The sequence below is a fragment of the Puia sp. P3 genome (assembly GCF_050632245.1).
Lineage (GTDB): Bacteria > Bacteroidota > Bacteroidia > Chitinophagales > Chitinophagaceae > Puia.
Window position 1 is genome coordinate 4784858 of sequence record NZ_CP192583.1, and the last position, 110890, is coordinate 4895747.

Annotated in this window: 132 protein-coding genes, 1 tRNA gene and 11 pseudogenes (2 of these 144 cut by a window edge); 51 read left to right on the plus strand and 93 right to left on the minus strand. The window is 53.6% G+C overall.

Features of this window, described 5'->3' with window-relative positions:
• The 3 genes from ACQ86N_RS29805 to ACQ86N_RS29815 form a co-directional block, all read right to left on the minus strand.
• On the minus strand, nucleotides 1-586 hold the 5' portion of the coding sequence (locus ACQ86N_RS29805) for an FAD:protein FMN transferase (RefSeq protein WP_431210219.1). It extends 455 nt beyond the left edge of the window; only the first 586 of its 1041 coding nucleotides appear in the window; it begins with the start codon at nucleotides 584-586; its stop codon lies off the left edge, out of view.
• Nucleotides 587-842: 256 nt separating this feature from the next.
• Nucleotides 843-1304 carry a carboxymuconolactone decarboxylase family protein gene (locus tag ACQ86N_RS29810; RefSeq protein ID WP_431210220.1) on the minus strand — a complete coding sequence of 154 codons (462 nt, stop codon included), beginning with the start codon at nucleotides 1302-1304 and terminating at the stop codon, nucleotides 843-845.
• 11 nt (nucleotides 1305-1315) lie between these two features.
• Nucleotides 1316-1870 carry a carboxymuconolactone decarboxylase family protein gene (locus ACQ86N_RS29815; protein WP_431210221.1) on the minus strand — a complete coding sequence of 185 codons (555 nt, stop codon included), beginning with the start codon at nucleotides 1868-1870 and terminating at the stop codon, nucleotides 1316-1318.
• Between the two features lie 162 nt (nucleotides 1871-2032).
• Here ACQ86N_RS29815 and ACQ86N_RS29820 point away from each other — a divergent pair, with 162 nt between their 5' ends.
• From ACQ86N_RS29820 to ACQ86N_RS29885, 14 genes and pseudogenes are all read left to right on the plus strand, one after another.
• On the plus strand, nucleotides 2033-2320 hold the full coding sequence (locus ACQ86N_RS29820) for a YciI family protein (RefSeq protein WP_431217654.1): 288 nt from the start codon (nucleotides 2033-2035) through the stop codon (nucleotides 2318-2320).
• A gap of 3 nt (nucleotides 2321-2323) precedes the next feature.
• Nucleotides 2324-2581 carry a hypothetical protein gene (locus tag ACQ86N_RS29825; protein ID WP_431210222.1) on the plus strand — a complete coding sequence of 86 codons (258 nt, stop codon included), beginning with the start codon at nucleotides 2324-2326 and terminating at the stop codon, nucleotides 2579-2581.
• Nucleotides 2582-2661: 80 nt separating this feature from the next.
• Nucleotides 2662-3558: an RNA polymerase sigma factor gene (locus tag ACQ86N_RS29830; protein WP_431210223.1), complete on the plus strand. Its 897-nt coding sequence runs from the start codon at nucleotides 2662-2664 to the stop codon at nucleotides 3556-3558.
• A gap of 42 nt (nucleotides 3559-3600) precedes the next feature.
• Entirely contained in the window at nucleotides 3601-3825 is a 225-nt protein-coding gene (locus ACQ86N_RS29835) for a response regulator (RefSeq protein ID WP_431210224.1), read from the plus strand.
• Entirely contained in the window at nucleotides 3822-4274 is a 453-nt protein-coding gene (locus ACQ86N_RS29840; RefSeq protein WP_431210225.1) for a response regulator transcription factor, read from the plus strand. Before ACQ86N_RS29835 ends, ACQ86N_RS29840 begins: the two co-directional genes overlap by 4 nt.
• Nucleotides 4275-4329: 55 nt before the next feature.
• Nucleotides 4330-5493 (plus strand): sensor histidine kinase, encoded by a 1164-nt coding sequence (locus ACQ86N_RS29845; RefSeq protein ID WP_431210226.1) that lies wholly within the window; start codon nucleotides 4330-4332, stop codon nucleotides 5491-5493.
• A 62-nt stretch (nucleotides 5494-5555) separates the two neighbouring features.
• The gene (locus ACQ86N_RS29850; protein ID WP_431210227.1) at nucleotides 5556-6764 is read left to right on the plus strand and encodes a TolC family protein; all 1209 of its coding nucleotides are present in this window, start codon (nucleotides 5556-5558) and stop codon (nucleotides 6762-6764) included.
• A gap of 161 nt (nucleotides 6765-6925) precedes the next feature.
• Nucleotides 6926-8494: an efflux RND transporter permease subunit gene (locus tag ACQ86N_RS29855; RefSeq protein WP_431210228.1), complete on the plus strand. Its 1569-nt coding sequence runs from the start codon at nucleotides 6926-6928 to the stop codon at nucleotides 8492-8494.
• 5 nt (nucleotides 8495-8499) lie between these two features.
• A pseudogene (locus tag ACQ86N_RS29860) lies at nucleotides 8500-9099 on the plus strand (hypothetical protein); the annotation flags it as partial.
• 142 nt (nucleotides 9100-9241) lie between these two features.
• Nucleotides 9242-10051 (plus strand): efflux RND transporter permease subunit, encoded by an 810-nt coding sequence (locus tag ACQ86N_RS29865; RefSeq protein ID WP_431210229.1) that lies wholly within the window; start codon nucleotides 9242-9244, stop codon nucleotides 10049-10051.
• Nucleotides 10052-10055: 4 nt separating this feature from the next.
• Nucleotides 10056-10271, plus strand: coding sequence for a hypothetical protein (locus tag ACQ86N_RS29870; protein WP_431210230.1), 216 nt, complete (start codon nucleotides 10056-10058; stop codon nucleotides 10269-10271).
• Nucleotides 10220-11026 carry an efflux RND transporter periplasmic adaptor subunit gene (locus ACQ86N_RS29875; RefSeq protein ID WP_431210231.1) on the plus strand — a complete coding sequence of 269 codons (807 nt, stop codon included), beginning with the start codon at nucleotides 10220-10222 and terminating at the stop codon, nucleotides 11024-11026. Before ACQ86N_RS29870 ends, ACQ86N_RS29875 begins: the two co-directional genes overlap by 52 nt.
• A 120-nt stretch (nucleotides 11027-11146) precedes the next feature.
• Nucleotides 11147-11875, plus strand: coding sequence for an MFS transporter (locus ACQ86N_RS29880; protein ID WP_431210232.1), 729 nt, complete (start codon nucleotides 11147-11149; stop codon nucleotides 11873-11875).
• Nucleotides 11876-11975: 100 nt separating this feature from the next.
• Nucleotides 11976-12314, plus strand: coding sequence for an MFS transporter (locus ACQ86N_RS29885; RefSeq protein ID WP_431210233.1), 339 nt, complete (start codon nucleotides 11976-11978; stop codon nucleotides 12312-12314).
• Between the two features lie 8 nt (nucleotides 12315-12322).
• Here ACQ86N_RS29885 and ACQ86N_RS29890 read toward each other — a convergent pair whose 3' ends face one another.
• The 22 genes and pseudogenes from ACQ86N_RS29890 to ACQ86N_RS29995 all read right to left on the minus strand — a co-directional run bounded on the left by ACQ86N_RS29890 (nucleotide 12323) and on the right by ACQ86N_RS29995 (nucleotide 29073).
• Nucleotides 12323-12655, minus strand: a complete 333-nt coding sequence (locus tag ACQ86N_RS29890) for a four-helix bundle copper-binding protein (RefSeq protein WP_431210234.1) — start codon at nucleotides 12653-12655, stop codon at nucleotides 12323-12325.
• Between the two features lie 221 nt (nucleotides 12656-12876).
• Complete coding sequence (locus ACQ86N_RS29895) at nucleotides 12877-13221, minus strand: hypothetical protein (RefSeq protein WP_431210235.1); 345 nt, start codon at nucleotides 13219-13221, stop codon at nucleotides 12877-12879.
• Nucleotides 13218-13466 (minus strand): HAD family hydrolase, encoded by a 249-nt coding sequence (locus ACQ86N_RS29900; RefSeq protein ID WP_431210236.1) that lies wholly within the window; start codon nucleotides 13464-13466, stop codon nucleotides 13218-13220. The genes ACQ86N_RS29895 and ACQ86N_RS29900 overlap by 4 nt, the downstream gene beginning before the upstream one ends.
• The gene (locus ACQ86N_RS29905) at nucleotides 13460-14863 is read right to left on the minus strand and encodes a heavy metal translocating P-type ATPase (protein ID WP_431210237.1); all 1404 of its coding nucleotides are present in this window, start codon (nucleotides 14861-14863) and stop codon (nucleotides 13460-13462) included. The genes ACQ86N_RS29900 and ACQ86N_RS29905 overlap by 7 nt, the downstream gene beginning before the upstream one ends.
• Before the next feature lie 11 nt (nucleotides 14864-14874).
• On the minus strand, nucleotides 14875-15798 hold the full coding sequence (locus ACQ86N_RS29910; protein WP_431217655.1) for an efflux RND transporter periplasmic adaptor subunit: 924 nt from the start codon (nucleotides 15796-15798) through the stop codon (nucleotides 14875-14877).
• A 68-nt stretch (nucleotides 15799-15866) separates the two neighbouring features.
• Nucleotides 15867-16091, minus strand: coding sequence for a heavy metal-binding domain-containing protein (locus ACQ86N_RS29915; RefSeq protein WP_431210238.1), 225 nt, complete (start codon nucleotides 16089-16091; stop codon nucleotides 15867-15869).
• A gap of 4 nt (nucleotides 16092-16095) precedes the next feature.
• On the minus strand, nucleotides 16096-16443 hold the full coding sequence (locus ACQ86N_RS29920; protein WP_431210239.1) for a hypothetical protein: 348 nt from the start codon (nucleotides 16441-16443) through the stop codon (nucleotides 16096-16098).
• Nucleotides 16398-16652 carry an efflux RND transporter periplasmic adaptor subunit gene (locus ACQ86N_RS29925; protein ID WP_431210240.1) on the minus strand — a complete coding sequence of 85 codons (255 nt, stop codon included), beginning with the start codon at nucleotides 16650-16652 and terminating at the stop codon, nucleotides 16398-16400. The genes ACQ86N_RS29920 and ACQ86N_RS29925 overlap by 46 nt, the downstream gene beginning before the upstream one ends.
• Complete coding sequence (locus ACQ86N_RS29930) at nucleotides 16652-16840, minus strand: hypothetical protein (protein WP_431210241.1); 189 nt, start codon at nucleotides 16838-16840, stop codon at nucleotides 16652-16654. The genes ACQ86N_RS29925 and ACQ86N_RS29930 overlap by 1 nt, the downstream gene beginning before the upstream one ends.
• Before the next feature lie 23 nt (nucleotides 16841-16863).
• Nucleotides 16864-17190, minus strand: a complete 327-nt coding sequence (locus tag ACQ86N_RS29935) for an efflux RND transporter periplasmic adaptor subunit (protein WP_431210242.1) — start codon at nucleotides 17188-17190, stop codon at nucleotides 16864-16866.
• 6 nt (nucleotides 17191-17196) lie between these two features.
• Nucleotides 17197-18117, minus strand: coding sequence for a TolC family protein (locus ACQ86N_RS29940; RefSeq protein ID WP_431210243.1), 921 nt, complete (start codon nucleotides 18115-18117; stop codon nucleotides 17197-17199).
• Nucleotides 18065-18445 (minus strand): hypothetical protein, encoded by a 381-nt coding sequence (locus ACQ86N_RS29945; protein WP_431210244.1) that lies wholly within the window; start codon nucleotides 18443-18445, stop codon nucleotides 18065-18067. The genes ACQ86N_RS29940 and ACQ86N_RS29945 overlap by 53 nt, the downstream gene beginning before the upstream one ends.
• Nucleotides 18446-18449: 4 nt before the next feature.
• Nucleotides 18450-20824, minus strand: a pseudogene (locus ACQ86N_RS29950) (efflux RND transporter permease subunit).
• Nucleotides 20825-20829: 5 nt separating this feature from the next.
• Nucleotides 20830-21684: an efflux RND transporter permease subunit gene (locus ACQ86N_RS29955; RefSeq protein WP_431210245.1), complete on the minus strand. Its 855-nt coding sequence runs from the start codon at nucleotides 21682-21684 to the stop codon at nucleotides 20830-20832.
• A 10-nt stretch (nucleotides 21685-21694) separates the two neighbouring features.
• Nucleotides 21695-21841, minus strand: a complete 147-nt coding sequence (locus ACQ86N_RS29960) for a heavy metal-binding domain-containing protein (RefSeq protein ID WP_431210246.1) — start codon at nucleotides 21839-21841, stop codon at nucleotides 21695-21697.
• 90 nt (nucleotides 21842-21931) lie between these two features.
• Nucleotides 21932-22345: an HYC_CC_PP family protein gene (locus tag ACQ86N_RS29965; protein WP_431210247.1), complete on the minus strand. Its 414-nt coding sequence runs from the start codon at nucleotides 22343-22345 to the stop codon at nucleotides 21932-21934.
• A 91-nt stretch (nucleotides 22346-22436) separates the two neighbouring features.
• On the minus strand, nucleotides 22437-23609 hold the full coding sequence (locus tag ACQ86N_RS29970; protein ID WP_431210248.1) for an efflux RND transporter periplasmic adaptor subunit: 1173 nt from the start codon (nucleotides 23607-23609) through the stop codon (nucleotides 22437-22439).
• Nucleotides 23610-23620: 11 nt separating this feature from the next.
• Nucleotides 23621-24217: a TolC family protein gene (locus tag ACQ86N_RS29975; RefSeq protein ID WP_431217656.1), complete on the minus strand. Its 597-nt coding sequence runs from the start codon at nucleotides 24215-24217 to the stop codon at nucleotides 23621-23623.
• Between the two features lie 9 nt (nucleotides 24218-24226).
• Nucleotides 24227-27915 (minus strand): annotated as a pseudogene (locus ACQ86N_RS29980) (CusA/CzcA family heavy metal efflux RND transporter); the annotation flags it as partial.
• A 76-nt stretch (nucleotides 27916-27991) separates the two neighbouring features.
• Complete coding sequence (locus ACQ86N_RS29985; protein WP_431210249.1) at nucleotides 27992-28276, minus strand: hypothetical protein; 285 nt, start codon at nucleotides 28274-28276, stop codon at nucleotides 27992-27994.
• 65 nt (nucleotides 28277-28341) lie between these two features.
• Nucleotides 28342-28776, minus strand: coding sequence for a haloacid dehalogenase type II (locus ACQ86N_RS29990; RefSeq protein ID WP_431217657.1), 435 nt, complete (start codon nucleotides 28774-28776; stop codon nucleotides 28342-28344).
• Between the two features lie 156 nt (nucleotides 28777-28932).
• Nucleotides 28933-29073 (minus strand): hypothetical protein, encoded by a 141-nt coding sequence (locus ACQ86N_RS29995; RefSeq protein ID WP_431210250.1) that lies wholly within the window; start codon nucleotides 29071-29073, stop codon nucleotides 28933-28935.
• Nucleotides 29074-29161: 88 nt separating this feature from the next.
• Between ACQ86N_RS29995 and ACQ86N_RS30000 the strand changes: the two genes are divergently transcribed.
• The 4 genes and pseudogenes from ACQ86N_RS30000 to ACQ86N_RS30015 all read left to right on the plus strand — a co-directional run bounded on the left by ACQ86N_RS30000 (nucleotide 29162) and on the right by ACQ86N_RS30015 (nucleotide 32135).
• Entirely contained in the window at nucleotides 29162-29788 is a 627-nt protein-coding gene (locus tag ACQ86N_RS30000) for a LysR family transcriptional regulator (RefSeq protein WP_431210251.1), read from the plus strand.
• Nucleotides 29746-30042 carry a hypothetical protein gene (locus tag ACQ86N_RS30005; protein ID WP_431217658.1) on the plus strand — a complete coding sequence of 99 codons (297 nt, stop codon included), beginning with the start codon at nucleotides 29746-29748 and terminating at the stop codon, nucleotides 30040-30042. Before ACQ86N_RS30000 ends, ACQ86N_RS30005 begins: the two co-directional genes overlap by 43 nt.
• 574 nt (nucleotides 30043-30616) lie before the next feature.
• A pseudogene (locus ACQ86N_RS30010) lies at nucleotides 30617-30967 on the plus strand (alkaline phosphatase family protein); the annotation flags it as partial.
• 199 nt (nucleotides 30968-31166) lie between these two features.
• A complete protein-coding gene (locus ACQ86N_RS30015) occupies nucleotides 31167-32135 on the plus strand; it encodes an alkaline phosphatase family protein (protein WP_431217659.1) in 969 nt (322 codons plus the stop codon).
• 469 nt (nucleotides 32136-32604) lie between these two features.
• Here the strand turns inward: ACQ86N_RS30015 and ACQ86N_RS30020 are convergent, their stop codons facing one another.
• Genes ACQ86N_RS30020 through ACQ86N_RS30035 form a run of 4 tightly spaced genes read right to left on the minus strand, consistent with a single transcriptional unit; the run spans nucleotide 32605 to nucleotide 35041 of the window.
• Nucleotides 32605-33093 carry an ABC transporter permease gene (locus ACQ86N_RS30020; protein WP_431210252.1) on the minus strand — a complete coding sequence of 163 codons (489 nt, stop codon included), beginning with the start codon at nucleotides 33091-33093 and terminating at the stop codon, nucleotides 32605-32607.
• Nucleotides 32988-33704: an ABC transporter permease gene (locus ACQ86N_RS30025; RefSeq protein WP_431210253.1), complete on the minus strand. Its 717-nt coding sequence runs from the start codon at nucleotides 33702-33704 to the stop codon at nucleotides 32988-32990. The genes ACQ86N_RS30020 and ACQ86N_RS30025 overlap by 106 nt, the downstream gene beginning before the upstream one ends.
• A complete protein-coding gene (locus ACQ86N_RS30030) occupies nucleotides 33607-34653 on the minus strand; it encodes an ABC transporter permease (RefSeq protein ID WP_431210254.1) in 1047 nt (348 codons plus the stop codon). Before ACQ86N_RS30030 ends, ACQ86N_RS30025 begins: the two co-directional genes overlap by 98 nt.
• Nucleotides 34631-35041 carry an ABC transporter permease gene (locus ACQ86N_RS30035; protein WP_431210255.1) on the minus strand — a complete coding sequence of 137 codons (411 nt, stop codon included), beginning with the start codon at nucleotides 35039-35041 and terminating at the stop codon, nucleotides 34631-34633. Before ACQ86N_RS30035 ends, ACQ86N_RS30030 begins: the two co-directional genes overlap by 23 nt.
• Nucleotides 35042-35201: 160 nt before the next feature.
• Between ACQ86N_RS30035 and ACQ86N_RS30040 the strand changes: the two genes are divergently transcribed.
• Both ACQ86N_RS30040 and ACQ86N_RS30045 read left to right on the plus strand, forming a co-directional pair.
• Nucleotides 35202-35528: a hypothetical protein gene (locus tag ACQ86N_RS30040; protein ID WP_431210256.1), complete on the plus strand. Its 327-nt coding sequence runs from the start codon at nucleotides 35202-35204 to the stop codon at nucleotides 35526-35528.
• Between the two features lie 14 nt (nucleotides 35529-35542).
• Nucleotides 35543-36526, plus strand: coding sequence for a S41 family peptidase (locus ACQ86N_RS30045; RefSeq protein WP_431210257.1), 984 nt, complete (start codon nucleotides 35543-35545; stop codon nucleotides 36524-36526).
• A gap of 16 nt (nucleotides 36527-36542) precedes the next feature.
• Here the strand turns inward: ACQ86N_RS30045 and ACQ86N_RS30050 are convergent, their stop codons facing one another.
• Nucleotides 36543-37469 (minus strand): NAD(P)/FAD-dependent oxidoreductase, encoded by a 927-nt coding sequence (locus tag ACQ86N_RS30050; RefSeq protein ID WP_431210258.1) that lies wholly within the window; start codon nucleotides 37467-37469, stop codon nucleotides 36543-36545.
• Nucleotides 37466-37849: an FAD-dependent oxidoreductase gene (locus ACQ86N_RS30055; RefSeq protein WP_431210259.1), complete on the minus strand. Its 384-nt coding sequence runs from the start codon at nucleotides 37847-37849 to the stop codon at nucleotides 37466-37468. The genes ACQ86N_RS30050 and ACQ86N_RS30055 overlap by 4 nt, the downstream gene beginning before the upstream one ends.
• Nucleotides 37850-38033: 184 nt before the next feature.
• Between ACQ86N_RS30055 and ACQ86N_RS30060 the strand changes: the two genes are divergently transcribed.
• Nucleotides 38034-38543, plus strand: coding sequence for a response regulator (locus tag ACQ86N_RS30060; RefSeq protein ID WP_431210260.1), 510 nt, complete (start codon nucleotides 38034-38036; stop codon nucleotides 38541-38543).
• Here the strand turns inward: ACQ86N_RS30060 and ACQ86N_RS30065 are convergent.
• Together ACQ86N_RS30065 and ACQ86N_RS30070 are read right to left on the minus strand one after the other, a co-directional pair.
• Nucleotides 38456-39190, minus strand: a complete 735-nt coding sequence (locus tag ACQ86N_RS30065) for a sensor histidine kinase (RefSeq protein ID WP_431210261.1) — start codon at nucleotides 39188-39190, stop codon at nucleotides 38456-38458. The genes ACQ86N_RS30060 and ACQ86N_RS30065 overlap by 88 nt on opposite strands.
• Before the next feature lie 22 nt (nucleotides 39191-39212).
• Nucleotides 39213-39596, minus strand: coding sequence for a PAS domain S-box protein (locus ACQ86N_RS30070; RefSeq protein WP_431210262.1), 384 nt, complete (start codon nucleotides 39594-39596; stop codon nucleotides 39213-39215).
• 379 nt (nucleotides 39597-39975) lie between these two features.
• Between ACQ86N_RS30070 and ACQ86N_RS30075 the strand changes: the two genes are divergently transcribed.
• Together ACQ86N_RS30075 and msrA are read left to right on the plus strand one after the other, a co-directional pair.
• Nucleotides 39976-40203 (plus strand): hypothetical protein, encoded by a 228-nt coding sequence (locus ACQ86N_RS30075; RefSeq protein ID WP_431210263.1) that lies wholly within the window; start codon nucleotides 39976-39978, stop codon nucleotides 40201-40203.
• A 54-nt stretch (nucleotides 40204-40257) separates the two neighbouring features.
• Nucleotides 40258-40757: pseudogene (gene msrA / locus ACQ86N_RS30080) on the plus strand (peptide-methionine (S)-S-oxide reductase MsrA).
• Here msrA and ACQ86N_RS30085 read toward each other — a convergent pair.
• From ACQ86N_RS30085 to ACQ86N_RS30115, 7 genes are read right to left on the minus strand one after another with little or no spacing between them, the layout of a single operon-like run.
• Nucleotides 40754-41767, minus strand: a complete 1014-nt coding sequence (locus ACQ86N_RS30085) for an L-serine ammonia-lyase (protein ID WP_431210264.1) — start codon at nucleotides 41765-41767, stop codon at nucleotides 40754-40756. The pseudogene msrA and the gene ACQ86N_RS30085 overlap by 4 nt on opposite strands.
• Entirely contained in the window at nucleotides 41649-42194 is a 546-nt protein-coding gene (locus tag ACQ86N_RS30090) for a serine dehydratase beta chain (RefSeq protein WP_431210265.1), read from the minus strand. Before ACQ86N_RS30090 ends, ACQ86N_RS30085 begins: the two co-directional genes overlap by 119 nt.
• A 35-nt stretch (nucleotides 42195-42229) precedes the next feature.
• Complete coding sequence (gene msrB, locus ACQ86N_RS30095) at nucleotides 42230-42700, minus strand: peptide-methionine (R)-S-oxide reductase MsrB (protein WP_431210266.1); 471 nt, start codon at nucleotides 42698-42700, stop codon at nucleotides 42230-42232.
• A 35-nt stretch (nucleotides 42701-42735) separates the two neighbouring features.
• Nucleotides 42736-43500, minus strand: a complete 765-nt coding sequence (locus ACQ86N_RS30100; protein WP_431210267.1) for an ABC transporter permease — start codon at nucleotides 43498-43500, stop codon at nucleotides 42736-42738.
• Nucleotides 43460-43855, minus strand: coding sequence for a hypothetical protein (locus tag ACQ86N_RS30105; protein WP_431210268.1), 396 nt, complete (start codon nucleotides 43853-43855; stop codon nucleotides 43460-43462). Before ACQ86N_RS30105 ends, ACQ86N_RS30100 begins: the two co-directional genes overlap by 41 nt.
• Before the next feature lie 5 nt (nucleotides 43856-43860).
• Nucleotides 43861-43986, minus strand: coding sequence for a hypothetical protein (locus ACQ86N_RS30110; protein ID WP_431210269.1), 126 nt, complete (start codon nucleotides 43984-43986; stop codon nucleotides 43861-43863).
• On the minus strand, nucleotides 43962-45140 hold the full coding sequence (locus ACQ86N_RS30115; RefSeq protein ID WP_431210270.1) for an ABC transporter permease: 1179 nt from the start codon (nucleotides 45138-45140) through the stop codon (nucleotides 43962-43964). The genes ACQ86N_RS30110 and ACQ86N_RS30115 overlap by 25 nt, the downstream gene beginning before the upstream one ends.
• A gap of 254 nt (nucleotides 45141-45394) precedes the next feature.
• Between ACQ86N_RS30115 and ACQ86N_RS30120 the strand changes: the two genes are divergently transcribed.
• The 3 genes from ACQ86N_RS30120 to ACQ86N_RS30130 all read left to right on the plus strand — a co-directional run bounded on the left by ACQ86N_RS30120 (nucleotide 45395) and on the right by ACQ86N_RS30130 (nucleotide 47378).
• Nucleotides 45395-46312, plus strand: coding sequence for a hypothetical protein (locus ACQ86N_RS30120; RefSeq protein ID WP_431210271.1), 918 nt, complete (start codon nucleotides 45395-45397; stop codon nucleotides 46310-46312).
• A 158-nt stretch (nucleotides 46313-46470) separates the two neighbouring features.
• A complete protein-coding gene (locus tag ACQ86N_RS30125; RefSeq protein WP_431210272.1) occupies nucleotides 46471-46914 on the plus strand; it encodes a hypothetical protein in 444 nt (147 codons plus the stop codon).
• Nucleotides 46911-47378 carry a hypothetical protein gene (locus tag ACQ86N_RS30130; protein ID WP_431210273.1) on the plus strand — a complete coding sequence of 156 codons (468 nt, stop codon included), beginning with the start codon at nucleotides 46911-46913 and terminating at the stop codon, nucleotides 47376-47378. Before ACQ86N_RS30125 ends, ACQ86N_RS30130 begins: the two co-directional genes overlap by 4 nt.
• On the opposite strand, the gene ACQ86N_RS30135 is transcribed toward ACQ86N_RS30130, so the two are convergent.
• Together ACQ86N_RS30135 and ACQ86N_RS30140 are read right to left on the minus strand one after the other, a co-directional pair.
• Nucleotides 47316-47753: a glycosylhydrolase-like jelly roll fold domain-containing protein gene (locus tag ACQ86N_RS30135; RefSeq protein WP_431210274.1), complete on the minus strand. Its 438-nt coding sequence runs from the start codon at nucleotides 47751-47753 to the stop codon at nucleotides 47316-47318. The genes ACQ86N_RS30130 and ACQ86N_RS30135 overlap by 63 nt on opposite strands.
• Nucleotides 47743-50478: pseudogene (locus ACQ86N_RS30140) on the minus strand (glycosyl hydrolase). The gene ACQ86N_RS30135 and the pseudogene ACQ86N_RS30140 overlap by 11 nt, the downstream one beginning before the upstream one ends.
• A gap of 124 nt (nucleotides 50479-50602) precedes the next feature.
• On the opposite strand from ACQ86N_RS30140, the gene ACQ86N_RS30145 reads away from it, so the two are divergent.
• The 5 genes from ACQ86N_RS30145 to ACQ86N_RS30165 all read left to right on the plus strand — a co-directional run bounded on the left by ACQ86N_RS30145 (nucleotide 50603) and on the right by ACQ86N_RS30165 (nucleotide 57487).
• Nucleotides 50603-52879 (plus strand): PSD1 and planctomycete cytochrome C domain-containing protein, encoded by a 2277-nt coding sequence (locus tag ACQ86N_RS30145; protein ID WP_431210275.1) that lies wholly within the window; start codon nucleotides 50603-50605, stop codon nucleotides 52877-52879.
• A gap of 5 nt (nucleotides 52880-52884) precedes the next feature.
• Nucleotides 52885-54330 carry a DUF1501 domain-containing protein gene (locus ACQ86N_RS30150; RefSeq protein ID WP_431210276.1) on the plus strand — a complete coding sequence of 482 codons (1446 nt, stop codon included), beginning with the start codon at nucleotides 52885-52887 and terminating at the stop codon, nucleotides 54328-54330.
• 21 nt (nucleotides 54331-54351) lie between these two features.
• Nucleotides 54352-55377 carry a 6-bladed beta-propeller gene (locus ACQ86N_RS30155; protein ID WP_431210277.1) on the plus strand — a complete coding sequence of 342 codons (1026 nt, stop codon included), beginning with the start codon at nucleotides 54352-54354 and terminating at the stop codon, nucleotides 55375-55377.
• A gap of 16 nt (nucleotides 55378-55393) precedes the next feature.
• Nucleotides 55394-56656 carry a c-type cytochrome domain-containing protein gene (locus tag ACQ86N_RS30160; RefSeq protein WP_431210278.1) on the plus strand — a complete coding sequence of 421 codons (1263 nt, stop codon included), beginning with the start codon at nucleotides 55394-55396 and terminating at the stop codon, nucleotides 56654-56656.
• 177 nt (nucleotides 56657-56833) lie between these two features.
• The gene (locus ACQ86N_RS30165; RefSeq protein ID WP_431210279.1) at nucleotides 56834-57487 is read left to right on the plus strand and encodes an FN3 associated domain-containing protein; all 654 of its coding nucleotides are present in this window, start codon (nucleotides 56834-56836) and stop codon (nucleotides 57485-57487) included.
• 54 nt (nucleotides 57488-57541) lie between these two features.
• On the opposite strand, the gene ACQ86N_RS30170 is transcribed toward ACQ86N_RS30165, so the two are convergent.
• The gene (locus ACQ86N_RS30170) at nucleotides 57542-57838 is read right to left on the minus strand and encodes a helix-turn-helix domain-containing protein (RefSeq protein WP_431210280.1); all 297 of its coding nucleotides are present in this window, start codon (nucleotides 57836-57838) and stop codon (nucleotides 57542-57544) included.
• A 315-nt stretch (nucleotides 57839-58153) separates the two neighbouring features.
• Between ACQ86N_RS30170 and ACQ86N_RS30175 the strand changes: the two genes are divergently transcribed.
• Nucleotides 58154-58459, plus strand: coding sequence for an RNA recognition motif domain-containing protein (locus ACQ86N_RS30175; RefSeq protein ID WP_431210281.1), 306 nt, complete (start codon nucleotides 58154-58156; stop codon nucleotides 58457-58459).
• Nucleotides 58460-58725: 266 nt separating this feature from the next.
• On the opposite strand, the gene ACQ86N_RS30180 is transcribed toward ACQ86N_RS30175, so the two are convergent.
• Nucleotides 58726-58926: a hypothetical protein gene (locus ACQ86N_RS30180; RefSeq protein WP_431210282.1), complete on the minus strand. Its 201-nt coding sequence runs from the start codon at nucleotides 58924-58926 to the stop codon at nucleotides 58726-58728.
• 56 nt (nucleotides 58927-58982) lie between these two features.
• Here ACQ86N_RS30180 and ACQ86N_RS30185 point away from each other — a divergent pair, with 56 nt between their 5' ends.
• Both ACQ86N_RS30185 and ACQ86N_RS30190 read left to right on the plus strand, forming a co-directional pair.
• Complete coding sequence (locus tag ACQ86N_RS30185) at nucleotides 58983-59258, plus strand: hypothetical protein (protein WP_431210283.1); 276 nt, start codon at nucleotides 58983-58985, stop codon at nucleotides 59256-59258.
• Between the two features lie 2 nt (nucleotides 59259-59260).
• A complete protein-coding gene (locus ACQ86N_RS30190; protein ID WP_431210284.1) occupies nucleotides 59261-59572 on the plus strand; it encodes a 3-oxoacyl-[acyl-carrier-protein] synthase III C-terminal domain-containing protein in 312 nt (103 codons plus the stop codon).
• Between the two features lie 52 nt (nucleotides 59573-59624).
• On the opposite strand, the gene ACQ86N_RS30195 is transcribed toward ACQ86N_RS30190, so the two are convergent.
• The 3 genes from ACQ86N_RS30195 to ACQ86N_RS30205 form a co-directional block, all read right to left on the minus strand.
• Nucleotides 59625-59954, minus strand: coding sequence for a DUF983 domain-containing protein (locus ACQ86N_RS30195; protein ID WP_431210285.1), 330 nt, complete (start codon nucleotides 59952-59954; stop codon nucleotides 59625-59627).
• Nucleotides 59955-60186: 232 nt separating this feature from the next.
• Complete coding sequence (locus ACQ86N_RS30200; RefSeq protein WP_431210286.1) at nucleotides 60187-60702, minus strand: hypothetical protein; 516 nt, start codon at nucleotides 60700-60702, stop codon at nucleotides 60187-60189.
• A 177-nt stretch (nucleotides 60703-60879) separates the two neighbouring features.
• Complete coding sequence (locus tag ACQ86N_RS30205) at nucleotides 60880-61491, minus strand: YoaK family protein (RefSeq protein WP_431210287.1); 612 nt, start codon at nucleotides 61489-61491, stop codon at nucleotides 60880-60882.
• Nucleotides 61492-61676: 185 nt separating this feature from the next.
• On the opposite strand from ACQ86N_RS30205, the gene ACQ86N_RS30210 reads away from it, so the two are divergent.
• Nucleotides 61677-61874, plus strand: coding sequence for a DUF3606 domain-containing protein (locus ACQ86N_RS30210; RefSeq protein ID WP_431210288.1), 198 nt, complete (start codon nucleotides 61677-61679; stop codon nucleotides 61872-61874).
• A gap of 83 nt (nucleotides 61875-61957) precedes the next feature.
• Here ACQ86N_RS30210 and ACQ86N_RS30215 read toward each other — a convergent pair whose 3' ends face one another.
• Entirely contained in the window at nucleotides 61958-63007 is a 1050-nt protein-coding gene (locus tag ACQ86N_RS30215; protein ID WP_431210289.1) for a glutamine synthetase beta-grasp domain-containing protein, read from the minus strand.
• Between the two features lie 283 nt (nucleotides 63008-63290).
• Nucleotides 63291-64154 (minus strand): hypothetical protein, encoded by an 864-nt coding sequence (locus ACQ86N_RS30220; RefSeq protein WP_431210290.1) that lies wholly within the window; start codon nucleotides 64152-64154, stop codon nucleotides 63291-63293.
• A 527-nt stretch (nucleotides 64155-64681) separates the two neighbouring features.
• On the opposite strand from ACQ86N_RS30220, the gene ACQ86N_RS30225 reads away from it, so the two are divergent.
• The 3 genes from ACQ86N_RS30225 to ACQ86N_RS30235 all read left to right on the plus strand — a co-directional run bounded on the left by ACQ86N_RS30225 (nucleotide 64682) and on the right by ACQ86N_RS30235 (nucleotide 67196).
• On the plus strand, nucleotides 64682-65521 hold the full coding sequence (locus ACQ86N_RS30225; RefSeq protein WP_431210291.1) for a universal stress protein: 840 nt from the start codon (nucleotides 64682-64684) through the stop codon (nucleotides 65519-65521).
• Between the two features lie 539 nt (nucleotides 65522-66060).
• Nucleotides 66061-66228, plus strand: coding sequence for a hypothetical protein (locus ACQ86N_RS30230; RefSeq protein WP_431210292.1), 168 nt, complete (start codon nucleotides 66061-66063; stop codon nucleotides 66226-66228).
• Complete coding sequence (locus ACQ86N_RS30235; RefSeq protein ID WP_431210293.1) at nucleotides 66225-67196, plus strand: chloride channel protein; 972 nt, start codon at nucleotides 66225-66227, stop codon at nucleotides 67194-67196. The genes ACQ86N_RS30230 and ACQ86N_RS30235 overlap by 4 nt, the downstream gene beginning before the upstream one ends.
• A gap of 24 nt (nucleotides 67197-67220) precedes the next feature.
• On the opposite strand, the gene ACQ86N_RS30240 is transcribed toward ACQ86N_RS30235, so the two are convergent.
• The 4 genes from ACQ86N_RS30240 to ACQ86N_RS30255 all read right to left on the minus strand — a co-directional run bounded on the left by ACQ86N_RS30240 (nucleotide 67221) and on the right by ACQ86N_RS30255 (nucleotide 68820).
• A complete protein-coding gene (locus ACQ86N_RS30240) occupies nucleotides 67221-67418 on the minus strand; it encodes a CBS domain-containing protein (protein WP_431210294.1) in 198 nt (65 codons plus the stop codon).
• Between the two features lie 64 nt (nucleotides 67419-67482).
• The gene (locus ACQ86N_RS30245; protein ID WP_431210295.1) at nucleotides 67483-68004 is read right to left on the minus strand and encodes a hypothetical protein; all 522 of its coding nucleotides are present in this window, start codon (nucleotides 68002-68004) and stop codon (nucleotides 67483-67485) included.
• A 25-nt stretch (nucleotides 68005-68029) separates the two neighbouring features.
• On the minus strand, nucleotides 68030-68467 hold the full coding sequence (locus ACQ86N_RS30250) for a chloride channel protein (protein ID WP_431210296.1): 438 nt from the start codon (nucleotides 68465-68467) through the stop codon (nucleotides 68030-68032).
• The gene (locus ACQ86N_RS30255; protein WP_431218011.1) at nucleotides 68383-68820 is read right to left on the minus strand and encodes a hypothetical protein; all 438 of its coding nucleotides are present in this window, start codon (nucleotides 68818-68820) and stop codon (nucleotides 68383-68385) included. The genes ACQ86N_RS30250 and ACQ86N_RS30255 overlap by 85 nt, the downstream gene beginning before the upstream one ends.
• Here ACQ86N_RS30255 and ACQ86N_RS30260 point away from each other — a divergent pair.
• The 4 genes from ACQ86N_RS30260 to ACQ86N_RS30275 all read left to right on the plus strand — a co-directional run bounded on the left by ACQ86N_RS30260 (nucleotide 68788) and on the right by ACQ86N_RS30275 (nucleotide 72219).
• Nucleotides 68788-70167, plus strand: a complete 1380-nt coding sequence (locus ACQ86N_RS30260) for a L,D-transpeptidase family protein (RefSeq protein ID WP_431217660.1) — start codon at nucleotides 68788-68790, stop codon at nucleotides 70165-70167. The genes ACQ86N_RS30255 and ACQ86N_RS30260 overlap by 33 nt on opposite strands.
• A 532-nt stretch (nucleotides 70168-70699) precedes the next feature.
• Nucleotides 70700-71557 (plus strand): mechanosensitive ion channel family protein, encoded by an 858-nt coding sequence (locus ACQ86N_RS30265; protein WP_431210297.1) that lies wholly within the window; start codon nucleotides 70700-70702, stop codon nucleotides 71555-71557.
• A complete protein-coding gene (locus ACQ86N_RS30270) occupies nucleotides 71505-71792 on the plus strand; it encodes a hypothetical protein (RefSeq protein WP_431217661.1) in 288 nt (95 codons plus the stop codon). The genes ACQ86N_RS30265 and ACQ86N_RS30270 overlap by 53 nt, the downstream gene beginning before the upstream one ends.
• A 109-nt stretch (nucleotides 71793-71901) precedes the next feature.
• Nucleotides 71902-72219, plus strand: a complete 318-nt coding sequence (locus ACQ86N_RS30275; protein WP_431210298.1) for a hypothetical protein — start codon at nucleotides 71902-71904, stop codon at nucleotides 72217-72219.
• 76 nt (nucleotides 72220-72295) lie between these two features.
• Here ACQ86N_RS30275 and ACQ86N_RS30280 read toward each other — a convergent pair whose 3' ends face one another.
• Nucleotides 72296-73042 (minus strand): DUF3078 domain-containing protein, encoded by a 747-nt coding sequence (locus ACQ86N_RS30280; RefSeq protein ID WP_431210299.1) that lies wholly within the window; start codon nucleotides 73040-73042, stop codon nucleotides 72296-72298.
• A gap of 625 nt (nucleotides 73043-73667) precedes the next feature.
• On the opposite strand from ACQ86N_RS30280, the gene ACQ86N_RS30285 reads away from it, so the two are divergent.
• Nucleotides 73668-74621 (plus strand): cation:proton antiporter, encoded by a 954-nt coding sequence (locus ACQ86N_RS30285; protein WP_431210300.1) that lies wholly within the window; start codon nucleotides 73668-73670, stop codon nucleotides 74619-74621.
• Nucleotides 74531-74767 carry a cation:proton antiporter gene (locus tag ACQ86N_RS30290; RefSeq protein ID WP_431210301.1) on the plus strand — a complete coding sequence of 79 codons (237 nt, stop codon included), beginning with the start codon at nucleotides 74531-74533 and terminating at the stop codon, nucleotides 74765-74767. The genes ACQ86N_RS30285 and ACQ86N_RS30290 overlap by 91 nt, the downstream gene beginning before the upstream one ends.
• Before the next feature lie 14 nt (nucleotides 74768-74781).
• On the opposite strand, the gene otsB is transcribed toward ACQ86N_RS30290, so the two are convergent.
• From otsB to ACQ86N_RS30385, 19 genes and pseudogenes are all read right to left on the minus strand, one after another.
• The gene (gene otsB, locus ACQ86N_RS30295; protein WP_431217662.1) at nucleotides 74782-75615 is read right to left on the minus strand and encodes a trehalose-phosphatase; all 834 of its coding nucleotides are present in this window, start codon (nucleotides 75613-75615) and stop codon (nucleotides 74782-74784) included.
• Complete coding sequence (locus ACQ86N_RS30300) at nucleotides 75540-76520, minus strand: trehalose-6-phosphate synthase (RefSeq protein WP_431210302.1); 981 nt, start codon at nucleotides 76518-76520, stop codon at nucleotides 75540-75542. Before ACQ86N_RS30300 ends, otsB begins: the two co-directional genes overlap by 76 nt.
• Nucleotides 76483-77016, minus strand: a complete 534-nt coding sequence (locus ACQ86N_RS30305) for a trehalose-6-phosphate synthase (protein ID WP_431210303.1) — start codon at nucleotides 77014-77016, stop codon at nucleotides 76483-76485. The genes ACQ86N_RS30300 and ACQ86N_RS30305 overlap by 38 nt, the downstream gene beginning before the upstream one ends.
• 83 nt (nucleotides 77017-77099) lie before the next feature.
• Complete coding sequence (locus ACQ86N_RS30310) at nucleotides 77100-77390, minus strand: hypothetical protein (protein ID WP_431210304.1); 291 nt, start codon at nucleotides 77388-77390, stop codon at nucleotides 77100-77102.
• Nucleotides 77387-78922 (minus strand): mechanosensitive ion channel family protein, encoded by a 1536-nt coding sequence (locus ACQ86N_RS30315; protein WP_431210305.1) that lies wholly within the window; start codon nucleotides 78920-78922, stop codon nucleotides 77387-77389. Before ACQ86N_RS30315 ends, ACQ86N_RS30310 begins: the two co-directional genes overlap by 4 nt.
• 208 nt (nucleotides 78923-79130) lie before the next feature.
• Complete coding sequence (locus tag ACQ86N_RS30320) at nucleotides 79131-79655, minus strand: c-type cytochrome (RefSeq protein WP_431210306.1); 525 nt, start codon at nucleotides 79653-79655, stop codon at nucleotides 79131-79133.
• Between the two features lie 62 nt (nucleotides 79656-79717).
• A complete protein-coding gene (locus tag ACQ86N_RS30325; RefSeq protein WP_431210307.1) occupies nucleotides 79718-80476 on the minus strand; it encodes a cytochrome b in 759 nt (252 codons plus the stop codon).
• Between the two features lie 10 nt (nucleotides 80477-80486).
• Nucleotides 80487-80819 carry a ubiquinol-cytochrome c reductase iron-sulfur subunit gene (locus tag ACQ86N_RS30330; RefSeq protein ID WP_431210308.1) on the minus strand — a complete coding sequence of 111 codons (333 nt, stop codon included), beginning with the start codon at nucleotides 80817-80819 and terminating at the stop codon, nucleotides 80487-80489.
• Nucleotides 80820-80863: 44 nt separating this feature from the next.
• The gene (locus ACQ86N_RS30335; RefSeq protein ID WP_431210309.1) at nucleotides 80864-80992 is read right to left on the minus strand and encodes a hypothetical protein; all 129 of its coding nucleotides are present in this window, start codon (nucleotides 80990-80992) and stop codon (nucleotides 80864-80866) included.
• Nucleotides 80993-81217: 225 nt separating this feature from the next.
• Complete coding sequence (locus ACQ86N_RS30340) at nucleotides 81218-81787, minus strand: cytochrome c oxidase assembly protein (RefSeq protein ID WP_431210310.1); 570 nt, start codon at nucleotides 81785-81787, stop codon at nucleotides 81218-81220.
• Nucleotides 81784-81945: a hypothetical protein gene (locus ACQ86N_RS30345; protein ID WP_431210311.1), complete on the minus strand. Its 162-nt coding sequence runs from the start codon at nucleotides 81943-81945 to the stop codon at nucleotides 81784-81786. Before ACQ86N_RS30345 ends, ACQ86N_RS30340 begins: the two co-directional genes overlap by 4 nt.
• A 41-nt stretch (nucleotides 81946-81986) precedes the next feature.
• Nucleotides 81987-83413: pseudogene (locus ACQ86N_RS30350) on the minus strand (cbb3-type cytochrome c oxidase subunit I).
• Nucleotides 83302-84027 (minus strand): cbb3-type cytochrome c oxidase subunit I, encoded by a 726-nt coding sequence (locus tag ACQ86N_RS30355; protein ID WP_431210312.1) that lies wholly within the window; start codon nucleotides 84025-84027, stop codon nucleotides 83302-83304. Before ACQ86N_RS30355 ends, ACQ86N_RS30350 begins: the two are co-directional and overlap by 112 nt.
• Nucleotides 84028-84030: 3 nt before the next feature.
• Nucleotides 84031-84969 carry a cytochrome c oxidase subunit II gene (gene coxB / locus ACQ86N_RS30360; protein ID WP_431210313.1) on the minus strand — a complete coding sequence of 313 codons (939 nt, stop codon included), beginning with the start codon at nucleotides 84967-84969 and terminating at the stop codon, nucleotides 84031-84033.
• Nucleotides 84970-84988: 19 nt separating this feature from the next.
• On the minus strand, nucleotides 84989-85357 hold the full coding sequence (locus ACQ86N_RS30365; protein WP_431210314.1) for a sensory rhodopsin transducer: 369 nt from the start codon (nucleotides 85355-85357) through the stop codon (nucleotides 84989-84991).
• Nucleotides 85358-85384: 27 nt separating this feature from the next.
• Nucleotides 85385-87463 (minus strand): FAD-binding and (Fe-S)-binding domain-containing protein, encoded by a 2079-nt coding sequence (locus tag ACQ86N_RS30370; RefSeq protein WP_431210315.1) that lies wholly within the window; start codon nucleotides 87461-87463, stop codon nucleotides 85385-85387.
• Nucleotides 87382-88437, minus strand: a complete 1056-nt coding sequence (locus ACQ86N_RS30375; RefSeq protein ID WP_431210316.1) for an FAD-binding oxidoreductase — start codon at nucleotides 88435-88437, stop codon at nucleotides 87382-87384. Before ACQ86N_RS30375 ends, ACQ86N_RS30370 begins: the two co-directional genes overlap by 82 nt.
• A gap of 10 nt (nucleotides 88438-88447) precedes the next feature.
• Nucleotides 88448-89539: an enolase C-terminal domain-like protein gene (locus ACQ86N_RS30380; RefSeq protein WP_431210317.1), complete on the minus strand. Its 1092-nt coding sequence runs from the start codon at nucleotides 89537-89539 to the stop codon at nucleotides 88448-88450.
• 5 nt (nucleotides 89540-89544) lie between these two features.
• Complete coding sequence (locus ACQ86N_RS30385) at nucleotides 89545-91332, minus strand: thiamine pyrophosphate-requiring protein (RefSeq protein ID WP_431210318.1); 1788 nt, start codon at nucleotides 91330-91332, stop codon at nucleotides 89545-89547.
• Between the two features lie 213 nt (nucleotides 91333-91545).
• Here ACQ86N_RS30385 and ACQ86N_RS30390 point away from each other — a divergent pair, with 213 nt between their 5' ends.
• Both ACQ86N_RS30390 and ACQ86N_RS30395 read left to right on the plus strand, forming a co-directional pair.
• Nucleotides 91546-92595: a vitamin K epoxide reductase family protein gene (locus ACQ86N_RS30390; RefSeq protein ID WP_431210319.1), complete on the plus strand. Its 1050-nt coding sequence runs from the start codon at nucleotides 91546-91548 to the stop codon at nucleotides 92593-92595.
• A complete protein-coding gene (locus ACQ86N_RS30395) occupies nucleotides 92508-92966 on the plus strand; it encodes a hypothetical protein (protein ID WP_431210320.1) in 459 nt (152 codons plus the stop codon). Before ACQ86N_RS30390 ends, ACQ86N_RS30395 begins: the two co-directional genes overlap by 88 nt.
• A 21-nt stretch (nucleotides 92967-92987) precedes the next feature.
• Here ACQ86N_RS30395 and ACQ86N_RS30400 read toward each other — a convergent pair whose 3' ends face one another.
• A complete protein-coding gene (locus ACQ86N_RS30400; RefSeq protein ID WP_431210321.1) occupies nucleotides 92988-93737 on the minus strand; it encodes a glycoside hydrolase family 15 protein in 750 nt (249 codons plus the stop codon).
• 22 nt (nucleotides 93738-93759) lie between these two features.
• Nucleotides 93760-95097 (minus strand): annotated as a pseudogene (locus ACQ86N_RS30405) (hypothetical protein); the annotation flags it as partial.
• A 166-nt stretch (nucleotides 95098-95263) separates the two neighbouring features.
• Here ACQ86N_RS30405 and ACQ86N_RS30410 point away from each other — a divergent pair.
• Entirely contained in the window at nucleotides 95264-95473 is a 210-nt protein-coding gene (locus ACQ86N_RS30410; RefSeq protein WP_431210322.1) for a hypothetical protein, read from the plus strand.
• A gap of 223 nt (nucleotides 95474-95696) precedes the next feature.
• Here ACQ86N_RS30410 and ACQ86N_RS30415 read toward each other — a convergent pair.
• From ACQ86N_RS30415 to ACQ86N_RS30440, 6 genes and pseudogenes are all read right to left on the minus strand, one after another.
• Nucleotides 95697-96680 (minus strand): annotated as a pseudogene (locus tag ACQ86N_RS30415) (SDR family oxidoreductase); the annotation flags it as partial.
• A 62-nt stretch (nucleotides 96681-96742) separates the two neighbouring features.
• Complete coding sequence (locus ACQ86N_RS30420; RefSeq protein ID WP_431210323.1) at nucleotides 96743-98038, minus strand: paraquat-inducible protein A; 1296 nt, start codon at nucleotides 98036-98038, stop codon at nucleotides 96743-96745.
• A gap of 898 nt (nucleotides 98039-98936) precedes the next feature.
• Nucleotides 98937-99101 carry an SDR family oxidoreductase gene (locus ACQ86N_RS30425; protein WP_431210324.1) on the minus strand — a complete coding sequence of 55 codons (165 nt, stop codon included), beginning with the start codon at nucleotides 99099-99101 and terminating at the stop codon, nucleotides 98937-98939.
• Nucleotides 99102-99109: 8 nt separating this feature from the next.
• Nucleotides 99110-99421 carry an SDR family oxidoreductase gene (locus ACQ86N_RS30430; RefSeq protein ID WP_431210325.1) on the minus strand — a complete coding sequence of 104 codons (312 nt, stop codon included), beginning with the start codon at nucleotides 99419-99421 and terminating at the stop codon, nucleotides 99110-99112.
• Nucleotides 99360-99863: an SDR family NAD(P)-dependent oxidoreductase gene (locus ACQ86N_RS30435; protein ID WP_431210326.1), complete on the minus strand. Its 504-nt coding sequence runs from the start codon at nucleotides 99861-99863 to the stop codon at nucleotides 99360-99362. Before ACQ86N_RS30435 ends, ACQ86N_RS30430 begins: the two co-directional genes overlap by 62 nt.
• An 86-nt stretch (nucleotides 99864-99949) precedes the next feature.
• Entirely contained in the window at nucleotides 99950-100420 is a 471-nt protein-coding gene (locus ACQ86N_RS30440) for a Crp/Fnr family transcriptional regulator (protein ID WP_431210327.1), read from the minus strand.
• A gap of 257 nt (nucleotides 100421-100677) precedes the next feature.
• Between ACQ86N_RS30440 and ACQ86N_RS30445 the strand changes: the two genes are divergently transcribed.
• Entirely contained in the window at nucleotides 100678-100860 is a 183-nt protein-coding gene (locus ACQ86N_RS30445) for a hypothetical protein (protein WP_431210328.1), read from the plus strand.
• A 230-nt stretch (nucleotides 100861-101090) separates the two neighbouring features.
• Here the strand turns inward: ACQ86N_RS30445 and ACQ86N_RS30450 are convergent, their stop codons facing one another.
• Complete coding sequence (locus tag ACQ86N_RS30450; RefSeq protein WP_431210329.1) at nucleotides 101091-101378, minus strand: hypothetical protein; 288 nt, start codon at nucleotides 101376-101378, stop codon at nucleotides 101091-101093.
• Between the two features lie 358 nt (nucleotides 101379-101736).
• Between ACQ86N_RS30450 and ACQ86N_RS30455 the strand changes: the two genes are divergently transcribed.
• Together ACQ86N_RS30455 and ACQ86N_RS30460 are read left to right on the plus strand one after the other, a co-directional pair.
• A complete protein-coding gene (locus ACQ86N_RS30455; RefSeq protein WP_431210330.1) occupies nucleotides 101737-102516 on the plus strand; it encodes a type IV toxin-antitoxin system AbiEi family antitoxin in 780 nt (259 codons plus the stop codon).
• Nucleotides 102500-103309 carry a nucleotidyl transferase AbiEii/AbiGii toxin family protein gene (locus ACQ86N_RS30460; protein ID WP_431210331.1) on the plus strand — a complete coding sequence of 270 codons (810 nt, stop codon included), beginning with the start codon at nucleotides 102500-102502 and terminating at the stop codon, nucleotides 103307-103309. The genes ACQ86N_RS30455 and ACQ86N_RS30460 overlap by 17 nt, the downstream gene beginning before the upstream one ends.
• Nucleotides 103310-103989: 680 nt before the next feature.
• On the opposite strand, the gene ACQ86N_RS30465 is transcribed toward ACQ86N_RS30460, so the two are convergent.
• The 11 genes and pseudogenes from ACQ86N_RS30465 to ACQ86N_RS30515 form a co-directional block, all read right to left on the minus strand.
• Complete coding sequence (locus ACQ86N_RS30465) at nucleotides 103990-104865, minus strand: helix-turn-helix domain-containing protein (protein ID WP_431210332.1); 876 nt, start codon at nucleotides 104863-104865, stop codon at nucleotides 103990-103992.
• A 52-nt stretch (nucleotides 104866-104917) separates the two neighbouring features.
• Entirely contained in the window at nucleotides 104918-105532 is a 615-nt protein-coding gene (locus ACQ86N_RS30470) for a pyridoxamine 5'-phosphate oxidase family protein (protein ID WP_431210333.1), read from the minus strand.
• 2 nt (nucleotides 105533-105534) lie between these two features.
• A pseudogene (locus tag ACQ86N_RS30475) lies at nucleotides 105535-106031 on the minus strand (DUF1348 family protein).
• A gap of 285 nt (nucleotides 106032-106316) precedes the next feature.
• Entirely contained in the window at nucleotides 106317-106643 is a 327-nt protein-coding gene (locus ACQ86N_RS30480) for a carboxymuconolactone decarboxylase family protein (protein WP_431210334.1), read from the minus strand.
• A 385-nt stretch (nucleotides 106644-107028) separates the two neighbouring features.
• A complete protein-coding gene (locus tag ACQ86N_RS30485; RefSeq protein ID WP_431210335.1) occupies nucleotides 107029-107463 on the minus strand; it encodes a DoxX family protein in 435 nt (144 codons plus the stop codon).
• A gap of 9 nt (nucleotides 107464-107472) precedes the next feature.
• Nucleotides 107473-107946: a YHS domain-containing (seleno)protein gene (locus ACQ86N_RS30490; RefSeq protein ID WP_431210336.1), complete on the minus strand. Its 474-nt coding sequence runs from the start codon at nucleotides 107944-107946 to the stop codon at nucleotides 107473-107475.
• 830 nt (nucleotides 107947-108776) lie between these two features.
• Nucleotides 108777-108858: transfer RNA gene (locus ACQ86N_RS30495), tRNA-Leu, on the minus strand.
• Between the two features lie 100 nt (nucleotides 108859-108958).
• Nucleotides 108959-109246: an EamA family transporter gene (locus ACQ86N_RS30500; RefSeq protein ID WP_431210337.1), complete on the minus strand. Its 288-nt coding sequence runs from the start codon at nucleotides 109244-109246 to the stop codon at nucleotides 108959-108961.
• 17 nt (nucleotides 109247-109263) lie between these two features.
• Nucleotides 109264-109623: a hypothetical protein gene (locus ACQ86N_RS30505; RefSeq protein WP_431210338.1), complete on the minus strand. Its 360-nt coding sequence runs from the start codon at nucleotides 109621-109623 to the stop codon at nucleotides 109264-109266.
• Entirely contained in the window at nucleotides 109611-109925 is a 315-nt protein-coding gene (locus tag ACQ86N_RS30510) for an EamA family transporter (protein ID WP_431210339.1), read from the minus strand. Before ACQ86N_RS30510 ends, ACQ86N_RS30505 begins: the two co-directional genes overlap by 13 nt.
• Before the next feature lie 39 nt (nucleotides 109926-109964).
• Nucleotides 109965-110777 (minus strand): 2,3,4,5-tetrahydropyridine-2,6-dicarboxylate N-succinyltransferase, encoded by an 813-nt coding sequence (locus ACQ86N_RS30515; RefSeq protein ID WP_431210340.1) that lies wholly within the window; start codon nucleotides 110775-110777, stop codon nucleotides 109965-109967.
• A 36-nt stretch (nucleotides 110778-110813) separates the two neighbouring features.
• Between ACQ86N_RS30515 and ACQ86N_RS30520 the strand changes: the two are divergent.
• Nucleotides 110814-110890 (plus strand): annotated as a pseudogene (locus ACQ86N_RS30520) (L-threonylcarbamoyladenylate synthase) (it continues 492 nt past the right edge of the window).

A 110890-nucleotide genomic window follows, 5' to 3' on the forward strand; every position in this document is an offset into this window, starting at 1 on the left:
CTATGCCGTCGATATTCCCCGCAGCCATACCCGCATCCGCGGCGCGCCGGATAATATAGCTTTTCGCAAAAGAATTCAGCATCAGGGGCGCCCGGCCGATATGCGTTGCCGTATGATTTAAAGGATCCAGTTTCCAGTGTACTTCGCGAACCTCAGCCACCGCGGCGGCCAATTCCGAATCCGTCGGCAGCCTGTTTTGCGCCGCCGCCGCCTTCCAGCGCCTGGTCACCGCCTCCGCGGACGCATCCAGCGCTCCTCCCGTCCTTTCCCTCCACTGGTCGAAGAGCGAAAGCACCTCATATAATTCAGGCGACACACGGACAGGCTCATCCGACGTGCGCCGCCAGCGGCTGAACTCACTCCCGGAGTCATAACCGCTCAGGATAGCCGACAAACGCGAAATTTCCCGCATCACCGCCGACTCCGCCTTTGATGACTCACCCCGCGACACCGTTCTTACCTTCAGTTCAAGGGACGTTCCCAGTACATTCTCAAAACGAAAAACATAGCCATGAACGACTCTGGGAGGCATCGCACTGGACAGAAAGACGATCAGCACACCAAGCAATCCGGTCATCAATTTCATAAGTAACAGGTTTTTCGGTTCCACGCCCCAACAAAAATGCCATAAGCACACCCTATTCATAATCACCCCGATAGACATCCGAAACAACTCCTTAGTGTACCTTTCCGATACAATTCCTGTCCGAAATCAACCGGCCCGACAACAGAATGTCTCCAAAATTCACCGTCCAAAAAAGCCACCCCAATCCCCGAAAAACCCACAATAAAAAGAGCCGCCCAAAAGGGCAGCCCTGACATAACAAGAACAAATGAAGATCTTACCGGAACTGCCCAACCGTATAGGTACCGATAGGCGCCCCGAATGCTATATTGATCCGGTTAAAACCATTGATCGCCACAATACCCATCGTCAGATCGACAATCTCTTCGTCCGAAAAATGCCGTTTCAACGCATCATAAACTTCATCCGACACCTGACTTCCCTCCAGCCTCGTCAACGCCTCCGTATACGCGAGCGCCGCCCGCTCCTTCTCAGAATAAAAAGGCGCCTCCCTCCACGCATCCAGCAAAAATATCCGCTGCGGGTCCTCCCCTTCAGCCAGCAGATCCTTCGAGTGGATCTCCATACACATAGCACACCCATTGATCTGCGAGGCCCTCATATACACCAGGTCGAGGATCCTGTTCTCCAACGGCGACTGAATAAGAAATTTCCCGATCTGTGCCAACCCGTTGACGGCATTGGTCCTCTTCTCCATGACATTAAGTCTTTGTTTCATATAATCGATATTTATTTTTTAACAGAAGGCAATCGGCAAAACATATCCGAGTGGATATTCAGTCCGAGATTCGAGATATTGTACAGGTGTTCCGTCGCCACCACATGCACGATCTCGCAGATCTCCCGTTCCGAAAAATGCCGGGCCAGCTCGTCGAACACCTCCTGATCCACATGTTTATTAATGGTCAGCGCCGAAGCGTAGTCCAGGGCCGCAACCTCCTGGTCCGTAAACAGCGGACTGCAACCATAATCCGCCAGATCGTCGAATTTCGCCACATCCATCTCAGCCAGTATCGCGGCATACCTGCTCGTGTCGATACAGAACTCACAAACATTCAGCTGCGCCACGTACTGACGAAGCAACAGCACAATATCCACCGGAAGCTCCAGCTCTCTGTCCAGCACACTTACCGTCGTATAAAAATCGAAAAACGCAATAGGCATCCTCGCAATAAAGACCTTGACCCCGGTCATGATCTTGCCAAACTTCTCCTGGTTGCGGGCATAAATCTCCCGCATGGCCAGACTCGCTGGCTGTTCGATGGGCGTAAGAAAACTGCTCATAGTATAACTTTGGTAAATGATGCACCAAACCCAACGAATTGGACACCCCAAAGAGAAAAAATTATTTTCCGCTAGCTTTGTCCAATATTTCCCAACCCATGCATCATAGTATCATGAAAGAATTCGCACTCATCTTCCGCCAGCCGGAAACGCCCCTGGGCAATCCCGAAAACATTAAAGCCATTACAAAAAAATGGACGGACTGGGTCGGCAACATCGCCATGCAGGGTAGACTCGTCAACAGCCCGATCCGCCTCGACCCATCCGGAAAAGTACCTGAGGACGGCAGGCCTCATCACCGACGGCCCCTTCGTGGAGATCAAGGAGAAACTCGGTAGTCTGCTGATCGTAAAAGCCGCCGACGTCGACGAAGCGATAACCCTGGCCCACGGCTGCCCAGCCCTCGACTACGGCGGAAGCGTAGAAATCAGACCCCTCTTCATCGGATAACAAGTGCTGACAGATACCATAAAAGACCTGTACAGAAAGGAATTTTCGCGGCTGGTTGCCGTCTTCAGCAACCGGATGGGGCTCGGCGACATCCAGCTCGCCGAAGACCTCGTCAGCGCCGCCTTCCTCGAAGCCTCCCAACGCTGGGAAAAAGATGGCCTGCCCGACAATCCCCCGCATGGCTCTACAAGGTCGCGCTCAACAACGCCCGGCAATATTTCAGAAGGAACAAGATTTACGAACGCAAACTCAACGAGCTAAAGACATCCGCCCCCGAAGAACACTCCATTCCGGAGGACTTCGACTTCTCATCCGCCGCCGTCTTCGACAGCCAGCTAAAGATGCTCTTCGCCGTTTGCGACCCCGCCATTGCCAGCGAAGCCCAGATCGCCCCGGCCCTGAGAGTACTCTGCGGCTTTACTATCGAAGAGATTGCCCGCGCCTTTTTCACCGGCAAAGACACCATCAACAAACGCCTATTCCGCGCAAAGGAAAAACTAAGGGATCTCCGGCTCCGGCTCGAAATGCCACCAACCGGCCAGATCCCCGCCCGGCTCGACAACGTACTGCATATTATCTATCTCCTGTTCAACGAAGGCTACTACTCTTCCTCCCACGACACCATCCTTCGCAAACACCTCTGCAGCGAGGCCCTCAGCCTCGGCCTCATGCTTCGCGACAACCCCGACACCAATACGCCGAAAACCCACGCCCTCATCGCGCTGATATGCTTCCACTCTTCAAGGATTGAATCCCGGATCTCGCCAACCAATGACCTCATCCTCTACGACGACCAGGACAGCAGGCAGTGGGACCAGACACTCATCGCAAAAGGCGTCGAATTCCTCGAAAGCTCCGCCACCGGCAACGAACTCAGTTCCTACCACCTCGAGGCCGGCATCGCCTTCTTCAATAGCCAGCCCGGCGACAGCAGAGAAAAATGGCAGCAGATCCTCCACCACTACGACCTCCTGCTGCAGATCAACTACACCCCCTCTTCCGTCCTCAACCGCATCTACGCCCTCTACAAGACCGAAGACGCCGCGGCTGCCCTCAACGAAATGGCAGGCCTTCCCGCCACCAACCATTTCTACTATACCCTGAAAGGGCAGCTCTACGAAGAAACAAACCCGGAAGAATCCTTCATCTGCTACCAGCAGGCCCTCGACACCTGCCAGACCGCCTCCGAACGACGCATCATCGAAGCCAAGATACGACGCCTCCTCCCCTCCCTCTAAATTCTTTCTAAATTCATATCTATCTTTGCCCCAAAGCCTCTCATGAAGCTACTCGTCATAGAAGATGAACCCAGTCTCCTCAACAGCATCACCCGCTACTTCCAAAAGGAGCAGTTCCTATGCGAGGGCGTCAGCACGTACAACGAGGCCCTCCGGCGCATCGAGGACAACCCCTACGACTGTATCATCCTCGACATCAACCTCCCCGGCGGCAGCGGCCTGCAACTTTTAAGATACCTTCGCGAAGACAAAAAAAGGACGGCGTGATCATCATATCCGCCCGCAATTCCCTCGACGATAAGATCATGGGCCTCGACTACGGCGCCGACGACTACCTGACCAAACCCTTCCACCTGCCCGAACTCAGCGCCAGGGTCAAAGCCCTCATCCGCCGCAAATACGCCGACGGCCACACCACCCTCGACCTCGACGTCTTACACATCGACCTCGCCGCCCGCTCCGTCACTACTGAAGGCCAGGCCGTCCCGCTCAGCAAGATCGAATACGACCTCCTGACCTTTCTCGTCACCAACAAGAACCGCGTCGTCAGCCGCCAGGCCATCGCCGAACACCTGTACGACGGGCCGTCCGACCAGGCCCCCGGCCCGGAGTTCGTATACTCCCATATCAAGAATCTGAAAAAGAAACTAAAAGAAAAAGGCTGCCCCGAGATCATCCAGACCGTATATGGACTCGGCTACAAACTCATCATATGAGTCAACCCCTCCAACAACGCAATACCCGTTACCTCCTGACCTGGCTCCCCTGGTCATGCTCGCCGGCTCGGTATTCTTATACCTGATCCTCATGGGCCATTTCAGACACATGAAACACCAGCAGTTGCAACTCAAACAAAACAACGCCTGGGACGCCTTCATACTCGACACCCTCCACACACAGATCGCCGGAGAATATCAGATCACACCCGGAACCCAACCCGAAGACATAACCGCGGACTCCGCAAACCTCGCCTACTTAAAACAATCTCACCAGCTAAACGGCAAATCCTACATCGTCACCACCTATATATCCGACAGAGAATACCGCCATCTGCTGATCAAAGTCGGCACCGCCGAAGCGATCATTTTCGCGGTACTCCTCATCTCCATCATCGTCGTCAACCGTTCCGCCTCCCGCAAACTATGGACCCCTTTTTATACCACCATGACCGCAATCCGCGACTATGACATACGACACAACAAACCCCTTCCCCTGACAGCCACCACCACCGGCGTCGAAGAGTTCGACCGGCTGAACGAGACGCTACAAACCCTGATCGGCAACGTAGACCAGGCATACCACAACCAAAAACAGTTCACAGAAAACGCTTCCCACGAACTCCAGACCCCTCTCGCCATCATCCGCAGCAAGGTCGAGCTGCTGGCCGAAAGCCCCGGCCTCAACGAAGAAAGCGCCCAACTGCTGCAGGAGATCACCGACGCCAACGAACGCCTCAGCCAGATGAACAAGAACCTCCTCCTGCTGACCCGCATCGAAAATAGCCAGTTCCCCGAAGTCTCCACCATCAACCTCTCCCAACTGGTCGAACGCCTGACCCAGTTCTTCAAAGACTACTACGGGAACGAGGTCTCCACGACCAACACCGATATACAGCCCGACGTACACACCACCGCTAACCTCGCCCTCATCGAGATCCTTATCAACAATCTCCTGCGCAACGCCTATATCCACAACATCCCCGGCGGCCGCGTCGACATCCGCCTGACCCAAACAACCCTGGTAATAGCCAACACCGGCCCCGCCATCGAAGGCGACCCCGAACACCTCTTCGACCGGTTTCGCAAAGGCCGCGTCGACAACCGCACCACCGGCCTCGGCCTGGCCCTCGTCCGCCAGATCGGCCAGCTATATCACTATAATATCGGCTATACCTGTCAGGACGGCCGCCACCAGCTGACCGTCACCTTCGCCTGACAAAACTTTCCAAATGTTTTCCAAATCTGCGGCTAGCTTTGTCCCCAAAGAAAGCCAGCAGAATGACCCGCTTCGTCCTCATCGCCGCCAGCCTCCTCACCAGCCAGGTCTTACAGGCCCAGCAACACCCCCTGTCCATAAAAGAGGTCCTGACCCTTGCCGAGTCCGGACAGCCGCGCCTCCACGCCTACAAAGAGCAGGCCGCCGCCGTAAAAGACAACGCCGACCTCGCCCGCAACACCCTCGTCCCCAGCCTCACCGGCGGCTACCGTGCAGGCTACGCCACCGACAACAATATCACCGGCATGAGCTATCCCGGCCTGCTCATGCCCATCTCCGGCCCCGTCGCCGCCCACAGCAGCAACACGATGATCCCCGGTACCGCCCTCGCAGCCTACCTCCAGTGGACACCCATCACCTTCGGCCAGCGCTCCGCCGCCGTCGAAAAAGCCGCAGCCCAATTCAAACTCTCAGCCAGCGCCTACGACAACGCCCTCTTCCAGCAGCGCTATACCGCCATCCTCACGTATATCAGCATCGTTTATCTCCAACGGCTACTCAACACCCAACAGGCCAATATCGACCGCACAAATACCGGCCTCCGGCAATCCCTCGTCCTGGCCAAACAAGGACTCCGCCCCGGCCTCGATACCGTACAGTTCCAGTCCCTCCTCGCACAGGCCACCATGGAACGCCTGAACACCCAACGCCTTTACACCGCTCAGGTCCTCGAACTCTGCCGCCTCACGGGACTACCCAACCGCCCCGAAGACCTCCGCCTCACCGATACCACGCTGGCCCTGCAACTACCGGGACAACCCGACACCACCGGCACCTATGCACAAAACCCCACTTATCAGTACTACCGTGCACAGGTCGCCCTGAGCGCCGCCAACCTCAAAGAGATCCAGCGCGGCTGGCGACCACACCTCGACCTATGGGCCAACGCCTATTCCCGCGGCTCCGGCATCGACGCCGGCGGCAACATCGACAAAAGCCGGCGGCTGGCAACTCTCCCGCACCAATCTCGGCGCCGGCCTCCAGCTGAGCATCCCCATCCTCCAGTTCACAAAAGTCAACATCCAAAAAAGACAATACCACAACCTCCTCCAAGCCGACAAAGACCAGCTCGCCCGGTCGACCTCGATCTCAAAAGACAAGTCGAGACCGCGGAGTCCAACTACCGCCAAAACCTCCTCGTCGCCGCGGAAGCCCCCATCCAGTCCAAAGCCGCCCGGCTATACCTGGCGGGGCCTCGAACTCAGCTATAAGAGCGGCCTGGTAGACTTCACCCGCCTGACCCAGGGACAATACCAGCTGTTAAATGCGGAAATGACCGAAGCCGACGCCAACCTCCAGGTATGGCGGGCCTTACTCGATATAGGCGTAGCCAAAGGAAACCTCACCCTTTTCATCGACCAATTGAAATAACATGAAACTCATCATATCCGCGCTACGCCATCCCATCACCATCCTGGTCTCTGTCATCGCCATCGTCTTCTTCTCCGTCCTGGCGATACAAAATAGCAAGATCGACATCTTCCCCAAACTCGGCCTGCCTACCGTTTACGTCGCACAGACCTACGGCGGCCTCTCCCCCGACCAGATGGAAGGCTTCATCACCTCCTATTACGAATACCATTTTCTATATATCACCGGCGTTAAATACGTCGATTCAAAAAGCGTCCAGGGCGCCGCGATCATCAAAATTGAATTCAACGAAGGCACAGACATGAGCCAGGCCATGGCGGAAGTCGTCGGCTATGTCAACCGCGCCCGCGCATTTATGCCGCCGGGCACTGTCTCCCCCTTCATCACCCGTTTCGACGCCGGCAGCGTCCCCGTCGGCCAGCTCGTCTTCAGCTCCGACACCCGATCACTCGGGGAGATCTCCGACCTCGCGCTATTCCGCGTCCGGCCCATGTTCGCCACACTCCCCGGCGTAAGCGCACCGCCCCCGTTCGGCGGCAACCAAAAGACCGTCGTCGTCACCGTCAACCCGCAAAAACTACAGGACTACCATCTTTCACCGGACCAGGTCGTGCAGTCCCTCGTCAAATTCAACAGCATCACGCCCGCCGGCAACGTCAGCATCGGCGATACTACCTGGCTCACGCCGCAGAACAGCGTCATCGAAGACGCCCAGGACCTTCAGAAAGTTCCCCTCCAGCTCGGCAGCGGCCCGTCTGTCTACCTGCGCGACGTCGCCACCGTCAGCCTCGGCGCCGACATTACCACCAGCTACGCGTTGATCAACGGCAAACGCTCGGTATACATCCCCGTTACCAAACGCGCCGACGCCTCCACCTGGGAGGTGGTACAACGCGTCAAAGCCGCCCTTCCCGATATGCAGGCCGCGATCCCCGCCGATATAAAGGTCAGCTATGAGTTCGACCAGTCCGGCTACGTCATCAACTCCCTCAAAAGCCTGATGTTCGAAGGCGGCCTGGGCGCCCTCCTCACCGGCCTGGTGGTTCTGTTATTCTTAAAGGATTTTCGCAGCGGCCTCATCGTGATCATGACCATCCCACTGGCCCTGCTCTCCGCCGCCACCGCACTTTACCTCTGCGGCCAGACCATCAATATCATGACCCTCGGCGGCCTGGCCCTCGCCGTCGGCATCCTCGTCGACGAAGCCACCGTCACGATTGAGAACATCCACCGGCATCAGGAGAAAGGCAAGGACAAGGCCCGCGCCATCGCCGACGCAGCCCTCGAGATCGCTGCCCCCAAACTCCTCATTCTGCTCTCTATCCTCGCCGTATTCGTTCCTGCACTGTTTATGAACGGCGTACCCAGAGCCCTCTTTCTTCCCCTGTCACTGGCCGTAGGCTTCGCCATGATCGCATCCTTCCTGCTGTCTCAAACTTTTGTCCCGGTCGTATCCAACTGGTTCCTCCGGCACCACATACCCACCGATAGTCGAAAAACCACCCCTTCACCAGGTTCCGGGCCTGGTACACCCGGTCGGGCAAGCGGCTTCAAAACCGCTTTGCCCTGACCACCATCCTTTTTGGCAGGCGCTCTAATCCTCGTCGCAGTCCTTTTCCGAATTACCGGCACCCAACTCTTCCCCGACACCGACAGCGGCCGTGCCCAGGTACGGCTACGCCTCCCGTAGGCACCCGTTTCGAGCGCACCGAAGACGCCACCCGCACCCTGCTGACGCTGGCCGACAGCATCGCCGGCAAAGGCAACGTGGAGATTAGCTCCGCCTTCATCGGCACCCAGCCCTCCAGTTATCCCGTCAATCTCATCTTCCTCTGGACCGGCGGCCCCCACGAATCCGTCACAAAGATCAAGCTAAAGCCGGGAGCAATGCCAATCGCCGATTTTCGCGAACGGCTACGCGCCGCGGCCGCCAAAACCCTGCCGAAAGCCAAACTCTCCTTCGAGCCCGGCGACCAGGTGGAACAGGTTCTCAACCTCGGCAGCACCAACCCCATCGAGATAGCCGTCGCCAACCGCAACCTCGACCAGGGGCAGAAGACCGCAAATACCCTGATGCAACGGCTCGCCACACTACCCGAACTTCGCGACCTCCAAATAGCCACCCCACTCAACTACCCCGCCATCAAATTGGACGTCGACCGCATGCGCGCCGGCCAGTTGGGCGTCACCGGAGATGAAATCGCCCGCTCCACGGTAGCCGCCACATCTTCCTCCCGCTTCACCGCCCCCAGCTACTGGCTCGACAGGACCACCGGCACGGCCTACCAGGTACAGGTACAGTACCCAGTGCTATCAAATGAACAGCACCGCCAAACTCGAAGCCATCCCGGTCTCCTCCGCTTCCGGCAAACAAACACACTATCTCGGCGAACTCTCCACCTGGAACCGCACTACCGTTCCCGGCGAATACGACCGCCTCAACCAACAACGCTATATCACCATCACCGCCAATATCGCGCAAAAAGACCGCGGCGCGACCTACAAAAAAATCCGCGACATCATCACCGGCATGGGCAAACAGCCCAACGGCGCCCGCATCCTCCTCCGCGGACAGGCCGACCTCCTGCAGCAAACCCTCCAAAGTTTGCAATTCGGCCTCATCATCGCCATCGTCGTCATCTTCCTGGCGATGGCCATCTACTTCCAGTCCTTCCGCGTCGCCCTCGCCACACTGTCCGTCATCCCCGCCGTCGTCGCGGGATCATTGTTCTTACTATTCATCACCCGCAATACCCTCAACATCCAATCCTATATGGGCGCCATCATGGCTGTCGGCGTCGCCATCGCCAACTCCGTGCTGTTCATCACCAACGCAGAACAACTCCGGCGGACAGCCACGCCCGGCGCCCATCTCGAGGCCGCGGGACACCGCCTCCGCCCCATCCTCATGACCAGCGTAGCCATGATCGCCGGTATGATCCCGATGGCCCTCGGCCTCACCGAAGGCGGCGACCAAACCGCGCCCCTGGGCATCGCCGTTATCGGCGGCCTGCTCTTCTCCGCCCCCGGCGTACTCTTCTTCCTCCCCCATACCTACCAATGGCTGGCCGGCCGGAAGACCTATAAACCCGTATCTCTCTATCCCGACGATACTCAAACCAACTAAAAACATGCGTAATATTCTTTTCCTCGTCATCCTTACATCGCTGCTCAACTCCTGCGGCCAGTCGACCAGCACGTCCAACCCTGCTGCAACCACCCCCGCGCAGGACACTGTCCCCGTCTTCCTCCTCCACACCGACACGCTGAAAAAAGCGTCGACCTCCCCGGCGAATTGCAGCCCCGGCTCCAGACCGACCTGTTCGCCAAAGTCCAGGGGTATGTAAGAGAAATGAAAGTCGACATCGGCGACCGCATCCACAAGGGCCAGACCCTCGCGATCCTCGAAGCCCCCGAAGTCAACACCCAGGTATCCGCGTCTCAGGCCGCACTGGCTTCCGCCCTCTCCAAATACACCGCCAGCAAAGACAAATATCAGCGCCTCTACCAGGCCTCGCAAAGCGAATCACCCGGCATCGTCGCACCCGTGGAGTTGGTAAACAGCCACGACCAGATGGCCGCCGACAGCGCCTCATGGGAAGCCGCCAAACAACAGTCCAAAGCCTATAAAGAAGTATCCGGCTATCTCTATATCACCGCCCCCTTCGACGGCATAGTCATCGCCCGCAAAGCCGACCCCGGCGCCCTCGTCAGCGCCAGCACCATGCTCCTCACCGTACAGGATAACAACACGCTCCGTCTGCGCATATCCGTCCCCGAAACATACGTCGCCGCCGCCACCGGCAAAAAAGACCTCTCTTTCTCCGTCGACGCCTGGCCGCAGCAACGCTTTACCGGTACCCTCACCCGCAAGACCGAAACCATCGACCCCGCCACCCGCACCGAACTGTGGGAGTACGACGTCGACAACCGCCGGCACCTCCTCAAAGCCGGCGCCTTCGTCTACGCCCGCCTCAGCCTCGGCCGCGGCGCACCCTCAATAATCCTGCCACCCACCGCCATCGCCACCACCCTCGAACGCAAATTCGTCATCCGCGTCCACGACGGCAAAGCCCAATACATCGACGTCCGCCGGGCTTGACCACCGACAGTGGCGTCGAAGTCTTCGGTGACCTCCAACCCGGCGACACCCTCCTCACCAAGGCTACCGATGAACGAAAACCCGGTACCTTCGCATACTGGAAACTAGCACACTAACAAAATGAAATACCTGACCCGAACGATATGGGTATTATCCCTGGTCAGCCTCTGCACCGATATAGCCAGCGAGATGCTCTATCCCGTCATGCCCCTGTACCTCCGCAGCATCGGATTCACCGCAGTCGTCATCGGACTCCTCGAAGGCCTCGCCGAAGCAACCGCCGGCCTCAGCAAAGGCTATTTCGGACAACGCTCCGACCAGACGGGCAAACGCATCCCCTTCATCCGACTCGGGTATGGACTCAGCGCGATCTCAAAGCCCATGCTCGCCGCCTTCGCCTACCCCCTCTGGATCTTCTTCGCCCGCACCATCGAACGCCTTGGCAAAGGCATCCGCACCGGCGCCGGGGACGCCCTCCTTTCCGACCAGGCCACCCCAGCCACTAAAGGCCGCGTCTTCGGCTTCCACCGCTCCATGGATACCACCGGCGCCGTCATCGGTCCCCTCCTCGCACTGGCATGGCTATACTATAACCCCGGCCGCTACCGCTGGCTGTTTATCATCTCCTTTGTCCCCGGCGTCCTCGCCATCCTCCTCACCTATCTCTTAAAAAAAGAACAACCCAAACCCGCACAAACAAAAAAGCCCGGGACATCCTTCTTCTCCTTCCTGAGCTACATAAAAAAAGCCCCCGGTCCTACCGGAAGCTCGTCATCGGCCTCTGGGTCTTCACCCTCGCCAACAGCTCGGACGTCTTTCTCCTCCTCCGCACCAAACAGTCCGGCCTGAAAGACACCGCCACCATCGGCATCTACGTCTTCTACAACGTGATCTACGCCCTCGCCGCCTTCCCCTTCGGAGGACTCGCCGACCGCATCGGCCTCAAAAAGTGTTCCTCGCCGGCCTGCTCCTCTTCACACTCGTCTATGCCGGCATGGCCCACGCCGGCGGCTGGTCATGGTATCTCTTACTATTCTTCCTCTACGGCCTCTACGCCGCCGCCACCGAAGGCATCACAAAAGCATGGATCTCCAACATCGTTCCCCCGACGGAGACCGCCACCGCCATCGGCACCTACACCGCCCTCCAAAGTATCTGCACCCTGCTGGCCAGCACCCTCACCGGCTGGATCTGGACAGAATACAACGCCACCGCCGCTTTCCTCATCACCGCCGCGACGTCACTAGCCGTACTCTTCTATATCTGGATGACAGTTCCCACGGAATAATCCCCGCACTACGCCGCCTTCATATGCATACACGCCTCCGCACACTCCCGGCAGGCCTTCGCGCATTCCTGACAGTGTGGATTGTCGTGCTTCCCACACTCCGCGGCACACTCCTGACAAACCTCCGCACACATCCGGCAAAACTGCCCCGCCCGCGAGCTACCCAGACTCATCAACTGCGCCGCACCATAACACACCGCCGCACACTCCATGTCCAGCTGGATACACCACGACATCTTTTTCAGATCCTTCTCCTGCAAACACGACGAAGCACAGTGATTACACAACGCCGCACACCGCAGACACGCATCGATACATTTCTGATAATCGTGGTAATTCATAACAAATCGATTTAGACCTTCAGCAATGCAAAACCCATACCCTCTTCCGCAACACCCAGGCCCAGTTAAATTCACTACCTTTAAAACATGAAATGGCTCCTCTGTCTATTGTCCATCTACGCCCTGTCCGCAAACCCAACTACCATGGGAGAAAATGGCGCTACTTTTTCTGCGCCCGTCCTGGTCGCCCAGGTACCAGGCATGCTCAAAAAGCTCCAGGCTCAGCCTTTAACTTTCAACAACCCCGCATTCACTGCTACTACCACCGTACTCGCACTCATCAGCACCGCCCCCATTGCCGGACTCAACAAGATCCCCGCCTGATACAACACCCCCGCCGCCAACGGCATCGCCACGGCATTGTATCCCGTCGCCCAGGCCAGGTTCTGCACCATCTTCCTGTACGTTGCCTTCCCAAAAAGAATGAGCTTCACCACATCCACCGGATTGTTGTTCACCAATATGATCCCAGCCGTCTCCGCCGCAATATCCGACCCCGATCCTACCGCAATCCCAATATCTGCCTGCGCCAGCGCCGGAGCATCGTTCACGCCATCCCCCGTCATCGCCACGAATTCCCCCTGCCCTGCAGTTCCTTTATCTTCTCCTGCTTCTCATGCGGTAGCACACCTGCAAAATACCCATCCATCCCCAGCGTCCTGCTCACCCCGTCCGCCACCGCCTCATTGTCGCCCGTCAGCAGCACACACCGGATACCATTATCGTGCAATGACCTGATCGCGTCTGCCGATTCGGGCCGCAACTTATCCGCCAGTGCAATATAACCCGCCGGTACATCATCCTTCAGCACAAAAACACCCGTTTCCCCGCTGCCGGCGCAAACCCCTCCGGCAACCCTATTCCATGTCCCCGGAGATATCCGGGTCCCACCACCCGTACCATCTGCCCATCGATCCGGCCCTCTACGCCTTCACCGGTCAGCGCCCTGAAACTTTCTACCAAAGGTGCTACCGCTCCCATCGCCGAAGCCTTCCGGACAATGCCCGTCGCTATCGGATGTTCCGAGCTTTGTTCCAACCCCGCCGCCAGCCGCAACAATTCCTTCTCCGGCAATCCATGACCCCATACCAGTATCCTCACCACTTCGAATTTCCCTACCGTCAGCGTCCCCGTCTTATCAAACACCAGGGTCGTGATCTTTCGCGCATTCTCGAACGCCGTTCGGTTACGGATCAGCAGCCCGTTACGCGCCGACAAGGCCGTGGATCGCGCCACCACCAACGGCACCGCCAGCCCCAGCGCATGCGGACAGCAAATAATGATCACCGTTACCATCCGCTCTATCGCAAACGCCGGCTCATGCCCGGACAGATACCACGCAAAGAACGTCGCCACCCCCGCCGCCAGCGCGATCAACGTCAGCCAACGAGCCGCCTTATCCGCCAGCAGCTGCGTCTTCGACCTCGTCCCCTGCGCTTCCTCTACCAATCGCACCACCTGCGATAGATATGAATCCTTTGCCCCATGCGAAACTTCTACCCGCAAGGCGCCGTTGCCGTTTACCGCTCCCGCGATCACCCCATCCCCCTTTTTCTTATCCACCGGCCGGGATTCACCCGTCAGCAAACTCTCATCGACATAGCTGTCCCCGTCCACCACCATCCCATCGGCTGCGATCTTCTCACCAGGCTTCACAAGGACCACATCGCCCGCTTTCAGCTCCGCCGTTTTTACTTCCATAATATGTTCCCCATGCACCAGGTGAGCCTCATCCGGCATCAGCCGTACCAATAACTCCAATTCCCTCGACGCCCCCATCACCGACCGCATCTCGATCCAGTGCCCCAGCAACATGATCCCGATCAGTGTTGCCAGCTCCCAAAAGAAATCCATGCCCTTCAATCCTACCACCGTCGCAATACTGTAACCGTATGCTACCGTGATCGCAAAGCCGATCAGCGTCATCATCCCTGGGTTCCACGGCCGCATCTCGTCCCGCCAACCCTTCAAAAAAGGCCAGCCCCCGTAAAAAAAGATGACCGACGACAATCCTGCCAGTACATATCTCGAGCCCGCAAAGCCCCAATGCACACCCAGCCAGCGCTGGATCATCGGCGATAAAGCCAGCACCGGCGCCGTCAGCACAACTACCACCCAAAATCGCCGGCGAAAATCCGCGATCATCATCGCGTGATGGTCGTGCCCACCGTGCGCCTGCATTACCTCCTCATGATGTTGATGTTCCATACAATTGTTTTTTACATTTTCATATTATCCATCCCCGCCATCGCATCCATCCCATGCTTGAACACATACTCGCTGTTCACCAGATACGCCCCCTCCGTCACCACCACATCACCCTCCTTCAATCCACTCCTGATCTCCACCCGGCCCCCATTCTCCACACCCGTCTCCACCATCACCGGACGAAAAAGGTTATGACCGGCCTCCACCCAAACCAGAGCCCCCGTCCCACTACGGATCACCGCCGCTTCCGGCAACATCAACGAATGCCCCACACCGTTGGTCACTATCAGCTCAGCCGCCATCCCCGGCTTCAACACTCCATCCTTATTCCTCAGCTCCACCCGTACCCCATTGATCCTGGCCGACGGGTCCACCTCCGGATTGACAAAATCGATGCGACCCGAAAACTCCCTCCCCGGCATATCCGGCAGCCGCACCAATACCACCGCATCGCGCCTCAACTCCGACAACTGCGACGTATACACCTGCGCCTGCACCCATACCTTTGACAGATCCGCCAGCCGTAGCACTACCGTCCCCGCGCCCACATAATCCCCTTCGTGGCTTTCCACCGACGCCACCACTCCATCGCCCAGGCTATAAAAAGACGTCACAGGCTTCGGCTTGCGCACCCGCGCCAGTTCCGCTACCTGCGCTTCGCTCAGTCCCCACAACAATAACTTGCTCCGCGCCGCCTCCGCCAATTGCTTCAGGTCCACCACGGAGCTATGCAAGGTCTCCTGCCGTTCCAGCGCCAGCAAATACTCCGGCTCCGCAGTATTCAATTCTTCGCTATACAGATCGAACAACTTCTGTCCCTTATGTACATACTCCCCCGTGGCCCTGACGTACAAGCGCTCGACCCTACCGGAAAGACGCGCACTCACCGCGCTGCTCCCCGTCTCGTCGACCGCCACCGTTCCCGACAGCACCATCCGGTCCCCGATAGCACCGCTCCCCACGGTGTCCAGCACAATATGCCCCAGCTGCACCTGCTGGTCGCTCAGATGCACCGATCCATCCTCCAGGCCCACGCTTTTTTCACTGGGATCAGCACCATCCCGCAGATAGGACAGACCCCCGGCCGCTCCTGCATCACCTGCGGATGCATCGAGCAGGTGTACATCGTATCCGGGCGTACCGCCGCCGGAGCAGCGGCCTCTTTCTTCTTCGTACCGCAAGCCCCAAAAAACAGCGCCGCAGCCAAAAAAATCACTATATAACGCATACCCTTATTTGTTTACTTTTATAAGATCTTCGCTGTCCACCAAATACTGTGCATTCACCGCCACGGAATCCGCCGGCTCTAACCCGGACAGCACCTGTATCCTGTTGTTGGACGCCATCCCCGTCACCACCTTACGCGCCCGAAAATGTCCGGCCACCCGAATAAAAACCACCCGGTCCGACCCCAACGATACCACCGCCGATGCCGGCAACCAGTTCCCGGCCACGGCCCCCGCAAAGATCGTCGCCTTCACCTGACTCCCAACAGGAATATCCCGCCGGCCGTTGTCAAAATACACCCGCACCGTCATCGCCTTCTCCTCCTTGCCATACACCGGCAGAACCTCGTCCACCTTCCCATCAAAAGCCCTTTCCGGCGCTGTCTCCGGCACCACCCGCACAAAGTCCCCTTCTTCACCAGCCCCGCATCGCCAGGATATACTTTCAACAGCACCCAGCTCCTGTCCATATTGAACACCTGAAATACCGTCTGCCCCTTCTCCACATACATACCTTCCTTCACCGGCAGCTCCTCCGTCATCCCCGAAGGCCCCGCAACCACTACCCCGCCCCCCGCAACAGCAACCCCGCCCCCTCATCCGGCATCGTGTTCCCCGCCTCGTGGATATGCCCCGAGTAATTGCTATACACTCCCAGGACGGCCGACGGCCGGCCGCTCCGCTCCACCAACGCCAGTTGCTCCGCGCTCACCCCGAGCAGCCTCAGCCGCTCCCTGGCCGCGGCAATCATCCCACTATTCCCCGCGTCACTCTTCAACAGGAACAGCAGGTCCTGCTCCCCGCCGCCAGCTCCGGACTATACAGCTCCATGATCCGCTCGCCCGCATGTACGTGCTGATAACGGTAATGCACATACAATCTCTCGATCCGTCCCGACACCCGCGCCGCAATCGTGCTGACCCTCCGCATGTCATAGCCCACCGCCCCCAGCGCCGGCAACTCAGGCCGCACCGTATCCCGGCGAACCGCCGTCACCATCTCCTTCATACCCGATTCCCTCGCAACTGCCCCACCACCGGACTTCCTCTGCCCACACCCCACCGTCACCAGCAAACCGATATAAACCCAATTCTTGCTCATAACTACTTATTTTGACTCAATCACTTTTTTTAATTCCACCTGCATCAGCAGCACCTTCTCTACATCATCCCAATACTCCATCAGCGTTCCGTCCAGCGCCTCCCACGCATCATACACTGTCAACAGCTCCTCCTCATTCTGCTCATACGCCAGTTCCAGCGTCTGAAAATTCTTCCGCAACGCCGGCAGCACCTCCTCCTCCAGCACCCTCACCTGCCGCCGCTTCGCCACCAGCGCCCGCTGCAGGGCATACGCCGCCCCCATCGCCTCGTTCACCATCGCCTGCCGCTCGTCTTCCAACGACCTCGCCTTCCACTTCAAACTCTCCACATTCGCCTTCGTCGCACGCGAAGACCACGACAACATCGGCAGCCTCACCGTAGCCATCAGCGTATACTCCATCGGTGTCCCGCCAAAGCCAAACATGTGATCGTACCGAAGCCCCCATTCCGGCCGCAGCTTCGTCCGCTCCGCCTCCAGCTCAAGTCCCGCGAGCCGGATATTGGCATCCACCGCCCGTATATCGCTCCGACGCTCCCGTAAACCCGCACTGTCCATGGCAGGCGCCGCCATATCCACGGCTATCGCCGAAGTATCCACGTAAAAGACCATCGCCTTGTCCCGGTTCATCAGCGTATTCAGCGCGATCCGAGCCTGCTCCACATCGTTCTCCAACCCGATCCGCCGGTCCTCCAGCCTCCCAATCGCCGCCTTCGCCTTATAATACGCCCCTATCTTTCCCAGATTATTCTTATACCGCAGCTCCGCATCCTTTATCATAAAGTCCAGCAGCTTTGCATCCTCGTCCAGTACTCCCATCCGGTGCTCCGCTACTACCCACTGATAATACGCCCTTCCCGCTCCCGCATACAGCTCATTGGCCGTCGCCCCTTTCCTCTCCCGCTCCACCGCCGACATGCCCCGCATATACCCCCTCTGCATCCTGGCGACGCCTGTTCGGCAGCATCTGCTCTGCCGACACCATATACTGCCCGATCCCCGATGCGCCATCTCTCTGCCGCTTCCACAACGACGGATCATAAGGCGTCATCCACCATCCCATGCTCACCTGCGGCGCCTCCCATGTCCGCGCCCCTTTCGCACTTTCATCCAGCGAACGCGCAAGCGCATCAGAAGACCGCAGCGCCGGATGGCTGCGCCCGATCACCGCAAAAACACTGTCCAGCCCCATCGTCTCCTGCCCACGGGCAATACCAAAACCAAACAATCCCAGGATCACCACTATTTTTTTCATAGTCTCAGTGTTTAGCATCCAGCACCTGAATGCGTCCATATTTTTTTAGTTCGTATTCCTTCGTCATCAAAAAGATCAGCGGCGTCACCAGCAGAATATGCGTGGCCGAAGTCAGCACCCCGCCTACCATCGGCAACACGATCGGTTTCATCACGTCACTACCAACCCCGTTACTCCACAGGATCGGCACCAGCGCGAACAACGCCACCGACACCGTCATCAGCTTGGGACGGAGCCTCCGGGCCGCCCCGGCGATCACCGCCTCCCGCATGTCTGCCCGCGTGATCGTCTCCCGGGAATTGCCTTTCAAGGCTACCAGCCGCGCCATCGCATCGTTCAGATAGATCACCATTACGATCCCCGTCTCCACCGCCAGCCCGAACAGCGCGATAAAACCGACAGCAACAGCCACGGATAAATTTACACCCCACACATAGACCATGATCGCCCCGCCGATCAGGGCAAACAGGATCGACACCAGCGAGAAGAATGCCTCACGAGCCGAATGAAAAGCAAAATACATCGCCCCGAAAATGATCAGCAACACCACCGGCAATATCCACGTCAGCGTCCGCTCGCTCCGGATCAGGTTCTCATACTGCCCGCTCCATTCGACATAATACCCGCGGGGCAAGCCCGTCAGCGACTTATCCAGTCGCTCCCGCGCCTCCTTCACCGTGCCTGCCAGATCCCTTTCCCGCACATTGAACAGCACCGTCCCACGCAGAGCAGCATTCTCCGAATTGATCATCGGCGGGCCCTCCGTGATTTTTATGTCTGCCACAGCCTCCAGCGGCACCGGCCCGACACCCGTCGTCGCCACCTGCAGTCGTCGCAGCGCCGTCAGATTGCCCCGGAAGTCCTGGCCGTACCGCGCATTCACAGAGAAGCGCTGCCGCCCCTCCACCGTCGTCGTCAGCTTCATGCCGCCGAGTGCTCCCTCCACTACCGCATTCACGTCATCCACGCTGAGACCATATCGCCCGATCTCCTCCCGCTTTACCGAAATGTCGATATACTTCCCTCCCGTGATCGGCTCCACATACAAATCCTTCACACCCGGTATGCCGTTCAGCGCGGTCCGTATCCGCTGCGACAGCGCGTCGATCGTGTCGAGGTTCTGCCCGTACACCTTTACCCCCACATCCGTCCGTATCCCCGTGGATAGCATATTGATCCGGTTGATGATCGGCTGCGTCCATCCGTTCGTCACCCCCGGTATCTGCAGCTTCGCATTCAGATCCCGGATAATGCTATCCTTTGTCACGCCCGGCCGCCACTGCGCCTTCGGCTTCAGCAGCACGATCGTCTCCACCATATTGATAGGGGAATTATCAGTCGCCGTACTAGCTCGTCCCGCCTTTCCCAATACATTCGCAACCTCCGGCGAAGACGCAATGATCCTATCCTGCACCTGCAACAGTCTTTTTATCTCTGCATTCGAGACATCCGGCAGCGTCACCGGCATGAACAGGACCGACCCCTCGTCCAGCGGCGGCATGAACTCCCGCCCCAGACTCAGCACCAGCGGCACACACACTGCCAGCGCCATCACATTGACCCCGAGCGTCGCCCAACGCCAGCGGATACAACCCCGGATCACCCACTCATATAACCGCTCCAGCAACCGGTTCACGGGGTTGGCGCCCTCACCGCGAAAACGTCCCCGCATGAACAGCGAGATCAGCACCGGCGCCAGCGTCACCACCAGCACCGCATCCACCGCCAGGATGAACGTCTTCGTATAGGCCAGCGGGTGAAACAGTTTCCCCTCCTGACCCGTCAGCAGGAACACCGGTAAAAAGACGCGATGATGATCACCGTCGAAAAGAACACCCCCCTCGACACCTGGATACAGGCCTTCCGGATCAGCTCCATCCTCGTTTCCTCCGCCAGCCGCGGCCCCCGCGTCCCCCACGATCCCGCGACCGCTGCCTCCACCGCTCTACCCGCCGCCCCTCCCGCTGACGCCACCAGCAACGCCTGCTCCTCCGCCAGATGCCTGTACGCATTCTCCGACATAATGATCCCATTGTCCACGATCACCCCTATCGCCAGCGCAATCCCGGTCAGCGACATGATATTCGATGACAACCCAAACGCATTCAGCAGGATAAAACTCGCCGCGATCGTTATTGGTATCTGGATGATAATACTCAGCGCACTCCTCCAGTCCAGCAGGAACAACAGCACGATCAGCGACACGATCACCATCTCCTCTATCAGCTTGCCCTTCACATTGCCGATCGCACCCCCGATGAGTTCGCTCCTGTCATAGGCTATCTTAAAATCCACACCCGCCGGCAGACCCCGTTGCACATCAGCCATCTTTTTCTTCACCGCCCCGATTACCCTGTCCGCATTCTCTCCGTACCGCATCACCACTATTCCCCCAACCGCTTCCCCCGGCCGTTCTCGTCGAATATCCCCAGTCTCAGGTCCCCGCCCATCTGCACAACGGCAATATCCTTCACCCGCACCGGGATACCCTTGTTGTTACCCACCGCGATATTCTCCAGGTCCGCCCGATCCTTCACATACCCAAGTCCGCGGATGATATACGAGGCATCTCCCATATCCATCTTCCGCCCACCCACGTCATTATTCCCTGCACGCACCGCCCGCGCAACATCTCCCATCGAAAACCCATAGTATTGCAGCTTCACCGGATCCACTACCAGCTGATACTGCTTCTCAAAACCGCCAAAACTGGCTACCTCCGCCACCCCCGGCACCGTCTGCAACGCCAGCTTCACATACCAGTCCTGCAAAGCCCGCTGCTCTCCCAGGTCCATTCCCTTTGCGTCCAGCGTATACCAGAACACATGTCCCACTCCTGTCCCGTCCGGCCCCAGCGTGGGTACCACGTCCGCCGGCAGCAATCGCTGTGCATAGCTCAATCGTTCCAGCACCCGGCTCCGGGCCCAGTATACATCCGCATTGTCGTCAAAAATGATATACACGAAACTCATCCCGAACATCGACGTCCCCCTAACATTCTTCACCCTCGGTATCCCCTGTAGATTGCTCACCAGCGGATACGTCACCTGGTCCTCGATGATCTGCGGACTGCGCCCCTGCCACTCCGTAAACACGATCACCTGGTTCTCGGACAAGTCCGGGATCGCATCGATAGGGTTCTGCCGGACCGAGTAAATACCCCAGCCCAGCAGACCCGCCGCCGCCAGCAACACCACCACCCGGTTGCGCAGCGACCATTCAATTAATCTTTGCACCATACTGGCTGAATTACATTTTCATTCCTTTCATCGACGCCGAATCCTTTTTACCCCCTGACCCTTTCTTCCCCGCCGGCGCAGGCCCTGCTTTCTTCACCAGCGCCATCCCACACCTGGGGCACTTCCCCGGCTTATCACTTTTTACCTCCGGATGCATTGGAAAAAATAAATACAAAAGGTAACAATCGCCCGCGGGAGACCGCAAACGACAAAAGCCCGACAAGGACGTCAGGCAACAAGAAAGGGATCAGATCCGAAAACTACAATTGCGAAGGAACACGGGAACCTTTCCCGATAAAGGCGGCCCATGGGCCACCGGCCTGTCGATCGCGGGCGCGATCACCACCGGCTCATTCCATCCCTGATAAGGCATTACCACCAGCGCCGGCGCCAGGTTCCACTCCACCCAGCTCTGTACCAGCTTTTGCGCCGGGTCATTCTGAAAATGCATATGCTCGTCGTGGCAGCAATTCTTCATGCCCACCGAGCAGCCAGGCATTGCCTCCGACTTGGACATCCCGCAGGAAACGCAATCCCTACTCTCCTTGTCCATCAACCCCCAGGCCACCAGACGCCCCATGCAATAATGCAGGTGCACCGTAGCCCCCATCGAGGTCGACAGGTAAAGAATCGCTAATATGGAGACGAAAACCTTTTTCATGGTTCCTTCCCCAAAGCTATACACTTTCCCGGAACCACTGTTATATAATTATGGGAAAATATTGCAAAATTCTCGCTCCGGCAAGCGCCACCTATTCCCCACCACTCCCCTTCGTCACCTCCGACAACAAATAATACGCCCCCTTCGTCACGATCCGCACCACCTGCGGCAACTCCGACAACGCCACCACCTCCGTATAACCCAGATCCGAAGCCCCCGTCCTCACCGCCACCTGCCGGTATACCCGCGGCGCCGTCTCCAGATAAATAAAATGTTCGTCCCCGCTGCTCACCACCGCCGCATCAGGCAGCGCCAACGCTTCGTACTTATCCACCTGGATCCGCGCTTCCACATACATCCCCGGCAACAACGTCTCCGTATGCCCGGTAATACGCGCATGCGCAATGATCGCCTGCTGATTATCCTGAAAAGCCTTGTCCAGGCTATACACCGTAGCAGGGTGATCGTGCAGCGGGTCGTTCGCATCCGTAAACAACACCTTCTGCCCCACCGCCAGTTTATGCACGTCCTTCTCGAATACGGTCAGGTCCAGATGCAGCGCCCGGTTGTCTACGATATCGAACAACGCCGCATTCGCATCCGCATACTTCCCCATCGTCACGTTCACGTGATGGATATACCCCTCGATCGGCGCCACCAGTCCGACCTCTCCCCTCACCGCTTCCGGTACCAGCCCCTCCGTCCGGATACCCACGCCCGATAGTCGGGTGCGGATGCCCGTTTGACGCGCCCTCGCCACCCCCAGCTCATTCTCCACCTGCTGCAGCGTCTTCTCAGAATTGATGCTATCCGCACGCAGACTCTTCTGCCTCGCATACTCCGCCTCGAGATACCGCAGCTGCGACCTGTTCTCCAGATAGTCCTGCTGCCACTGCACCACCTCGTTGTTCTGCAGGGTCGCCAGCACCTGCCCCGCCTGAACAAAATCCCCGTCCTTCACACGGATACTACGAACGATTCCGCCAACCAAACTGCTCACCTGCGCCTGGTTCTGCGGCGGCAATACGAGCTTGCCATTCACCTTCAGCGACGTCCGCAGATTTCGCTTTTCCAGCCCACCCACCTGCAAGCCAATCGCCTTTACCTGCGCCTCCGTCAGCCTGATCTCCACCGGAGACGACGCCGGGGCAGCCACAGCAACTGCCGGCACGGCAACCGCCGCACTATCTTCTTGCTTCTTCGTACCACCGCGCCCCCCGCAAGCCGCCAGACACAATAAGATCAATACATAAAATGGTCTCATTTCAATAGCATTTATCTGTTCAAAAAATAGTCGATCTGAATCACCGCCTGATTGTATTCATTTACCGTCCTCAAATATCCCTCCCGGATAACAGCGGCCTCCCGCACATTCTGTACATACTCCACATACCCGATATTGCCCGCGCGGTAACCCTTAGCCGCTGCCGACAGGATCAATGAAGCATACCGCAGACCCTCCTGCCGGTAATAGTCGAGCTGCCCCTCGGCACGCGCATACTGCTCCCACCACTGCCGGTACGCCGCCTCCACCTCCAGCCCCGCCTTTTCCACGCCGGTCTCCGCCACTTGCCGTCCTATCTCCGCCGCCTTCACTCTGGCCTTCACCCCATAGTTGAACAAAGGAATGGAAGCCCCCACCGTCACGATATTGTAAGGACTCACCCGGTCCAGGCTCTGCGTAGCCGCACCGATGGAAAACGACGGCATCCCCCTCGCCTTCTCGACGCGAACCGCAGCGGCATTCACCTCCACCTGCTGACGGGCATACCTCAACAACGGATGGTCCCCAGACAACACCGAATCAGAAGTGTTCAACGCCGGCAAGGGCTCGAATCCTTCCGGCACCCCCAAACTATCCGTACCCGGCATCCACTGCCGCAGGCCAGCCGCGAAAGCCGCTATATCCGCCCGCGCCTGCCTCATCTGCAACCGCACCTCCGCCCCCTGCGTCCTTGCATTGGTCTTTTCCAGCACCCCCGTTTCCCCCGCTGCGTAACGCCTGTCCGCCACCTGCTGAAAATCCCGCCACGCACTATCCAGCGACAACAATAGACGATAACGCTGCCACGCATACGCCCAGTTCGAATACGCAGCCCTGACATTCCGCGTCAATTCCCCACGGGTCACCGCCCGCGCCGCCTCCGCCACCTTCACGTTCTGTTGCAATAACCCCCGTTCCGCCCTGTACGCGCCCGGCAGTTTGAAGGACTGCGACACCCCCACGTAATAGTCAAAATCACTGCTGTTGATCTGTCCAACCGAACTGTTGATAGTCAGTGGATCGAACACCGTCGCCGTTCCCAGCAGCGCCTGCTGCTGTCGCACCAGCTGGTCGCCCTGGCGCATCACCGGATGCCGGGTATAGGCCCGCGACAACGCCGAATCCAGCGACAACGGCGCCTGCGCCGAAGCCTTCCCGATCCCACCAACCACCAACGACACTAGAACTACCACCACCGGCTTCACACGCCTCCCAACGTAAAACCAACTATACAGGACCGGCAGCACCAGCAGCGTCAGCAGCGTCGATGAAACCAGCCCGCCGATCACCACCGTCGCCAGCGGCTTCTGCACCTCAGCCCCGGCGCTCGTACTCAGCGCCATCGGGAAAAAACCCAGTGAAGCCACCGAAGCCGTCGCCAGTACCGGCCGCAACCTGGCGATACTACCCTTGATGACCCGACCCAACACGTCCACCTCTCCTTCGTCGCGCAGGCGGTTATAATAACTGATCAACACGATACCGTTCAACACCGCCACGCCGAACAAGGCAATAAATCCGATGCCCGCCGAGATACTGAAATTCATCGCGCGAAGCCAAAGCGCAGCGATACCACCCACCGCCGCCAGAGGGATCGCCGAAAAAATGATCAGCGCATCCTTCACCGACCTGAACGTCACGAACAGCAGGAAAAAGATCAGCAACAGCGCCACCGGCACCGCTACCTGCAACCGCCCCTTTGCCTCCTGCAAATTCTGAAACTGACCACCATATCGGATATAATACCCTTCCGGCAACGACAACCGCTGCCCCAGCACCCGCTGAATATCTCCAACCACGCTCTCCACATCCCGGCCCCGGACATTCGCCTCGATCACGATCCGGCGCTCCGCATCCTCCCGGCTGATCTGCGCCGGGCTAGTAGAAAAATTCACGTCCGCCAGCTCGCTCAGCGGCACCTGCGTGCCCCCTGCGTCGGGATCAACAGACTACGCAACTGAGCAGGATCCGTATTGGAATCCCCGGGGATCCGCACCACCAGGTCAAAGCGCCGTTCCCCCTCATAGACAGTACCCGCATAACCGCCCGCATAAGCCGTATTCAGCACCGCATTCACGTCGGCAATAGACAACCCATACTGCGCGATCTTCTCCCGGCGGTATTTTACCAGCATTTGGGGAAGACCAACCGTTTGCTCCACCTTCACAGCCTCAAGCCCCTTTACACCATGGATCAACGCCGCAGCCTCAATCGCCTTTGCAAACAGTGTCGTGGGATCACTCCCGAATAATTTGATGGCTATATCGCTCTTTACTCCAGCTACCAGCTCGTTGAACCGCATCTGTATCGGCTGCTCGAATGACAGGATCACGCCCGGGATCGCCGACATCTTTTCCCGCATTTTGGCGGCAAGTTCCTCCCGGTCATGGGCCGTCACCCAGTCCTTGCGGTCCTTCAACACGATGATCATATCCCCGCTTTCCATCGGCATCGGGTCCGTAGGCACTTCACTCGTCCCGATCTTTCCGACTATATCCTTCACCTCGGGAAAACCCCGCGCGATCTTCTCCAGCTGCGTCGCCACATTCACCGATTGCGGCAGGCTGCTGCCCTGTCGGATGATGAAATTCGTGGCAAAATCACCCTCGTCCAGCTCGGGGATGAACTCACCGCCCAATGTCCGAAAGAGCAATATCGCTCCCGTCAGCAATGCTCCCGCCGTCGCCAGCACAACCAGTCGCCTCCGCAACACCCAGGTCAGCAACGGCCGGTAGACGCCCTGCATCCGGCTCATCGCCCTGTCGGTCAGCGTCTCCTTTGCCTTCACCTTCCGGTTCAGCAACAGGCTCGACATCAATGGTACATAGGTGATGGACAATAACAACGCGCCGATGATCGCAAAGCTCACGGTCCCGGCCATGGGTTTGAACATCTTCCCCTCGATGCCTGTCAGCGCAAAGATGGGGATATAGACAATGAGGATGATGATCTGCCCAACAGCGGCACTCGACATGATCTTGCTGCTGCCGGTCATGACCTCCTCGTCCATCTCAGTCCGGGTAAGCGTCATGCCTTTAAATTCCTCGTGCAGCCGGTGCAACAGACTTTCCACGATGATCACCGCCCCATCCACGATGAGCCCGAAGTCCAGCGCACCCATACTCATCAGGTTGGCGCTCACCCCGAACAGATTCATCATGCACACGGCAAACAACATCGACAGCGGGATCACGCTCGCCACGATCAGCCCCGCCCGGAAATTCCCCAGGAACAGCACCAGCACGAAGACCACGATCATCGCCCCTTCCAATAGGTTGCGGCTCACCGTCGCGATCGTCCGGTCGATCAGCCTGGTTCGGTCGATGAACACGTCGATCTTCAGTCCGGCCGGAAGACTCCTTTCAATGGTAGCCATCCGCTCCTTCACCTGATGGATCACCCGCACCGCGTTCTCTCCTTTCTGCATCAACACAACGGCGCCTACCGTCTCACCCTGACCATTACGCGTCATCGCCCCAAATCGCGGTGCCGATCCCAGCTGCACCGCCGCAATATCCCGTACCAGCACCGGAATGCCGCCCGTATTACGAACGACAATGTTCCGGATATCGTCCAGGTTTTCTATCATCCCCTCACCCCGGATAAAATATACATTGGGTCCCTTGTCGATATAACCGGCGCCCGTATTCGCGTTGTTCTTCTGCAGCGCGGCAAAGACATCCAGCATCGTCAGGTTCATCGCCGCCAGCCGGTCCGGCCGCACGCTCACCTCGTACTGCTTCAACTGCCCGCCGTAACTGCTGACGTCCACTACCCCCGGCGTACCCAACAACTGCCGCTTCACGATCCAGTCCTGGACCGTCCTCAACTCCATCGCATTGTATTTATCCTCGTATCCCTTTTGGGGTACGAGCACATACTGGAAGATTTCTCCCAACCCCGTCGTCGGTGGCACCATACCCGGCACCCCATAATCCCGCGGGATCTTCTCTTCCGCGGCCTTCAGCTTCTCCGCCACCCACTGCCGGATCGTCGTCACCGGCATATTGTCTTTGAAGACGATGGTGATCACCGACAACCCACTGCGGCTAATGCTTCGCAGCTCCGTCAGCCCCTGTAAGGACTTGAACTCCATCTCCAGCGGCGTCGTCACAAACTGCTCCACCTCCTGTGTCGCCAGCGAGGGAGAGTTCGTGATCACCTGCACCTGGTTGTTGGTCACATCCGGCAGCGCATCCACGCTCAGCCGGAAAAAAGAATATAGTCCGGCTGCTATGAACAACAATAGCAGCAGACCGGTCACCGGCTTATTACGCACCGATAACCGTATGATCTTTGAAATCATAGGTAAATTGATAGGTAAAAAATACCCGACCTGTATCGGACACACCGATACAGCATTGGGAACAACAAAAAAAGGACTAACCTATCCGTGGCGGTTGCCATACGGCAGAACGATCTGCCTCGTATTCAGGAGTTATACAGAGAGGAAATTTCTTAGACACCACAACCGGCGCAACATCCACAATCGTCGCCAACTCCACCACCGACGATACCGAAGCGCAGCACGAACACGTACACAGCGGCGAGCAGTCGTCATCTGCCTGCCCGCCACCCGGCGTCGCGGACTCCACCTGCTGGAACCGGGCCTTACTCATACCCAGCACCTTATGGTCCCGGCAGGGCACCAGGATCATCATTGCCATCAGCAGATTTAATATGAATGCAGACAGTCGCATCACCGCAAAGATACAAAGGGCACGCCAAAAAATCATAGATACCTCACCAGATCATTTAGATCCTTTCCCACCCCATACGACGATGCCCCCAATCGTTCACCCGGCACATGAAATCTGTTCACCCAATAAGTCTTATACCCAAACTGGCTCGCCCCGCACGCATCCCAACCCGCAGAAGCAACAAACAACACCTCCTCCTTCCTCACACCAAACGCATCCATCCCCATCCGGTAAGCCCGCGGATCAGGCTTATACGACCGAACTCCATCCACACTCAGCAAATGCGAAAAATACCCGCCAAGACCACAACGGTCCACATTCTCCTTCAACATCCGCGGCGTAAAATTCGACAGGAACCCAAGCCGGTAACCCGCCGCAGTCAACTCCTTCAACGCGGCCGGAACATCCGGCCAAACCGATAGTCTAAAAACCCCTCCATCAACGCACCCTTCTGCGCAACAGGCAATCCCAGCATCTCCATCGCATAATCCAGAGCGTCGGAACTAACAGAAAAAAATCAACATAGTTCCCCGCGATATTCCTCAGCCACGTATACTCGAATTGCCTCGTCCGCCACGCCTCCATCAACTGTGCGCCCTTACCCGGAAACAACCGCTCCGCCATTACCGCCACACCCCCGGATCATAGACTGGAAAAGCATCGAACAGGATCACCTTCACAGAACTCCTCCCCGGCACTAACTCCGCCAACCCCGTCGCGCCAACCACAGAGGCGCCGAAAACCAAAAACTTTCTTCTGTCCATTGGTAAATATTTGCCACCCAAAACTAAGCCCGGCACCAGCTTCACACAAATTCATATATTTGATATAATCATTCAATTTTATTGAAGTATGGAACACCTCAGCCTCGACGTCCTCCGGACATTCCTTTCCATCGTCGACCTCAACGGCTTCAACAAAGCCGCCGAAAAAGTCCACCTCTCGCAGTCCGCGATCAGCATGCAGATGAAAAGACTCGAAGAACAGACCGGCCAAACCCTATTCGAACGAAAAGGCAAACAACGCCTCCTCACCCACCACGGCGAGATCCTCCTCAGCCACGCAAGACAACTGCTCCGCCTCAACGACGAAATACTCCTGACCCTAAAAGAAACAAGACTAAAAGGAAAGATCCGCATGGGCATACAACCCGACTTCGTCGACTCCCCTCTCACAGCCTCGGTATACCGGTTCATCCAGCACCACCCCGATATCATCCTCGACCTGAAAGTCGACTCCAGCAATTCACTCCAGGAAGGACTGACCAAAAGAAAACTCGACATCATCGTCTACCTCGCAAAAGAAAAGAACCATGCCTTCAATACCGTCACCCTAAAAACCCACCCACTGCAATGGGTCGGCGCTCCGGGCTACACCACAGGCAAATCCCCCTTCCCCTCGTCGTCCTCGGACCCGAATGCAAAATACGGCAGTCCATCTCCGCCGCCCTTACTACCGCCGGAACACCCTGGCGCATAGCCTTCGCGACCTCCAGCCTGCAGGCCGCATGGGCAGCCATATCCGCCGGCATCGGTATCAGCGCCCGCACCAGCATCGGCATGCCCCCAACCCTGAAGGCCATCCCAAAATCTTCGGGCCTGCCACCACTCCCCGCCGTCCACTCCTTCCTCTGCACGCCCGCAGACGAGATCTCCCGTCCGGTCCATCGCCTCAAAGAATTCCTGCAAAAAGAGATCCCACAACAGGCCTACTCGCCCGCCCATGGCAGCTAAGCTGGGACAAGAAATCCCTTAAGCCTTATTCGGCCGCAATCTCCAAAATACTCCCTACCTTAGCGCCTCCATGACAAGGCCCCCCCAATCAATAAAAAACAGCCCTCCGGCTGCTGCTGCTCTGCGGCTATTGCTTCTTTTTCGCGGGCCAGTTCAACTATCAGTACTACCGCATCGCCAATAACTTCGTCTACAAGTCGTCCGGCGCCAACAGTAAGAACCTACAATCCCCCGCCCACCTCAGCGTTGACAAACGGTTCTGCTGCCCCTCACCCCTCCATAAAACCGACCCGCCCTTTCAACCCCAACCACCCGCCTATATCCTCATTTCTCAAATAGCCCGGCCACAACCAGCCCCATATCCGGCCCCAAACCTTCCCTTCAACTCATTCCGCGGTCCACCCACAGCATAAGCCTTCTGTAGTCAGGACATAATCAATTCTCACACCCTATCATTCATATGCAACATCTAAAGAAACTATTAACTATACTCCTTGGAGCGCTGCTCCTCACACCAGCAATAGGCCAATCAATCCCGCGTCCCAAACTCGTCGTCGGCATCGTCGTCGACCAGATGCGCTGGGACTACCTCTACCGTTACCATGACCGGTATGGCTCCGGTGGCTTCCGCCGCCTGCTCGATCAGGGCTACTCCTGCGAACAGACCTATATCAGTCACCTTCCATCCTATACCGCCGTAGGACACACGACGATCTTCACGGGCTCGGTCCCCTCCATCGACGGCATCACCGGCAACGACTGGATAGACCAGACCTCCGGCAAATCGCAGTACTGCGTCGCGGACACCAGCGCCCTGCCCGTAGGCGGCACTTCTCCCGCAGGAAATATGTCACCCCGCAACCTCCTCGCCACGACCATCACCGACGAACTCATGCTCGCCACCAACTTCCGCTCCCGCGTCGTCGGCGTATCGCTCAAGGACCGCGCCTCCATCCTCCCGGCAGGCCACACCCCGACGGCAGCATTCTGGTTCGACGACGCAAAAGGCTGCTTCAGCACCTCCACCTGGTACATGAAGCAACTCCCCGGATGGGTCCAAAAATTCAACGCCGGCAACGAACCCGAAAAACCTCGCCGCCGGAGGCTGGCAAACCCTCTATCCCATCAACACATATACCCAGAGCACCGAAGACAACGCACCCTGGGAAGGACTCTTCAAGGGCGAACAAACTCCCGTCTTTCCCCACGATATCCTGAAAGCATACCGCGAGGACCACGACAACATCCGCAGCTCGCCATTCGGCAACACCCTCACACTTGACTTCGCGACGGCCGCCGTCGAAGGCTACCGGCAGGGCCAGCGCGACCAGACCGACTTCTTAACCATCAACTGCGCCTCCACCGACTACGTCGGCCATAAATACGGCCCCAACTCCATCGAGGTCGAAGACGTCTACCTCAGACTGGACAAAGACCTCGAAACTTTTCTCAATTATCTCGACGACAAAATAGGCAAAGGCAACTACCTCGTCTTCCTCACCGCTGATCACGGTGCATCCCACTCAGTAGACTTTCTAAAGGCCCACCAGATCCCAGGCCGACTCTCCGGCGTCCGCAAGATCGTACAAGGCCTCAACGACACCCTTACAAAAATTACCGGCGCAAAAGACCTCGTCATTTCCGGCACCAATTACTACATCAATTTCAACTGGGAAAAAATCAGCCGGGCCAGCCTCTCTGCTGAATCCCTCAAAAAGACAGCCCTATCTTATTTACTACACCAGGACGGCATCCAGTACGTCGTCGACATGGCGAACATCGCGGAAGCCAACCTGCCCCCTCCGATACAGGAAATGGTCATCAACGGTTACAACAGAAAACGCTGCGGCTCCATCCTCCTGATACCCGAACCCGGCTGGTACGACGGATACGACAAGGGCACTACCCACGGCACCTGGAATCCACAGGACACACATATCCCGCTTCTGTTCATGGGATGGGGCATAAAACACGGAGCACTATCACGGCAGGTACATATGACCGATATCGCACCAACCCTCGCCGCAATCCTCCACATTCAGGTACCCAACGGCAACATCGGCAAAACCATTCCAGAAGTCGTCGGAAACTAAACATCACCAGACGGGCGGCATCCATCCCCGGCAGCCAAACCCCATCAGAGTCCCCCCGGCAAACACCCAAAAAAACGACCCCTATGCTTTTCCGTCATCTGAGCGCGACGCGGATAGCATAGGGGCCTGTCTTACAACTGTGCGTGAGGGTTTGGTGGTTTTTCAGTTTATATTTTCAGAGATATACTCCGCCTCAAACGGCTTCGGATATTCGGAGATTCGTCAATAAGACAGCAAACCAGTCCCCTGGTCCTAGTCAAATCATCATTTTTTATTCACTATTCTAATGCATATCAAGAACTTACACCCAAGTAAGGCGAAGCAAAGAGGCAAAGAGCCAAAAAGAAATTATTCCCACAATAACACTTAATTTATCGTAATATTGCAATGAAACAATCAACTATGGGGCTCACCAGATCCACCGGCTTCACCAACCTAAAAATTCAAAAGGAAAAACCCATCCGCTAACTTACTCCGACCTCAAACTCTTCGTCGGATTCGTCAGCGCGCCCCTTACCGCCTGACCCCCGACCGTCACCACCGTGATCAGCAAAGCTATCGCCCCCGCCTCAACGAACACACCCGCCCCTATAGAAATTCTATAACTATACCTTTCCAACCACCCATGCAAAAACCACCACGCCACCGGCGACGCCACCACACAACTTACTACTACCAGCACCACAAAGTCTTTTGACAGCAAATACCACAACTGCCCCATCGTAGCCCCCAGCACCTTCCGGATCCCGATCTCCCGCATACGCTGCTCCGCCATATACGCCGCGAGCCCGAACAATCCGAGACAGGAAATAAAGATCGCCAGCCCGGCAAAGATCCCCGCCAGCTTTCCGATCAGCTCCTCGAACTGGAACTTCTCGCCATAAGCTTCATCCGCAAAATGATAGATAAATGGATAGGTCGGATTATACTTGTTGAAGATAGCCGCCAGCCGCACCATCGCCCCATGTACCTCCGCCCTCGGCGACAGCCGGTAAAGGATATTCCCCGCATCACCCGGGCTATACGTAAAAAAGCCGGCTCCGCCGGCGAAAAAGGAGAGATCATAACCGCATCCTTCACCACCCCGATCACCTTGATCCGGTGCCCCTTGCGAAATGTGATCACCTGCCCCAGCGGGTCCTTGAAACGCATCCGCCTAACCGCCGCCTCATTCAGCACCACACACAGCGTATCCGCCCCCAGATTGCCGCTAAAATTCGTTCCGGCAACCAACTTCATCCCCACCGTGTTGAAATAATTCTCCACCACGTCGACCGTAGCCACCATCAGCTGCTCGTCCGGATAACGTCCGCTCCAATCCTGAAGCATCGACCAGTTCCATATATTGCTTACAAAAGCAGACGCCCTCGTCACCTTGTCCACCTGCCCGCTCCGCAGCAGCTCGTCCCGCAGCGCGTCATAGTTCCGGTTCAGGTCATCACTTCCTTCGGAATACACCAGCCGGTTGACGTCATACCCCTTCGGCCGGTCCTTCGCGTACTGCACCTGGCGGTAGATCAGCAGCGTGCTGATGATCAGCGCCACACTGCACGTGAACTGCAGTACCACCAGGACCTTCCTCGGCCGAGCTCGCTCCCCGCCCCACACTGAACTTCAGCCAGAGCTTCGTCCCTCGCTCCGGCTTCGTTCGGGACCATCGGTACCCATGGCCCCCCTTCAATACTTTCACCGGTCTGAACGAAGACAGAAAAAACGCAGGCCTCGCCCCCGCCAGCAAGGCCGTCCCCAGCACATAACCAACCATTATCGCCCAAAATAAACCCGAAGCCCAGGGTATGCTCACCGCACTGTTCGTAAGCGTATTGAAAAAAGGCAGCGCCGCCTCCACCAGACCCAGCGCGATCACCGCCGCCACGAGCGTAATGACCGTCGACTCCACAAGGAACTGGACGATCAGGTCCCGCCTCAGCGACCCCATCACCTTCCGAACCCCCACTTCTCTCGCCCGCTTCTCCGACCGCGCCGTCGATAGATTCATAAAATTGACACAGGCGATCAGCAGCACCAGCACGCCGATAATGCTGAAAAGCCGTACATAATCAATAAACCCGCCGTCCTCCTTCCCGTTCTTAAAGTCTGAATAAAGATGCCAGTCGCTCATCGGATGCAGAAACAACTCCTCCCGCGACGACTTCCACGCGGAAGGATTATACTTCTTCAGCACCGCACTCATCCTCGCATCCACCTCGGCCACATTCGCCGCCGGTTCCAGTGCCACAAATGTCTGAAATGAATAATTACCCCAGTTGGTCTGCGCCCTTTTCACCCAGTCATTCGCAGCGATATCAAAAGCAAATGGCAACACGTAATTGAAACTGAAGGAGGAATTCCGGGGAAGATCACGAATTACAGCCCCCACCACAAAATCCTGCTGATTGTCGACACGCACCTTCTTCCCCATCGGATTCTCACTACCGAACAACGCCTTGCCCGTCGACTCCGTCAGCACGATCGAATACGGATCATGCAGCGTCTTATTGACATCCCCGCTCAACACCGGATAAGGAAAGATGCGGAAAAATCTTCCTCCGCCTCAGCCCCCGCCAGATACACCTTATGTTCCCCGCCGTCAGCCCGTGCGTCCCCATCCAGTCTGTATGTGCCACATACCGGATCCCCGGTACCTCCTTCCTCAACGCCTCCGCCAGAGGCTGCACAGTCCCATTGTTCTGCGACGCCTCCCCGTTCCTCACCGACCGCGTATGCACCTGCGCCACCCGCTGAAAGCCGGGCAGCTGCCGGTCATACGAGTACTGGTAGACTACCCACAGACCGATCACAAGAGCGACGGCCATCCCGATAGCCAGTCCCATTATATTCACGACGCTATAACTGCGGTTGCGAAGAAGATTTCGCCAGGCGGTGAGAAAATAATTTCTAAACATACTTCCACCAATCCGAATAATATGCCCGATTTCCAACCAAATATAAATCAATCGACTACACGCCTCGCTCCCAAGTCTTCCTGTCCGCTTTCGATACACCGGCTGTCCGGAGCAATTATGCAATTCCGTACTTTTAGCATCATCCCAAATAAACCATAACATGAAAAACAACTGGCTAGCCCTCATTCTATGTACCACCATCATCTCATCCCAGGCGCAATCCCCCCAGCAACCTACCCTGCAAATCACTCCCGCCATTACCCGTACAGTCATCGATAGTCTCGGCCAGGCCCTGAAACATAACTATGTCTTCCCCGATACCGCGGCAAAAATGGCGGCCTATCTCGACAACGAGTACAAAAAGGAGCCTACGCCTCGATCCACGACCCGCGTGAACTGGCCGGCCGCCTGCAGCAGGACCTGCAAAAAGCCCATCACGACGGCCATTTTCACTTCCACTACAACCCCGGCCTTGCAAAGGACCTGACCGACACAGCCGGCATGGCCAAAAGGCGCAAAACCGGCGACTCCATGCAGCTGATCAATATGCGCGAGAACAACTTCGCGTTCAGCAAGGCGGAGATCCTGCCCGGGAATATCGGCTACGTCAAATTCAACGGCTTCGTCGGCTTCGTCAAAGAAGCCCGCCCCACCTTCACCGCGGCATTCCGGTTCGTTGCCAATACCAGCGCGCTGATCATCGACATGCGCGACAACGGCGGCGGCAGCCCGGTCATGGTCTGCCAGGTCGCGAGCTATTTCTTCCCCGAAACCCATCACTGGAATGACATCATCGACCCCCGCGGCAAACGGGAATTCTACGTCGATCCGAAGGACGCCGAAGGCCTGACCCTGACGATGCCCGTTTACATCCTGACCGCCAGACGCACGTTCTCCGGCGGCGAAGATTTCTGCTACGGCATGCAAGCCCTCCACCGCGCCACCCTCATCGGCGACACCACCGGCGGCGGCGCCCACCCCGTCGGACCGGTCCCCGTCACCATGGGATTCGTGGCCGATATCCCCTTCGCACGCAGCCTCAATCCCTATACGAACAAAGACTGGGAAGGCACCGGCGTCTATCCGGATATACCCATAAGCTCAGCAACAGCCTTCGACCGCGCAAGACAAGCCATCTACACCGACATTGCGCAGCGCGCTACAACAGACCAGGAAAAAATGAAAGCGCAATGGTTTCTCGACGACCTCGCAGCCTCCCGGCCCCATCCGGCCCCGGCCTCCCTTTCATCCTATACAGGCAACTACGAGGGCCTGGCCTTCTATGTCGACAAAGGCGACCTCTATTGTAAAAACGCAGAGAGAGGAGGTAACATCTTCAAACTACTTCCCGTATCGGGCGACAAATTCGTGCTCGACGAGAACGTCCACGTGGAATTCAAAAAAGACGAAAAAGGCTCCTACAACCAACTATCGATGCTATGGAGCAACGGCGGCATATCCCAAAAACGAAAAACCACGCCATAGCGGCTCCCCCAAAAAATTACTCCGGTTCATCCGGCCTCACAAAAGGCCGGATGATCAGCCTATTCCCCTTATCAAACGTAAAATAATTCCATATCCAATTGGTAAACACCAGTAGCTTGCTGCGAAAACTCATCAACCCCGTGATATGCACGAACAACCAGATATACCACGCGATCCTCCCAGCAAGACGAATATTCCCACGCAGATCCGCCAGCGCCTTCCCCCTTCCCACCGTCGCCAGCGCCCCCTTGTCGAAAAAGGAAAAAGGCTTCATCTCCTTCCCCCGGCTGACAGCATTCAGATACTTCCCCACAAAATGACCCATCTGTATCGCCGGCTGCGCCTGCCCCGGCAGCCCCTGCGGCCACTTCTCCGACCGCTGCACCGAGATATCCCCGATAGCAAAGACGCCTGATGCCCCAACCACACGACAGTACCCATCCACGATATAATGTCCCCTTTCCGTCCACTCCGGCTTCATTCCCTCGAGCATATTCCCCGTCACACCCGCCGACCAGACCACTGTATAACTCTCTATCTTCTCTCCCGACTTCAGATGCACCGTCGTCCCGTCGTATTTGTCGACATAAGCCGAGGTCATCACGATCACCCCCAGCTTCTCCAGATAAGCCTTCGCCTTCACACTCGCCGAAGGCGACATCGCCGCCAGCACCCGCTCATTACTTTCAATTAAATAGATCTTCATCTGGCTCAGATCCAGATGCGGATAGTCCTTGCAGAGAACATGCTTCCGCAGCTCCGCGATCGCACCCGACGTCTCCACACCCGTTGGCCCGCCTCCGACCAGCACAAAGGTCAGCAGCCTGGCCCGCTCTACTACATCCCGCGTCATGTCGGCGCGCTCAAACGCCTGCATCAGCTGACTCCGAAAATTGAGCGCATCCGGTATCGACTTCAGTCCAAAAGAATACTTCCTGATCATCTCGTTCCCGAAAAATTCGACCGGCTTCCCGTAGCAATGATCAAATAGTCGTAATGAATACTCCCCGCATCCGTCACAACCACCTTCTCTTCCGGGTCAACCCGAACCACCTCGAGGGCACGAAAATGGAAGTCTTTTTTGTTGGAGAATTCCCGCCGCAGCGGCGTAGCTATCGCATCCGGCTGCAACCCCGCCGTCGCCACCTGATACAATAACGGCCAAAAACTATTATAGTTACTCTTGTCGAACAGCACCGTCTGAAACAGCTTATCATCCAGCGCCTTCAACGCATTGGCGCCACCAAACCCTCCACCGATGATCACCACCCGGCGCTTATCCGTATCGGGAATATTGAGCCGCAGCTCGCTGACCTTATCCATGCTCGTAAATTTTGATAAAGGTACCCCCTTCCCCCGCCCCAGCCAACGCGTCGGCCATTACTACAACATATCCCATGGTTTATACATCAATAGGCTGGTCAGGATAGTCCCGCACGACAACCGCCGACCCCGCGGCGCGCCTGGAACGGCTTTTGCATTAACGACGCTATCTAACAAGCTACCAATGGCTGAAACTCCATACATCATGATCGTGGACGATGACGAGGAAGATGCACAAATGCTCGCCGACCGCTTCTGCAGTCTAAATCCACAGATGAAGGCCGAATGTTTCTCCAACGGCCAGCAAGCATTTTCCGCCCTCGCAGGCAAAGACGCCGAAGAGCTCCCTTTCGCACTGGTTACCGACTACAAAATGCCGTACATGAGCGGCCCCGAACTCCTGAGTATACTCCGCCCGGATATCCGGTACAATCAGATCGTAAAAATAGTCCTCAGCTCCTCAGGCACTACAAGCCACATCAAGGAATGCCTGCGGCTCGGCGCGGAGAAATACTTTCTCAAACCCAGCAACATAAAACAGCTCGACTCCATCATGGAATACCTGACCGATCTGCTTTGTGAAAAAGATCCTGACCGACACAGGCTTCATTGGCTAACCTCTTCACGCGGAAAATACAAATTAAACAGACTTCCTTCCCCTGGCCTCCCCTCCGCCTCAATAGATCCCCGATGATTCTCCATGATCCGCTTACAGATCGCCAACCCAAGGCCCGTCCCCGGATAGTTCTCCCTTCCATGCAATCTTTCGAACAGATCGAAGATCCTGTCCTTCATTTCAGGCGGGAAACCAATCCCATTGTCCAGGAAACTTACTTTGTAAAACTCGTCCCCCGGCGGCGTCTGCCTCACCTTTTCCACACCCACCGATATCCGTAAAACGCGTCCTCTCTCCCGATACTTGATGGAATTACTTAGTAAATTCGTAAACAACTGCACCAATTGAAAAGGAATGCCCGCCACCTGCGGCAATTTTCCGATCTCCACTACAGCGCCCATTCCCTCCAGCGTCTCATTCTGATAGGCAAACACCTCTGCCACCAAACCTCCGAGGTCGGTAGGCTCCAGAAGAGCGCTTTGTTCCGTCACATTCGTATAGGCCAGCAGATCCGTGATCAGCCCTTGCATTCGTTGCGACGAACCCGCCGCCTTAGCCAGCCATTTCTTTTGCCGGTCCGATAACACGCCCCCTGTATCCGACAAGGTCGCGTCCATATAGATTTGTATTTTCCGCAGCGGCTCCTTCATATCATGCGCCGCTATATACGCAAATTGCTGCAGCTCGCGATTTTGGGCCGCCAGCTGCCTTGCATTCTGTAACAATTGGTCCTCCGCTGCCTTCCGCTCAGTCAGGTCCCGTGTCACTTTCGAAAACCCGATTACATCCCCCCTCATCGTGAAGCGCGGTGATAACGATGCTTCCCCAAAATCTGGTCCCGTTCTTTCGCGCCCTCCACCCCTCATGTATGGCCTTGCCTTTCTCCGCCGCTTCTCCGATCAGCCGCTCCGGTAAACCCGCCTCCCGGTCAGCGGCGGTGTAAAAGATCCGGAAATGATGCCCAAGGATCTCCTCCTCCTTATAACCCTTGATCTTCTCCGCCCCGCGATTCCAGGTCCGGATGATCCCACCCCTGTCCAGCATCAGTATGGCATAATCCTCCACCTCTCCGATCATTAAATGATACTGAGCTTCGCTCCCGACCGTCAAAAACTTTTCATTATCAGACATATTCGCCTCTTTACCCACAATCGAAATGCCAAATAGAACCACAGAGGATCTTACGGGGCAACCCTTATTCATTTGCTATTTTCCTCAACTTTCGTGAAAATATTTCCCCGCGATCTCACTCCCATTTCCCCGTAACCCAGGCCTATTTCCCCAAAATCTACCTACAGCGTATCAATAAATCCGCGTAAGCGCCTAGATATCAATAGGTCCGACTATTGCTCCTAACACAGTAGGCTTTAAATAGGATATTGAGATTTAGCAACGGCCCGGATTTCCATCTGGGCTTTTTCAATTTTCTGCTTATGCCTGTCCCTCACCTGTCACCGGGACTTCTCTAACGATCCTTCTCCTGCATTTTAAAAGTCAAACCAAGCCAAAAATGCAGATACTTTCTCAACTGTCAGCGAGCAGCCTCCGCATCCTGCTGCTCGCAGAAGCCCGCAATTTCATCGACCAGCTCGACAAAGCAAGCCTCGAAGAGCTGCAAAACATACAGCGCCACATGAAAGAGATCCACGAGATCCTCAGGGAAAAAGAACAAAAAGACCTGACACCCATACAATGGAGCAGGAATAGTACAAGGAATAATACAACTGTTAACCAGTAGACAACAACCCCGAAACAAAAATTTGTCTTAATTTCGAAAAAAATCGATCAAACCATGCCAAGCGAAACTGCCATTCTCGCCGGCGGATGTTTCTGGGGTGTAGAAGAGCTTATCCGTCAGCTGCCTGGGGTCACCAATACCACCGTCGGCTATACCGGCGGCGACGTCCCCAACGCGACCTACCGCAACCACGGCACACACGCCGAAGCGATAAAAATAGAATTCGATCCCGAACGCCTCACTTACCGCAGGCTTCTTGAATTCTTCTTCCAGATCCACGACCCCACCACCCTCAACCGCCAGGGCAACGACAGGGGCACGTCCTACCGCTCAGCCATTTTCTACGGCAGCGAAGAACAAAAAACACAGCAACCCATCTTATTAATGAATTAAACGCGGCCCATATCTGGGCCTCACCGATCGTCACTCAGGTCGTACCAGCGGCCGACTTCTGGGACGCCGAAAAAGAACACCAGGACTACCTGCAGAAAAATCCCCACGGCTACACCTGCCACTACGTACGCCCGGACTGGAAGATCACGACCCCGGCCTAACATTCTTTCAACCCAAGAGGTATCTGAACGGCCAACCCGCCGTCGGAAGTCTCTTTATATTTACTATTCATATCCTGAGCAGTATTCCACATCGTGCTGATCACAGCATCCAGCGACACCTTCGCAAAATCCGGCGTACTCTGTAACGCCAGCTGCGAAGCCGTAATCGCCTTGATCGCCCCCATCGTGTTCCGCTCGATACACGGTATCTGCACCAGTCCGCCGATCGGATCACAGGTCAGCCCCAGATGATGCTCCATCGCGATCTCCGCCGCCATCATCGCCTGCCGCTGCGATCCCCCCACACACTCCGTCAGCGCCGCCGCCGCCATCGCCGACGACACACCGATCTCCGCCTGACACCCACCCATTGCCGCCGAGATAGTCGCCCCCTTTTTGAAGATGCTCCCGATCTCCGAACCAGTCAATATATACTGCAATACCTTTTCATCTGAAAAACCGTCACAAAAGATAACATAGTACAGCAACACCGCCGGTATCACACCCGCCGCCCCATTCGTAGGCGCCGTCACCACCCGTCCAAACGACGCATTCTCCTCGTTCACCGCCAGCGCAAAACAACTCACCCAGTCCAGCGTATACTTAAATCCGTTACCACCCTCCCGGATCGCCTTCACCCACCCCTCAAAATCCGCATACCTCCTTCCCGCGATCAGCTTATGATTCAACGCCGCGGCCCGCCGCTTCACATTTAGCCCACCCGGCAGCATCCCCTCGGCATGACACCCGCGATAGATACACTCCCGCATCGTCTCCCATATCTTCAGCACCCCGGCCCGCGTCTCCGCCTCCGGCCTCCACGCCGCCTCATTCTCCATCACCACCTCGCTGATGCTCATCCCCGTCTTCCTGCACCAGTGTAGTAAGTCATTATTGGTGTCTATCGGAAAAGGCAGCTGCACCGCACTCTCCGCCTGCGGCTCCTCCCCCTCCTTTCTTACAAATCCACCCCCGATCGAATACCAGTGTCTCCGCCATCTGCCTTCCATCCCCCCACTGCGCCAGAAACGTCATCGCATTCGGATGATAAGGCAGCGCCTCCTCATACAAAAATTCAATATCCTTCTCCGGATCGAACCGCACCACCACGCCGACACCTCCGCTCCCCCTAACCCTCATTTCCTTCTTCATATTGATCCCCTCGATCGTCGTCCCGATCATCCCCACATCAAACGTCACAGGATCCTCACCCATCAGCCCCAGCTGAACGGCAATATCCGTCCCGTGCCCCTTCCCCGTCTTGGCCAGCGAGCCATACAGGAGGACCCGGACGGAAACAAGTCCATCCAACCCAAACTTCTTCGCAATGGAATCAACGAACCGCTGCGCCGCGCGCCACGGCCCCAGGGTATGCGAGCTCGACGGCCCCACCCCTATCTTGAACATGTCGAATACGGAAATGCTTTCGTGTGGCAATGACAATGATTTTCACAAAGATATATGAAAAAAAATCACCGTTTGTCATCTGGCCGACTCTGCCCCATCACCAACTTCAACGACTCCGAATTGATACAATACCTCAAGCCACCAGGCGGCGGTCCATCCGGAAATACATGCCCCAGATGGGCGTCACAAACACTGCACTCCACCTCGACCCTCACCATCCCATAGGAATCATCCTTCAGATACTTGATGACATTCTCCTTCGCCGGCTGCGAAAATCTCGGCCAGCCCGTCTTCGAATCGAACTTTATCGTCGAGTCGAACAACTCCGTATCACAACAGATACAATTGTATTTCCCCGGATCATAGCGGCTGCAAAGCTCCCCGCTGAACCGCGCCTCCGTCCCCTTCCTCCTCGTTATCTGATACTGCTCGGGCGTCAGAAGGGCCTTCCATTCTTCCTCCGTCTTCTCCACCCTCCGGTCGGGGGCAAGATTTCCCTTATTGGCATAGTTGAGAACATCATTCCAGTTGATCATACATCGGTAATTAGTCCACAAATTTACGACATTTACTACTCCACCCTCAGACTATCCACCGGATTGGCCATCGCCGCCCTCCCGGCCCACACACACATCACCCCAACCGCCACGCCTACCATCGCCACCCCACCCACCACAAAGAGCCACCAGCTCAGCTCCGTATGATACGCAAAGTTCTCCAGCCACCCGTGCGTCTGCCACCACGCCACGGGCACGGCGATCACCACCGCGATCACCAATAACCGCACATGGTCTACCGACAGCAACCCAACGATCTGCATCACCGACGCCCCCAATACCTTTCGCACGCCGATCTCCTTCACCCGGTGATTCGTCACAAAGATCACCAGCCCCAACAACCCCAAACAACTGATCAGTATCGCAATCCCCGCCGACCAGGCCAGCAGCGTAGACAACTGCCGGTCTTCCGCATAAAAATCGCTGATCTGCTTGTCCATAAAAGCATAGTCAAAATCCATATCCGGATACTCCTGCTTCCACGCCGCCTCCATCCGCCGGATAATCCCCGGCCACCGCGACGGCTCCCCGGTCATAGCGACATGTAGCACAAACCCATGCTTCAGCTCCGAATAATAGACCATCGGACCGATAACCGTCCGCACACTGGCGAAGTTAAAATCCCTGACCACCCCCACGACCGGCAGCGGTGAAGAGCCCAGACTGATAAAATGATTTACCGCCTCCGCCGGATGTACAAATCCCATCCGCCTCGCCAGCGATTCATTGATAAGGACCTCATTGGCCGTATCCGAAACACCGATATTTCTCCCCGCCACCAGCCGAAGCCCATAGGTAGCTAAAAAGGCAGTGTCTCCCCACCTCGAATCCACAACCAGCTTTTAGCTCCTTCTTCCCCTCCTGATAGCTGATACCCGACGACATCCGCCCGCTAACTGCCGGCGACAGCCCCCCAAGGCTGACATGCTCTACCCCCGGTATCTTCCTGATCTCATCCCTCAGGACATACTTCTTCCTGTTCGGACTCTGAAAATCAAAAGGCACAAACCAGGTAACGACAGCCTCCTTCCGGAAACCCATATCCTTTTCAACAGAATAATGTATCTGCTTGTCGACCACAAACACCGCCACGATAAAGACCTGCGCCGTGGCAAACTGAAAAACGATCAGCACCTTCCTCAGCCACTCCCCCTCCCACCGGCTGCCACACCGTTCTTCAACACCGACACCGGTCTGAACCGCGAAAGCACAAACGCCGGATACAACCCCGCAACAAGGCTCACCACCACGACGAGCAACAGCAAAAACCCCACACCATCGGCTGCACCATGAATCGGTCGAACTTCAACCCCTCCGGCATAAACCCAGAGAATACACGCAGCAGCAACGGCGCCATCAGCACACTCACAACCGCCGCTATAAGAGTCAACACAAAAGTTTCAGATAGGAATTGTACGATCAGCTGCCCCTTCTGACCACCCAGGGTCTTCCGGATCCCGATCTCCTTCGCCCGCTCCGCCGCATGCGCCGTGGAAAGATTGATAAAATTGATCGCCCCCAGCACCAACAGGAATACCGCGAGCAATATCAGATTACGAACCGTCTGCATGTTCACCTTCCCGTCGAATTCCACACTGGTATGGATCTCGCTCAGCGCCTGCAGCCGGTGTACATCCTTCGACTCACCCACATGCGAATGAAACACTGCCGCCAGCTGCTTTTCTACCGCCCCTGGAGCAACACCCGGGAAAAGTTTTACAAACCCTATCGTCCACGAATTGACAAAATCCCAGTTGTCCGGCAGATACTCCGCCCGCAGCCCCGGCTTATCCATAGTCGCCGAAGAAATAAACGCCCCAAAGGCAAAATCGCTGTTCGCACCCAGGTCCTTCACCACACCCGCTACCGTCGTCAGGAGCGTATCGCTGAACACAACCGTCCTCCCTACCAGCTTCGACACCGGCACCCCAGGGAAATACAAACGCGCCCTGCTCTCCGTCAGCACCAGCCGCCCCGGCTCCCGCAACGACCCCGCCGCACTACCCTCCAGCCACACATGCGGAAAAATGCTAAAATAACTGCTGTCGGCGAACACGATCCGCCGCTCCTTATTCAACACTAACGGCGCCCCACCACCGCCGGGCACCGTCACCTTCGTATTCCAGTCCTTGTATTGCGTGATCACCGTCACGGTTTGAATACCCGCCGAATTCCGGGCGAACGCCCTGGGTAATGGCGCCGGCACCCCGGAGTTCTTCCACCCATCCCCCTGCGACACGATGCGATAAATACGGTTATTTTCCGGCTCCCACCGGTCAAAACTATAGTCGTAGGCGACCAGCATAAAAATGATCAGCGCGGCGCTGATGCCGATAGACAGGCCAAGCACGTTGATACAGCTGGCCGCCTTATTCCTGAGAAAACTCCTCAGTGCACTCCTGATGTAGTTTTTGAACATACCACTATAATACCACTAAAATGCCATTTTTATAAAAACATAACAATCAAAAATTTACTACTGCATACTTACAGGTAAGTGTACGAATTCGATACGAATGATGTTCGGTTTGATCGGAAATTCCCTTAGTTTTACATCGTCAAAGGCTCTGCTAAAAATTATATCCTCTTCTCTGTCCACCCCAATATTCTCCTTGAATTCCCAGCATCATTTTCTTTCATCTATTGTCAATTATTCATTGTCAAACTTTCGTTATGAGAAAAAGTTTAGCCATTAGCCTTTTGCCGTCCTCTGTACTCGCCCTTTTCCTGATAACCGCCTGCCAAAAAGCTAAAGTCAACGACCCCCTCCCTCCTTGTCAGATTACCAGAGTCGTTATACCAGGCGACCTCCTTGTCGCCGCGAACAGAGTCGAGCCCCGCACCTATATCCCAAAAAGGATCGCAACCAGACCACAACACACCGCTTTCAACCTTTCTCCCGGCGTCGCCGACACCATCAACTTCACCTACAACAACTACGGCAACCCCACCAGCATGACCCACAAGAGGGACGTGGGCGAGAACGCACTCTTCAGATACGACGGAGCGAACCGCCTCACAGAATATATCAACATCTTTTCCAACGGCGCCGGCGACTTCTGGCACCGCTATACCTACGACAAAATAAAGACCGACCTCATCATCGCCGACACCGCCTTCCGCGACTTCGTCAGCTCCAACGGCCATCTCATCGACTACAACGATATCGACCTGACCACCTTCAAGTACGATTCGTACTACAGGATCATCCAGTCTACCGAATATGTAAATGGAGCTACCATCGTCAGGACATACACCTACGACGGCAACGGCAACCGCCAGTTCGCCGGCGCCAACTACGACAACAAGCCAAACATCCACCTCACCAATGGCATATGGATGTTCATCGACCGCGAATATAGCATCCACAATCCTACGGACCAGGAATCCTACACATATAACACCACAGGATACCCGCTGACGATCAACAACTCGTCCTCCGTCGCCCCCGGTCTGGGATTCATCGTCATTGGCTACCCCTTCGCGATCACCCGCGCCAGCTTCTCCTATTCCTGCTCCTCCAGCCAGAACGACCAGGGCAACCAAAATAACCAGGGCAACCAGAACGGCCAGGGCCAAAACAACCAATAAAAACCAAACAAATACCCACCCGGCGGCCAGGGATATCCCCGCAGCCACCCGCACGATCCACATGTATTGCTGAACTATTACGGGTGTATTGTTCACTACCGGACATACACCCTTTTTCATCCCTTGGCTATCCACACCAGCCGCCGTTTCTTTGCAACATGAGATCCTCATTCATCGCAACGGCCGTCGTCTACATCGTCACCACCATCCACCACCTGTACGGAGCATCCGTCTACAACACACCCCGGCGAAAAGACGTAGGCACCAACGGAGGGATCGTCCCGGCAGCCTGCCTCCTTCTCCTTTACCTCTACAAACGCTATGAGAAAAGAATTTTTCTGATCCTTTATATGGCGATCAGTTTCCTCGTATTCGGCCTGGGCATCGGCCTGTTCGAAGGCCTCTACAATCACATACTAAAAAACATCCTGTTCTTCTCCGGTATGTCACCGACAACATGGCGGCGCTTCTTCCCCGCACCGGCCTACGAAGTACCCGACAATATTTTTTTCGAGACCACAGGCATCCTCCAATTCTTTATAGCAACCCTCTCAACATACTATATCATACAACTCTATCGCTCCACAACTACCACACCATGACAAGAACACAGCTCATCCTCCGCATCCTCCTGCCCCTCCACCTCACCGGTCTCATCCTCATGGCCGGCACCACCATCATCGACTACTTCGCATTCCTGACGATCAACGAAACCAAATCATCCGACCTCATCTCCCTGACGTCAAAATTCGGCAGCCTCGTCCGCACAGGCGCCATCATCCTGATCACCACCGGCATCACCATGTTCATACTATCAAAAAACCTCTGGCAACAACCGCTATTCCGCCTCAAACTCGCCCTCGCCATCACCCTCGTCCTCCACGGCATGCTCGTCGGCAACCGCCAGGCCACAAGATTCAGGACCCTGATCACCCAACAAAACACACAAGACCTCCAAAGCCTGACCTCAACCCTCAACCGCTTCTACGTTATACAGCTCACCCTATTTTTTATCATCATCTTTGTCAGCGTCAGCCTCCCCCGCAACTACCCTCACCGGCCCTAACAACCCCGACGATAGCAGTTGACTATCCGGCCTGTATGGATTATAATTCATCCAGGTCCTCCTGTCCTTCTCCGGCAACCGGCTATCGCCGATCAGCCTGTTCACCCAGGTATTCACCACCTCGACCTCCACACTATTCACTCCCTTCTTCACCACCTGCGAAATATCCACCCTATACGGCGCCGTCCAGACTCCACCGGCATACACCCCATTCACCCGCACCTTCGCCATCACACCCACCATCCCCAGATCGAGATACAACGGCTGAGAGGCTTTCTCCAGCCTAAACGAGCTGCTATAAACAACCTTCCCGGAATAATATCGAATAGTCGAATCCCCACTCCCCGCCCAATCCACCAACGAATCAAAAACCACCGTCCTCGGCCGGCCCGCCCAACACCGGGTCAAACCTCACCCTCCACGGCCCCTTCAACTCCGAAAGAACACGGCCCACAGGAAAATTCGCCGATCCCCGTAAAGGCCCCGCGCCCCCCTTCCTAAAAACAACAAAACAACTTCCGCTCCCCTCCAACTCGAGCGGTACTCTCGTTCCTCCACCCATGCGCTCAAACACCGGCAACCGCCGCACACTCCCCAACAACGGGTCCCACAACTCCGGCTCCCCATCCTTCACCCTAAACACCGCCGAAAACGCAACCCGATGCCCCGTCTGATTACTGATAAAATAAATATCGGTCGGGCCCGACCCCGTGGCCGGGGCCGCACCCGTACTTCTATGCAAAAACAACACACTATCCCGCGAAGCCTCAAAATCCGGCGTTACCCCCAACCCGGACAACAACGACCCCAAATCTCCTCCTGTCACGACCCTGCCTCCGGGCGAAGCACCCCACATTTGCGAAGCAATCCGCTTCACCACACTATCCGCATCACCATACCCTTCCAGACTCGGCGACCGCTCCGGCGCCGGCCCCATCAACACCCCTCCCATCTTAACTAGCTCATACAAGCGCTTTATCAACTCCGGCCTCATCGTCTTCAGCTTCGGCAACACCAGCACCTTATACGACAACCCATCCGGCAACACCCACCGCCCATCGCGAACGGTCAACCGCTTCTCGATCACCTCCGCATTGATATAGTCATAAGAATATCCCTTCGGCAACTCCGGATCCCGCACACCCGTCATCTTCGGCGCATCCTCCCCGATGAAATAGGCCACATCCGCCACATACCGGCCGCAACGCAACAGATAATTACACCGCTTCAAATACCCCGTAAACACATCCAGCTGATCAAACCACACATTATGCCGGTTGAACTCCGTACCAAACCACGCATTGATCCCCGGCATCCGCTCGTCCGGCTGCGAGATAAAAACATGCAGCAGCGTATTATTGATCCCCTCACAAAAGAACCGGTCCCCCTCGCCTTCAACTCAGCGGGATACCGCCCATACGCCGCCCCCGCCGCCGTAAATGACTCCGCCGACACCTTATTCTTACCATAAATATGCGCACTCGAAGAAGCCGACCTGTTCTCGATATCCCCCAGATCACCCTCGGCCCAGAACTCTCCCCCCACCTCGTCCGACTGGCCGCCGTATTGCAGGAACTCCGCCGGAAAACCCCAATGCCCATAGTTCTCCAGCCAGGTACTAAGCCCATGCCGGTGACTCGCTTCCCGCAGTCCTCCCACATAATCATAAGCTACCCTGTCTGCTACAAATCTTCTCAAATCCCATAGGAACCGGTCACTCCTGTCCTCACTTCCCACCACCCGGCCCACCATCACCGGTAAATAAGAAGTAGGATCATATCCATAGCGGTGCTTAAAAGAATCGATCATCCCGTCCGTCCAGTTCTGTCCCCCCACCTCATAGCTGTCCTCCACAACCACCTTGAAGGACCGGCGATCTTCTTCCGGAATACGCCGGAGCACTTCACCAATAAAAGCATCAAAATTTTCCCCCACCCGCTTCTTACTCATCTTATCCCCCTGCAGCCCCGTTGCCCCCGGCGCCGCCGGACTATTCACCACCCCGTCGGTAACATCCCCGTCCGCAATATCACCCAGTCTCCCGCCGGAACATTCCACTTCAGCACCCCATTTTTATCCATATAAGAAGAAATATCCACCACCCCGGCCGGATCGATCACAAGCCCGGCGGCCTCCACCACCGGCTGCACCGGCCACTGATACGCCGACCAGAAAGGATGCGGCGTAGGATGCATCTTCCCAAAACTCTTTTCCACATAACTTCCTACCACCGGCGCCGAAGACAACTTCAACAGTCGTATACCGCTTCCTGGCGTCCACCGATAAAACACCACTCTAAAACTATCCCCCACCCCCGCCGGCATCTCCACCGTCAGCGGCCCATACGGATCAAACCCTACATTCAACGCGTCATTACTCCTGTCCAGATCAAACTCCGCTACCTTCCTGTAACCCCCGGCAACCAGCACCTCGATACCCCCCTCCACCCGCATCGCGCGCCGCTCCGGCACCAGCGTCAAACTACGCACCGTATCACCCGCCCCCACGGAAACCCCAACAACCATCGAATCTCCACCACTAAATTTCACATCCTTCACCACCCAACCACTTCCATATTCCCTCGGCTTCGGATACGCAACCACACGCACATCCTGCATACTATCCCCCGCCGCCAGCGAGACCGCCGGCAACGCGCCTTTTAACACCAAAGGCCCGCTAACCACCGTATCAGCGCCCACCAAATGCCGCATAGCGCCATCCCGTTTCACCCACGGCCCACCGGCCCCGCTCCACCCCGGACTATTGAACATCCCAATATCGATATGCAGCCTGGTTGCCGTCTTCAGCGCTACATGCAGAATATCCCACCACTCCGGCGTGAACAACTTAACCCCTCCCTCTGGCACTCCCCCACTCCAACATTCCCGATAAAGGCCCTGTTGATCCCCGCCCGCTTCATCGCCCCGAGGTCCTTCACAACCCCTTTCCGCGAAATATTCCCAGATATCCAATACCAGTAAACGCTCGTCTGAATAGAATCCGGCGGAGTACGAAAGCCCATCTCCATATTCTGCGCCATCAAGCCGGACGCCACTAAAACAAATATCAAAAACACGGCAAGACATCGTTTGACTATCATCACCCAATTTACACGGCCCGGGCCTTCTTTTCATCCTGTACCGTCATGCTTATCGAATAAATGAATTATCTTTAGAGCAAACACTACCGCGACGCGCCAGATTGCTGCCATATTAACCCTGATCATGGGAGGCGTACTCTTTTTTGCCTCCTGCCTACACTCTAACCGCGACGACGCTTCGGCTGCGGTCAGCTTTAATTTCGACATCCGTCCCATCCTGTCCGACAAATGCTTCAAATGCCACGGCCCCGACGCCAGCCACCGCGAAGCCCACCTGAGACTCGATATCCCCGACAGCGCACTCGCTCCGCTAAAAAATACGAAAGGCGCATTCGCCATCGTTCCAGGCAAACCCGACCAGTCCGAACTCTACCGCCGGGTCTCTTCACCCGATCCCGACTACCAGATGCCGCCATCCGATTCACACCTTGGCGCGCTTACACCACAGGAAATTATCCTCTTCAGGGAATGGATCAGCCAGGGCGCCCACTTTGAAAAACACTGGGCCTTCGTACCGCCGGTAAAGGCGCCGCTCCCCGAAGTGCACAATACAAAATGGATCCACAACGGGATCGACAACTTCGTACTCGCCCGACTCGAACAACTGAACATGCAGCCCAACGACGAGGCCGACAAGGAACGCCTGCTGAAAAGACTCTGCCTCGACCTCACCGGCCTTCCCCCTACTCTCGCCCGAATGAACGCCTTTCAGCAGGACAATAACAGCGACGCATACGAGCGACAAGTCGACGAACTCCTTGCCACACCCCAGTACGGCGAAAAAATGGCGGTGCACTGGCTCGACGTCGCCCGCTACGCCGACAGCTACGGCTATCAGGACGACAATATCCGCACCCAGTGGCCCTGGCGCGACTGGGTCATCCACGCCTTCAACGAGAACCTGCCCTACGACAAGTTCCTCACCTGGCAGATCGCCGGCGACATGCTCCCCAACGCCAACAAGGAAGAGATCCTCGCCACCGCTTTCTTCCGCAATCATAAGTATACCGAGGAAGGCGGCGTCGTTCCCGAAGAATACCGCATCGAATACCTCGTCGACAAGACCCGCACCTTCGGCAAAGGCATCCTCGGCCTGACCGTGGAATGCGCCCAGTGCCACGACCATAAATACGACCCCATCTCCCAAAAAGACTACTACTCCCTCCTCGCCTTCTTCAACAACACAAAAGAAGTAGGCTACGAAGGCGACGTCAGCGTTTCCAAACCCGCCAAGCTCCCCATCCTCAGCTTCAACGACTCCGACGTCCACAACACACTTTCCTTTATCAATAAAAAGGACACCGGCGCCATGACCGTCTCGGTCATGGGCCAGCGCGATACCTTCCGCACGACATACCTCCTTTCAAGAGGCCGCTACGACGCGCCGAAAGACTCGGTCCAGGCCGCTGGACCAAAGGCCGTCATGGCCTACGACACCACAAAATTCCCCCGCAACCGCCTCGGCCTGGCCCAGTGGACCGTCAGCACCAACAATCCGCTGACAGCACGCGTTTTCGTCAACCAGCTCTGGCAGGAATTCTTCGGCAGAGGCATCGTAAAAAGTGCCGGCGACTTCGGCATGCAGGGCGACCTGCCCACCAACCCCCGCCTCCTCGACTGGCTCGCCGCGGACTTCATGGAACACGGCTGGAATACCAAACGCCTCGTCCGCCAGATCGTACTCTCGTCTACCTACCGCCAGTCCGCCCGCACCACAAAAGAACAACTCGAAAAAGACCCCGAAAATATCTGGTTGTCAAGAGGACCACGGTCACGGCTATCCGCAGAATTCGTACGCGACCTCGTACTCTCCACCAGCGGACTGCTCGTACCCACCATCGGCGGACCAAGCGTCAAACCATACCAGCCCGCCGGCCTCTGGGAATCCGCCACCTCGGGAAGAGGCGTCCTCGCAACCTACCGCCAGGACCACCACGACTCACTCTACCGCAGAGGCATGTATACGTTTATCAAGCTTACCGTACCCCCACCCATCATGGGCATCTTCGACGCCAGCAACCGCGACCAGTGCGAAGTCCGGCGCGGACGAACCAACACGCCCCTCCAGGCCCCGGCCATGCTCAACGACCCCACCGTCCTCGAAGCCGCACGCGTTCTCGCCCAGCGCCTCGGGTCCGACAACACCTCCCCCGACGACAAGATCGTAAAAGCATTCCGCACCATCCTCTGCCGAACACCATCTGCACAGGAAAAACAGCGCCTGATCAACTACTACAACGACCAGCTCTCCGTCTTTCAGAAAGACCCGGCCGCCGCCAAAAAATCACTGGAAGTCGGCGAATACCCCCGGCCAAAAATTACCGACCCAACAGCATACGCCGCACTGGCAAGAACGATCGACCTCCTGTACAATCTGGAAGAGACCATCACAAAGACCTAAGACAAATGGAAAAAGAGCAACTCGAACACCGTCTTCAATTCAACCGCCGCCGCTTCCTGAAAGGGCTAGGCTTCGGCATCGGTGGAATGGCCCTGGGCTCCCTGCTCATCCCGGACCTGTTCAGCAGCGCAGACAAGGAAACCATGCCGCTCGGCCTTCCCCACTTCGCACCAAAAGCCAAAAGGATCATCTATCTTTTCCAAAACGGCGCACCCTCCCAACTCGACCTCTTCGACTACAAACCCCTCCTCAATAAAATGCAGGGCGAAGACCTCCCCGCATCCATACGCAACGGCCAGCGCCTTACAGGCATGACCGCGAACCAAACTAAATTTCCGCTCGCAGGCTCCTTTTTCCAGTTCGGACAATACGGCCAGGCCAGAGCCTGGGTCAGCGAACTGATGCCCTATACCGCCAGGGCCGTCGACGACCTCTGCTTCGTAAAAAGCATGTGGACCGAAGCCATCAACCACGACCCTGCACTCACCTTCATGCAGACCGGCGCCCAGCAGGGCAACCGACCCAGCATGGGCGCATGGCTCAGTTACGGCCTCGGCAGCGAAAACCAGAACCTCCCCGCCTTCTGCGTACTCCTCTCGAAAGGTAAAGGCAACGGCCAGGGCGTGTATTCCAAACTCTGGTCCAACGGCTTCCTCGATTCCATCCACCAGGGCGTCCAGTTCAGCAACGGCGAGAACCCCGTACTATACCTCTCCGATCCCGAAGGCATGGACAGAGCCTCCAGAAGAAAAATGCTCGACGAGCTTGCCGCCCTCAATACAGCGTCGTACAAAGAATTCGGCGACCCCGAGATCAGCACCAAGATCCAGCAATACGAAATGGCCTACCGGATGCAGACGGCCGTTCCCGAGATCACCGACCTCAGCAAAGAACCCGAGGACATCATAAAGCTATACGGGCCCGAATGCCTCGTGCCGGGCACCTTTGCCGCCAACTGCCTCCTGGCAAGAAAACTCTCCGAGTCCGGCGTTCGCTTCGTCCAGCTCTACCACCAGGGGTGGGACGGACACAGCAACCTTCCCAGAGAAATAAAAGGCCAGTGCAAAGACGCCGACCAGGCCTCGGCAGCCCTCGTCCAGGACCTCAAACAACGCGGCCTGCTCGACGAGACCCTCGTCATCTGGGGCGGCGAATTCGGCCGGACCAACTACTGCCAGGGACTGCTAAAACCCGACAACTATGGCCGCGACCACCACCCCCGATGCTTCACCATCTGGATGGCCGGCGGCGGCATAAAACCCGGCGTCTATGGAGAAACGGACGATTTTGGATACAACATCGTCAAAGACCCCGTCCACGTACACGACTTCCACGCCACCGTCCTCCACCTCATGGGCCTCGACCACGAAAAACTGACATTCAAACACCAGGGCCGCCGCTACCGCCTCACCGACGTAGCCGGAAAAGTAGTCGACGGCCTCATCGCATAAGCCGAACATAAAACACAATCCATGCAGCGCAGAAACTTCATCCGCAATTCCACCCTCGCCCTCACAGGCATCGTCCTGACAAAAGACCTGCTCACAAAGCCGTACCAAAAATCCTACGGCTACAACGGCATGCTCTATACGCTGGACACGTCCTGGAGCAAATGCGACCCCGGAAAGTATCCGGTCAACGACTGCCACGAAATGGTTCAGGACGCAAAAGGAAGGATTCTCCTGCTCACCAACGAAACCCATAACAACCTTCTCATCTATGATACCAACGGGCAGCTGACCGACAGCTGGGGCCACGATTTCCCCGGCGCGCACGGCCTTACCCTCCACGACGAGAATGGCACCGAGTTTCTCTATATCACCGACACCGTTCGCCACCAGGTGTACAAGACTACCCTCGACGGCAAGCTGCTCCTCACCATCGACGCCCCGCTCGACGCAGGCATCTATAAGGAAGCAAAGGAATTCATCCCCACCGAGACCGCCATCGACTCAAACGGCGACATCTTCATCGCAGACGGCTACGGGGCCCAGTATATACTGCACTATGACAAGAATGGGCGACTACTCGGGCATTTCGGCGGCCGCGGCGACGGCGACGAACACTTCGACAACGCACACGGCATCTGCTGGGACACCAGGCGCAGCGACCATTCGCTCCTGATCACCGACCGCACCCGCAACTGCTTCAAACGCTTCAGCAGGGAAGGCAAATTGCTGGAGATCCTCCCACTCCCCGGCGCCTGCGTCTGCCGGCCGGTAATCCACAAAGACCATCTCTACGCCGCCGTCCTTCGCTCCCCCGACCTCAAGGCGGAGGGCACCGGCTTCGTGACCATCCTGGACAAGGACAACATGGTAGTCAGCAATATCGGCGGCAACAAGCCCCAATACCAGGACGGCCACCTGCAGCCCATGCACCAGACCGATAAAATATTCGTCCATCCCCACGACGTCTGCGTCGACAGGGACGACAACCTCTACGTCGCACAATGGGCGTCGGGGAAAGTATACCCCTACAAACTCCGGCGGGTGTAACCCCCACGATCCACCTATGACAAAATGGAAGCCCGCCCCCGTTTATGTCCTGATAGCGCTCAATACGATGCTGCTCTTCTTCGCACTGCTGGACCCCCGCCTCGTGGTACCGGTATGGCTGCAGGTGACAGGGCGTCTGCACCCCATGATCCTGCATTTCCCGATCGTCCTCATCGTCGCCTACGCGCTGAGCGCCTGGTTCATGCCCCGCTTCTCGGATCCGCTGCTCCTCTGGTCGGCATTCGCCGCCGTCATCACCGCACTGGCCGGCGTATTTCTGTCGAAGGAGTCCACCTACGCAGGGTCGGGCATCCAGTGGCACAAATGGCTGGGGACGCTCACCTCGCTGACCCTTTTATTGCTATACATCACCACACTCCGCCAAAAATGGCTCTCCATCCTCCCCCTGGTCACAGTAATAGTCACCGGCCACCTCGGCGGCGACCTCGCCCACGGTGAAGGCTACGTGCTGGCGCCACTAAAACCATCCATCCGTCCAATCCCTCCCTTCGATCAGGCCCAGGTCTATGCCGACGTCGTCGCGCCGGTACTGGCCACCCGCTGCATGTCCTGCCACAACTCCGGCACCACCAAAGGCGGCCTCGATATGTCCGACCCACACACTTTCGCCAAAGGCGGCCGCAACGGCAAACCATGGGATACAGCAGCCGAAAACCTCGGTCTCATCCTCACCCGTATCCACCTCCCTCCGGACGATCGCAAACACATGCCGCCCGCCAACAAAACCCAGCTCTCCGATCAGGAACAAAAGATCCTATACGCCTGGATAAAGGACGGGTCGCCGTTTGACACCAAAGTCACCGACCTCACCCCTACGGATACACTACGGATCATTGCGTCCAGTCTCCTCCGGACCGACGACAACGAAACCTTCGACTTCTCCGCCGCCGACGAAAAGAAGATCGCAAAACTCCGGACCAACTACCGCGCCATCACCCCACTCGCGATGGGTTCGCCCGCGCTCGCCATCGATTTCTACGGCGCGTCCGTTTTTAAATCCGACCAGATAAAAGAGCTGACGCCAATAAAAGACCAGATCGTCTCCATCTATCTCGGCAAGATGCCGGTCAAAGACGCCGACCTTTCCGAACTCGCCACATTCCCCAACCTGCGCCGGCTAAACCTCGATTTTACACAGGTCACCGGAGCAGGCCTGTCGCGATCTGACCAAACTCACCCGTCTTCAGACCCTGAGCGTCGCAGGCACGGCGATGAAGGCCGGCGACCTGGACCAACTAACCGCCATCACTTCTCTTAAGAAAATATACGTCTGGAAAACGGGCATCCCCAACAACGCCCTTGCATCGATCAATAAAAAAGGAAAGACCTCGAAATTATCGACGGCTTCAACGGAGATACCGTACGGATCAGACTCAACCCGCCCCGCCTCGAGACCGAAGCCCGCATCATCCGCGATTCGGGGCTCGTCATCACCATGCGCCATTTCGTTCCCGGCACCGCGATCCGCTATACGACGGACGGCTCCGACCCCGACAGCGCCGGCCGCCCCTACTCGTCCCCTTTCACCCTCACCACCGGCGGCCAGTTCCGCGCAAAAGCCTACAAACCCGGATGGCTGGCCAGCGAAGCCACCACCGCAACATTCTATAATCAAAAATTTCCGCCCGACGGCATCCAACTCCTCCTTCCCGTCGACTCCAACTATCTCAAGTATAGCCCCAACGTCCTCATCGACGCCGACAAAGGCGACCAGGGCTTCAACAGCGGCAAATGGCTGGGCTTCCGCAAAAACGCCTTCTCCGCGTTATTATACTATAACCACCCCGTCACCATAAATTCCATCAGCTTTTCCTCACTCGTCGACATCGGCGCCCACATCTTTCCGCCAACCTCCCTGTCCGTCTATGGCGGCCCCGACCGCAACCACCTCCATCCCACGGGCGCGCTCACCCCGGCCCAACCCGACAGCACCACCCCCTCTTCCCTCACCTCCTACACCATAAAATTTGCCCCACAAACCCTCCGCTGCCTCAAAGTCACCGCCACTCCCGTCAAATCCCTCCCCAAATGGCACCCCTCCAAAGGCAAACCCGCCTGGATCTTCTTCGACGAACTCCTCGTCAACTAATCTGCAGCCCCATCCTTCCGATTCAATCCCAGGTATCTCACACCAATATTCGTCCTAATACGCCTGTATCAAAACCTCCGCCGGTATATGCAACACCTCATTCAATTTCCGGATCATCGCCAAACTCAACTTCCTTTTCCCTGATAAGATCTCCGACTTCCTCGAACGCGCCCCCAGTATCGTAGAAAGCTCGGCCTCCGACATACCCATCTGCCCGATCCTGAACTTAATCGCCTCCAGCGGAGACGGCTTAGGCACCGGATAGTGCTCCAGCTCATAAATTTTGATGAGGGCAGACCAAACCTCCAGCTCATCAGACTCTTTCGACTCCGGCTTAATCTCTTTTTGCATCAGCTTATATACGCGCGCTAATGCATCCTCATATTGACTCTCATTTTTTATTGGCTTTACCATAATTATCTTTTTGGAGTCGGTCTTGTCATCAAAAATTCCTCAACGTCTCAACAGCAATCACACGCATACCCCAAATATACATATTGTTACCAAAATGGTAACAAGTTTTACACAACTTCGCCGGCCTAACATCAAATCATTCACCGGCGCCAGGTCGTCCGGCGACGAAACCAGCGCATTAATTTTGGCCCTTCCAGCTTTAAAGCCTACTATTGCAGTGGTCAGTTAATTTTTTAAATTGTCTTTATGAATATGTATGTATCAAACCTGGGCTTCCAGGTGACAGAGCAGGAACTGAAGTCCATGTTCAGCAAATATGGTGAAGTAACGTCTGCAAAAGTAATTACCGATAGAGAAACCGGAAGGTCCAGAGGATTTGCATTCGTAGAAATGCCCGATCCCGCAGCCGAAACTGCGATGAAGGAACTCAACGGAACTCAGGTAGATGGCCGGGCCATATCCGTGACCGTAGCCAGACCGAAGTCGGACAACGGCGGCGGCGGAGGCTCGTTCCGCGGCGGCGGCGACCGGGGTGGCAACCGCGGCAATCGCTGGTAGTCAAATCATCTGCCAAAGATCGAAACGCTAAGGGCCTCTGAATAGCAGAGGCTTTTTGAATTTCGGCAATCCGGTAAGTTCAAACGTATTACAACTATGCATCGCTCAATAATCATAGGTTCCGGATCCTGTATCCCGGAAACCGTCGTACCCAACAGCGAATTCCTTTCACACAAATTCTACTCGGAGAACAACGTCCCGGACGCCAATACCCCGGCCAGGATCATAGAAAAATTCGCCAAGATCACTGGCATCCTCGAACGGCGCTATGCCCCGGACGGACTCTCAGCCTCCCATTTGGCCGCAATTGCGGCCGAAAAGGCCATTGCCGACAGCGGGATCGACAAAGAATCCATCGACCAGTTGATCGTAGCACACAATTTCGGCGATACCACCAACGGCGAATCATCCACAGATATCGTCCCGTCCCTGGCATCTAAAGTAAAAAGACTGCTGGGGATCTCCAATCCCTCGTGTATTCCCTACGACCTGGTGTTTGGGTTGCCCCGGCTGGCTGCAGGGAATGATCCACGCCGACGCCTTTTTCAAGGCCGGACAGGCAAAAACGGCGCTCATCATTGGCGCCGAGACCCTGTCCCGCGTCCTCGACCCGCACGACCGCGACAGCATGATCTTTGCAGATGGTGCCGGTGCCATCGTACTCAGATCTGAAAAGGTGGACGACCCGGCGACCGGCCTGCTATCGTTCAACGTTCGCTCCGACTCCGGCGAAGAAACAGACTACATCTATATGGGAACCTCCATGGACCCCTGGAAGATACCCAGGAACGCTATCTGAAAATGAAAGGCCGTAAAGTTTACGAATACGCGCTGCGTCATGTGCCGGAGGCGATGAAAGACTGTCTGGACAAGTCCGGTCATGCCATTGAAGACCTCAAGGCCATATTTATTCACCAGGCCAATGAAAAAATGGACGAAGCGATAGTAAAACACCTCTACAACTTATACGGCATCGCAGAACCACCGAAAAATATAATGCCGATGTGCATCCAGTGGCTGGGCAACAGTTCCGTCGCTACCATCCCCACCCTGTTCGACCTCGTAAAGAGATCACTATTGCCGGGTTTCGAACTAAAAAAGGCGACCTTCTGATGTTCGCCTCGGTCGGTGCAGGGATGAACATTAATGCGGTGTGTTATGGCTACTAGGCTGTCTGCTGCCGAGCCGCTCGGGCTCCTCGGCCCTTTCGGTCCTCCAATCCCTCATTGTACTTCACAAAGAAGGATAGCCAGATAGCCCTCGACAACCGCATCAAATAAGGCTGTGCGATCACCAGCACAGCCATATTTACGCCCATCCAAACAAAAAACCGGCTATCCTGCAGGGAAAAGCCGATTGTCGCCCACCAGGCGATACACGTAGCCACAGACAAGGCCACCGTCAGGCCATAGCTTACATAACTGGTACCGTACCAAAATCCGACCTCGATCTCCATCAGCTGGCCGCAGGCCGGACACCGGTCATTCATTTTCATGAACTGTTTTAGGTTGTACGGATTAGACTCCCGGAAACATGTCGCCCGTCCGGCACCGCGAACATTTCTGCCGCAGCAGACTCTGCAAATAACCCGGTCTCCGTTCTTTCTTGTCAGCACACATCGATATCGATTATTTAAATTTTCATCCACAACTTGAGCAGCGTACCAATTTGCTCGTCGATCAGCTGGTAACCCGGCGGTATCTTGCCCTCGAGACAATGAAACGTGGCTACCCTTGTTCCCACCGGCATTTCATGCAGCTTTTTATACAGGATGCGGTTGTAGGAATTGTAGAGAGCAGGAGCGCACCGGATGCTGTTATCGATCCTGCCCGTATCCAGTAGGTTTTCGTAAAAGGAGTTGTAGAAATAAAAATGGTCGAAAGGCTTAAAATGCAGCTCGGTGAAATTCCGGTGAAAAAATGCGCGTTGGTCAGCCCAAGCTTCTTACGGGCCACCGACGCATGAGACACCAGGTCCTTGCGCTGCTCAACCCCAAAAAACACCGCATCAGGCTTATAATAAGCACCCGCCAATACGAACTTCCCCACCCCGCTGCCGATATCCAGCACCTTAACCCCCGCATGCGGAACGAGAAATTCCAGGACAATTTTTGTGATGCTTAGCGGAGTCCAGTGCTTTTCCGCCAATGCCCGAATACTTTCGGGATATAGACGATGATACTGCTCGTCTGAATGGAACCACCGGCCGATACCCGGTTCGAATTTAGCTGTAGAGCCTGCCATTTCGCAAAGTTACCGATCCGCCGACGGCTAAAAAGTGATTTCAATCACCTTTCACCGCTTCCTTCAATTCTTTAACCTTTGTCTCCACAACCCTCCTCACCTTTATCCGCAGATAGTCATAAAAAAGCGTAACCACAAGAAGTCCCACCGGGACCATAAAAGCCCTAAACCCCATCCTCAAAAAAGATAACCACCGACCAATCCGCCCGAAAGAAACGACAGAATGATCACCAGCCGCAGCTTGACCCTCCGCGCCAAAACCGGACCCACGTTTTTAAAAGAATGGACCACAGCCGACAGGTCGATTCCCAGATCGGTCATCATACCCGTCAGATGCGTGGTGCGGACGACCGAGCCGGAGATCACAGACACCAGCGCATTCTGCATCCCCATGGCAAACAACAGACTGCCGGCAAACAGTTCCGTCTCCTGCAGGGAGTGGTCATAAGCCGGTCCCCAAAAAATGATCCGCACCAAAACCCCGATTATCAACACGATAGGAATCGTATACGCAACACTCTTCCGCCGCCCGATCCACCCGATCAGCCAGGCAGAAAAGAACGCCCCCGCCAAAAACAGCGACAGCCACAGCGCGACCATCCTGACCTCCCTCCACCGCCCCTGCGCCGCATTCACAGCCAGCAGCGCCGCATGCCCGGTCACATTCGTCGTCAGTACGGAAAACGCAATAAAACCCGCCGCGTTAATAAACCCGGCATTCAGGCTTAACAGCGTAGCAAGTCGTACATTGTGCCTGAAACTTCTATGTGCACCAACATGTCGAAGCATGCCACAATGTAAGCAAATTAACGGGCCCCGTCTCAAAGGCCGTGCGATCGCCGTCCCAAAGGCCGAACCATCCCCGGGGCATCCTCCTTCACCAAAGGCCCGGCCGTCACCTCCCGGCACGAGCTTCCCCTACCCTCCTGGAATAGCTTTTGCAATTATATCTATCCACACTTAAACCCCTTTTTATGACAGATAACAAGCAACTAAAAGGCATTCAGGACCGCACAACGGTCAACCGCCGGGAATCCTTCGAAGTGGAGTACCTCCATCAAAAATACCCCTGGCTTTCCCATCAGACCGTCAAAGAGGCCGTCGATAAATACGGCCCCAATCGTAACAAGGTCGAGGCCCAGCTCGGCCGGCTCACCAGCACCCACAATTGATCAGTACCCCCAAATAATCGGTAAGTACCCAAAAAGGAAGCCGGCGCAAGCCGGCTTCCCACCAAATATTCAGAACCTTCAGTCTAAGCTACCTTCGCTTCATCCATCAGCTCGGACAACTCGACCTCAGCGGACTTTACAGTCTTAACGATACGTGCCGCCACCTTATACGGGTCGGCAGCGCTATTCGGACGGCGATCTTCCAGCCAACCCTTCCAGCCTCTTTCGACCGTCCCGATGGGGATCCGGATCGAAGCGCCGCGATCGGAAACTCCGAACTTGAATTCGTGGATAGCCGCCGTCTCGTGCTTGCCCGTCAGACGGAGATGGTTATCCGGACCGTATACTTCAATATGCTCCTGCACCACCGGACGGAACGCTTCACACACTTTAACGTATATCTCGCTGCTGCCACAGGTCCTCAGCAGAGTATTGGAGAAATTGGCGTGCATGCCGCTGCCATTCCAGTCCAGGTTACCCAGGGGCTTGCAATGCCAGTTGATCGAGATCCCGTATTTTTCGCCGATCCTTTCCAGCAGATAGCGGGCGACCCATACCTGGTCACCGGCTTCCTTGGCCCCCTTCGCGAAGACCTGGAATTCCCACTGACCCGTCGCTACTTCGGCGTTGATACCTTCTATATTGAGGCCGGCATCCAGACAGGCGTCCAGGTGCTCCTCCACTATTTCGCGGCCATAGGCGTTACGGGCGCCGACCGAGCAATAATAAGGACCCTGCGGCCTCGGATATCCCCCTTCCGGGAAACCCAGCGGCTTATCGGTCTCGGGATTCCACAGGAAATACTCCTGCTCAAATCCGAACCAGAAATCATTGTCGTCATCTTCAATAAGCGCCCGCCCATTGCTCGCGTGCGGACTGCCATCAGGATTAAGCACTTCACACATGACCAGATAACCGTCCTTACGCTGCGGATCCTTCGCCAAAAACACAGGTTTCAGCAAACAGTCCGACGATCCGCCCGGAGCCTGTTCGGTGGATGAGCCATCGAAACACCATACCGGGCAATCTTCCAGCTTGCCCGAAAACTTCCGCTCGATCTTAGTCTTGCTGCGCAGACTTTGAATGGGTTGATAGCCGTCGAGCCAGATGTACTCTAATTTTGCAATTGCCATATTCGTTGGTTTTAATGTAGATTGACTATTTAATAGAAGGTACTGCCTGAAATATCCAGCCGGATACAGCCGGCAATACCTTAATTGTGACTTTCAAGCCATACGAAGATACAGCAGTATGCAATTACAACGAATACAAATTAATTATTATATAAGCGATAGGACCAAAAATTGTCCATATTTTGTTAAAAAAAATCGAAAAACAACAATTCTGATGATAAATTGGCTCCGGTTTTAATCATCAACGACCCAATTATCGCATATAAATAGATAATATTTGATCTCACCGGCTCACAAACTCACACAGCCGGTATATATCCCCAACATCCCCCGACCGGCAGCTTAGCCACCCCTTCCCCGCCACCACGGGGCTGCAGGGCCCATACGTAAATATCCTTATCGTCCTTCCCTGAGCCTCCCTCTCCAACAGTCCCAGCACATCCTCCAGCATCTGCCCACCGAACGGCGTATAGAGGTAAAATACCGTCCCTTCGTCAAAACCCGTCATCCGCACATCCGCATTGACGAACCGAACCGTACCAACACCCAGCCGTCTCCGGCACCCCTCCGCATAATTATGGTAGGCCGGCTCGAACTCAACCCCGACACACCGGGCGCCCGTCAGCAAACCCATCAATAGAACCACCTGCCCCAACCCCGAGCCCAGGTCTACAAACACATCATCAACACCCAACCCAGCCAGCCGCTCCAGCTCCAAAACAATCCTCACAGGCGTCTTCTGATAAAACACCATCTCCGGCTCGGGCGCCAGCTCAGCCTCGGGCAAGCCGCCATCCGCCATCCATCCGTTGACGAAATGATCGAGCACATCATAACCAACCCCGTCTCCCCCGCCAAAGCCGCACATCAACTCTTTCAAATCCTCACCCCTCAAAACACCTTCCCGCAACTTTCCAAACCATCCGGCGTCGATCCCTTCCAACTCACTCCTCAACTCCTCCGCAAAATGCAACACATCAATTAACGCACGATCATCCCCGTTACCACTACCTCCCGAAAGCGCCGGAATCAACAGGTCGATCAGATCCAGCGCATCCGACCTACCCGCGAAATTCGATTCACATCGCAGCGACTCGTCCCCCGCTATTTCGAGCAATTGTATTTCAATTTCTTTGAGACCGATCATTTGCAATCCTTATTGGGTCAATTCAAAAATACATCATTAACATAACTGAAGTAACTTCGCGGTCCCCATACCTACCCTTACCCTCCTGTTTCTTTAGTCTTCTCACCAATCCCGGGTAATTGGTTGCAAGCAAACAAAAAGCCCAGCTTTCGCCGGGCTCCACTAATCAGATGCGCAACCATTAGACCTTATCCTATTTAATTATGAAAAAAGAATTCGCTTTTGCCAGCCAAACCCATGATCCTCTCTGCCTCCCTTTGCAACTTCTTCACATGAGTAAAGATAGCCAGGATACGAATTCCCCGAAATGACCGCTATCAGCGCCGCAGGTGATTTCAATCATTACAGTGACAAATTTACATTCCGCGAATTTCAGGGACCATCTTTTCACCAGATCAAGGAGTTCGCGGATAACACAATACCTTCCTACCCCTTCATAAGACCGCGCTAATCCAATTCTAATGCAAATTTAATAACTCACTAATATCGGCGCAGTACCTTAGAATAAGCCACCAACCATATTCATCTTGTATACTATCCTACTCCCGGTCGATTTCTCACCCTCTACGCACATTGCGTTAAAAAAAGCCATGGGATTTGCAGGTCGGGACGAGACTGAATTACACTTGCTCCATGTAATAGGTCCGGGCCGTGGACCCAAACACCTATTCAAAGTATGGGCAATAGAGAAAGAATTTGAACAGCTGCGACATAACATTAGGGAGAAATACCCCGCTGCACGGGTAAAGACGCATATCTTGCAGGGCCGGTCGATCGAGAAAATGATCATAGAATGCATTCGATTGCTCAATCCTGCCCTGGTTATTATTGGCAAAAGCGATCCGCCGAGGCGATGGTCCCTATTTAAAGGCATATCTCCCGGCGCTATCGCGAACAAGAGCAATTGCCCGGTATTGACGGTAAAGCCGGGGGCAGCCGGCAACAAGACACGACTGATCCTCATCCCGATACGGGATTTCCTACCCGAACGAAAGCTTGAATGGGCAGTGTTGCTGGCCCGGAAATTCCGCGCACACATACACCTGCTGGCCATTCAGGACTGGCGGGCGGCGAGGGACGCGCCCTTACCTCCTGTATTCTTCAAGGCATACAACCAATTACAGGAAGTGCTGCGACAACCAATTGAATTCTCCGTAACAAACCAACAGAATATAACAAAAGCCGTACTAAATTGTGCCGAGGACATTACAGCAGATTTGATCTTATTGAATCCCAATACGGAAAGCGAAAGATGGGCGATTGCAAGGCATCATCATATTACTGATCTGCTCAGCAGAGATTCAAGAATACAGGTATTGGATGTTGAGCCTTATAAGGATTTGACGATCATCAGGCGTCTCCCTTAGTGATGACAATCCTCTTCTTTCCCCGGCAACTCGAATTCAATTCCCCACGCTAAACCGATATCCGGAATATACCCAACTGGCCGCTATAACTAGTAAAAAGCTCCGCACAAGGCCATTTTCTAATGAGATTCTAATGTCGTCTTAACGCCAGTCTTTCCCCCGCCGATATATTCACGACCCGTTGATCATTATGCACTGCCTGATCTTATACGACAACCGGCAACGGCTGCATTTGCTTATCTTTGTATAACTCGCATCTGTATTATACACCGAATCCAAATGGCATCGTATGGGCATTTTTGGGAAAATTCCGTACTCGGGCAAAAAGAACATTCGACAAAATAAGAAATGAAAAAGTAAAGCTCAACCTTTTACAGGCTATACCTTTCTGGATAGCCTCTGCATTGACCGGACTTACCGCCGTACTGTATACAAAACTTTTCGCTGCTGCAGAAAAGGGTACAACTTACATTTTGCATACACACCCGTCGCTTCTTTTCCTGTTAAGCCCCTTATGTTTTATAGGCGCATACTGGATCGTGAAAAAATGGGCTCCCTTTGCGAGGGGCAGCGGTATCCCGCAGGTAATGGCGGCCATAGAGCTCGCCACTCCCAAATTCAACCAGAAGGTCAACAAGCTGCTAAGTCTTCGAATTCTGGTAGTAAAATTCGCATCCAGCCTCGTCATGGCTCTCGGGGAGGCGTGATAGGGAGAGAAGGTCCCACTATCCACGTAGCAGGATGCATCTTCCGGAAGATCAATGAATGGCTTCCGGCATGGTGGCCTAAAGTTTCCAAACGGAACATGATCATGACAGGTGCAGCCGCCGGTCTCGCGGCCGCCTTTAACACCCCGCTCGGCGGGATCGTGTTTGCAGTAGAAGAGCTCACCCGTATTCATATCAGCTACTTTAAAACCGCGCTGTTCACCGCTATAATTATTGCCGGCCTTACTGCTCAGGCGCTGCTCGGCCCCTATCTGTACCTCGGCTACCCGGACGTAGGCCGGCTATCCTCTTTTATATTGATTTGGATCGCTCTGGTAGCCATCCTTGCCGGGCTTTCAGGCAGTATTATGTCCAGGTTGATTCTGGGCATCTTTCGATGGAAGAACAAGTTCCGTTCTACCTGGCACCATATTCTATTCGTATCCGGTTGCGCAATAATTCTTGTCACCCTTGCCTTCTTCGTTGACGAACGGGCGCTTGGGTCAGGAAAGGAGTTGATGACTACCATTCTCTTCTCAAAAGACAAGTATACAGCGTGGTATATGCCGCTATTGCGGGTAGCCGGCCCGATATTCTCATTTACTACCGGAGCCTCAGGCGGTATCTTCGCACCCGCGCTAAGCTCCGGGGCAACGATAGGCGCCACCCTTTCAGGCTGGATCGGTTTGAATTCCTCAGATACGAATATCGTGATACTTTCCGGTATGGTGGCCTTTCTCACGGGAGTCACCCGCACTCCCTTTACCTCTGCAATTCTTGTACTGGAAATGACCGATCGTCATAATGTGATCTTTCACTTAATGCTTGCTGGCATGATCTCCAGCCTGGTATCGATGGCTGTGGACAAACATTCTCTCTACGACCACCTCAAATACCAATATACACACGCCGTGCTTTCAGACAGTCCAATACCACAGAGATCGCAGACGACCAGTCAACATTTGTAGCCTGCAGCTGCGCTCATTCTCATGTCACTCGTCGTCATAAATATCTCTATTCTGCGCAACCTGCAACCGGTATTTCTCAAAAAGCCGGGCTTTAGACACGAAGCCGGCGAATCTTTTGTCTTCGTCGACTACCGGCAGATAGTCAGCCCCCGTGCGATCGAATACCTTTATCACCCCGGTCATCGACATATCATCCGCCAGCACCGCCAACGGCTGGCGCATGACATCCTTCGAGCCTGCGTCCTGTCCAGGGCCTCCATTTTGAAGATCATCCCGCGTATATCGTTCATCGCAATGACTCCCAAAAGACGGTGCCCCCCTCTACAACAGCAAATATCGGCTTGTCCACCTTCGCCAGATGGCGAACAAGATCTCTCAATGAATCGGCGGGGTCAAATACCTCGTGATCACGTTCAGTTAGACTTTCGAGGCTCATCATCAAAAGAATATTGTGCTCCCGGCGATGGGTAAATATCTGGCCGGAAAGATCAACCCATAGCCGTTCGTGATCTCTGCGACCAGGAAGATCGCGGTCAGCGGACAATACATAACCCCGCTCAGGAGACCAGCCATACCCACCAGCGTAAAATTTGTCTCGGAAAAATGCAGCCAGCCGCTGACATTCTTCGTACCCTTCGCCATATAGTGGAGCAAAAACGAGGTAAAAACCCGCGAGCATCAACCCTCCGGCCAGGGCCTTTGCATATGGATTTCCTTTCCAATGGTGAAATCTTTTATCGACACCGCGAAACGCCTTTGCATAATACAGCGACAAAAATCCGGCCCCAACTCCCATCAGCACATACATCGGTACGTTCTTATAGTTGAAATTTTCACTCAGCACAAAAATCGAACATTCTCGATTCCCCAAAAAAAACCTTCGAACATAATGCCCCGATCACCGCCGCAATGATCAGCGGAACAAAATAGCTAAGGACCGTCTCGGCCAATAGCACCTCTACCGCAAACATAACGCCCGCGACAGGCGCACCGTATACAGCAGAAATGCCGGCCGCCGCCCCGCAGGCGATCATCAACGTCCGCCCGGAATAACTCAACAGACCCAGTTTGGCCATCGTTGAGCCTAGAGAAGACCCCGTCGCTACGATAGGTGACTCCAGGCCGGCCGAGCCCCGGATCCTACCGTCAGCGCACTCGTAATAAAGTGAATACGGGATACACCTAACTATCCGCCCATGACCACACGAAGCTCCATCTCTTCTGCCGACAACCGCCTCGCCGCTCTCGACAGGTCCGGTGGCGCCCCCCATAACCGGCGATCTTGTGACAGTAAAGGCAAGTCTTTAAAAGAGGACGGCGCCCCGGCTGGCAAGCGTACTGCGGAATGCCTGTTCAGCTGGCATGATTTTGTTATCTTGTAAAAGGAATGCGTAAAGAATATTGGATAATGTTGTCGATGGCCGTTTTTATTGGCTTTTGCACCGGAAGAAAAAAGGCGCCTATGTTCAGGAAAGTCATCCCGGATACTTCTATTACCCGGGCAGCTCAATACACTCACCTCATCCTGGATAGCGCCGAAGTCGACAACTTTATTCGCACAAGAATCGAGAATGACAGCCTCGCCGGTAGGATCTGGAATTTTTATAACAGCCGCAATTTTCAATTCGCGTGGTTTGACGAAGAGGGCCTATCCGAACATGGAGAGGCTTTCTGGAATCTATACCTGATGTATGAGAAAGGCTCCAATGACAGTCTATATTCCGGGATGATTCTAAAGAACAGGATGGAATCTTTAGAAGAAAGCGGTGATAAGCTTTCATGGGCAGACCTGAAAGAGACAGAATTGCAGCTTACGAAATATTTCTTTAAATATCTATCCGGGATATTCGATACAAAACTGGCACCCGAAGAAATGCAGTGGCATATTCCGCGGCGCAAGATAAACGCCACGGCGGTTCTGGATTCATTTCTTGCTGCAAAAAAACCTCGCCTGAGACCATTAAGCAATGACTTTTACAAGTTGCAAGAAAAATTGATCCAATACGATTCTATCAAAAAGAAGGGAGGCTGGGAATTGATCGATCCGGTGAAGAGAGCGCTTGAGCAGGGGGCTGCCGATCCGGTGATCACGCAGGTAAAGCGACGCCTTGCCATCACAGGTGAGCTGCTTTCAAAGGATACCAGCCAGAAATTTACCCGGGACCTGCGGAAGGCTGTGATAGGAGCGCAACGGGCCTATGGCCTTCGGGAGACGGGCGTTATCAATCAGACTTTTGTACAGCTATTGAATGTACCCATAATCACCCTGATCAGGAAAATGGAGATCAACCTCGACCGGATGCGATGGATGCCGCAGGAAGGACCCGATCGAATCATAGCCAACATCCCGGAATTCGGACTCCACGTATTCAGCGGCGGCAAGCCTGCGCTCAGCATGTCGATTGTCGCCGGACAGGCTGCCCATCAAACCGTGATATTTTCAGATAGCCTTCAGTATATCGTTTTTAGTCCTTATTGGAATATTCCTGCGAGCATCGTGAAGCGCGAGATACTGCCGGCAATAAAGGCGGACCCCGGCTATCTAAGCAGGAATAATATGGAAATCACAGGAAATGCGGGCGACTTGCCCTTGATCAGGCAACGACCTGGTGTAGGTAATGCGCTGGGAAAAGTAAAATTCATCTTTCCGAACCGATACCATATCTACTTTCATGATACGCCTGCGAAAACCTTATTCAACAGGAAGCAACGGGCCTTTAGCCATGGGTGCATCAGACTTTCCAAACCCTATGAGCTTGCTTGTTTTCTTTTGCGTGCGGACAAAGCATGGAATACCCGTAAGATCAGATTGGCGATGAACCGGAACAACGAAACCTGGGTGAAGCTTGACACTGCAATTCCGGTTTTCATAGTGTACTTTACAGCCTGGGTCGATGAAGATGGCCGGTTGAATTTCAGGGATGATGTTTATGGTCACGACCGAAGAATGGAAGCCCATCTTTTCAACTAAACGATATTTAATGAACACGCATCTTACGGCATCCTCAACGGATGACGATCATGAATATTGTCTGGCCGGTCACCGCTCTCTATTCAGGGCCATTGGGAACCTAGGCCTATCATACCGTCATCCTCGTCATGCTGGTCATCGCCTTAATCACCTACTTGACGGGACGACCGGCCGACCCGGTGCCGAAAAGTTTCGGGGCCTGCTACTCGGTTTGGAAGTACTGGAAGGCCTGTTTGCAGCGATTTTAATTCCCTTCTATGCAAGCCACCCAAAGCTTTTTATGACGGATAAAGATATCAGAGGTGAGGAATGATCCCATATTGCGGCATTGGTAAATGGCCAACGAAAGTAATTGACTAGGAATAAAAGGCACTATTTGCGCTTTGCGTTGCAAATCTCCCCAATTTTGGAATCTACACCTTATGTGTAATTTCTAATGCAATATTAATTTTAATTTATCATCCCCAACCCAGCGTTGCAGTACCTTTGTAGTACTCCTTCTTCAAATTTTTCACAAAAAATGCACTGACCTATGAATGCATTTCTCACCTTTGTCTTTTGGGGTAATACGGTAAAGAACTGGCTAATGGCGATAGGCTGTATCGTCATTCTTTTCGTGATAATCAGGCTGTTTAAAAATATCATACTCAAAAAGATCCGGTCGTTAGCGATTCGCACGAAAGCAACTTTCGACGACCTGCTTGTCGCAGTGTTGGGAAAGACTATCGTACCTCTTGCCTATCTGCTCTCTATATATACAGGCGCGAAGATATTGAACACTGGCACACGCGCAGACAAAATTATCGATGGCGCGGCAATGGTCATAATTACCTGGGGTATTTTGCGCCTCATCACTTCTATGGCGGGCTTCTCCTTCCGACGCTACATGGTTCGTCAGCCGGGTGAGTCGAGAGAAAAACAAGGTAAAGGAATCCTAATGATCTTCAATATCATGCTTTGGATCGTCGGATTCGTTTTTCTTATCGACAACTTTGGTTACAACATTACAACTATCATCACAGGTCTAGGTGTAGGCGGCATCGCCATCGCACTCGCAGCGCAAGCAATACTCGGTGACTTGTTCAGTTATCTGGTCATTTTCTTTGATAAACCTTTCGAAATTGGCGATTTCATCGTTGTCGACGACAAAATGGGCTCGATAGAATATATCGGCATCAAAACTACTCGTATCCGAACGCTTAGCGGCGAACAGCTCATCTGTAGCAACAGTATGCTTACAGGTTCATGGGTACACAATTACAAGCTGTATGGACCTGCGAAGGATTGTCTTTTCTTTTGGAGTTACGTTTCAGACGCCGGTAGACAAAGTCAGGAAGATCCCACTCTGGATCAAGCATATTATCGAAGGTCAGGACAAAGCCCGGTTTGATAGGGCCCATCTCCTGAAATTCGGCGACTCCAGTCTTGATTTCGAGGTCGTATTCTTTGTATTGGATGCAGATTATAACGTGTATATGGACGTTCAGCAAGCCATCAATCTGGAAATTATGCAACGCTTCGAAATAGAAGAAATCAACTTTGCGTACCCGTCCCGAACTCTCTTTTTTGAAAATGCAGGGCAATTATCCCCTCCCGGCACTTTAAAACCCGCCTTACATCATTAAATCATGTGACAGAATGGAAACGCCGCGCCTCCCGCCGCAGCTATTATCCGCAGCGATCAACAGCAGGTAAGAAATGGAAACAGCACCTCTCCAGCTTTAATTAATGATCATGAAATGTATCGTCCATTGCCTATATATATTCGCTGTCGCCGGGAGTTGCCTGCTTTATTCCAAAGCCAACTGCACACAATTGTCGTCGACAACTTCGCGTTTGGGCGGCCCACTTGGAGCTGATCTTTCAACACTACCAAAAAAACAGGCAACGAAATTAGGTCTCATAGGAGGCGTTGTGGTTGTCAAAATTTATCCTGGCGGGATTTTAAGTGATCAAACCAAGATGCGAGCCGGTTTTATCATCACCAGAATCGGCGAATTTTCGGTCAATTCCGTTACAGAGCTGAATGCCGCTATGAGCAGCCAAAGGTAAATTTCCAGATTCAGGGCATCTATCCGGGAAATTCCAAGCAGCCAATTTTTTACAGCATTCACAACTTTTGATCTCATTATTCAGGAGCTTTCTCGCTTGGCTGCTTCCTGCGATACTTATATTTGTTACTGAACTCATAGGCTAGGCCGATACCCAGCACCTCCTTTATCTGAAGGACCGGACCTCCGGCGCTTCCATCTGACTTGACGGATTTAATATCATTGTCATAAATCATATCCAACGAAATATTTATACTGATCAGTTTGAAAGCCTTAACGGAAAAAACATTAGTCCAATAAATATTTATATCCTGGGGCCTCCTGATATAGTTCGAAAACAAGTCAAGGCGGGTACGATAACTCGTCGTCTTATTAAAAGCTTTCTGGTACTTAACCGATGAAAAGGCTCCAAATTCAAGTCTGGAATGCCTGCCTGAATCGACCCCAAATGCGGCAACCCTTGCCAGCGAGTCATTATTTACAATTACCCACCGGAAAGTAGCCGGTGATAAAAAGATTGAAAGATCTGGCGTCACTTTTTGGTCGACACCCAGAGAGAACAAGACATAGGCAGGAGCAGCGAAATTAGATGTCAACAGTTTGGTATTTTCATCCAAATAAGCGTACCCCCTTGAAAACTGGCTTCGAAAATTGAACAGTCCGGTTAGCGAATACTGCTTCCCTACCTCATAACCATACTTGGACAGAAGGTCGATCCGATCGTCCGATTTTCTGGTACCTAGACTGGTTGTGCTAACAAGCCCATAGGCCATATCCAGTGTATTATCCCACGCGTGTTTGTTATGCTTATATAGCGCATACATACTTAGATTGGTAGAAAGAGAAATGGACGAATTATCCCCCCTGCCGACCAATTGCTCAACGCGCCCTGGTTTACCGTAAGGTTGAACAAACCGCCCAACCTCCAGCCTTCGGGTATTGTATCAAAGGGGTTTTTAATAGTCCGGTTATACTGCTGGCGGAACTGTTGTATCGGGATCTGTCCCCAGCCAGAAATCGTCATACCTACAAAAAGTAGCAAAGCTAATGATAAACGCATGTCGGAAAATTATTTTGCTAAAGCCGGGATTATTTCTGCTTACATACTTTTGAAACCTTCCATTAAGGCAACACCTATCAAAGAATGAGCCTAACGCCAATGTGCTAGTCAACTTTATATGTGTTCGGTGGCAACCACAGACATAATAGAAAGTCCTTTACTCTTTTGATACATATAATATAAAATGGAATTTACCAAATGGCTTGAAATCCAACGGCATATGCCTATTTTCGTTAAACTTCTTACTAAATGATCGACCATGACCTTCTACCAACTATTATCCATGTTAATGCTGCTGACCGCCATCTTCAGCTACGTAAATTATAAATTGGTCAAGTGGCCTCAGACTATCGGCATAATGATCATTTCCCTGCTGACATCGATCGTCATTGTATTTTGGGGGCCAAAATTCGAGTCCCCTGGAGCTGCTCGGCAACAGCATTGCCCAACTCGACTTCAATACAATTTTAATGAAGATCATGCTTGGCTTCCTGCTCTTTGCAGGCGGTTTTCAAATAGATGCCTCTTGCCTAAAGGAGCAAGGTTTGTCTGTGGCTGTTTTCGCGATATTGGGCACCATTCTGTCCACTTTTATCATCGGTGTCCTTGCGTACTATTCGCTTCACCTTTTTGCCCTTCAAATACCATTGGTCCATTGCCTTCTGTTTGGCGCCATCATTTCGCCTACCGATCCTATTGCCGTCCTCGGCATCCTGAAAGAGGCGAGAATTCCCCGTTCGCTAGAACTGAAGATTGCAGGAGAATCTCTTTTTAATGATGGTATAGCAATTGTTATTTTCATAACGCTATATGGATTGGCGGGATCAGGAGCCCAATCATTGTCATTCGAAAATATCTTCTCCCTCTTTTTTATAGAAGCTGTCGGCGGTTTGATCTACGGTTTCGTATTGGGGGTGGTTGGATACTTCACACTTAAAACACTGGATAACTATAAGGTGGAAGTTCTTATAACTATCGCAATCGTGATGGCGGGATATAGTTTTGCCGATGTCCTCCATGTTTCGGGACCTCTGGCAATGGTAGTTGCCGGTTTGATAACCGGAAATGCGGGAAAAAAACATGCCATGTCGGACCAGACCAGAGATTATATATCAAAATTCTGGGAGCTGGTTGATGAAATATTTAATGCCATACTGTTTTTGCTCATCGGATTGGAAATGCTTATTATAAAAATCAATCATGCCATTCTTCTCATCGGAGTGGTCATGGTCACCATCGTGTTGCTTGCCCGTTGGTTCTCCGTCCTTGTGCCACTAACAATCTTAAGACCCTGGTACAGTTCGAGAAACATGCACTACTGTTCCTTACCTGGGGAGGGCTAAGAGGTGGAATTTCAGTAGCACTTGCCCTGTCGTTGCCTGCGGCATTTCATCGCGATGAATTTGTCAGCATTACTTATTTCATTGTCCTATTCTCTATTCTCGTGCAGGGCCTGACCATTGGAAAACTGGCTAGAAAATTATCGTGACAATCAATTGATTTTCACGACAATATGTTTCCCGGGGCATACAAAGAAAGGGTATGCAAAAGAGACTGCACCATATAGGGATTATATAGATTATATTTTGCAAACGACGCCTCGTTGCCGACTTTTATTGTAAACGCCTCCGGTCGCGTGGCCAGTTTCCTAAACATATCCTCATCCGTCTGGTCATCTCCTATGCAAAGAATAAAATCATAGTCATTTCCATTGAGGATATGGCTTATCGCCTTTCCCTTATTGACGCCTTTCGCCCGGACCTCAATGACTTTGTTTCCGTTCAGTATGTTCAGAGAATGGTGCGAAGCAAACTTCGAAAGGTCATCACACAGCTCTTTTGCTCTTATGATACCATCGCCGAGAGTCGGCATTCCGATAATGCCAGGCAATGGAGAATTCCTTTTCTCAATAAAAGAATGCGGACACTTATTGACATACTCAGCCATTATCTTTTCAATTTTTTGCTTCCAATCTTCGGCAAGGGCGGTAGATTCAGTAACCCATTCGCCGCTTTTTTTCGAATTTTTTGCACCATGTTCTGCAATCAATCCTACAGGGATCTGAGAAAACCACTTCTCCAAAGTCTGGCTATCCCTTCCGCTCACGATAAATACTTCATTTAATGGATTGTCAGCAATCTTACTCAGGGTTTCCAGCATTTCAGCTCCCGGAATAGCCGTGGATGGCAGTTTAGAAAACGGCACAAGCGTGCCATCATAATCCAGCAGAATGATCCGCCTGGCGGCGTTGGAATATTTGTTTAGCAGCTCGACCTTTGTGACGTTATCCAGAAATTTGATCTCAAACTCAGCTGAACGTCCTTTACGGCCTTCAATTCATTGAAAAAATCGGTGGCCCATACATATACATCATAGTGACTGATCCGATCTTGCATCTCCTGCAAACGTTCGCCTTGATCTCGTTGGCTCATTTCAAGACCCGCCTTTATGGCCGACGCTATTTCAATTACGTCATTGGGATTGATCAATAATGCCTCTGTCAATTCGTGGGCGGCACCTGCCATTTCGCTTAATACAAGCACGCCGCTCAAATCCTTTCTGCTCGCAACAAATTCCTTGGCAACCAGGTTCATTCCGTCTCTCAATGGTGTGATAAGGGCAAGATCGCAGGCTGTATATAGCGCAATCAGTTCGTTGAAATCCAAGTGACCATACTTGTAAATAATAGGCTGCCAAACGACATTTCCAAGACCGCTGTTTAAATTACCAACGGATTCATCTATAATCTTTTTTCTTTCAGCATATTTTACGACCGAGTCCCGGGAAGGAACGATAACCAGTACAAAGATCACCTTTTCCAGATACTCAGGGTAATTCGAGATAAATTGTTGAAACCCCTTTAGGCGGTTGGCTACTCCCTTTGTATAATCAAGCCTGTCCACCGAAAATATCATCTTTTTTCCACCTTTCAGCTCGACATATTTTTCCCTCGCCTCTGATACCATCGGATCGTCATAAGCGTCATGAAAAAGGTTATAGTCTATGCTGATCGGGAATGCATCCGCTTTTATCTTCCGATTGTCCCAGGCAAGAAACTGGCCATCATGTTCCACCTTCAACACTTCTTCCACTGATGAAAGAAAATGCGATGCGTAATCTATTGTATGGAAGCCGATCAAATCCGCTCCCATCACTCCCGTCAGAATATCCTTTTGCCATTGTTTCGGAATGAGCCGGAACAACTCATACGATGGAAAGGGGACATGCAGAAAAAAAACCAATCGTCAGTTTTGGGAACTTTTTCCGAAGCATTCCGGCCAGTGGGAGCAGGTGATAATCCTGAATCCACACAACGTCGTCTTTCCTGAGGTGAGCGGACAATATATTCGCAAACGTTTCATTAACGTCGAGATACGCTTTATAATATGATTGATTATAATCTACATAGGATGGAAAATAATGAAATAAAGGCCATAACACCGAGTTGGAAAATCCATTGTAATACAATTCGTATATTTTCCAGTTTATAAATATGGGGACCAGTCCGTACAGATTCGTGGTCATCTGGTTCGCGGCAATATTCCAGACTTTTTCGCTGACGCCGGGCACGCCGGCCCAGATGGCTTCCGAAAAAACAGCTTTGCCATCTTTATTCAAATAGCTTGTAATGGCAGATACCAGGCCGCCCGACGAGGGCCTGGTAATATAACCGCTATCATTATGTTCTACTGTAACCGGAAGACGGTTTGAAACAATGATCAGTCTTTTCTTTTGCATAGGCAACGTTTGGAGTTACGCCAAAGGTAACACTAATCGGCTCGATAAGTCATCTCAGTGCCGTGCAATAAAATTTACAGTGTTTATTCTTGCTTGTTATCCTGTTGCCTGAACGCAAATGGAGGCGCCTTATAGTCTTTTGGCAAATAGTCCTCAGGAATTGTCGTGGCGTTCCCATCCCTCATCGCATTGTAGTGTGGCGACATGATTTCGATACCTGCTTCGTTGCATGCATCCTGAATATTTTGATGCAGACTGGAATAGATCTTTGCCTGACTGTTGGCTTCTTTAGTATAAACATTTATTTGATAAGATACATAAAAATCATCCAGACTCGTTTGAAGGACAAATGGCTCGGGCGTTTTTTCAGTCATTTCCGTCCTTTTGGCAGCCTCAATGAGAGCATCGTGAATTTTTTCCACGGGGTGTCATATCCGATGGTAACCGTTGAATGGAGAATCAACCCAGTGTCCGTCGGTTTCGTGCACGACGAAAAATTGATGCTGCTGGTGGATAAAACAGCGGAATTTGGTACCGTGACATCTTCATTCTTAATCGTCCTTATCCTGATCACGAGCATAGTCTTTTCAATCACATCGCCCGTCACGTCCCCTATCTGTACTCTGTCCCCTACATGGAAGGGTCGCATATAGGTTATAACAAGTCCCGCCACAATATTATTGATTGCAGAAGAAGAGCCCAGGGATACGAGTACTCCCAGAAAAACAGAAACGCCCTTAAACGCAGGGGACGCCGATCCGGGTAGGTAGGGAAAGATCAACACAGCCATGAAGGCATATAACAAGAATTTTATGATATTGAATGTTGGCTGTGCCCACTCAGGATGGAACCCAGATATCTGCATATGACCCTTCCCAACTTCGCCGGACAGATAATGTATGCCTTTTATGACGTACCGGAAAATAAAATAAATGACAATGATCGTAAACAAATTTGGAAGAAAATGCACTATGCTGTGCAGGACGGACCTCGCGGGTGTCAATATCCATCCTAGCAGGGTCGCCGTCCATTTCTCGGTAGCAGTAAATATTCCGGATACAAGCAGCAGGGCAATATAGGCGGCAAGAACAATAATAATAAATCGGGCGACGGAGCTGGCCCTGATCAGAAAATGTTCCAATTTTTCGGGCGTGACCAACCGGTATTTGCGGAAGGTCAGACCGTGAGCCAGTCTTTCCCGGTTGGCCCGTATGACATGGACAGACCGCCTATACAGTCTGTTGATCAAGAAAATAAACACCGATAGCGACACCAGGATCAATGCCATCCACCCAATCCTCCTGAGCCAGTTATACAGGTTGTTCTCCTTCTTTTGTTTCAGTATTTCGGTTGCAATAGTCTTTCGGTAAGCCGAAGCCAAAGAGTCTGCACTAAAACCGAACCATAGCGCATCCAGCTGGGAAACACTCATGATCGTAAGATCATTTTTATACGTAATGTCGAAGCCGTTCCCGGTACTTAATAAATTCAAAGAATCCGCCTTGAAACTGTAATCTCTATATAATTTTGAAATTCTGCCGGATATTGCCGCGGCCCTCTCAGCCGCCCCAAAAGATCCCATTTTTGTATACAACAGGAATAACGTGTCCTCATTAAGAACGACCGGATGGCCCTCGGCATATTTTTTTAACGCCTGGATTTGCTGTAGCTGACCAAGTCGCTTCATGGAATCGTTGCTGAGAATACGGGCTAACTGGCTCTGAAGGTCGCGTGTTTTCGACTGGTTGCCTGCGCCTTTCTTTAATTCCGCTTCGAGTTGAACTCTAAGTGCAGAATCCGCCTTCAACAGGTCTTGCTGCTGGATAAGGAGGTTTTCGATAATATGAATACTGTCCTTGTGCAGCAAATCCCCCGGCAAAGAGTCTTTCTGATGGCCTTGTCCCATAAGATGGAGGACTCCAAGCATACAAAGACACACCGATAATAGCCGGAAATGAATCATCATTGCTATTGTTATTTTACAATAATTATTGTAAATATATCTAATATAATGATTAAATTTTGCAGATGACGGTTGGTCTTTAGTCGATCTTCGAGCGAGTCATTCCTACTTTCTTGTCTCCAAAAAAGAAACCACTGCTGCCAGGTCCTGCTTATTCATCAATCCTCCATAGGCCGGCATATTCCGGCCACCATTGACTCACACGAAGCGCCATCTGGTCTGCCGACAACCTCAGCGCCGCTCTCGACAGGTCCGGCCCGGTGGCTCCCCCGTAACCCTCGATCTTATGACAGTAGAGGCAAGCCTTCTGGTAAAAGAGGACCGCGCCCCGGATGGCCAGTGTATCTTCCGATCGAACCACCGTAGCTGGCAGCGGCCGGGAATTGAAGGCAGGTGACCATGGCGAACGCAGGCCTGTCAGAAATAGTCCGAACACGAATACCACCACACATATCGATCCGAACATCGCCCATGGACGGCGGATAGGGCTTCGTTCACCCTTGCTCGAAAAGAATGGAACTGAAAACAAGAGGATCACCGTCAGCACAGGCCCTATAACGATAGCATAGGATTCGATCCGGTGTGGCATCAGCGCAAACAGTGAAAAGATCGCCAGCATATACCAGTCGGGCCTCGGCGTTGAATGAACGAGCGAAGGATCAGGCGGTTCGGTCAAGTGCGGTGGTCCGGCAACTGTCGCCAGCAAAAGGATCGCCGTTACTGTCAGCGCACCGAAGATCAGGTCGCGCCAGGCGGCATAAGGCCAAAAAGGAACCCCTCCTTCGCCAGCATATCCTTATACCATTGTCGATAGGTTCGCTTGTCAACCGGCCGCTCCGCCTTCGGCGGTTCAGATATCCCGTTGCGGAGGACGAGAAAAAGATGAAATCCTACCAGCAGGAAAATAAAGGCCGGAACAATGAACACATGGTAGGCGAAAAATCGGCTCAGCGAATGACTTCCCAACGTATCGCCACCCAGCAATAGGCGGGCAGCGGGTCTGCCGATCAATGGTATCCTGCCCAACTGCTCGGCCGCTACTACGGAAGACCATACTCCATTGGAATCCCAGCGCAGCAGCTGCCCCGTGAATCCCATAGCTACTGTCAGGATAAAAAGAAAAACACCCGTTACCCAGGTCATCTCTCTCGGGTACTTATAGGCAGCCATGATATATACCCGGATCATGTGGGCCCCGACCATCACGATCATCCCCGAAGCCCCAAAATAATGGATTCCCCGCAACAGTCGCCCGAACCGGGCCTCGTCGGTAATGAACTGCAACGACCGATAGGCGTCCGACGACGAAGGCTGATACATCAGGGAAAGGGCGACACCTGTGATTACCTGCAACACCAAACAAAATAAAGTAGCGCTGCCAAAGACATAGGCCCACTTCGAACCCGGGGGCACGGGATGCTTTGCAAGGCGACGGATGGCATCTCCTATCCCCGTCCTGTCTTCCAGCCATTCTGCTATTTTTTTTATGATCGGCATACGAGAGGCTTTAGTCTCCAATCGTCGTTATCGGCAAGGGAGAAGTTAATATCTCGATCTTTCCATTCTTTCTCCGAACCGGGTAGCGAGTCAGCGGCTTTGGAGGCGGTCCGGCGGCTACGGTCCCGTCAGGGTAATAGGCCCCGCCATGGCAGGGGCACATGAACAGCCTGGCTTGCTCTTCCCATCTGACCGGACATCCGAGGTGGGTACAGTTAGCCGAAAATGCGATAAAAGAATGTTCCCCGTCGCGCCTGAGCCATGCGGCGGTGCGCGCTGTTCTGCCTGACCAGGCTTCGGGATCGGCATTCTCAAAGCTGACGAGCCGCGTAGTCCCAATCATGAAGCTATCCAGGTCGGCAACTGCCCGCCAGAGAGGCGGCGCCTTTACCAGCAGGGGTGCAAAAAGGACGCCAGTACAGGCAATCCCGCAGCAATGGCGGAAAGGCCGCTCAGTCCGAGGGCCAGCCTTACCAGGAACCTTCTTCGCGTCTCTCCGTCCTCAATTTTTTTCATGGTTGAGTATTTTGATCCATCCCGCCAGGGCGACAATGGCGATCCCGCTGCCCGCGACGAGTATCACCCACATCGTAAGCAACCCCCAAAAAATAAATGCCGTTCCCATTGCCAGAAAAAAGGCCAGTATACCGGTCGGGGCAGCTCTTCCGGTAAAGCTTTTTCCTGGTCTTCGGTTATAGCTGGAATTTTATTTTCTGATCCTTTTTCGTATGTCATAGTCCGTCAATTTATGTATAAGAGGTAGGGTCGGGTTCCTGCCGAAGCCATCGTCTCATCAGGAGCAGACAACCTATGAGATAGATGCCGCAGCCGGGCACCCACATCAGCAGCCCTGCGGTTTTGTATGTCTTGTCTTGTCATATCCTGGTAGACCTCCTTCGGTGCAAAAGTCATCAGCAAGCCCATGATCGAGCAACTGACGCAGGCCGTTGCCAGATAGATGACCCCCGACAGCGGGTCGATCCTGAATTGAGCTTCCGGTCCGACGAGTGGCCGGCCGAATAGCATCCCGCCTGCAAGCAGCGCCGGCGCCCGGACGAGAGGTAAATAACTATAGCTGTGTTCCGCTGTCATCGTCCATTGATGTATCGCCGGAATATGCCAAAACCACATCGTGATGGTTCCGCCCATCCAACCCAGCCACGCATGTCGCGACAGGAATCTGCAAAACAGGCGCATCCGCTCGCGACGGCCCGGGCGATAGGGAAGACCAGCGACCAGCAACGGGCCGCAGACCAACATTAGCAGAATGTCAAGGACCATGTGCATGCTCATCGGATAATCGGCTATCATTGCATTTGTTTTGAAAGATGAGGGGCAAGGTATACTACCAGAAAAACGATCAGCCATACGGCGTCCACGAAATGCCAATAAATGCCGATCGACCGGATCGCAGGCGACGAGACAGCAAACGCAGGCCGTCTTCTTACCCGGCGCAGCACAATGATCATTAGTACTATGCCAACCAGTACATGCAACCCGTGAAATCCGGTCAGCGTAAAAAAGTCGATCCAAAGATCCCGCTGCTCAATGTCACGTGTCGTTGATGTAACAAACGGACGTATTCTTTTGCCTGTCCAACTATAAATACCAGTGCGAGGCCGATTGTCGATAACAACCAGGCCATCCCCCGCCGATTGCTCTTCACCGCAAATCCCCGTTCCGCCCGCCACCAGGTGAAGCTGCTCGACCACAGCAACAGGCTGAATATGGTCGCAGACCGTATATCCAGCATCATTGAAGGTGCACCGCCATAGCCGGGGTCAAAGCCAAAATAGACATAGGCCATGATCAGACAGACAAAGAAGACCGCTTCCGTTCCTATCACCAGCCGCATCATCAGCGGATAAGCCTCTATGCGCCGTACGGCTGCCGCCCCGACCCGATCTTTCGGGGCGTCCTGCGGCCGCTTGTAATCCCTGAATGGGCGATTGCTCCTGACCGGTATCACTGTGGTAAAATTCCTCAACGGGGGCGGGGAAGCCGTTGTCCATTCGAGGGTATTTGCGTCCCATGGATCATCGCCTGCTGCCGCTCCCCTACGAATGCAGTTAATGATGACGTACACAAGCAAGGCCACTGATGCCGCCATCAGATAACCACCTATCGTTGAAATTTGGTTGGCGATCGCCCAGCCCGGAAGGTCCGGGTAGGTGTATACCCTTCTCGGCATTCCCATTGCGCCCAGCGCGTGCTGGATCAAAAAGGTCAGGTTAAAACCGATGACGAACAGCCAGAAAAACAACTTCGATAACCGCTGATCCGGTCGGCGGCCGCTGATCTTCGGCAGCCAGTAAAAGAGTCCGGAAAATAGGCCGAACAGCGAGCCGCCGATAAAAACAAAATGCAGGTGGGCCACGACATAATAAGTGTCCGTCAACTGCCAGTCGATCGGCGCCAGGGCAAACGATATACCGCTGAGGCCGCCGATGGTGAACTCGATAAGGAAGGCGATGGCAAAAAGCATCGGTACGGTCATGCGGATACTTCCCCGGTGCATGGTCGCCAGCCAGTTAAAGATCTTCACCCCTGTCGGCACCCCGATGACCAGGCTGCTGGCTGAAAAAAGCCATTTACCGTATTTCCCAGGCCGGTGGCAAACATATGGTGTACCCACACTCCGAATGCCAGCAGCGCAATGGCGATGCCCGAGCCGACCAGGGTGCCATATCCAAAAATGGGCCGCCTGCTGAAGACGGGGAACACTTCCGAAAAGATCCCGAATACCGGCAGGATGAGAATATAGACTTCCGGATGCCCAAAAAGCCAGAAAAGGTGCTGCCAGAGAATGGCAGACCCGCCGCCGGTCAGGTCAAAAAGTGCGCATGCAGTTGCCGGTCCAGCAATAGCATGACAAGCGCCGCATTGAGAGAAGGGAATGAGGCGATCACCAGGAAGGAGTTGATCAGCACCATCCATACAAATAGTGGAAGCCTCCGTAACCCCATTGAAGGAATCCGTCCGCAAAGAATAGTGACGATAAAATTGATCGAGGCGGAGACGGTTCCGATCCCACCAAGAAGCAGTCCTATACAGTAATAATCGATGCCCTGCGAAGAGGAATAATTATACTCGTTCAATGGAGCGTAGTTAAACCATCCGGCGTCAGGTGCACCACCTGCCAGAAAGCTGAAATATAACAGACAGCCTCCGAAAAATGTTATCCATAGACTGAATGCGTTCAGCCGGGGGAAAGCCATATCGTTCGCACCGATCATCAGGGGAATGAGATAAGTGGAGAAGCCGAAGATCGCCGGCGTCAGCACGAAAAAGATCATGGTCGTCCCATGCATTGTGAATAGCTGATTATAAGCTTCCGGAGAAAGAAAATGATTGTCCGGCACGATCAGCTGCGTGCGAACCAGCAGGATCGCTGCGCCGCCCAGCAAAAGGAATAGGGCTGACAACCAAAGGTAGAGAATGCCAATTTGCTTGTGGTCGACGGAAGACAGCCATTGCAGCAGCCCCTGAGAGCTGCTGATGCTAAGATCCGGGATCGATCGTTCGGGAGCCGGTGTAGATTCACTGATCATCGCTTATTGTAAATGAGTTAAATAGGCAGCCAACGCGTCAATGCTGTCCCGGGCCAGGATAAATCGCGGCATCCGGGCGCCGGGTTTGATCTTCTGAGGATCGGTCAACCATGCGACGAGGTTCGCCGAATCGTTGACCATTCTTCCTGCCAGCAGTGTGCCCCGTTCAGCCAAATGCGTAAGATCAGGTCCAGCCCGGCCGTTGGCGCCGGTCCCTTTTATCCGGTGACAGCTCGCACAGGAGGCCGACAGGAACAACGACTGCCCGAAGCCGGCGAACCGGCCCGCGGGCGCCTGCGCCGGCGCGGATTGTGAAGCCAGCCAGCGATCGAATTGCTCAGGAGGCTGGGCGATCACCTTTATCCGCATCCAGGCGTGCTGCTGCCCGCAGAATTCACTGCACGCCCCATCAAAGACGCCCGTATCCCGGATGGTAAGCCACAGATGGTTGTCGGTTCCGGGGATCATATCCATTTTTCCTCCAAGGGCAGGCACCCACCAGTCATGAATCACATCGCCGCTATTCAATTGCAATAACAGCCTCCGGCCGACGGGTAAATGGACTTCGTTAGCCGTGATCACCGATGCTGAAGGGTAAACTACTTCCCAATACCACTGATGACCCGTGATGATCACGTCCGGTGGATGGTCCCCGGCACCGGGCTGGACCGCATTCATCGTGCGCATGGACCAGGCAAAGAAAACAGTTACCAGTAACAGCGGCACCCCGATCATGGGTATCTCAAGCCGGCGGTTCCCGGGTGTTTGCGACGGCTCGCCGTCATTTTTCGACTGCCGGTATTTCCGGATGATCCCGATGGTCAATCCGATGACCAGTATTGTCACGGCGGTGGCCGCGATCAAAAATCCATTTCCCAACTTACCGATGAGACTTCCTTCCGGCGACGAAGGATGGAACATGGGCGGCAAAGGGATATTCATAAGATACCATATGGTCTCGTCACTCGGCATAGGCAATAGTCGTTACCAGCGCGTTAGCCTCCTGGCGCGAATCCAGCCGCGTGAACTGGATGACGACCGGTACGTCGGAAATAAGCAGGCTTGAATACGGCGTCTCCACAGGGATCTTTTCCGGGTCCGAAAGGTCGTTGAACCGGAGGTGCAGCGTCCGTTCAGCCGCAACCTGTATCCTGTAAGGGCCAGCCGGAGGGCGGTCGGCAAAATAGATCGTCAGCGAGATATTCGCTTCTTTGTCTCCTGCATTCAGTATGCATGCCGCCTCGTGGCTTGTCAGGACCGGGGCCGGGCCGTGGCTCCATCCCGGGATATAACCTTCCGCAATAGCCCATATTTTCTTGCCTACCTGCATAACACTGGATTTATATTATATTCTAAATTAATTCCGTTTCCGACCCACCACCAGCAGCGCCGTCAATGCGATCGCTCCGACGGCCACCAGAACGAGCGTCGTCTTTTTCCGCGCCTTCGGATCCCTCAGCTTCATCGCATCGACATATTTTTCCTCCGGATAACGCAGATGGCCGCTCTCCTGCCTCAACGCCATTTGCAGTACCTGGGCCGTATGCAGTCCCTTGCGATCCGTGCCCTGTTCGATCTGCTCCCGGCAGCTGAATCCGTCTGCGATAATTATCGTTGCTGCATCGGCCTGGCGAACGGCAGGCAGCAATACTCGCTCGCCCGCTGCCAAACCGACCTCATAATGTTTGCCCGACTCGTACCCGAAATAGCCCGCCATGCCACAGCAGCCGGAATCCAGCACGGTATGGTCGAGCTTCATCCTGTTGAACAGCGCTTCTTCGCTTTCTTTCCCCAGCACTGACTTGTGATGACAATGAACATGTACAAGCGCCCTGGCGGGAAGATGCGGCACCGCAAAATCCGGAGCCTTTTTTATCAGAAATTCCGCCAACGTGAAAACCTGCTGCTTCAGCCGTCTGGCATCTTCGTCATGCGGAATCAGGCCCGTCAGCTCGTCCCGAAAGACAGCTACGCAACTGGGCTCCAGGCCAACGATCGGCACTCCATCGCGAATCTCTTCTCTCAGCGCGGACAGGATCTCCTTTAACAGGCGTTTGGCGGTCGTCAGCATTCCAAAATCATACAGCGGCCGTCCGCAGCACAGCATCTGCCGCGGAACCACCACCCGGAATCCCGCAGCTTCCAGCACTTCCGTTGCCGCGACGAGCGTCTCGGGCAGAAAGAAGTTATTAAATGTGTCTGCCCACAGGATCACTTTAGGCCGCTCCGCGTTGCCGGCGCCGCTCGGCAAAGAGAGGGCTCGCGTCCCGAACCAGTCCCGGAAAGTCAGCCGGGCAAAGGCGGGAATAGTCCGTTTTTGGTCGACCCCAGCAAGCTTTTTCGCGATCGGCCCGGTGATAGGGTTGCGAGTGAAAAAATTCACCACCCGCGGTGTGAAAGCTGCCGCCCGCGCCCACCAGTATATCCATCCAAAGGCATATGCGGAACGTGGTCTCAGCCGCCCCTTGTAGTAATGGGAAAGAAATTCGGACTTATAGGTCGCCATATCTACGTTCACAGGGCATTCTCCCTTGCATCCCTTGCAGGCCAGGCAAAGGTCCAATGCGTTCTTTACCTCTCTGCTCTTCCATCCGGCCTTTATTTCTTCCCCACGGAGCATCTCGAACAATAGGTGCGTTCTTCCCCTCGTCGAATGCTCTTCTTCGCGCGTCACCATATAGCTCGGACACATGGTGCCTGATTCCTGGCGGCGGCATTTTCCTACTCCTACGCAGCGAAGCGTAGCATGGGCAAAACTTCCCTCATCTTCTTCGAAGCTAAAATGAGTGGACAACGCCGGAGGTGCGTAGTCGGTACCAAGGCGCAGATGAGCCGTCTGGCCATAGGCGTCGATTACCTTTCCGGGATTCATTTTCCATTGCGGATCCCAGATCCGCTTGAATTCCCGGAACGCTTCCATCAGCTGCGCTCCATACATCATCTCCAGCAGGTCCGCGCGTGCCTGGCCATCGCCATGTTCGCCGGACAGCGATCCCTTGTATTTTACCACCAGTGCAGCCGCCTCCTTCGTAAAAGCCCGGTATGTCTCAAGTCCCTCTTTTGTGAACAGATCAAAGTCGATCCGGCAATGAATGCAGCCCTGACCAAAATGTCCATATAACGACGCTTTATAGCCGAATTTATCGAACAGCTTCCGCAGATCCTGCAAATAATCACCGACGTTATCGGGATGTACCGCGGAATCCTCCCAGCCTGGCCAGGCAAGCTTCATTCCCGGCACGAACGCGGTCGCGCCAAGTCCGGACTCGCGGATCTCCCACAGCAGCTTCTCCTGTGCAGGATCATCGAATAATTTCATAGCAGGATGCTCATTCTCTTTTGCCAGTTCGGCCATCAGTCCGTGCGCCTTTTCGTCCGCTTGCTGCTTCGTATTGCCGCTGAATTCCACCAGCAACCAGCCCTTGCCGTCAGGCAATAGCGTAAGGTCTTTGGTATGAAGTCCTTTTTCTCCATAAAATCCAGTAGCTGGTCATCGATGCCTTCCAAGGCGATCGGCTTATGCCGCATAGCCACCGGCGCATGCCGTCCCGCACTGTACACATCGGGATAACCCAGCACCAGCAGGCTCCGGGCTTTCGGCCGCGGCATCAGCTTCAAGGTGGCGTCCAGGATGACCACACAAGTGCCTTCCGTGCCCACGAGCGCGCGGGCAACATTGAAACCTTTTTCCGGCAGCAGCTCGTCCAGGTTGTATCCCGATACTCGCCGGGGAATCTGCGGAAAACGTTCGCGGATCAGGGAAGCATATTTATCCCTCAGCTCTTTCAGTCGCCGGTAGATCTCTCCTTTTCGTCCGCCTTCCGCGATATAGGCCGTCAACTCTTCCTCGGAGGTAGGACCGACATCCATGATAAGCCCGTCGTAGGTCAGCAGCGTTAGCCGATCGGTATTATCGGATACCCGGGAACCCGGTCCAAAATTCTCCGCCATCACTGAATGTGCACCACAGGAGTTATTCCCCATCATGCCGCCAATGGTGCAATGACTGTGGGTTGCCGGGTCTGGTCCGAACGTCAGCTCATGCTCTTTCTCGGTTTGCTTCTTCATTGTATCCAGCACAATGCCCGGCTGCACCCTGACAAGCTGCCGGTCTGCCTCGATCTGCAATACCTGGTTGTAGTATTTGGACATGTCCATAACAACGGCTACGTTGCAGCACTGTCCCGCCAGGCTTGTCCCGCCGCCACGGGACAGGATGGGTACACCATGTTTGCGGCATACCTGCACGGTCAAGAGAATATCTTCTTTCGACTTCGGTAAAACAACTCCGATAGGTACCTGCCGGTAATTGGAACCGTCCGTGGCATAGGCTGCCCGGCTACCTGTGTCGAACCTCACTTCGCCCTTTATACATTCCTGCAGCTCTTTCTCCAGAGAAGAAGTGGACATATATTGTAGTTTATTTTATTCTGTACGCGGCGGCGTCCTGAGTCTTAAAGGTCAATCCGAGTCCTGGCGACGACAGGTCGGGCGACAACATACCCTTTACCGGACTTCCTGCCCCATCGAACAACAGTCGCTCTATCCGTACATGATCATAAAAGAATTCGCCGATAAAAAAGGCCGGAATACACAAGGCCGCATGTAAATGCAATGCTGGCGCGCAATGAAAGGAGAAGGGCGTATGAAAAGCTTCAGAGAGGCATCCGGCCTCCAGCAGCCCTGTAATCCCGCCGCACCGGGTCGCATCGGCCTGCAGCACGTCCACGGCCTGCGTCTGTAGAAGACGCAGAAAGTCGTCCCCGGTATAGGCATATTCTCCCGCCGCGACTCTCATTGCAGCGGGAGCGTTCTCCCGCATTTCCCGAAGCCCTGCAAGGTCATCTGACGATACCGGCTCCTCGAACCAGGAAACACTGTACCGCGCAAACTGATACGCCTGTTCCATCGCCGTCCTCTTCTGATAGGCGCCGTTTGCGTCGATGAAAAGGCTGACATTCGGTCCGATGGCTTCCCGGGCTCTTCCCACGCGGCAAACGTCCGACTCCGGCTGGCGACCAACCTTCATCTTTACGTACTGAAAGCCTTCGCTCGCCCACTCTCCCAGCTGGCCGGCCAGCCTTTCATCGGTATACGAAGTGAAACCACCGCTGGCGTACACCATTGCCTGCTCTCTCACCATGCCGATCAACCTGCAAAGCGGGAGGCCCAGTATCTTTGCCTTGATGTCCCATAGAGCCGAATCAACAGCGGAAATGGCCATTCGGCTCAGCCCCGGTTGTCCTTCATTACGGACCGACGCCGATAAGTCCGCCACGATACCACCGATATCGAAAGGATGTTTTCCGATGACGCGGGGCTTCAACCGTCTGTCGATGAAATCGCCGATGCACGCATCTCCATAGGTATAACCAAGCCCTTTATTACCACATCCTTCCACTTCAACAAGCACCAACGTTGTGCTATCCCATTCCAGCGTGCCATCCGATTCCAAAGATTCGGTGGGAATGCGGTAGGCGGAGATAACCATATTCTGTATCGCATCCGGCATCGGCATTACGCTTTATGAGGAAGAATATTTTCAAGAATATCCCGGAAAGCACCTTTTATAATCCCCGATTCATCCGGATCGCCCTTCCATAATGTCTTGCTAAACTTCACCATCTGATCGAAGGTGATATGCGGTGGAGTTGTCGGAACATCGGGATCGACAAGCACTTCCAGGACTGCCGGCCGGTTGGCCGACAACACCTCCTTCCAGGCATCCGACAGCTGATCCGCGCGGTCGACCTTTACCCCCTTCAGATCGAGTATCTCCGCATAACGGGCATAGGGAAAGTCGGGAATATTCTGCGACGCCTCGAATTTCGGATCCCCTACCATAACGCGCTGTTCCCAGGTCACTTGATTCAGATCGCCATTGTTCAGGACGAGTATGACCAGCCGCGGATCGCTCCACTGCTGCCAGTATTTTGCTATCGTGATCAGCCCGTTGTTGCCCAGCATCTGCATAGCGCCATCGCCTACCAGCGCAATGGCCACTCTGTCCGGCCAGGCGAATTTGGCGGCAATGGCATAGGGTACACCCGGACACATGGTGGCAAGATTACCCGAAAGCGTCGCCATCATACCCTTTCTGATCTTTAGGTTCCTCGCGAACCAGTTGGCGGAGGATCCTGAATCCGAGGTCAGGATACAGTTGTCCGGCAGCAGCGGGGAAAGCTCCCAAAATACGCGCTGGGGATTGATCGGCTTAGCATCATTCATGGCCCTGGCCTCCACCACCTTCCACCAATCGCGTATATTCTCTTCGATGGTCTTTCTCCATGCCCGATCCTCTTTATGTTCGATCAGGGGCAGCAGCGCCTGCAGCGTTTCCCTGCTATCGCCGATCAGGTTCACTTCCATCGGATAACGAAGACTCAGCATTTTGGCATCGATATCGATCTGCACACCTCTCGCCTGGCCATCCTCTGGCAGAAACTCACTGTACGGGAAGCTGCTGCCGATCATCAGCAGCGTATCACAGTCACGCATCAGCTCCCAGCTCGGTCTCGTCCCCAGCAACCCGATCGATCCCGTCACATAGGGCAGGTCGTCCGGTAGTACAGCCCTGCCTAACAAAGCTTTGGCAACGCCTGCCCCCAGCGCTTCGGCGATATCCATCACCTCATCGGCCGCCTGTAAAGCACCCGCGCCGACGAGGATCGCAACTTTTTTACCTGCGTTGAGAATATCCGCAGCCCTTTGCAATTCAGACGCCGGCGGTATCATGCTCAATTTTGCATGACCTACTCCGGTACGTACGCTGCCATGCTTCATGGGCGGTTGAGCAGCCTTCAGCTCCTGCACATCGTTTGGAACTATTATACAGGTCACCGTCCTTTCAGCCTTTGCAATACGCACTGCACGATCGATCACATGCCTCGCCTGCGCAGGCGATGTGATCATATGCACGTATTCATGCGCTACATCTTTATAAAGGGAGAGGAGATCTACTTCCTGCTGATAGCTGCCGCCCATCGCCATCCGCGCCTGCTGCCCGACTATCGCCACCACCGGCTGATGATCCATTTTAGCGTCGTACAGCCCGTTGAGAAGATGTATCGCGCCCGGCCCGGACGTCGCCATACAGACCCCGACCTCCCCGGTGAACTTGGCGTGCCCGCAGGCCATGAAGGCCGCCATTTCCTCATGACGCACCTGGATGAATTCCATTTTGCCTTCTGCCCGGTTAAGCGCACCCATCAAACCATTGATTCCGTCACCGGGAAAACCAAATATGCGGCTGATACCCCACTGATGAAGACGATCAATAAGGAAGTCGCTGACTTGCTCCGCCATATCGAGAGATTTATAAGGTGTGAGAAAACAGCGAAACCGCCGAAATAATTGTGCCATCATGCCTATTGCATTTGCAATTGCTACCTATCACGAAATATCAACGCTGACTGCCGGGCGCATTAAAATCTCATTAGAAAATTGTGGCGTGGAATTAATTGCGGATGTAGCGGACCCTCCCCAATGCGACGGAACAGCTATTGCAGGAATTTATCTATGAAACAGCAAGCAGACGATCAGCAAATGGATACCAGCAGCCAACTGCACATGCATCATGAACAGACGCTCTGGATGTATTGGATGCTCGTCATCCTTGGTTGCTGGTTGTTGTTGATGCCGGCGACCTTTAGTTATGAAAAAGGCCTGTCGACGATCAACGAGACACGCTCGCTTTGGCTCGATTATTCCACAAGGATAGCCGCGTGTAAATGGTCGGACAGGATTTGCGGTATCATCCTCTTGATATTCGGCACACGGTCGCTCAGTCCCAACCGGCCCGTCAGTCTTTGGCTTTGCTGCCTGGTCGGCGTGTGGCTGAACGCAGCGCCCCTCCTGTTCTGGGCTCCCTCTGCGATGATCTATGTCAACGACACGTTGGTTGGCGTCCTGGTTATCTCGCTTTCCGTGCTAATGCCGGGTATGCCCAATATGATGGTTTTCATGAAGACAGGTTCTGAGGTTCCGGCAGGGTGGAGCTACAATCCATCCAGCTGGGCGCAACGCTGGATCATGATCGTTCTGGGCTTTGCGGGCTGGATGGTGTCCCGTTATCTTGGTGCATGGCAGCTTGGGTTCATCGATACTGTCTGGGATCCATTTTTCCACGAGCAGACCCGGCGGGTGCTCAATTCGTCGATGTCGCTCAGCTGGCCCGTTTCCGACGGCGCTCTCGGTGCATTTGCTTATACATTCGAGTTCCTCATGGGCTGGATGGGTGGTCCCGCCAGATGGCGCACCATGCCCTGGATGGTTACCTTCTTCGGCATCCTTGTCATACCACTCGGCCTCGTGCACATCTTTCTGGTCATGTCACAACCTGTGGCTGTCGGTTCCTGGTGTACGTTGTGCTTACTGGCTGCCGCGATCATGTTGCCGATGCTGCCGCTCGAGGTGGATGAGGTCATTGCCATGGGCCAGCACCTGGTGCAGGCTACCAGGAAGGAGAACCGTTTTGGCGAGTGTTCTGGCTGGGCGGTGAGCCTGCGGAACACAACAAGGACGAACGATCGCCCGGGATCCTCTCGTTTCCTCATCAGCCGGGCATGATCATCAATGCGTCGGTGTGGGGCATGAGTGTTCCGATATCGCTCGTCCTGACAACGACTCTCGGCGTCGTCCTCCTTTTCGCACCGGCGCTCTGGCAGGTGTCCATTCGTACCATGGCAGCACACATCTTTGATATAGCGGGAGCCTGGGTGATCGTTTGTTCTGTCATCAGCATGGGGGAAGTGGTCAGGGTAGTACGCTTCGCCAATTGGCTGGGAGGACTGGCCGTTGTGCTGCTTCCCTGGCTCGTAAATGCCGGTCTGCCACTTTCGCTCACCGGCACAACTACAGGTATTCTTATCTGCTTATTGTCCATTCCGCGCGGCCGGATAACGGAACGCTACGGCCTTTGGCAAAAATATGTGCGATAAATATCGGATAGGCGCCGCTCCTTATTTAAGATAACGCCTGGCAGCTGCCGAAGGCAGGTCGAATACCCGCCGCTGCCGCAGCGAAACTGCCAGCTTGATATACTCCGCCTGCGCCCAGGTCAGTGGCATCGCTGAGCCCGTGTATAGACCATGGAACAATCCTTTGTCCGGGATGTCGTCCGCGTCCCAAACCTGTTCGGGAAACAATCCGTTATGACTGAAGGATTCCATCGTTCTGAATAACGCTTTCGCCTTCCCGAAATGGCCGGCGGCTATCTCATAGTGGGCCCGCTCGCCGGTGAGCAACGGCCAGCATCGGCCAATTCCGATGTGCTCGAAAGGCTCTCCTGATTCATTTTCTCCATAGCCGTCAAAGGTATACCGGCGCCAGCTCGGCCCGCCAGGAAGGTCCCTTCTCAATTCGCCATCGATCACGCGCAGGGTATCGAGAATGCGCGGATCATCGGCCCGGCGCAGTCCGAACCGCACCAGCGCCAACGCATCCACCGATATTATTTCATTCACGGCCTTTACTCCGTCGCCTTCCGGATGATGTTTGATGTTCACGCATTGATCCTTTACTGCCTGTACCGGCCCCATTGATGGATTCACTCGGACATAGTATCCGCGCACGCCGTACCGGCGTGCGGTATCCGTATCTTCCACGAAGGTCCATGCCTCGATCTGCGCATTCCAGTCGTCCGCCGTCTTCCGGCAACGCCGTGCCAACGAGTCTTCTCCCTCCCTCTCCAACAATTCCGCCGCCGACACCAGTGCCGCCAGCTTCCGTCGCGAGCGTAAACGGTGAAAGCCCGCTCTGCTGTTCCCATCGGTCCTCCTCAGTGGCCGGACCAAACTCCAGCAGGAAATTCACGGCCCGCCGCAACCCGGGCAAATACCTTCGCCGGTGCCCCCGGCCTGGCAGGCCACGACGGAAGCACGCATACAGAAGGAGCACCGGCAAGGCTACCTGGTCCATCTGAAGCCGGGCAAGGCAAGGCCTTCCGTCGAGCCACATATTCTGTGACCATTTCCCATCACTATCCTGTGTCGTAAAAAGATAATTGATAATTCGCAACACATCCTCTGTAGCGTCCAACGCCAGAAATCCCCAGGCGCTCTCCACAAGGTCTCTCGGCCAGACCAGGTGATAGCCAAGGCCGCCGTTCACCCCATGCGATTGCCCCCAGGGTATCGCCAGGCTGGCTATGATCCCTCCCGGATACCTCCTGCTCTCCGCTATCCGCAATGCTGCAAGACTTTCCGGGATCCAATGGCTGACCGCCACGCGACCCTTCCAATTTCTTTTCATCATCTTTTGCCACTCCTTCCATTCCCCGCAATATTGGTCCCATATCGTTCCGAATCCGGCAAGCAGGCTCGACCTTGCCTGGAAAGCGGCCTCTTCCGGCGTGATGCCAAAGCCGATGGAGAGAATGATCTCTCTCGCCGCTGCCGGCGCTGCACACAGCTGGATATTCCCGCGGCCGGCGTAGTCGTATGTCTGAGTCAGTTCTCTGTTTTCCTGCAGATCGGAATACCCGTCGGACTTCCCGATAAATCCAACGGTCGCCAGGTCCCAACCCGTACTGCATGCCATCGCCAGGCAAAGTCCATCGGCTGCTGCAAACAGCATAACCATGCCTTTATACTGCCCAACCCAGCCCTCGTTATCTGAACCCTGATTATGCAGATGAGGTGTCAGGCACACATATAATTTCAGGCTTTCCCGGAATGCCCCGAAGCGAACCCGCTGCAGAACCGCATTCCGGCCCGGGTCGGAGACAATTTCCTTGCGCAACTGCCAGCTATTGGAAGGGCACTTGTTCCGGATGACGAAAGCAGGAATACCCGGCCCTCTTGTCTTTTCCAGCTCCCGCACGGCCTTTCGTTCATCGCAGAAGTATCCGTCGCCATCTGCTACGAGAAAGAAGCACTCACGTAGACAAGCTATGTCTTCCTGGGGAAAATAGACTTCATTAAGCACTCCCTTGCCAACGGTAAAGCTCACCGTCGATCCGGCATTTACGGCGCGGCCTATACCCGTCTTTGCACCTGAAGTCCAGGGTGAATAGTTCCCCGGCGCCCCCGGCGCCGGGTGATTGATATCATTTTTTTCATCGCTATTCATGAACCGAAATTCCTGTGCCAGATCGTTTAATCGCCCCGGGGGCTGAATTCAATATTCTAATCAAATTATAATGCCTTTCTAATCTCTTTCCAAGGTTACTCTATAAACTTTATGGTTCTTAGCCGTTTCTGACTGCTCATATTATCCATCCTCAATTCTTCATATTATGAGTTTCGAAAATGACTCACCGTTTGGTCACGCCATGTTAGCAGGTTTGTTCATTGGCATCATCGACACCTTGATCTGTCTTGCCTATAACATTGGCTACCGTGACGCTACTGGCTATACGCCATCGGCCCTTATCAACGTTTCTTCTCTCATTTTTGCTGTCAATCTTTTGCTGCTGTTCATCGGCATGCTGTATTCCCTTTTGTAACCTTGTTCGGCAAAAAAGATATCCTATTTACCCTTTGTTTCTCGGGAATCACTTTACTGTTCGCATGGCGCACCGAGTTCATCCATCGTTTTGCGGACGCCGCAGTCAACACCGAATTCAAAGGATTGCTTTTGGGTATTGTGTTGATCCTGGGCGTTAGCGCTGCTGCGCTCCCCTACCTGGCACACAGTAAATTCTTTGAGAAATATGTCTTGTAGCTACCCTATCCCTTTTTTACATTCGCTGCAAAAGCAATGGCCAGTACCGCCGCCATGAGCCCCGTACCGATGAGAACGGCGTGTCTCTTTATCCGGAACAGCGGGCTGTAATCAAGGGCGCCCCCTGAGAACGGTCCACGTGCGCCATGGTCGCCCGGTAAGGGCTTCCAAAGATTATTATCCTGGTCCGGGTCCTTTTGCTCATCCGTCTGTTGACCTGCATAGCCCGTTTCTGCCAGGTGATGGTCGAGGAAACCAGGTGCCAATTTATTGCCGAAGATGGTCTCGTAGGTAGAATAACCATAGTAAATCTCCCTGCCATCGTGTGCAGCCGCATGGAGCACCGCATTAGCCGCCGCCTCCGGTTCATAGATCGTACCCATCGGCTTGGGCTTATTCGGAAGATAGCTCTTTACAAATCCGAACTGTGTGGTATTCATAGCTGGCATTTGCACCATGCAAACCTTAACCCCGCTTTTATCATGCAACAATTCGGCACGCAACGACTCGAAAAAGCCATGAATACCATGTTTTGCGCCACAGTAGGCAGATTGCAGGGGGATTCCGCGATAGGCCAGGGCGGATCCTATGAAAATGATTTTACCCCGCCCGCGTGGCGACATCTTTTTCAGCGCCGCCATCGCTCCATATACCTGCCCCAGATAGGTGACGTCCGTTACCCGCCTGAACTCCTCCGCTGTCATTTTTTGTAACGGGCCGAACACGCTCACCATGGCATTATTGACCCAGATATCAATGGGCCCCAACTCCATCTCGACACGCTCGGCAGCCGATTCCATTTGCTTCATATCAGCAACGTCCGTCGGCACGACTACTGCCTTACTCCCCAATTCTTCCACCTCTCTCTTGGCCGCCGTGAGCCCATCGATGCCCCTTGCCAATAGCCCGATATTGGCGCCCTGGAGGGCGAAAGCTCTTACAATTGCACGACCCAAACCGGCAGAAGCCCCGGTGATGACAACCAGCTTTTCCTTCGAATCCCTTTTTCATAAAAAAGAAAAAAGCAAAAAGCATTCCCGGCAGGCCCCTTCTAATAGTGTACCGGCATCTTCTTCCTGTGTTGCAACAGCTGAGAAAGCAGCAGGCCGAAAAGTACAAATCCGACGAAAACGATGTATCCCGGCTGGAGTGATGTATGATTCGTAGCGATACTGGTAAAGCCCGAGGAATTAAAATTGAGGTAGCGCATCTGGTCGTCCAAAATGCCATTGAAACCAATGTAAGCCATAAAGATAGCGACCACCGTCACGTCGGCCATGCTCCATTTTCCGGAGTGAAAGGCGAAATAGTTGATCAATCTGTTCTTCGACCATTTTCCGGACAACAGGTAGATTCCGGCCGACAGCAATTTGGTCACCGGAAAGAAAATGCTGAACATTAATATAAGGATCCCGACCAAAATTGAGTCGGTTCGGCCGGTTTGGATCAGTATCCTAACGACGTCCACGATGCTTTTGCTTTGGAAGAAGATAACCTGGTTTTTAAATGCGACAGTCTCGCCGATAACGGTAAAACTCAGTGAATTGATCCTGGCGTCGATCTCGATCATGGTGCTGGTGATCCCTGTCACCAAAAGGACCAGGGCCATCAGGATAGATAAAAGGTATAAAGGAACAAAAAGCGTTTGAGATCGGCGTAGTGGAATCCAAATGATCAACACAATAAATACCAGGCCCAGCATTGCATATGCATACCTGTATGAGTTTCGTTGGATATCTGCCAGATGACCGGCCACATATTTGTCGAATCCATCGACGTCCTTAACTCCATATTTCCTGTAAACAGAATCCAGTCGGGAGGTTTCCGCCAGCTGCGAGCTATCGTATGTGTCCTGTCCAAGGTCCTCCAACTTGCTTTTGGCCAGGTACGCCAGCTTATCCTTATTGCGTGGCCGCATCAGCTCGGCCATGATCTTCCGCGAAAATGAAGGAACCATTTTATGCATGTCGTCTTTCTTTACAAAGGCGTGATAGGCTAGTTTTCGGAGCTTACCGCCTAGCGATTTTTGCGGCGCATCCATCAGGCTGTCGACTTTATCCACCAGACCGTTCAATATTCCCTCGACCGCCTTTTCCAACGAATCGCGTTCTGCAGCCGACAAATTGAAATTCTCTATCCGGTGTGAAATCGCGGTCACCATCAGATCGCGCCATTTGTTCACCGATAGGACGCCAAAACTGATGTTGTTGACAAAGCTGTAATCTTCCTTAACAACTTTTTGCCGTACCGACAAATCATGCAGCCGAAAGGCACAAATTCCCACTCCTGCCACCAGCACCAAAGTCCCTGCGATCAGCAAAAGAACTTTAAAGGATAACCTATTCATATGCTATCAATTAGCAAACAGCATGCCCTTACCTGGCAACTATTGAAAACACTTATACCGCCGATTTCTAATTTCATTCTAATCATCCCTTAAGAAGTTATTAATGCATATTATCTAACTTCATTATCAGTCTCCTTTCGCTCTCCTATCTACCTTCCTACTTATCGCCTCGGCGATAGCCACATTTCTTTAAACCTTCGGGCTGACGTTCAACTGAATGACGACCCACACTTTTACGTCGTGCGCAACATTCGCTCGCTGTATCAGGGAAGTTCCCCCGCGATTCCTGAAGTCAGGCTTACCAAAAGAAAATCAATATGGGTCCACTATGATAGTCAAAAACCAACAGATCTGACCTTGTCCATTGGAAACGCCATCGATGCATATCACCTTGAATAGCCGCGGTTGCCTTATCAAACCGAATGCCTTCCTCTGGGCGACTCAACTATCTTATCATTTTTTTCAGTACTCATTCGAGGCATGGTCACTGGCAAATCTCAAAACATGATCGGCGCATCAATGCAGCCACTAATACGCTTTTCCTCCTCTCCTTTACCATCTCAGCTATTTAAAGCTCATGTCACCTGGGATCGGCTTAAAATCGTCCCCGTTCTCGCGCATCAATTCCGCCATCTTTACCGCATACACCCCGGCACGCTCCCAAGGGAAATTCGGGAAAATGAGACAACGACTCGGAAAGATCAGACATCCCTCCCTGCCTTTCCCTCGCCTATATTTGGAGCGTCCCACCGGACAACCTAACAATACAACAAAATGATACTTTTCCTAAATATTAAATGACGCAGGCACCCTTTGTTGTCCCGCAAAAGCCCGGGGACATAAGGCCAATACAGTCCATCTTCCCGCGGACAACTAGCTCCTCGCTTATTCAACCTCTCTATAATTGCGTCATGCCGCCATCAGCCACCAGATCGACACCCGTGATATAGCTGCTGTCGTCAGAAGTAAGGAAGAAGGAGGCCGCCGCCATCTCTTCCGGGCGACCGATACGACCGAAAGGAGTGAACTGCGCAAACATTGCTTTGGCGGCATCGGCTTCCATTTTGAATATTAAAGATCTCGCAGGCCACCGTCGAGAAGAATTTCCGCACCCAGCATGAACCGGGAATCATCCGAAGCCATATAGACAGCGGCAGCCGCGATCTCGTCAGACGTACCTACGCGCTTTACCGGGGTGAAGTTCCCCATGGCTTCCTTCATAGCGTTGGCCTCTTCGTCGGAGCCCGTGACGGTGTGGAATACCGGCGTGTCGATCGGGCCGGGCGTCAACGTATTGACACGAATCCTTCGGTCAAGCAATTCAGCGGAGAAAGCTGCGTGCCAGCGACCGAACTGCTGCCTTCGTTGCGGAATAGGCGGCATGGTTCGGTATACCTTTCTGATTTACCGTAGAAGATATCAACACTACCGAGGCGCCGTCCTTTAAGACTGGCAACGCCTTTTGTACAGAGAAGAAAGCCCCCTTGAAGTTAATATCACTAACCTTGTCAAACTGCTCCTCGGTAAAGGCCGTCAGCGGTCCCAGCACATATACCCCGGCGTTGACGACCAGTGTATCGATCCTGCCGAGCCTCTTTTCTACGGTCTGATATATCCGGGTCAGGTCATCGAGCTTTGCAACATCTCCCTGAACACCGAGCCCGTTAGGTCCGATCTCTTTCAGGGCTTTGTCGATCGTTGCCTGATTCCGGCCCGTGATAGCAACCTTAGCACCCTCTTCTGCGAAGCGTTTAGCGATCCCGAGGCCGATACCGCTGCTACCACCAGTAACGACGGCGACTTTGTCCTTTAATTTTCCTGCCATTTTCTGTGTTTTAAATTTCACAGCAAAATTATAAGGGGGTCAATGGCTTAAAAATGAACTAGCTTACTAAATATAGGTGAACTGGTTCACTTTTTTCTGACCTTGTCATTGCGGATCTTGGAGAGGAACTCCCTGGTCATATTGAGGTAGGATGCAAGAGCATACTGTGGCAGACGCTGGGCGACCCGGGGAAATTGCTGAACGAACTCGTTGTATCGCTGCTCTGCATTTTGCGTCAGATTGGAGGTGATCCGCCGCGCATAGAAGGCGGCCGACTTTTCTGCCATCATCCGAAAGAGGGTCTCCAGCTGGTGGGATGACGCCTTCAGCTCCTGCTCCCGGCGATAATCGATCTGCATGATTGTACTGTCTTCCAGCGCCACTACGAATTGCGTAGCAGGCGTCTGATAAATATAGCTGTTGTAGTCGGATATCCACCAGTCCTCAATCGCAAACTGGATGGTATGATCTGTCCCTTTATCGTCAATAATATAGGACCTGAACGCGCCCTTCAGCACATACATACGCTGCCCGGCCACGAAGCCAGGCTGGATCATAAACTGCTTCTTTTACCTTTACCTTGGTAAATGCATCAAGTAATCTGTCCAGGTTCTCCTGGTCCAGTTTGACCTTTTTAAAAATATTCTCGATGAAGGGAACAAGATCTTCCATGATGCAAATATCCACTATAGTTGGAATAAAACGCACCCTGCTTCACGAACACCATATCCGGCCACTAATCTCCCGTTAAAATCGAAGAACCTCTCACATTTAATCAAAACAACACTAAGCAGCAGTCCCGCTGATTGCCACGATGCTCGTCGCCATGTTTACCATCCATATTCACTTCGGCTATAGTTCTATTAAAACGATAGGCCTGACACCCGGCGGGCCTCAGTTCGGCCCGCCGCGCTATGAGATCAACCTGCTCTATATCGCCGGACTGTTTGCGCTGCCGTCTTCCTCGGGATTCTGGCGACGGAGTCCCCAGCCATGATCCATGACGACGTCTTCAACCATTGGGCTGCATAATCAACCTTTCTTTCCGCATTTTTCCGGCAAATACTACAGTATATATCGGCCCCGGGACTACACATACAAAGCCGGCTCGATAAAAAGTATACGGAAAGCTGGATCCAACGGGAAAAACAGCTGGTCTCCGTCAAATCCCGCATCGACTGGACGCTGGACCAGGGGCACCCGACCCTACCCTCGCTGGTATCTCACTTACAACGCGACGGCATCGAGATCGTCCGCCCGCCGGCCAATGGCCGCAATCCTCACGACCAGATCTTCGTCAATCACCAAACCCGCATTGCCGTAACCGGCAAGCACCTGGGTCCGGAGTACACCACCTCCGCCTTCGACGCGGCCATCGTCCCCCTCCTGCGATCCACCAAACAGGGTCACCAACAGAAGGCCCCGCATCCCGAAACCCGCTTCAGCGCCAATATTCCCCAGGTCCTTTCCGCCACCCCTCACACCCAACCGGCCGACCCCGACCGCTTTGGACATAACCACCATTTAGGCCATGGGTATAAGCGTTTAATGGTGGCAGCGAGTCATTATATCCTGTCATGAATTTTTGAAAGTTTGTGACAATTTTTTTACTGCCGTCATACGAAACTTTCTACCAATTGTGCCAATTAATTGATAATCAAATTCCTAGAAATCCCCGGAGGTCATTTTCTAAGGTTTTTTACAAATTTCCTTATATAATGGTCTAAAGTACACAAGATCTATACGCCATCGAAGGCGGCAATGGGTGATAATTAGTTTAAATTTATCCTTATATTAGTACTAATAGTACCAAAAAAGGACTAGAATTAAACTAAAGGCTGAAATAGTTTAAATTTAGTTGTATATTCGTACTATGAGTACGATAACAGGAAGCAAATTAAACCGTCTGCTAAATTCCCATCCGCCGGGAATAGTGCTTCTATCCTCTTGGATGACAGGACAGGGTTATAGTCATGACCTGCAGCAACGATACAAGAAAAGTAACTGGTTGAGATCTCTTGGTGCCGGTGCATTTATCCGCGCCAATGATAAGGTTGGGTACGAAGGGGCGATCTACGCATTACAGGAGCAAAATGGCATCACAGTACATCCTGGAGGCCGAACAGCGCTCGCGTTGTTAGGGAAAGCCCACTACTTAGAATTATCTTCTGGCCAGGTTGTATTATTCGGCGGCAAAGGCACAAAACTTCCAACATGGTTCAAAAATCATGATTGGGGTGTGAAAGTCGATTATCACGAAACATCTTTTCTGCCGTCGGACCTAGGTCTGACAAATGTCGAACTAACCAATTTCTCTATCAAAGTTTCGGGCGCGGCTCGCGCTATCATGGAATGCCTGCATCTTGCTCCACAAAAACAAGAGCTCATGGAGTGCTTTCAACTTATGGAGGGTCTGAATAATCTCATACCAAAGCAGGTTCAAACATTGCTGGAGAGCTGCCAATCGGTTAAAGTAAAGCGATTATTCCTTTATATGGCCGAAAAAGCCGATCATAATTGGTTTAAATACCTTGACCTCAGTAGTGTGGATTTAGGGAGGGGTAAGCGCGGCGTTGTTAAAAATGGGGTACTTATAGATAAATATGAAATAACCGTTCCGAGAGAATTAGAAAAATATGGAAAAGATATATAGGCAACAAGTATCGCTATTACTGAGCGTATTGCCCGAAGTCGCCAAAGAAAAATGCCTCGCTCTGCACGGTGGCACGGCGATCAATCTTTTTGTGCGCGACATGCCGCGTTTGTCCGTAGATATTGATCTCACCTATCTTCCAATCGAAAATAGAGAAACATCTCTAAAAAATATCACTGAGGCGCTGGAAAGAATAAAGGCAAATATTGAGAAAGTTGTTCCAGGTGCTAGAATTACCCCACGCCTAAATAATGGCAAATTGCAGATCTCCGCCAACAAGGCGGATGTCAAGCTCGAAGTCAACCTGACTAATCGAGGAGCTATAGCAGAACCGCAAGAAATACAGTTATGCGAAAAGGCCCAAACGACATTTGAAGCTTTTTGTACCATTCCTGTTGTTCCCATCGGACAACTATTTGGCGGCAAAATAATCGCGGCCCTTGACCGCCAGCATCCGCGCGATCTGTTCGATGTTAAATACATGCTGGAAAAGGAAGGTTTTACGCAGGAAATAAAGGAGGGGTTTTTGCTACTTCTGCTTTGTAGTGACAGGCCTATCAACGAGGTAATTGCCCCGAACTTCCAGGATCAGCGCTCGGCGCTTGCTAATCAGTTTTCGGGCATGTCAGATGAAACCTTTACCTACGAAGAGTACGAAAGCATCAGGCAAAATCTCCTAGCCACTATTCACAAGAATTTGACCGAAAGCGACAAAGAATTTCTGCTAAGTTTAAAAAATATTACGCCGGACTGGAACATTTATGACTTTCAACGTTTCCCGGCAATTAACTGAAAATTGCAAAACCTTGAAAAGTTAAAGAGTAAGAATCCATATAAGCATCGTGAGCTATATGACATTTTAAAAAAGAACCTGAATGGTTTGTAACTGCCATGTGGACAAACATACAAAGCTTGTAAATATAATCTACCCTAAAGCGGATCAGTAATATGAACAAACTTTTTAAATTGTTGCATAAAATGCCGATACATAATCAGTGATTTTAGAACAAGATTTCTATACGAGATCATCATTCGGTATGAAGAGGTTTGAGAGCGCGTCAGATTGGCTCTAAAATCCATCGAGGATACTCAACGCCTGAAAAAAGTTGGTGTATATGGTGCTGGTCGTGCCTTGGACGACCCAATTAATGATGAAGATATTGACATGATGTATTCTCAAGTCAATGATAAACACCTGATCAAAGACTTTTACCGATCAATTAAATCGATCTAATAAAAAGTGATCTCGGGCAAATAGGATGACCATAACCCTATATCACTGCAATCATGAAAAATAATTGGCAACCGTAGTTATGGCACGCACAGATTAATAAAAATCCATGTCAAGACTTTTCAGGATTATTGTAAAACCGTGTAAGGTTTTTTCAGGACGAGACAAGTCCTCGCGGACCTTCCCCAATTGCCGCTCGCCCACATAAGGTCCCCATTTTCGCCAGCGCGGGTTCTGATCGATTATCCACCCTTCCCAAACCCTACGGTCTCCCTGTATATCTGTGGTGACACCGAGGCCTGATTTTTGAAAAACCTGCTAAAATAAAACTCATCATTGAATCCCAGCTCGTACGCAATCAATTTTACCGATTTTGCCGTCAGGTACAGTTCCCGTTTGGCCTCCACCATGATCCGCTCAGCAATAAGACCGGTCAGGGTCTTTTTGAAATGCGCTTTGCTCAGCTTATTCAATGCCTTTGTAGTAATATTCAACAGGCTGGCATACTCACCCGCACTATGCTTGGTCCTGAAATGCTCCTCGATCGCATCTTTCAGCGTCTTTAAAATAAAGGGCTCCCGCCCGATTTGCGGAACAGCTGCCGCCCCTCCCAGCTGCAGCTTGATCCTGGAAGCCTGGATCAGAAATATCTTCAAATAGGAAACCAATAACTCATATTGAGCCACCGCTGCATTCTGCATTTCCGCCTCTAAAGACCGGACAAGCATTAACAACGAACTCATTGACTCCTTATCCAACGCAACCAGCGGGCTCTCGTAGGGATTATTGAACAACACCCCATTACAAGCCACCTCTTCCTGGTGTTTGTGAATGCAGAAAAAATCCGGATGAAAATGGATCAGCAGTCCCTTTATCTCACCCCGTGGCTGCAGTCGAAAAGACTGATAAAGCGAAAAGCAAATAAGACTGTTGCCGGAGAACTCAAACTCTGAAATATCGGACTGAAATATCCCTTCCCCTTCCCGCACCAGGACCATCGAATAATACCCGTAGCTTTTCATTTTTTCGAAAACGCTCCCGTCCTCAAAAGTAAATATGCTAAAAGCCAACGCTCTTGTCGTAGGGTTGATCAGCGTATACTCTGTTCGTGCGGTCAATTTTAGCCAATTTAAATAGTTAAAGCACTTTTTTTCTTCAAGGGCAGTCTTATTAGCCAACCTTCAGTAATGCCCTCAGCTGCATGACTTCCTCTTCCAGCCTGTTCACATACGCATTCCGCTCTGCAAAAGCCGCTTCTATCTCTCCGACACTATATCGGGGCGTAATGTGCTGCGGACAATTCCAGCTGTATGCTTCTACGGAGAACAGCAGTATCCGCTCTCCCTTGTATTTGTAGTCTCCCGGCGTAAGACGCCGGTACAGTTCGGGATCATCTGCGATCTCTACAATCTCCATCCTCGCGTACATCTTCAATCTGGCCCTAAGGGGATAGTCCATCAGGAATAGCGATACCCGCGGGTTTGTTAACACATTACCTACCGATATATATTGCTTGTTCCCACTAAAATCCACCATCCCCAGCGTATGACTATCCAGCACGACCAGGAAACCTTTTGGACCACCCCGATGCTGAATATAGGGATAGCCGTTCTCTCCGATACTGCCCAGGTAAAAGCTGTCCCGGCTTGAAATAAACCCCATCTCCGCCTCAGTCAACCCATCGGTGCGGTCCCCTTGCTCCATCTTCGCATAAGCCACCCTGCTGCCGTGGGTCTCCTGCAGCTTCTTTATAGCATCGGTAAATGCCAGCCGTTCGTAGTTCATGCTTACGAATTTTTATTATCAATCACTTTATCCCACAGGCTATCCCCGCACTCATCAGGTAAAACCACCCCGGCAGGTTTGACTCCCTCATGGAATTTCCTATCCTTTTCACTGATCGGCAGGTCGTTGATACTTGCAAATCGCTTCCGCATTAACCCATTCTCGTCAAACTCCCATAGCTCATTGCCATAGCTCCGGTACCACTGACCCGCATGATCATGCCATTCGTACTCGAACCTCACCGCCATCCGGTTCTCCCGGAACCCCCAGAGCTCCTTTTTTAGCCTGTAACCCAACTCTCTTTCCCATTTCGCCTAAGGAAAGCCTTTATTTCCTCCCGGCCATTAATAAATTCGGTACGATTCCTCCATTCCGTATCAACGGTATATGCAAGACAAACTTTCTCAGGGTCCCGCGTATTCCAGGCATCCTCTGCGATTTGTACTTTTTGTAACGCTGTCTCCTGGGTAAAAGGAGGCAGGGGTAGTCTTTGTTCCATTTCCCAAATTTTAGGACCCTGCGGACAACCTTACCGTCACCCGCAGGGTGTAGATGACTAAATAACAGCCATTTCAACCAGGTTAACCTTGGGAAATCCACCAATACCTGGGCCGCGGTATTAAAGTAGTTGGTAAGGATGTTCAGGGCAACATGCGCAATGATCTCGGCGACGGCCGCATCGGAATATCCGGCAGCCTTTACGGCGTCAAAATCAGCATCGGTTATATGCCCCTTCTTCCGAACAACTACCTTCGCAAAATCAAGGGCAGCCTGGACTTTTGGGTCAAGTGGACTTCCCTTCCCGGGCGTTGGCAAGAGCTGCGCTGTCGATCCGTACCATTTTTTCACCGATAAAGCTATGAGCGGCATTACAATATTCACATCCATTGGCATTGGCGACGGTCAGGGCGATCAGCTCTCCCAACCTGGCGCCAAGAGATCCTCCCGCCAGAGCCCCATTAAGGTTCAAATATCCTTCGAGAACGGCAGCAGAATTTCCCATGGTTCGGAACATTGTCGGCACCGACCCGAGCTTGGCCTGTACGCCGTTAAAAAGATCTTTTACTTTACCAGTGGCAGTTTCTGTCCCGATTGCTTGTAAACGTTGCATTTTGTTGGTTTTAACTTTGTTATAAATGATATAGCAAAGCTACTTTCTTCTGACCCGCAAGTCCATAGCTAAAAGACGCCGCGGCATGGACAATTAGGCCAACTCTAATTCCTCCCTGCAATACTTACAATATTGGATATTACATTGTTTGCAATGGCCATTGCTACGTCGAGCAGATCGGGTCATGCACTGCCGAAACCACAAGGCCCACAAGTTCAGATTCCCTCCGGTTCAATATACGCTTCCTTTTCTGCAACTGCGCGTAGGTAGAAATGCCGGTCTCGGAATAAGCCAGCACTGCGTAACGGTTCGGCATCATACCCAGGTTGGCAATAAAGTAGTCGAAATACTTCCGGCTTTCCGGCGGTGGAAATTGGTCTGTATCTTACAATCCAGATCCCCGAACTCTGTCGACAAAGCGGTTTTTTTGCTTTTTAAATAAATTGAACACCTGCCACCTGCCCACCCAGGCGAGTATCACGCAGCTGCCAAAGACCAATACCGCATATACGAACAGCTGACCTGAGTCATCTTTTACGACTATACCCAACCTGGTCAGGTGGAAGAATATCGCTCCGCTCATCAGCCCGGTGCCCAGGATTGCTCCAAATACAGTAGTCGCGGGAATAAGAATAAGCACCGACGCGATCAGTTCTCCTATCCCGGTGGCGATCCGCCCCCAGGGCTCGATCCCGAGCTTTGAAAAAATGTAAATGGATTCTTCCGCCCCGGAAAACTTATAGAATAGCGTTTGCAGCATGATAAGGGCCGCCAGTATACGCAATATCCACAACATGACGCTTCTTTTTTGCACAGCCATGATATAATTTTAGGGTTTGTCCTTTAATTTCATCCAGTTCTTGTCGGCATTTGCCTTCAGATGCATCTCGTCCTTGTTCCAGGTCTTTAGCGTATTATTGAAAAACTTGTTATAAAAAAGGTATAATTTGCCGTCTACTATCTTGAACGTGCCGGGATCGATCTCCACCTTGTCGCCGCTTGAACCCATGGCATAAGCACACCAACCCCCGTATTGGGGTTCATACTTCGCAGGGCTTGCCTTGAATGCGTCCCGATCGGCGGTAGTAGCGAACCTGTAAGTGACCCCCTGATAGTCCAGGGTAATATCTTTCTTTCCATCTACTGCCTTACCCAAAGTAAAATAGGCTACCGGGTCGTAGCCGTCGATCGCGAGTCCGGATTTATCCAGGTTGTATTGCTTTTTCCTGGTGTCCGATGATTGCGCCGACACCCCGTATGTGAAGACGGCCGACAATAGAAGCGTTGTAATAAGCTGTTTCATAAAAATTCGTGTAGTTTCTAAATTTTCGTAAAAGTACTCTGCCCCGTATACCGTAACAATGACCAATCTTCCCTACGTGTTATCTGTATTTCCCGGAGTTGCAGTATGTAACGAAGCCCTCCGGATCTGTCGTCCAAATGAAGCAACTGTCATATCCCCGGCAAAAAACCGGAAGCCGGCCCGGGAAGTTGTACGTAGAAGGTATGCGACTGTAGAAACCGGTGGTTGATCGGGCAAATGTTGCAATATGTCGGCAATCCCGGCTTCCGGGTTTTCTATTATCCAATGCAGTATCCGCCTTTTTCTTGCACTTAGCTCCATATGCATGTCCTTTCCTCTCAAAATCAACGATTTTGCCTCTCATTGTTAAAGGAAAAGCACCCTGAAATGAGAGAAAACGCTTTTTTAAACCTTGAAAAATAATTTGAAGTACCTGGGCCCGCTCCCACAGCTAACGGTATAGTATACCCTTTGTTTATTTCGTGATAATCTCGGCGTTATTTTGACGTCCATTTTTTAATAAAAATGAACCAAAACGTGTGTCCTGAGGCGTTCTGGTCGTGTGCAATTCTTGCGGTGCAATAAGACGTTGAAAAGGAATAATATATAAAGTGGATAAAAGAAAAAAGCGCTGTAATTAATTGAATTACAACGCTTTAAAAAGCGCCCAGGACTGGATTAGTTCAACAGATCCAGATACTCCTGCGAGGGGCGTACCCAACGACCCCCACGCGCCTGCGGCGCGTTTGTTTTTCATTTGTCCGCTTACGCGAGCAAGCTCGCGCCGCTACCAAACGAAAAAACCCCTCAGCAAAGCTGAGGGGTCGTTGTGCCCAGGACTGGATTCGAACCAGCACACCTTACGGCGCTGCTACCTGAAAACAGTGCGTCTACCAATTTCGCCACCTGGGCCTCCTCCCGATTAAACCTCACCACAACAAGCAGTTATAATTCGTTCGGGGGTGCAAATATACGAAAAGATCAGCTCCCCAATCAAAAAACGGAAAAAAAATTATCCGGCCTCCACCTTTCCCCCCTCCGTAACTTCCACCTCCGCCTCTTTCTTTCCTCCCCTCCAGCCGATCAGCAAAACACCCACGATCACCAGCGCAGTTCCGATCAGCTGCTCGGCAAAGATCGCCTCACCCAAAAAGAAATGCGCCTGTAATATCGTCGACACCGGCCCCACGCTCGTCACGATCGCCGCATTATTCGCACCTATCCTTTTCATTCCCGCCGACAACATAAAGGACGGAAGCACCGTCGCGATCACCGCCAGCATCATTCCATACCCCCACAACGCCCCGCTCCCCTGCCCTACGGGCAGCGACGGCTCACGACCCGCGGCCTCCCGGATAAAAAATGCAGGAGGATCGCCGTCGTAGCCGACAACATGCTATAGCTCGTGAACTTCGCTGGCCCTAGCACCGGCACCATCCTACCCGTACCCGACAGATAACAGGCGTAGGTGATAGAACACAGGAACACAAAAAAACTGCCCATGAAAAAATTCGGATTCCCCGTGTCGATCCGAAGCTCTCCAAAATAGGCGATCCCGATACCTACGTACGTCAGAGCGAGCGCCCACACCTGCGCCTTGCTCAGACGCTGCTTGAAAGCAACACTATTGATCAGCACCGAAAAGGAAGGGTATAAAAATAGGATCAGTCGCTCCAAACCCGCGGATATATACTGAAGCCCCACAAAGTCAAAAAACTACTCAAATAATATCCCAGGATCCCCAGCGCGATCACCCATCCCCACTGCGACCGGGTCATCCGCACATTCCCCTCCCTCCGCGAGCCCCAGAAGGCCGCCGCCACGTAGAATGGCAGCGACAACAGCATCCTCAGCGTCAGCAGGGTCAGGGCATCCGTATGCGTCTCACGGAAAGCCAGCTTCACCAGGATCGCCTTCGTCGAAAAAAGGATGGCACCCGTCAACGAGATCAGAAATCCCTTCAATAGTCTACCGGACATAAGAAAAAAGCCTCCGATCAGGGAGGCTTTACGATTTTATTAGATAGATACGTTAAAGTCTCTTAGTGCGTCATTCAGACTCGTCTTCAGGTCTGTACTCGGCTTTCGCTGCCCGATGATCAGGGCACAGCTGACATTATATTCGCCCGCGGGGAACTTCTTCAGATAACTTCCGGGGATCACCACGCTTCTCGCCGGCACCCGGCCCTTATATTCTTTCGGTTCGGACCCGCTGACATCGATGATCTTGGTGGACTGCGTCAGCACCACATTCGCGCCCAACACCGCTTCCTTCTCCACGATGACGCCTTCTACCACGATACTGCGGCTGCCAAGGAACGCACCGTCCTCAATAACTACAGGCGAAGCCTGCAAAGGTTCGAGCACCCCGCCAATTCCCACCCCGCCGCTGAGGTGAACGCCTTTACCGATCTGCGCACAACTCCCTACAGTCGCCCAGGTGTCGACCATCGTTCCCTCGTCCACATATGCGCCGATATTGACATAGCTCGGCATCAGCACCACATTCTTCGCGAGATAGGCGCCATAGCGGGCCACCGCATGAGGCACTGCACGTACACCCTGATCTTTATAATTCTTCTTCAGCAGCATCTTATCATAAAATTCGAAGGGAGCGAGATCCCAGGTCTGCATGGGCTGGATCCCGAAATACAGCAGGATCGCCTGCTTCACCCACTCGTTCACCTGCCATCCGCTTTCCGAGGGCGATGCTACGCGCAGTCTGCCCTTGTCCACCTCTTCGATCACGGCCCGCACGGCATCCGCATACTTAGCGTCTTTCAATAACTCCCGGTTCCCCCAGGCTTCCGCGATCAGTTGTTTCAATTCCATTGCTGAATTTTCCGCAAACATACGTTACTTTACGTCATGGACTTCGAAAAAGACATAGAACAAGCCCTCGCTACCCTCCAATCAGGCGGCCTCATCCTCTATCCGACAGACAC

Excerpts from the sequence above, each read along its gene's own strand:
- ACQ86N_RS30070 (WP_431210262.1), bottom strand. The coding sequence starts at position 39,596 with ATGTCTGATAATGAAAAGTTTTTGACGGTCGGGAGCGAAGCTCAGTAT.
- ACQ86N_RS30365 (WP_431210314.1), bottom strand. The coding sequence starts at position 85,357 with ATGCAGGTAGGCAAGAAAATATGGGCTATTGCGGAAGGTTATATCCCG.
- ACQ86N_RS29890 (WP_431210234.1), bottom strand. The coding sequence starts at position 12,655 with ATGAATTACCACGATTATCAGAAATGTATCGATGCGTGTCTGCGGTGT.
- msrB (WP_431210266.1), bottom strand. The coding sequence starts at position 42,700 with ATGATCAACTGGAATGATGTTCTCAACTATGCCAATAAGGGAAATCTT.
- ACQ86N_RS29830 (WP_431210223.1), top strand. The coding sequence starts at position 2,662 with ATGCTCTTCGCCGTTTGCGACCCCGCCATTGCCAGCGAAGCCCAGATC.
- ACQ86N_RS30280 (WP_431210299.1), bottom strand. The coding sequence starts at position 73,042 with ATGTATGCGCTATATAAGCATAACAAACACGCGTGGGATAATACACTG.
- ACQ86N_RS30485 (WP_431210335.1), bottom strand. The coding sequence starts at position 107,463 with ATGGCTGTGCAAAAAAGAAGCGTCATGTTGTGGATATTGCGTATACTG.
- ACQ86N_RS30220 (WP_431210290.1), bottom strand. The coding sequence starts at position 64,154 with ATGATCGGTCTCAAAGAAATTGAAATACAATTGCTCGAAATAGCGGGG.
- ACQ86N_RS30390 (WP_431210319.1), top strand. The coding sequence starts at position 91,546 with ATGAAACAGCAAGCAGACGATCAGCAAATGGATACCAGCAGCCAACTG.
- ACQ86N_RS30420 (WP_431210323.1), bottom strand. The coding sequence starts at position 98,038 with ATGAATAGGTTATCCTTTAAAGTTCTTTTGCTGATCGCAGGGACTTTG.
- coxB (WP_431210313.1), bottom strand. The coding sequence starts at position 84,969 with ATGAATATCCCTTTGCCGCCCATGTTCCATCCTTCGTCGCCGGAAGGA.
- ACQ86N_RS30195 (WP_431210285.1), bottom strand. The coding sequence starts at position 59,954 with ATGAAAATGAATGACCGGTGTCCGGCCTGCGGCCAGCTGATGGAGATC.
- ACQ86N_RS29815 (WP_431210221.1), bottom strand. The coding sequence starts at position 1,870 with ATGAGCAGTTTTCTTACGCCCATCGAACAGCCAGCGAGTCTGGCCATG.
- ACQ86N_RS30050 (WP_431210258.1), bottom strand. The coding sequence starts at position 37,469 with ATGATCAGGAAGTATTCTTTTGGACTGAAGTCGATACCGGATGCGCTC.
- ACQ86N_RS30200 (WP_431210286.1), bottom strand. The coding sequence starts at position 60,702 with ATGGCAGGCTCTACAGCTAAATTCGAACCGGGTATCGGCCGGTGGTTC.
- ACQ86N_RS30125 (WP_431210272.1), top strand. The coding sequence starts at position 46,471 with ATGAGATCCTCATTCATCGCAACGGCCGTCGTCTACATCGTCACCACC.
- ACQ86N_RS30075 (WP_431210263.1), top strand. The coding sequence starts at position 39,976 with ATGCAGATACTTTCTCAACTGTCAGCGAGCAGCCTCCGCATCCTGCTG.
- ACQ86N_RS30375 (WP_431210316.1), bottom strand. The coding sequence starts at position 88,437 with ATGTCCACTTCTTCTCTGGAGAAAGAGCTGCAGGAATGTATAAAGGGC.
- ACQ86N_RS29940 (WP_431210243.1), bottom strand. The coding sequence starts at position 18,117 with ATGCGGGGCATGTCGGCGGTGGAGCGGGAGAGGAAAGGGGCGACGGCC.
- ACQ86N_RS29865 (WP_431210229.1), top strand. The coding sequence starts at position 9,242 with ATGAACAGCACCGCCAAACTCGAAGCCATCCCGGTCTCCTCCGCTTCC.
- ACQ86N_RS30355 (WP_431210312.1), bottom strand. The coding sequence starts at position 84,027 with ATGATCAGTGAATCTACACCGGCTCCCGAACGATCGATCCCGGATCTT.
- ACQ86N_RS30315 (WP_431210305.1), bottom strand. The coding sequence starts at position 78,922 with ATGGGACAAGGCCATCAGAAAGACTCTTTGCCGGGGGATTTGCTGCAC.
- ACQ86N_RS30155 (WP_431210277.1), top strand. The coding sequence starts at position 54,352 with ATGCAGCGCAGAAACTTCATCCGCAATTCCACCCTCGCCCTCACAGGC.
- ACQ86N_RS30460 (WP_431210331.1), top strand. The coding sequence starts at position 102,500 with ATGGAAAAGATATATAGGCAACAAGTATCGCTATTACTGAGCGTATTG.
- ACQ86N_RS29850 (WP_431210227.1), top strand. The coding sequence starts at position 5,556 with ATGACCCGCTTCGTCCTCATCGCCGCCAGCCTCCTCACCAGCCAGGTC.
- ACQ86N_RS30445 (WP_431210328.1), top strand. The coding sequence starts at position 100,678 with ATGCTCGTCGCCATGTTTACCATCCATATTCACTTCGGCTATAGTTCT.
- ACQ86N_RS30160 (WP_431210278.1), top strand. The coding sequence starts at position 55,394 with ATGACAAAATGGAAGCCCGCCCCCGTTTATGTCCTGATAGCGCTCAAT.
- ACQ86N_RS30165 (WP_431210279.1), top strand. The coding sequence starts at position 56,834 with ATGCGCCATTTCGTTCCCGGCACCGCGATCCGCTATACGACGGACGGC.
- ACQ86N_RS30115 (WP_431210270.1), bottom strand. The coding sequence starts at position 45,140 with ATGTTCAAAAACTACATCAGGAGTGCACTGAGGAGTTTTCTCAGGAAT.
- ACQ86N_RS30310 (WP_431210304.1), bottom strand. The coding sequence starts at position 77,390 with ATGACTGAAAAAACGCCCGAGCCATTTGTCCTTCAAACGAGTCTGGAT.
- ACQ86N_RS30340 (WP_431210310.1), bottom strand. The coding sequence starts at position 81,787 with ATGATAGCCGATTATCCGATGAGCATGCACATGGTCCTTGACATTCTG.
- ACQ86N_RS30175 (WP_431210281.1), top strand. The coding sequence starts at position 58,154 with ATGTATGTATCAAACCTGGGCTTCCAGGTGACAGAGCAGGAACTGAAG.
- ACQ86N_RS30055 (WP_431210259.1), bottom strand. The coding sequence starts at position 37,849 with ATGGATAAGGTCAGCGAGCTGCGGCTCAATATTCCCGATACGGATAAG.
- ACQ86N_RS30210 (WP_431210288.1), top strand. The coding sequence starts at position 61,677 with ATGACAGATAACAAGCAACTAAAAGGCATTCAGGACCGCACAACGGTC.
- ACQ86N_RS30170 (WP_431210280.1), bottom strand. The coding sequence starts at position 57,838 with ATGCAAAAAGAGATTAAGCCGGAGTCGAAAGAGTCTGATGAGCTGGAG.
- ACQ86N_RS30045 (WP_431210257.1), top strand. The coding sequence starts at position 35,543 with ATGGCCAAAAGGCGCAAAACCGGCGACTCCATGCAGCTGATCAATATG.
- ACQ86N_RS29910 (WP_431217655.1), bottom strand. The coding sequence starts at position 15,798 with ATGGTGCTGTCGGGAACGGTGGCGGTCGACGAGACGGGGAGCAGCGCG.
- ACQ86N_RS29905 (WP_431210237.1), bottom strand. The coding sequence starts at position 14,863 with ATGGAACATCAACATCATGAGGAGGTAATGCAGGCGCACGGTGGGCAC.
- ACQ86N_RS30000 (WP_431210251.1), top strand. The coding sequence starts at position 29,162 with ATGGAACACCTCAGCCTCGACGTCCTCCGGACATTCCTTTCCATCGTC.
- ACQ86N_RS29945 (WP_431210244.1), bottom strand. The coding sequence starts at position 18,445 with ATGAAAAAAATAGTGGTGATCCTGGGATTGTTTGGTTTTGGTATTGCC.
- ACQ86N_RS29995 (WP_431210250.1), bottom strand. The coding sequence starts at position 29,073 with ATGGACAGAAGAAAGTTTTTGGTTTTCGGCGCCTCTGTGGTTGGCGCG.
- ACQ86N_RS30085 (WP_431210264.1), bottom strand. The coding sequence starts at position 41,767 with ATGGAAGGCAGATGGCGGAGACACTGGTATTCGATCGGGGGTGGATTT.
- ACQ86N_RS29965 (WP_431210247.1), bottom strand. The coding sequence starts at position 22,345 with ATGAAAAAGGTTTTCGTCTCCATATTAGCGATTCTTTACCTGTCGACC.
- ACQ86N_RS30325 (WP_431210307.1), bottom strand. The coding sequence starts at position 80,476 with ATGCCGATCATAAAAAAAATAGCAGAATGGCTGGAAGACAGGACGGGG.
- ACQ86N_RS30410 (WP_431210322.1), top strand. The coding sequence starts at position 95,264 with ATGAGTTTCGAAAATGACTCACCGTTTGGTCACGCCATGTTAGCAGGT.
- ACQ86N_RS30305 (WP_431210303.1), bottom strand. The coding sequence starts at position 77,016 with ATGCAAAAGAAAAGACTGATCATTGTTTCAAACCGTCTTCCGGTTACA.
- ACQ86N_RS30035 (WP_431210255.1), bottom strand. The coding sequence starts at position 35,041 with ATGTTTAGAAATTATTTTCTCACCGCCTGGCGAAATCTTCTTCGCAAC.
- ACQ86N_RS29960 (WP_431210246.1), bottom strand. The coding sequence starts at position 21,841 with ATGCATCCGGAGGTAAAAAGTGATAAGCCGGGGAAGTGCCCCAGGTGT.
- ACQ86N_RS29935 (WP_431210242.1), bottom strand. The coding sequence starts at position 17,190 with ATGAGCAAGAATTGGGTTTATATCGGTTTGCTGGTGACGGTGGGGTGT.
- ACQ86N_RS30480 (WP_431210334.1), bottom strand. The coding sequence starts at position 106,643 with ATGCAACGTTTACAAGCAATCGGGACAGAAACTGCCACTGGTAAAGTA.
- ACQ86N_RS29895 (WP_431210235.1), bottom strand. The coding sequence starts at position 13,221 with ATGACGGGGGATGGCGTGAACGATGCTCCGGCGCTGGCGCAGGCAGAT.
- ACQ86N_RS30265 (WP_431210297.1), top strand. The coding sequence starts at position 70,700 with ATGAATGCATTTCTCACCTTTGTCTTTTGGGGTAATACGGTAAAGAAC.
- ACQ86N_RS30120 (WP_431210271.1), top strand. The coding sequence starts at position 45,395 with ATGAGAAAAAGTTTAGCCATTAGCCTTTTGCCGTCCTCTGTACTCGCC.
- ACQ86N_RS29880 (WP_431210232.1), top strand. The coding sequence starts at position 11,147 with ATGAAATACCTGACCCGAACGATATGGGTATTATCCCTGGTCAGCCTC.
- ACQ86N_RS29970 (WP_431210248.1), bottom strand. The coding sequence starts at position 23,609 with ATGAGACCATTTTATGTATTGATCTTATTGTGTCTGGCGGCTTGCGGG.
- ACQ86N_RS30510 (WP_431210339.1), bottom strand. The coding sequence starts at position 109,925 with ATGTCCGGTAGACTATTGAAGGGATTTCTGATCTCGTTGACGGGTGCC.
- ACQ86N_RS29810 (WP_431210220.1), bottom strand. The coding sequence starts at position 1,304 with ATGAAACAAAGACTTAATGTCATGGAGAAGAGGACCAATGCCGTCAAC.
- ACQ86N_RS30470 (WP_431210333.1), bottom strand. The coding sequence starts at position 105,532 with ATGAACTACGAACGGCTGGCATTTACCGATGCTATAAAGAAGCTGCAG.
- ACQ86N_RS30335 (WP_431210309.1), bottom strand. The coding sequence starts at position 80,992 with ATGAAAAAAATTGAGGACGGAGAGACGCGAAGAAGGTTCCTGGTAAGG.
- ACQ86N_RS30150 (WP_431210276.1), top strand. The coding sequence starts at position 52,885 with ATGGAAAAAGAGCAACTCGAACACCGTCTTCAATTCAACCGCCGCCGC.
- ACQ86N_RS30450 (WP_431210329.1), bottom strand. The coding sequence starts at position 101,378 with ATGTCCAAAGCGGTCGGGGTCGGCCGGTTGGGTGTGAGGGGTGGCGGA.
- ACQ86N_RS30380 (WP_431210317.1), bottom strand. The coding sequence starts at position 89,539 with ATGCCGGATGCGATACAGAATATGGTTATCTCCGCCTACCGCATTCCC.
- ACQ86N_RS30145 (WP_431210275.1), top strand. The coding sequence starts at position 50,603 with ATGGGAGGCGTACTCTTTTTTGCCTCCTGCCTACACTCTAACCGCGAC.
- ACQ86N_RS29835 (WP_431210224.1), top strand. The coding sequence starts at position 3,601 with ATGAAGCTACTCGTCATAGAAGATGAACCCAGTCTCCTCAACAGCATC.
- ACQ86N_RS30490 (WP_431210336.1), bottom strand. The coding sequence starts at position 107,946 with ATGAAACAGCTTATTACAACGCTTCTATTGTCGGCCGTCTTCACATAC.
- ACQ86N_RS29930 (WP_431210241.1), bottom strand. The coding sequence starts at position 16,840 with ATGATTGCCGCGGCCAGGGAGCGGCTGAGGCTGCTCGGGGTGAGCGCG.
- ACQ86N_RS30245 (WP_431210295.1), bottom strand. The coding sequence starts at position 68,004 with ATGTATGTGCTGATGGGAGTTGGGGCCGGATTTTTGTCGCTGTATTAT.
- ACQ86N_RS30020 (WP_431210252.1), bottom strand. The coding sequence starts at position 33,093 with ATGGTGCGGCTGGCGGCTATCTTCAACAAGTATAATCCGACCTATCCA.
- ACQ86N_RS30430 (WP_431210325.1), bottom strand. The coding sequence starts at position 99,421 with ATGCCGCCTATTCCGCAACGAAGGCAGCAGTTCGGTCGCTGGCACGCA.
- ACQ86N_RS30060 (WP_431210260.1), top strand. The coding sequence starts at position 38,034 with ATGGCTGAAACTCCATACATCATGATCGTGGACGATGACGAGGAAGAT.
- ACQ86N_RS29855 (WP_431210228.1), top strand. The coding sequence starts at position 6,926 with ATGAAACTCATCATATCCGCGCTACGCCATCCCATCACCATCCTGGTC.
- ACQ86N_RS30040 (WP_431210256.1), top strand. The coding sequence starts at position 35,202 with ATGAAAAACAACTGGCTAGCCCTCATTCTATGTACCACCATCATCTCA.
- ACQ86N_RS30345 (WP_431210311.1), bottom strand. The coding sequence starts at position 81,945 with ATGATCATTGTGCTGCGCCGGGTAAGAAGACGGCCTGCGTTTGCTGTC.
- ACQ86N_RS30425 (WP_431210324.1), bottom strand. The coding sequence starts at position 99,101 with ATGGAAGCCGATGCCGCCAAAGCAATGTTTGCGCAGTTCACTCCTTTC.
- ACQ86N_RS30190 (WP_431210284.1), top strand. The coding sequence starts at position 59,261 with ATGAAAGGCCGTAAAGTTTACGAATACGCGCTGCGTCATGTGCCGGAG.
- ACQ86N_RS30330 (WP_431210308.1), bottom strand. The coding sequence starts at position 80,819 with ATGATTGGGACTACGCGGCTCGTCAGCTTTGAGAATGCCGATCCCGAA.
- ACQ86N_RS30250 (WP_431210296.1), bottom strand. The coding sequence starts at position 68,467 with ATGGGGGGCGCCACCGGACCTGTCGAGAGCGGCGAGGCGGTTGTCGGC.
- ACQ86N_RS30435 (WP_431210326.1), bottom strand. The coding sequence starts at position 99,863 with ATGGCAGGAAAATTAAAGGACAAAGTCGCCGTCGTTACTGGTGGTAGC.
- ACQ86N_RS30205 (WP_431210287.1), bottom strand. The coding sequence starts at position 61,491 with ATGCTTCGACATGTTGGTGCACATAGAAGTTTCAGGCACAATGTACGA.
- ACQ86N_RS30515 (WP_431210340.1), bottom strand. The coding sequence starts at position 110,777 with ATGGAATTGAAACAACTGATCGCGGAAGCCTGGGGGAACCGGGAGTTA.
- ACQ86N_RS29845 (WP_431210226.1), top strand. The coding sequence starts at position 4,330 with ATGCTCGCCGGCTCGGTATTCTTATACCTGATCCTCATGGGCCATTTC.
- ACQ86N_RS30455 (WP_431210330.1), top strand. The coding sequence starts at position 101,737 with ATGAGTACGATAACAGGAAGCAAATTAAACCGTCTGCTAAATTCCCAT.
- ACQ86N_RS29955 (WP_431210245.1), bottom strand. The coding sequence starts at position 21,684 with ATGGTGCAAAGATTAATTGAATGGTCGCTGCGCAACCGGGTGGTGGTG.
- ACQ86N_RS29975 (WP_431217656.1), bottom strand. The coding sequence starts at position 24,217 with ATGCCGGGTACGGATAGTTTGGGGGTGCCGGAAGGATTCGAGCCCTTG.
- ACQ86N_RS30275 (WP_431210298.1), top strand. The coding sequence starts at position 71,902 with ATGAAATGTATCGTCCATTGCCTATATATATTCGCTGTCGCCGGGAGT.
- ACQ86N_RS29915 (WP_431210238.1), bottom strand. The coding sequence starts at position 16,091 with ATGCGTTATATAGTGATTTTTTTGGCTGCGGCGCTGTTTTTTGGGGCT.
- ACQ86N_RS29985 (WP_431210249.1), bottom strand. The coding sequence starts at position 28,276 with ATGGCAATGATGATCCTGGTGCCCTGCCGGGACCATAAGGTGCTGGGT.
- ACQ86N_RS30130 (WP_431210273.1), top strand. The coding sequence starts at position 46,911 with ATGACAAGAACACAGCTCATCCTCCGCATCCTCCTGCCCCTCCACCTC.
- ACQ86N_RS29870 (WP_431210230.1), top strand. The coding sequence starts at position 10,056 with ATGCGTAATATTCTTTTCCTCGTCATCCTTACATCGCTGCTCAACTCC.
- ACQ86N_RS30185 (WP_431210283.1), top strand. The coding sequence starts at position 58,983 with ATGATCCACGCCGACGCCTTTTTCAAGGCCGGACAGGCAAAAACGGCG.
- ACQ86N_RS30440 (WP_431210327.1), bottom strand. The coding sequence starts at position 100,420 with ATGATCCAGCCTGGCTTCGTGGCCGGGCAGCGTATGTATGTGCTGAAG.
- ACQ86N_RS30385 (WP_431210318.1), bottom strand. The coding sequence starts at position 91,332 with ATGGCGGAGCAAGTCAGCGACTTCCTTATTGATCGTCTTCATCAGTGG.
- ACQ86N_RS30240 (WP_431210294.1), bottom strand. The coding sequence starts at position 67,418 with ATGCGCCAGCCGTTGGCGGTGCTGGCGGATGATATGTCGATGACCGGG.
- ACQ86N_RS30215 (WP_431210289.1), bottom strand. The coding sequence starts at position 63,007 with ATGGCAATTGCAAAATTAGAGTACATCTGGCTCGACGGCTATCAACCC.